The following is a 111,858-nucleotide window of genomic DNA, read 5'->3' as shown; positions in this document are numbered from 1 at the left end:
GAACGCCTGCTGACCAGTAGCCTGGCCCATGAAATGCTCAGCCACACTCTGCTCAGCCAGGTCGGCCTGCGTGAAGGTTTGCGGCTCAAGGGCGGATTGGCGGCACACCAACGCCGGCAGTTGGTGGAGTACATCGAACAGCAACTGGCCGAGCCGCTCAGCCTGGGGCAATTGGCGGGGTTGTGTGCGTTGTCGGAGTACCACTTTGCGCGGATGTTTCGCACAAGCTTTGGCCTGCCGCCTCACCAATATGTGCTGGCCCGCCGCATGGTGCGGGCCCAGGCCATGTTGCGCGGCGGGTCACTACCGTTGGGGGAGATTGCCCTGGCGTGTGGGTTTTCCAGCGCCAGCCACTTTACCAACCGCTTTCGCCAAGCGATGGGAGCGACACCAGGTGAATACCGGCAAGCGTTCCAACCCCGCCCACTGTAGGAGCGAGCTTGCTCGCGAAAAACCTGAGAGCAACGCGGGTAGTCAGGTGCCCCGCGTTATCGTTAACGACCTTCGCGAGCAAGCTCGCTCCTACAAAATACAGGCATACGTTCCAACCCCGCCCACTGTAGGAGCGAGCTTGCTCGCGAAAAACCTGAGGCCAATGCGGGGCGTCAGGTTCCCCGCGTTATCGTTAACGACCTTCGCGAGCAAGCTCGCTCCTACACAGGGCTGTTGCCACACGGTCTTCCACAGCCTTGATCCGGCTGCCCTGCACCACGTAGTTATTGGTCAGCATCGAAAACACCAACCGCCGCCCACCCGCGTCGGTGATGTAGCCCGTCAACGACGACACCCCACCCATCGAGCCCGTCTTGGCCTGCAGGTTGTTTTGCGCCGCTGTCCCGCGCAGGCGGTAACGCAGGCTGCCGCCACTCAGGCGATCCGGGTTGCCGGCGCTGGGCAACGCGTCGTACCAGGCGTTGAACCACGGCTGCTTGCCCATGGCCAGCAGCAGGTCGGTGAAGTTCTGCGCCGACACCAGGTTACGTCGCGACAACCCCGAGCCATCCACCTGGTTCAGCGTTGCCGGGTCCAGGCCTTGGCGGCGCAGAAAATCCGCAACCGCTGCCACACCTGCCGCCGCCGTGCCGGCATTCGCCTGTTGACGCCCCATGGCCTTGAGCAGCGCTTCGGCCATGCTGTTGTTGGACAGTTTGAGCAGCGGCCTGATCAGCTCCTGCAACGGTGCCGACTGGTGTGTCGCCAACACAGTAGCGGTCGCCGGGCTCACACCACCGATCACGCGCCGGCCCTGTACGCTGATCCCCTGCTCCGCCAGGGCCTGGGTAAACAGATTGGCCACCAGTTGCGTCGGCTCCCACACGCTGACCCATTGCCGGCTTTGCGTCCCCGGCTTGAGGGTGCCACTGAGGCGCAGCAGGTTGCTGCCATGCTGGCGATTGAGCCCATAGCTGTTGCCCGGGCCACTGACGGCCAGATTGCTCAGTTGCACATAATCGGTAGGTGGGCTGAGGGTGACACTCAGCGGTTGGCCGACCGCCACGGGCGCCTTGGCCGTGACGATCAAGGTGCCCGCATCAAAATCAGAATTGGGTGACACTGTCAGCGCGGAAATCTGCGCGCCGTAATACTTGTCTTCGTCGTCATGGGCCCAATCCACACCCAGGCGTTCGGCGTCGAACCAAGTGTCATCGAACACCAAATCGCCCTGGATCAGCTGGATGCCCTGCCCGGCCAGGCTCGCCGCCAGCGCCTGGTAATCGGCCCACTGGATCGTCGGGTCGCCCAGGCCGCGCAGGTACAGATTGCCCATCAGGCGGGCGCCTTGTTGGCTGCCATTACTCAGCAACTGCGTAGAAAACCGATACTGCGGGCCCAGCACATCCATGGCCGCCGCCGTGGTCAGCAGTTTCATGCTGGAAGCCGGCACCAGCCGCGTGCGTGGGTTGTGCTGGTACAGCGTGTTGCCGCTGCGGGCATCGCGCACCATCAAGGAAACGCTGGCACCGGCCAGCGCCGGATCGGCCAGCAATTGGTCCAGCGCCTGTTCGCTGGTTGTCGAAGACGTGGCACAGCCACCCAACAACAGGCTCACGGCCACCAGCATGGCACTGGTGTGTATCCATCGTCCCAACTGCATCAAACCGTCCCGGCAATCATCAAAGAGCGCAACGCTAGCAGCTCACGCCGCCAGCGTCATCGCCAATGATCAGAACTCCAGGGTGCTGGACAACGACACTTGGCGCGCATCGCCCATGGACACAAACAAACGGCTGACGGCCGAGGTGTAGTAAGTACGATCAAACAGGTTCTTCACGTTGAGCTGGAACTTGACCTTCTGCCCGTCGACCTTGGTGTCATAGGTGGCAAACGCATCCGCCACGGTGTAGCCCGGCAGGTCGAAGCTGTTGAGAGCATCGCCGGCACGCTCGCCGACATAACGCGCACCGGCACCGACGCGCAGTTGGTCGCCACCCACGATAGTGCCGAAGTCGTACACGGCTGAAACAGAACCGGAATTCTTCGCCACGTTTTGCAGGCCCTTGCCTTTGTAGGTCGGGTCTTCGGTGACTTCGGCATCGGTGTAGGCATAGCTGCCGATCAGGCTCCACTGCTCGGTCAATTGCCCGCTCAGGTCCATTTCCAGGCCACGGGAACGTACCTTGCCGGCGACGCTGTAGATCGAGGTCGCGCCCTCGGTGATCGACACCAGCACGTTGCGCTTGTGGATATCAAACAAGGCCACGTTAGCGGTGATACGCCCCGGCATATCGAGTTTGGCTCCCAGCTCCCAGGACTTGGACTGTTCCGGGGCGATGCTGCCGTCGATCACCATCTTGTTGTTGAGCGGCGCAATGGTGGAGTTGGGTTTGAACGATTCGGTGTAGCTGCCATAGAACGACAGCGCATCGGTATAGCGGTACACCAGACCGGCGCGGGGCACCCACTTCTGGCCATTGCTGTCGGTGTTGGCCGTAAACGGGCGGCCTTTGCCGGCGTACTGGTCGTACTCCTGGAAGCGTGCGCCACCGACCAGGATCCACTGGTCGCTAAGGTGGATGGCGTCCTGGAAAAACACCGAGTCGCTGCGTAGCAGATCGGTCTGGTTGCTGTCCGGCGCGCTGACCGTAGTGCCCGCCACTTCGCGGCCATACACCGGATCGTTGTAGTTGAACACGCTGCGGCTGGCCTGGCGGATCAGGTCGGCACGGTAGATCTTGCGGTATTCGTCATCCAGGCCAAACACCAGGTCATGGCGCATGCCGGCCACGTCCACCTTGCCTTCGAGGCTGACGGTGGTGAAGCGGTCGGTGGTCAACGCGCCCTGGGTGCCGTCCATGTTGCGGTTCAGGGTGCCATTGGCGTTGACCTTGGTCACGCGCACCTGGCTGGCGTCGTAGGTTTCGCGGTTCCAGCTGTAGCCGAAATGGGCCTTCCAGTCGTCATTCAGATCGTGGTCGACCGCAAAGCGATACAGGTCGGAGCGGCCTTCCATATTGTTGAACGGCTCGTCCAGGCGGCGCGTGGCGGGGATGTCCAGCGGGTGATTGGTCTTGGGGTCGATGGCGGTGCCACGGTCGAATGGCGAGAGGAATTCGCGGTGCTCGTAGGCCAGCAACACTTGGGTGGTGTCGCCGTACCAGGCCAGGGACGGTGCGATCAGGCTTTCGCGATAGGTGCCAAAGTTGCGCCAGTAGTCTTCGTCCTGATGATCGACGATCAAGCGGTAAGCCAGGCCGCTGTCGCCGATCGGGCCTGTGGTATCGAGGTTGCCACCGCTGCCGTTCTTGCCGCTGCCATAGCTCGAACCGCGCACAGTAAGAGCGGTGGATTGGGTCAGCTCGGGTTTCTTGCTGACGATATTGATCACGCCGCCCGGGTCCTGGATGCCATACAGCAACGACGCCGGACCCTTGAGCACTTCGACGCGCTCGGCGGTTTCGTTCAGCGCCCGGCCCTGCACCACTGGCATGCCGTCGCGCATGACCGAGCCATTGCGGTTGTCACCAAAGCCCCGCAGCATCACCGCATCCTGGGTACTGCCCAAGGTGTTGGCCTGGGTGATGCCGCTGATATTGGCCAATGCATCGTCGAGGTTGCGCGGCACCTGGTCGCGCATCACCTGGGCCGGCACCATGTTCACGGTTTGCGGGGTTTCCAGCAGCAAGCCCTGGGAGCGCATCACCGAACTGGTGGGCGGTGGCTGGTAGCTGGTGGCTTGCTGTGGGTTCACGCCACTGATGGTCGTGGCGCCGAGGTTGACCGCGCCTTCGGTCGGCAGCGGTTCCAGGGCCAGGGTGCGCGCGTCGATCTGGCGGAAGGTCAAGCCGGAACTGCCCAGCAAGCGCTGCAGGGCCTGGGCCGCACTCATCTGCCCTGTGACGGCCGGGGCATTGAGGTTGTAGGGCGCTTCGTCGGTGTAGACCACACTGATGCCGGTCACGCGACTGAAATCGCTCAGTGCCTGGGGCAACGGTTTGGCCTGGAGTGCGAAGTTGAAGACCGTGCTTTGCTGTTGCGCATCCGCCGCCTGCGCCAGGCTCAGAGGCCATACTGCCAGACCTGAAGCGGCCAGAAGGGAGGCTCCCAGCCACTGTTTAACCGAACCGCCTGCCACCGACTTTGCCCTGGACTTCATGCTGGAGAACCCGTGTAGATAACGCTGTTAATGCGAATTGATCGCAGTTTCAAGCACTACACGAATGGCGTGGGGTTTTACCTCAGGCGAAATTGAAAATAATTTCACCCTCAGCCTTTGTTCTTGTTTTTTGCCCCACCCCATTCCCTGTGGGAGCTGGCTTGCCAGGGGTGTGGATAGTTTTTAGCGAACGACGATCAGCCGGCCCAGCACGCTGTGCTGCTCAAAACCCAGCACTGCTTGCAATGCATTGAGCACCGCCTCGGGGTCCTTGCTCGGGAAGCTGCCGCTGACCCGGCGGGCGCCGAGTTCGTCGTTGAGCAGCAGGATGCGGCCGGGGTAGTAACGGCCAAGGTCCTTGATCACGTCGGCCAATGGGGCCTTGTAGTAGTTGAGCCAGCCGGCGCGCCAGCCCAGGCGTGATTCACTGTCCACCGCATGCCGCTCATCAGCCACACCCTCGGCGTAGGCCACTTGCTGACCAGCCGTCAGAATCTGCTGAGTACCCTGGGCAGAAGGCGTCACCCCCACTCGCCCCGACAACACCGTCACCTGGGCGCCCGCCGGTTGCAGGCGCACTTCAAACTGCGTGCCGAGCACCCGCACTTCGCCGCTGTCGGCGTGCACCACAAAGGCTTGCCCGGTGTGGGCCACATTGAAAAAACCGGCGCCACGGCGCAGTTGGATATGCCGCTCACCGTGGCTGAAATCCACGGCAATCGCGCTGTCGGCATCCAGGGTGACTTGGCTTTGATCGGCCAGGGTCACGGTTTTGACTTCACCCGGCGCGCTGACGTAATCGGCACCCAGATCATCGGCCCAGCGCTGCGGCTGCCAACCGGCGCCCATCGACACTATCAACACCAGGCAAGCCGCTATCGCCAGTGCCGCAGACCAGCGGCGCACACGGGCGGGTTTCGCGCCGTCCATGGCTTTGAGGTAACGCTGCAGGGCCAAGGCGTCTTCATCGGCCAGGGTGCTCGCCGGCACTTCGCTCAATTCCCACAACACCTGGGCCTGGGCATACGCCTCGACATGGGCCGGGTCGGCGCGCAGCCAGCGGCTGAAGGTGGCCTGGTCGCCACTGCTCGGTGCATCGTGCAGCAGGCTGAGCCAGGCCAGGGCGGCCTGTTCCTGGGCGGGCGTCGGGGTGACGTTCACGGTGCTTTCCCTGGCGAGCGTGGTGGTGGGGTTTCACGAAGGCTGGCTTTGCAGGCTTCGAGGGCGCGCATCATATGTTTTTCCACGGCACTTTGGGACAGGCCCATGGCCTTGGCGATTTCTGCGTATTTGCGCCCGTGGATGCGGTTGAGCAAAAAGATCTGCCGCGTACGCTCCGGCAAACTGCGCAGCGCCGCTTCCACATGGCGCAGGTCGTTGCCCGCTTCCAGCGCGGCCTGGGGCTCGCAGCTGTGATGATCCTGCTGTTCCGGCAACCAGCTTTCATTGCCGCGCACCCGCGCACCTTCGCTGCGCAAGTGATCGATGGCGATATTCCCGGCGCAGCGCAGCAGGTAGGTGCTGAGTTCTTCGACCTGCACCAGGGGCCGGCGCCAGAAGCGCAGGAACAAGTCCTGCACCAGGTCCGCAGCCGTCGCCCGACAACCTACGCGGCGGCTGACCAACGCCTCCATCTGTGAGCGCTGGGACAAAAATACCTGCAGGAAATGTGCGCGCCCGCCCGACGATTCTACGTGGGGGTGATCCTGGGGTTCGGGCGGTGTGCTGATCATCGACAGGGCTCAGAGGGTCGCCAAAGCCGCAACGGGGCTGGCCAGCAGGCCGACGCCCGCGAGGATCAAGGCCAGCCTTGGCAGGTACGGCAACAGCAACACCAGCAACAGCCCGCTGAGCATCAGCACCGCGCACCAGTCCACCAGGCCCCGGCTCCAGCCCGCCATGTGCACCGCCGGCCAGATCGACAGCGCCAACAGCAGCCATCCGCCTACGCGCAACCCCAGACGCCGCCGTGGCGAAGGTTTGCTGTGCAGCAACTCGCCGTGGTGACGGTCCAGGGACAGGCACAGCGCAACAAAGCCTGCGTAGCACAGCAACAAGGCCAGCAACATCAGTGCACCTCGCCTTTGAGGGTCAGTGGCCGGGCACGCTCGGCCCGGGGCTGCACGGCGCTGCGGTGCTGCATTTTCCAGGCAGCCCAGGCCAGGAACAGGCCGCTGCCCAGGCACGTCAGGTCAAAGCCGGCCATGGCCCAATCACCCTTGGCCAGCGACACGCCCAGGTGCTCGGAAGTGGTCAGCGCATTGAGCAGCGGCACCGCCATGAACAGCACGGCGCCCAGGCCCAGTTGTTCGACCCAGGCGCGGCGGCCACGGCGCAGCATGGCATGGAGCAAGGTCAGGCCCCAGGCGATAAAGAAGCTCTGCACCTCCCAGTCCGAACGCTCGGCGAAGGTCGCAGGCAGCAAGCGATTGGCCCAGAAAAACACAGCAATGGCGATGACCAGCCCGGACATACTGGCCAGGTTCAGCACTTCCACCAGGCGCAATTCAAACGGCATCACTGCAGCTTTGGCATGCTTGAGTTGACGCTTGCCCAGCCAGATCACCAGGCCGGTGCCAATCATCGCCGTGCCCGCCAGGCCGCAGATAAAGTACAGCCACCGCAGCAGCGGGCCGGCGAAATGCCCCATGTGCAGGCCATAGAAGCTGCCCCCAATCGCCATCGGCAGCGACTGCTCGGCACTGACCCGCAGCAGTTCGCCCGTGTTGCCATTAAAGGACACGGTGCTGCCGAAATCATGCACCACCCGGTCAGAGCCGGCGCGCGAAACGTTGACCGAGGCATTCACATCGCCGGGGTTGTTCACCGCCAGTCGCCCCACATGCCCACCGCCCCACTGCGCCCGCGCCTGTTCCACCAGCGGCGCCAAGGGCAGCAGTTTGCCCGGCTGGCCGAGGGCCGGCGCGTTGTCGGTGGCGGGGAACAATTCATTGAAGAAGGCGCGAGTGTCGCCGTCATAGGACGCAAGGATGCTGGCGGGCATGACCATGGTCATGAAAATCACCAGGCTGCTATAGGTGATCATCAGGTGGAACGGCAACACCAGCACGCCGACCGCATTGTGCCCATCGAGCCAGGAGCGCTGGCCCTTGCGCGGGCGGAAGGTGAAGAAGTCCTTGAAGATTTTCTTGTGGGTGATGATCCCGGTGATCAGCGCGACGAACATCACCATCGCCGCGATGGTCGACAACCAGCGGCCCCACGGATGGGGCATCTGCAACTGGAAGTGGAACCGGTAGAAGAACTCGCCGCCCATGGTTTCACGGGCCTGGAGTTGTTCGCCGGAGACCGGGTCGAGCATTTTCTCGATGAAATTGCCGCGCCGGCCAGGGTCGATCTTGTCTTGCCACATCACCGATAAACCGGGGTCGCGGCTATCGGGCAAGCCGATAAACCAACGGGCCGCCGTGGGGGCGTGCTGTTCCAGGTAGCGCTGCGCCACGGCCACGCTGCGCGCATCGTCCACGGCATGGGCGGGCACTTCCGGCTGCATCCAGTGGGTGATTTCGCCCTTGAAGTAAGACAGGGTGCCGGTGAGGAAAATCGCGAACAGCAACCAACCGAAAATCAACCCGGCCCAGGTGTGCAACCAGGCCATTGCCTGACGGAAACCCTCTTTCATGGGCGCCCCATCCAATAGGCCAGGCCAGCCAGGGTGGCCAATATCGCGCAGGGCACCAGCACGCCAAACCAGGCGCGGGCCGCATTGCGGCAGACAAAGCACCAGATCACCGCCAGCAGGTAGAACACAAAGGAACTGAGCATGCCGCTGACCACCGCATCGGCGCGCGAGAGCGGCAACCAGAAGGTCAGGCACACGCTGGCCAGGGACGCCAACCCATAGCCGCCGACGACAGCCGCCAGCAACCGCGACGTCACACCGAGTCGATAGGAAAGAGGAAGTGAGGCTTTGCTTTTCATGCCACTGGCGCCTGGTTTATCAGGAATGCGAGTCTAATGATAAATATTCTCATAAGCAAAAGAGAACGACGAACATCGAATGTGCCATCGCAGGCAAGCCAGCTCCCACAAGTGAGTGGCGGCTATAAAAACGGCTATCGGTCTTCTGTCGATTGCTGAATGCCATCTCGCCCCCTACAATGCGAACAATTCTCGTTACCTGAAGCATGCAGATGCTCCCGGAGTGTTCGCGTTGCGGCCGTCCAATACCGTCGAAGTCCTGTATCACGACCATCACCACTGGCTGACCGGCTGGTTGCGACGCAAGCTTGGCTGCCCGCAAAGTGCCGCCGACCTGGCCCAGGACACGTTTATCCGGGTGTTAACCGCCCGCGAAACACCGACGCTGATCGAGCCCCGCGCCTTCCTCACCACCATCGCCAAGCGCGTGCTGTTCAACCACTACCGCCGCCAGGACCTGGAACGCGCCTACCTCGATGCCCTGGCGCAAATGCCTGAGCTCGCCGCGCCGTCGGAAGAAGAGCGGGCGATCATCCTGCAAACCCTGATGGAGCTCGACCAATTGCTCGACGGTTTGCCAGTGCAGGTCAAACGCGCCTTCCTGCTGGCCCAACTCGATGGCCTGACCTACGGGCAAATCGCTGCCGAACTGGGGATCTCCATCGCCACCGTCAAACGTCATCTGAATAAAGCCGCCATGCGCTGCTATTTCGCCCTATGAACCCCGCCGCGAACTTCTCGACCCAAGTCGCCGAGCAGGCCGTGCAGTGGCTGATGCAAATGCAGCAAGGCCCGCTCAACCCGCGCCAACAGGCGAACTGGCAGCATTGGCTGGATGCCCACAGCGAACATCAACGGGCGTGGGAGCATATACAGCGGGTCAACCAGCGCTTGCGCGGGATGCCCTCGCCCCTGGCCCATGCGGCGTTGAACGCGCCGCAATCCAGTAGCCGGCGCCAGGCCCTGAAGCTGTTGTTGATTCTGGGCGCCGGCTCGGCAGCGACCTGGGGCTTGCGCCAGCAGCACTTGATCCCGCCATTGACCGCCGACTACCGCAGCCCCCTCGGCCAGCGGCGCAAGGTACAGCTGGCCGATGGCAGCCAACTGCAACTCAATACCGCCAGTGCGGTGGATGTGCAATTCGATGGCCCACAACGCCTGATCCGCCTGCTCGAAGGCGAGATATTGCTGCGCGCCAACACCCCACTGCAGATCATCACTAGCCAGGGCATCGTCACCACCCAGGCGGCGCAGGTGAATGTTCGCCAGTTCAACGATCACACCCAGGTCGCGGTGCTGGACGGCCAGGTGCAAATGTCACCCAAGGCCTACAGCGGCCTGCCCCTGACCCTGGAAAAATCCCGCCTGGCCAACCTCACCCGTAAAGGCTGGAATATGCCGCGCCCCACCGATGCCAACACGGGCGCCTGGGCCGACGGCATGCTGGTGGCGTCGCACATGCGCCTGGCAGATTTCATCGAGGAACTGAGCCGTTATCGCCGCGGCCAATTGCAGTGTGATCCGCAGGTAGCCAACTTGCTGATCTCCGGCAGCTACCCGCTGGACGACAGCGAACGCATCCTCGACCTGCTGCAAATCAGCCTGCCGGTCAAAGTGCGGCGTTTTACCCGTTACTGGGTCAGCGTCGAAGCCCGCGTTTAAATTATTTTCGGCAACCGTGAGCCGTTTTCCGTACCTCGCGTGACAGAGAGGGAAAGCCACCCAGTTTCCCACCTCTGAGGAACGTTCTTCATGCCCCAGCAACCGACTCGCCTGACGCCACTTGCCCGTACGCTGCGCCACTTGCTGCTGGGCGCCAGCCTCAGTTTCAGCGCCCTGCCCTACGCCATCGCCGCCGAGGCCAAGCCTTATCACATCGCCCCGACGTCCCTGGAAGCAGCGCTGAATCAGTTTGGCCGTGAAGCCGGCGTGCTGATTTCCTTTGGCTCCGAAGTGACCGCCGGCGCGCAAAGCCAGGGCCTGACAGGTAGCTACACCACCGAGCAAGGTTTGAACGCATTGCTCAAGGGCACCGGCCTGCAAGCCCGCGCCGAAGGTAACAACGCCTACAGCCTACAACCGCTGAACGCGCCGGCCACTCTGGAGCTGAGCACCTCCAATGTCGTGGGCGACTGGCTGGGCGATGCCGCGCAAACCAACGTCTTCGAACACCCCGGCGCCCGCGATGTGATCCGTCGCGAAGAATTCGAGCGCCAGGGCGCGACCCAGGCCCGGGACGTGCTCAACCGCATCCCCGGGGTCAACGCTCCGGAAAACAACGGCACCGGCAGCCATGACATGGCGTTGAACTTCGGCATTCGCGGGCTCAATCCACGCCTGGCATCGCGCTCGACGGTGTTGATGGACGGGATTCCAGTGCCCTTCGCCCCGTATGGCCAACCGCAACTGTCGTTCGCGCCGGTCAGCATGGGCAACATGGATGCGGTGGACGTGGTGCGCGGCGGTGGCGCCGTGCGTTACGGGCCGCAAAACGTCGGCGGCGTGGTCAACTTCGTGACCCGGGCGATTCCCGATGCGCCGACGGTCAAGGGTGGCCTGCAGACTGAGACCAGCCCGTCCTCCAGCCATGATGGCTTCAAGACCACCGGCAATCTGCTGGCGGGTGGCACCGCCGACAATGGCCTGGGCGGCGCCATCCTGTATTCCGGCACCCGTGGCGGCGACTGGCGCGAACACAGCGACACACAAATCGACGATCTGATCCTCAAGGGCAACTACCAGCTGGACGAAGCCAACAGCTTCAATGCCATGGCCCAGCACTACGAAGGTCAGGCCGATATGCCCGGTGGCTTGAGCACTGCGGCCTACAAGGCCGACCCGTATCAGTCCACCCGCCCCTACGACAAATTCTGGGGCCGCCGTACGATGTTTAACGTGGGCTATCGCTACCAGGAAGATCGCCGGGAATTCACCGTCAACAGCTTCTTTACCAAGACCTTGCGCAGCGGTTATCTGGACCAGGGCAGCTTCCTTTCGCTGTCCCCACGCGAGTATTGGGTACGCGGCCTGGAAACGCGCCTGGCCCAAGGCTTCGACCTAGGCCCCACCCGCCACGAAGTCGGTGTGGGCTACCGCTACATCAACGAAGCCGGGCATGAATTGCGCTACCGCACGCCGATTGCGGCCAACCAGCAACTGCCCAACACCGACAGCCGCAACGACCGCGACACCCGGGGTGGCACCCAAGCCAATGCATTCTTTATCGACGACCGGATCGACATCGGCAAGTGGACCGTAACCCCCGGCATCCGCTACGAGATGATCAAGTCGCAACAGACCAACAACCTGACCAACGTCAAATACAAGGGCGACTACAACACTGCCTTGCCGGCGCTGAACGTGCTCTATCACCTGACCGACGACTGGAACCTGTACGCCAACACCGAAGGTTCCTTCGGCAGCGTGCAGTACAGTCAGATGCCCAACCGTGTGAGCAGCGGCGCGGTCAAGCCGGAAAAGGCCCGCACCTGGGAAGTCGGCACCCGCTACGACAACGGCGCGCTGCGTGCGGAAATCGGTGCGTTCCTGATCAACTTCGACAACCAGTATGAAAGCAACCAGACCAACGACTCGGTGATCGCCCGTGGCGAAACCCGGCATCAGGGTATCGAATCCAGCCTCAACTATGCTCTCGATGGCTTGAGCCCGGCGCTGGCCGGTTTTGATGTGTACGCCAGCTACGCCTACGTCGATGCAACCATCCGCGAAGACGGCCCGAACAAAGGCAACCGCGTGCCCTTCTCGTCCAAGCACAAAGGCACCCTGGGCGTGGGCTACACCGAAGGTGCATGGAAGTTGAACCTGGACAGCACCTACCAGAGCAGCCAGTTTGCCGACAACGCTAACACCCGGGCCGAAAGCGTGGATGGCAGCACCGGGCGCATTCCTGGCTACATGCTGTTCAGCAGCCGCGCGGCCTACGACTTCGGGCCGCAGTTGTCGGATCTGAATGTTGCGGTGGGGGTGAAGAACATCTTTAACACCCAGTACTACACCCGCTCGTTTGACGACAATAACAAGGGCAAATACGTGGGCGAACCGCGCACGGTGTATGTACAGACGTCGGTCGCATTCTGACGGCCGGACTGCCGGCTTATTGCAGGAGCGAGCTTGCTCGCGAAAAGCATAAGAGCACCGCGTGCCCGCAGGATCTGCGCGTTATCGTTTACGCCCTTCGCGAGCAAGCTCGCCCCCACAGTGAAGCGTTCATCAGCCACAAAAAAAGGGCCTGCATCTGCAGGCCCTTTTTGTATGGGGTTGAAAAACACTCAGCAATCAGCTGTTAAGCGCAGCCTGTTCGTTTTCCAGGAATTCCTCTTCAAGCCCGGCTTCATCGACTTGGTTGTTTGGCGTGCGTTTCTCTGCACGCGGCTTGCCTTGCAGCCTGCCGAACAGATGTTCCAGCGCGTTATCCAGTTTGGTGGCCGCCCCGTCGATCGCTTGTTCCAGGGTGTCGGCTTTATGGAGGACCGAAATCGGTTGATGACCCTTTGGCCGCGCTTCCAGGCGGCAACTCAAATCATGGGGGCCCGGCTTGTCGCCGTTCTCATCCTTCAAAAAGACTTCGATGCGGGTCAAGTCTTCTTCATAACGTTCGAGCGTGCTCTCAATGGTAGTACGTACCCACTCCTCCAGTCGGATGCTGCTTTCAATATGGTTATCGCTGTTGACTAGGATTTGCATAGTGTTTCCCTTATTTCAGCTAGCTCGCCAGAGATCACAACTGCAACACCGAAGCGGTGAAACCATGACCTCTTGATTACACAATTGAGCACCTGACGGAACAATTCAACCCCTACGCAAAGATAAATCCTACATTACAAATTAAGTCTGACATCCGCCCAAAGCGCTGTTATGGTCGGGAGTTGGGTACACCCGCCCAACTGCGAAAATCCTCACAATTGACCCTCTCCCAAGGGGTGCAATCCGCGAAAAATCCCTGCTTCTTCCACCAGCCAGTCATGCACCGCACGCACGCCGGGATGGTTCAGCGCGCCTGGCGCATAGAGCAGCACGTAGCGCTTGTGATTCGGCACCGCGAGCCCGAACGGCACGATCAGGGTGCCGCGCTCCAATTCATCATTGAGCAGGGTGCGCCGGGCAATCGCCACGCCCATGCCGGCAATGGCAGCCTCGATGGTCAGGTGGTTGCGATTGAAGGTGTGGCCGCGCCGCACGTCTGCGTCGTGATAGCCGATAGCATTCAGGTAAAACTCCCACTCCGCGTACTCATAACTCCCACGCCATGCGGTGATGTCGTGCAGTAACGGGAAATGGGCCAGGTCGGCCGGGCCGTGCAGCGGCGGCCGACCGCGCAACAGGCTCGGCGCGCACACCGGGAATATCTGCTCATCCAGCAAGGCTGTGGATAACAAACCCGGATAACTGCCGTCGTTAAGGTCGATGGCCAGATCGAAGTCGCCTTCGTGCAAGGCGATGCTGCTGTCTTCGGCCACCAGTCGCAGCTGGATATCCGGAAAACGCTGCTGCAAACGCGGCAGGCGCGGCGTCAACCATTTGCCGAGGAATGACGGAATCGAGCGCAGGCGCAAGGTGCCGCTGATCATCCCCGCATCCAGGCGCTGCAACTCGGCATCGATGCTGCCGTAGGCCTCATTCACCGTGACCGCCAGCCGCTGTCCCTCGGCACTCAGCTCCACGCCGCGCGCCCGGCGATGAAACAGGCGAAAGCCCAGGCGCTCTTCCAATTGGCGAATCTGCTGGCTGACCGCCCCGGGAGTGATGTGCAGTTCTTCAGCGCAACGGGTAAAGGATAAATGCCGTGCGGCACAGGCAAATACGTGCAACCAGACATAGGTCTGAGCATGCAGGGGGCGGGCCATAGAGTTTAGTCCTGCTAAAGGGTGTCTTAGGATAATTCGTTGGTCAGTGCCGATCTAGAGGCTCAGTATCGCGCCACTTCCGCTTGTCCTACAAACAATGGCAGCGATTTCCTACTCCATAGCTTGTAAGGCTTTAGCATGGCTATCAGCGTTTTTGATCTATTCAAGGTGGGCATCGGCCCGTCCAGCTCCCATACCGTGGGCCCCATGCGGGCAGCGGCAACCTTCGCCCAGTCCCTCACCGACCACCAATTGCTGGAGCAAACCCAGCGTGTGGAAGTGCGCCTGTACGGCTCGCTGTCCGCCACCGGCGTGGGCCATGCCACCGACCGTGCGTGCGTAATGGGGTTAATGGGCGAATGGCCAGATCGGGTTGACCCTACCTCGATCGGGCCGCGTATCCAGCAGCTGCGCGAATCACGCCGATTGTTGCTTGCCGGCACCCAAGAAATCTCCTTCAACTGGCAGCACGATCTCCTGCTGCTGGAAGAAAGCCTGCCCTACCACCCCAACGCCATGTCCCTGCATGCCTATGGGGCAAACGGCCTGTTGAGCGAACAGACCTACTACTCAGTAGGCGGTGGTTTCATCATCGAGGCCGCGGAAGCCGAGTCGGGTATTGCTCCCACCAGCGATGTAGAACTGCCCTACGACTTTTCCAGCGCCGTCGAACTGCTGGCCCTGTGCAACAAGCACGGCCTGCGGGTTTCCGAATTGATGATGGCCAACGAGCGCGCCTGGCGCAGCGACGAAGACATCCGTAGCGGCCTGCTGCATATCTGGTCGGTGATGCGCGAGTGCGTCGAGCAAGGCCTGCGCGATGAGGGCATCTTGCCCGGCGGCCTGGATGTACCGCGCCGCGCCGCCAAGCTGCACCGTAGCCTGCTGGAAATCGGCAAACCGAATGTGATCACCTCGACCTTGTCGGCCATGGAATGGGTCAACCTGTTCGCCCTCGCCGTCAACGAAGAAAACGCCGCCGGTGGGCGCATGGTCACCGCGCCGACCAATGGCGCGGCCGGGATCATTCCGGCAGTGCTGCACTACTACATGAAATTCAACGCCGACGCGTCTGATGATGATGTGGTCAATTTCTTCCTGGCTGCCGCCGCCGTCGGCATCCTGTGCAAGAAAAACGCCTCGATCTCCGGCGCCGAAGTCGGCTGCCAGGGCGAAGTCGGCTCGGCCTGCGCCATGGCCGCTGCGGGTCTGGCGGATATCCTCGGCGCCACCCCCGAGCAACTGGAAAACGCCGCCGAAATCGGCCTGGAACACAACCTCGGCCTGACCTGCGACCCAGTGGGTGGCCTAGTCCAGGTGCCCTGTATCGAGCGCAATGCCATCGCCGCCGTAAAAGCCATCAACGCCACGCAAATGGCCCTGCGCGGCGACGGCAAGCACTTTATCTCACTCGACCGGGTGATCCGCACCATGCGCGATACCGGCGCCGACATGCATGACAAATACAAAGAAACTTCACGGGGCGGCCTGGCCGTCAGCTGGGTGGAGTGCTGAGGAGCACGACGACCCGCCCCATACGTGAGCCCGCGCAAAAATAATAACGAGGCAATAACGATGACCGATGTACGTACACCTGCTGCCGAAAATCCCGCTTCTGTCACGCAAACCGTAACCACCGGCTGGAGCAAGCACGACACCACCTGGATGCTGGGCCTCTACGGCACCGCCATCGGTGCCGGCACCCTGTTCCTGCCGATCAACGCCGGGGTCGGTGGCTTCTGGCCATTGATCATCCTGGCGCTGCTGGCCTTCCCCATGACCTTCTTCGCCCACCGTGGGCTGACGCGTTTTGTGCTGTCGGGCAAATCCGGCGACATTACGGACGTGGTGGAAGAACATTTCGGCGTTGGCGCCGGCAAGCTGATCACCCTGCTGTACTTTTTCGCCATCTTCCCGATCCTGCTGGTGTACAGCGTTGCGCTGACCAACACCCTAGGCAGTTTCATGGAACACCAACTGCACATGACCCCGCCGCCACGGGCGATTCTGTCCCTGGTACTGATCCTCGGCCTGATGGCCATTGTGCGCTGTGGCCAGGGCGTGATCGTCAAGGCCATGAGCGTGCTGGTCTACCCGTTTGTCGCCGCCTTGCTGTTGCTGGCGCTGAGCCTGATCCCCAACTGGAATGGTGCGTTCTTTGCCTCCGCCAGCGAGGGCATGCCCCTGCCGGCATTCTTCAAGACCCTGTGGCTGGCGATTCCGGTGATGGTGTTTTCGTTTAACCATTCACCGATCATCTCGGCCTTCGCGGTGGACCAGAAACGCGTGTACGGCGCCCAAGCCGAACGCAAGAGCAGCGGCATCCTGGCCATGGCCCACGGCATGATGGTGCTCACCGTGATGTTCTTCTGCTTCAGTTGCGTACTGGCCCTGTCACCCGCCGACCTCGCGGCCGCCAAGGCACAGAACATCTCGATCCTGTCCTACCTGGCCAACCACTTCCAGACCCCGGTGATCGCCTACGCCGCGCCATTGATCGCGCTGGTGGCCATCACCAAATCCTTCCTCGGCCACTACATCGGCGCCAGCGAAGGCTTCCAGGGCCTGATCGTCAAATCCCTGCGCGGGCGCAACCGCACCTTGTCGGCGCGCTGGCTGGAACGTTGCACCGCCGTGTTCATGATCCTCAGCTGCTGGGCCGTCGCCACCTTCAACCCAAGCATCCTGGGCATGATCGAAACCATGGGCGGACCGATCATCGCGTGCTTGCTGTTCCTGATGCCGATGTACGCCATCCGCCGCGTGCCACCGCTGCGCCAGTATTCGGGCCAGGTATCGAACGTATTTGTGGTGCTGCTGGGGTTGATTGCGCTGTCTGCGGTCATTTTCTCGCTGGTGCCCTGAAACAGACCACCCTGTAGGAGCGGGCTTGCCCGCGATAGCGGTATGTCAGTCACTGAATGGTTGGCTGATCCACCGCAATCGCGGGCAAGCCCGCTCCCACACGGGCAACTCATCGTCTGAAAGATTGCTTTACGGCACGCGCCTTGCTGTACACCCACTGAAGGAAAACGGAGCTTGTGACCGGTGGTCAGGCAACACGAACCAATCCCCATACCGGTCGTCAATCAGTGCATGTTCTTATCAGGCGGTGACGCACCATGGACAATCCTTTTCAGCTGATCACCGACACGTTCACCCCAAAATACCGGGTCAACCTGAGCATCCAGCGCCTGGACGGCAGCATCATGCTGACCCTCTCCGACGACAGCGGCGTGGTTGCCAAACGCATGATCAGCGCCGAACAGCGCAACGACCCACAACGCCTCAAACGCCTGGTGCAAAGCGTGCAATTCGGTATTGCCATTGAACAGGGGCACAGCGCCATGGAGATCCTGGCGGTAATGACCGACGGCGACAGTCACAAACTGCTGCAGCGCCCGCCGAGCAACCGGCCGCCGATCACGGCCGGGCTCTGACTCAGGACTCGGACTTTTCCTTGACCGATGGGTAACGCGACGACGCAAAGCGCACCACCAGGATGGCAAACGCCAACAGCAGAATCCCACCGCACAGGTAAATGATGCCCAGGTCCGGGGCATTGTGGTGGGACACGTCGCCGATCAGCAGGCGGGTCAATGCGGTGATCGCCACATAGAGCAGGAAGCGGATGGGCATGTGGTTGGTCTTGAAATATATCCCCACCATGGCGCCCAGCTCCAGGTAGATAAACAGCAACAGGATGTCATCAACGCTGATGCCACCTTTTTGCAACATGTCGATAAAGGTCAGCACAGCCGCATAGGCGGTGATTGCACCGATGCCAAACAGCGCCAGGTAGTGAAACGCCTCCACCGCCAGATTGCCCAGGGAATCAGCGTTCGCGTGCAAGCTTTTGCGCACTTTGTCGGCCCACTTCATTTCTGTCATTGCTCACCACCACTGTTTAAAAAATAGCCAACCCGGCCAATACCTGCGTCGTGCCTCACGGCGGATCGGATAATGCCCGTTCGGCGTGACGATCGTTAGGCATGCAGAAAAAAGGCCAGGGATTGCAGAGTGAGATGATGGCGAGTTGATATGAGGCACTTCAATCAATGGAACAACAGAAAACTCAACACTAATACCGATCCTGTAGGAGCTGGCTTGCCAGCGAAGAACCTGAGAACCGCGCGGGGTATCAGGCACCCTGCGTTATCGTTGACGATTTTCGCTGGCAAGCCAGCTCCTACAGATTGGCATTAACTTATGCGACCTGCTCCAGCGCTCGGTCCACCAGCAAACCGCTCATCTCCACCAACTGGTGAATCGCCAGCAGCAAGCTGCGCTGTGAACCATCAAGGTCGAATGCCAATGTACTTGCCATTTCACGGGCACTGTTCAAGGTTTCGCTGGCGTTGACCAGCAACGTTTGCGCATCAGCCCGAGGCGTTACGCTGAAAAGTGTCGCGGGGGGCTCCGGAGCAGGTTGAGGCGATTCAGACCGCAAGTAGTGATCAATGGCCCGATTGGCAGCCGCTTGCAGCCGAGCGTCATTGCGTGAGTTGTCTGGGGGGTTGGGGGAATGTTTTTTCATGGTGTAGTTCCTTAGAAAAGAAACCATCACCGCCTGCCGCCAAGCAGGTTGGGTGACGGATTGCACAAGGTTGGCGGACCGGTAAGGAAGCAACCCGGCACCCCGAAGGGTCCATGCGCAACCCGCCATGACAGAATGCAAATGCAAAAAATGCCTGCAAGCTCATTGAGGGTTGTTGCGCTTTCCTTGCTGGGCCGCCAAGCCCACTCGCTGCATACGCAGCGCCCGAGGAAGGTAAGCCACCGGACAAATCCAGCGCAACCCCGGCAAGTTGTCAGAAATTTCCCTTGTAGCAAAGCCCCATTTCCCGACTACATTAAAAAGCTGCTACCCAAACCCCCTGGATTGGCTTATCCTTTTAGCTGTATATAAATACAGTAGTCGCAATAGACAACTATCGTGAAGGCATGTGAGGTGGTGAATGGCCGTCGAAGTGGTATACCGCAGCAGCCGAGATCTGGAGCGTTTGTTCATGGATAAAGCCGAAGCTGACCGTCATGACAAGATGCTTGAACTCGCTGAGTTGCTCGCAGAAGTGTTGCAAAAAGCCGTGCCGTCCCTGAGTGAGCAGCAGGTGGAGGAAGCCGGGATCTACATGGCGAAGAATCGCGATGTGTTTGCCAAGGCGTTCAAGAGCCAGCCGGACGCGTTGTCCGAACTGCTGAACCCCGCGGCGGAATAAAGCCCGAATTGAACAGGCCCTGAATCGATGATTCAGGGCCTTTTTAATAAGTGCTAGGCGTACAGCAGGCGCTCGGCCAGTTCATCGGCGACCCGCGCGGGTGAGCGTTTTTCGGCTTGGGCGTGGGCGAAGATTTCGGTCAGCCGTGTACCGATGTTGGACAGGTGTGCGGTGATAGTCGCCAGGTCCGCGCCACTATGCTTGAGGGCGACGTAGATCAGGCCACCGGAGTTGATCACGTAATCCGGTGCGTAGAGGATGCCACGTGCCTCCAACTGGTCGGCCACTTGCAGGTGGGTCAGTTGCGCACTGGCCGAGCCGGCCACGGCGGCGCAGCGCAGTTGGGCGACGCTCTGGCGATTGAGCACCGCGCCCAGGCCGCAGGGCGCGAGGATGTCGCACGGGGTGCTGAGTAAGGCGTCGTTGGCAATCGGGTGGGCGCCCAGTTGCTCCATGGCCAGTTGCACTTTGCCAGGGTCGATATCGCTGACCAGTAACTCGGCGCCAGCGGCGTGCAGTTGTTCGGCCAGGGCGTAGCCGACGTTGCCCAGGCCCTGGATTGCCACGCGCAGGCCCTCCAGGTTGTCGCTGCCCAGGCGGGCCATGGCGGCGGTGCGGATGCCGGCGAATACGCCCATGGCCGCGTGGGGCGACGGGTCGCCGGCGGCAGTGGTGCTGGTGACAAAACGTGTGTGCTGGGCGATGCAGTCCATGTCGGCCACGGAGGTGCCGCTGTCGATGGCGGTGATGTAGCGGCCATCGAGTTGCTCGATACATCGGCCGAAGGCTTCGAACAGCGCGGCGCGGCTTTCCACATGGGCGGGACGGATGATCACCGCGTTGCCGCCGCCCACTGGCAAGCCGGCCAGCGCCGCTTTGTAGCTCATGCCCTGGGCCAGGCGTGCGGCGTCGGCCACAGCGCTTTCGTCGTCGGGATAGGCCAGGTAGCGACAGCCACCCAGGGCCGGCCCCAGGCGACTGCTGTGAATGGCAATGACCGCCTTCAACCCGGTCACCGGGTCAACGCTCAGGTGTAGGGATTCAAGGCGGGTGCTGTGCATGAGAGCAAACATCGTCAAGCTCCCGAATGACTACTTGTAGTCGCCAAGTATAGGCCGCCGGGAAAAGGTTGCCGGAGCGAGCAGGAATAAGCAGCCCGTAATTACAGGATTTGCGACATAACCAAGTAGGCCTGGTCCTAAGAAACTGGACGAAAGTTCTCGGCAAGGCTAAAACGGGACATCCGACGGAGAATGCAATGAATCCCCGCCAAGCCTTTTTCGACTGTCTGCACCGCTCGCCTCCGGCGCTGTTCGAGGCCGCCTTATGGATCGCCGCCGAGCATGACCCTGCTGTGGAGCCACGGGTAATCCTGGCTGACTTCGCGGTGCTGCATCAGCAGGTCAGCCTTGCCATGCCGCTGCTGCCGGCCGATGAGTTGGGCCAGCCGTTGCTGCGGATAATGAACGACCTGGGGTTCGCCCAGGACGATTTCACCCCCTTGCGCCCCGCCGCCGCACTGTTGGACAAGGTGTTGCAGCGCCGACGCGGGCAACCCCTGGCCCTGGGTCTGATTGCCCTGGAGTTGGCGCGGCGCCTGGGAATTCCCATGGCTGGGGTCAACTTTCCGGGGCATTTCCTGCTACGGGTGAGCGGTGCCGATCATTTGCTCGATCCTTGTGGCGGGCGGCGGCTGTACCCCAACGACTGCCGCGAATTGCTGCAACGTCAGTACGGCCCCAATCTCAAGCTGCAAGCCGAACACTTGCGCAGCGCCGAGCCGCGGCTGATCCTGCAACGGCTGTCGCGCAACCTGCGGCAACTGCACGTGGCCAATGACAATCACCTGGCTGCGCTGATCGATGCCGAACGGGTGCTGGAACTGGGCGACGCCAATGCCGCTGACTATCTGGCGAGGGCCAGTCTGTACAAGCATCTGGATTGCCCGAATGCCGAGCGCTTCGATCTTGAGCATGCGCTGTTGCTCAGTGAAGACCCGGTGCAGCGGCTGCGCCTGACTGAACGCCTGGGCCACCTGCCACCTGGCGCGGTGGTGCATTGAAGGGGGCCGACCGTTAAACCGCATCACCCCCATCGCAGCCTCGCCGGGGCTCGACAGCCCCCCAGGTAAGCATGGTGCTCTTCAGGTTTTGAGGATATCGCCACGCAGTGAATCTTTTGGCGTCGTGGCCCCGGGCGAACGCACCTGAATGATCAACAACGCAGCAATCACCGCCGGAATCGCGCAGAAGAAGAAAATCTGCTGCACCGGGACATGCATCGCCAGCAGCATGCTGCCAAACAGCGGCCCCAGGATCGAACCAAAGCGCCCGACACCCAACGCCCACCCCGTGCCCGTGGCCCGCACATGGGCTGGATAGAAGTTGCTGGCAAAGGCATTGAGGGTCAACTGGCCACCGATGATGCAAAAGCCCGCCGCAAACACAAACGCCACCAGGTAATGCGGGTTGTCGTGATTGAGCCCCAGCAGAATCGTGCACACCGCTGCGGCCGCCAGCACACCCGAGAGCAAGCGCACTTTGCTTTTCAGGCGGTCGGCAAACCAGGCCATGCCAATCGCGCCCAAGGTGCCGGCGAACAGGAACATCGAAGTCACCAGGTTGGCTTTATTCAAGGCCATGCCACTTTCCAGCAACAGTGACGGCAACCAACTGATCATGAAATACAGCAGGATTAGGCTGACGAAAAAGGTCGACCAGATCAGCAACGTTGGCCGCGCATAACCATTGCGGAACAACTCCACCACCGTCAGTTTGCTGCCCTGTTCCTGGCGATTCTGCTCTTCGCTGGCCGCCGGTGCCTGCCAGCCTGGCAGCATGCGCGCCGTGACTTTTTGCAGGCGCGCATAGGGCGGCGCATCGCGCAACAAACGTGGTAAGGACTCAGGCAGCAGCCATGCCAGAAACGGGAACAACAGCAATGGCGTCACGCCACCTGCGAGAAACACCGCCTGCCAGCCGAAGCTGTCGATAAAGCCCGCCGCGACAAAACCACCCGCCGCCCCGCCGAACGAGAAGCCACAGGCCGCCAACGTCACCATCAGGGTGCGCATGCGCGGTGGCGAATACTCCGACATCAAGGCCATGGCACTGGGCATCGCGCCGCCCATGCCAATACCGCAGATAAAACGCGCGACCATCAGCGTTTCGAGGGAATTGGCGAACACCATCAACACCGTGAGACTGGCGTAGATCAGCACGCAAGCGAGCAAAATACGGCGCACGCCAAAGCGATCCGCCAAGGGCGTCACCGCCAGGGAGCCAAGGGTCAGCCCCAGCAGGTTGGCACTGAATACTGGGCCGAAGGCGGCTTTTTCCAGGCCCCAGTCCTGGGCCAGTGCCGGCACTACATAACCCAGCACCTGGGCATCGTAGCCATCGGTCACCAGCAACAACGCCAACAACAGAAGAATCAACCGCTGATAGCGCGACACCGGACGGGCGTCGAGTGCCGCGCGAAAGCTGGCAATCTGATTGTGCATCGCAAGGTACCTATTTTGTTTTTATGGGTATCACTTGTAGGAGCTGGCTTGCCTGCGATGGCGGTGTATCAGCCATAGGAATATTGACTGACACACTGCCATCGCAGCATCGGTATCTACACAACTTTGCCGCAACGCCTAGATCCAGGCATATAGCGCAGTTGTGGCGAGCGGGCTTGTCCCGCGCTGGGCTGCGAAGCAGCCCTAAACCCGCCTATCGCGGTTTATATGAAGAAACGCGGCGGGCTTATTGAGGCTGCTTCGCAGCCCAGCGCGGGACAAGCCCGCTCGCCACGGGGGAGTTCATCAGTTTGTGAAAGTTGTGTAGATACTTATGGCCATCGCAGGCAAGCCGGCTCCTACAGGGGTTAGGGGGGTGTCAGGTTGGTTGGAGGGGTGGGCCTGGATGAACGCAGGATGTTTGGCTGCCAAGGCCGCGACACGCAGGATCCGTGGATAGTTGTCCAGTGCCACCTTGAAGCGCTCCGCCGCGTACAACTGAGGGATCAGGAAGGTATCCGCCAAGCCAGGCTGCTCGCCAAAGCAGTAACCCTGGTCGCCAATTAATTGCTCAACGGCGCCCAGGCCCAGGCTGATCCAATGCCCGATCCATTCCAGCAACTGCGCTTCGTCATGCCCCCACTGGCGCAACAGGTTCTGGGTGCTGGAGTTGTGCAGCGGGTGAATATCACAGCCGATGATCGCGGCCACCGCGCGCTCATGGGCGCGGGTCGCCAGGTCCTCGGCCAGTAGCGCGGGCTGTGGATAACGTTCATCCAGGTACTCGATGATCGCCGGCGACTGGATCAGCAGCTCACCTTCATCGGTGCGCAAAGCCGGGACACGGCCCTGCGGGTTGATCGCCAGGTATTCGGGCTGGCGATTGGCGCCGCCCTTGGGTACCAGCAGGTTGACCGGCAGCGCGGTGAACGCCAGGCCCTTGAGTGCCAGCGCGATGCGCACCCGATAGGACGCCGTGGAACGGTAGTAGGTATAGAGTTCCATGCCCCGGCCCTCTTAGCGCGCCGCGACTACGGTGCCACGGCATTCGCCAAAGCCGATGGAGGCAAATCCATCACGCTGGCAGCGGGCACGCAGGATGATTTCGTCGCCGTCTTCAAGGAATTTGCGCACCTCGCCCGAGGCCAGTTCGATGGGCTTTTTCCCGCCTTCGGTGATTTCCAGCAGGCTGCCGAACTGGCCGGCCTCAGGGCCCGACAAGGTGCCGGAACCAAACAGGTCGCCTGCCTGCAATTGGCAGCCATTGACACTGTGGTGCGCGACCATTTGCGCCACGGTCCAATACATGTGCTGGGTGTTACTCAGGGTCAGGCGATGGGCTGGCAGGTTCTGCTCGCGCATCGCGGCCGTGGTGAGCAGCACTTCCAGTTCGATATCAAAGCCGCCAGCGGCCTGGTCACGGGTGTCCAGCAGGTACGGCAGCGGCTGCGGGTCACCGCCCGGGCGTGCGGGCTGGGCCTTGCGGAACGGTTCCAGGGCTTCGGCGGTGACCACCCACGGCGAGATGCTGGTGATAAAGCTTTTGGACAGGAACGGCCCCAGCGGCTGGTATTCCCAGGCCTGGATATCCCGCGCTGACCAGTCGTTGAGCAGGCAGAAGCCGGCGATATGCTCGGCGGCGTCGCCAATGGCAATCGAGTCGCCCATGGCGTTGCCCTGGCCGATCCAGATGCCCAGTTCCAATTCATAGTCCAGGCGTGCGCAGGGGCCGAAAGTCGGTTCGGTCTGGCCGGCTGGCAGGGTCTGGCCCTTAGGCCGGCGTACGTCGGTGCCGGAGGTACGGATGGTCGAGGCGCGGCCGTGATAACCGATCGGCACGTACTTGTAGTTGGGCAGCAAGGGGTTGTCGGGGCGGAACAGTTTGCCGACGTTCTGCGCGTGCTCGATGCCGACGTAGAAGTCGGTGTAGTCGTTGATTTTTGCCGGCAGGTGCATCTGGCAATCGGCGGCCAGCGGCAACACCTGGGCGCCCAGGGCTTGCAGCTTGGCCTGCTGTTCGCTGCCCTCGGCCAGCAGTTCCAGCAGGCGTTCGCGCAGGGCAACCCGTGGGCCACGGCCCAGTTCGAAGAAGGCGTTCAATTGGCCGCCTGCCATGGCGTCGATGGCGCGGCGCGCGTCACCGTCAAACAGCTCACGGGCGGCCTGCAGATCAAAAATATGCTCGCCAATCGCCACGCCACTGCGCGGCGCCGAACCGTTGAGGCTGAAGATGCCCAGGGGCAGGTTCTGCAGGGGGAAATCCGTGTGACCGTTGGCCGAGGCCACCCAACTACGGGTGAGAGTGGACTGAGTCATGGTTTATCTCCGATTCGGGTTGAAGGTTGCCGGCAACGTGGCCCAGCAAGCGTCGTAAGTGTTTTGCAGTTGCGGGCAGTCCAGGGCGAACCGGGTCGGGCGCAGCACCTGGCTGGTCTCGAACATGAAGGCCATGGTGTTATCGATCTTGTGCGGCGCCAGGTCTACGGCGATGGCCTTGGTGCAGGTCTCGCCATCCGGACCATGGGCGCTCATGCAACTGTGCAGCGACGCGCCGCCCGGCAGGAAGCCTTCGGCCTTGGCATCGTAGGCGCCCTGGATCAGGCCCATGTATTCGTTCATCAGGTTGCGGTGGAACCACGGTGGCCGGAAGGTGTTCTCGGCCACCATCCAGCGCGGCGGGAAGATCACGAAGTCGAGGTTGGCCAGGCCGTGGACGCTGGTGGGCGAGGTCAACACAGTAAAGATCGACGGGTCCGGGTGATCGAAACTCACCGTACCGATGGTGTTGAAGCGTCGCAGGTCGTATTTGTACGGCACGTTGTTGCCGTGCCAGGCCACCACGTTCAGCGGCGAATGATCCAGGGTGCAGCCCCACAGCTCGCCGAGGAATTTCTGCACCAGGGGCGTGGGTTGGGAAAGGTCTTCGTAGTGGGCGACCGGGGTCAGGAAGTCCCGGGGGTTGGCCAGGCCATTGCTGCCAATCGGCCCCAGGTCCGGCAGGCGCAACGGTGCACCATGGTTTTCGGCGACGTAACCGCGAGCCTGGGCATCCAGCAGCTCGATGCGAAATTTCAGGCCCCGAGGCAACACGACAATTTCCAGCGGCTCGACCTCCAGCACGCCCAACTCGGTGGCGATGCGCAGGCGGCCTTGCTCGGGAACGATCAACAGTTCGCCGTCGGCGTTAAAGAACACGCGCTCCATGGAGCGGTTGGCGCAGTAGTGATAGATGCTGATGCCTGAGGGCCTTTCGGCGACGGCGTTGGCCACCATGGCCACCAGCCCATCGATAAAGTCGGTGGGTTCTGCGGGAACATCCAGCGGGTTCCAGCGCAGGCGGTTGGGCGTGACCTCACCCAGCGGGCCACCGGCCAGTTGCCGTTCCAGCTTGATGAATGCCGGGTGATTGGCCGACGGCTGGATGCGATACATCCACGTGCGCCGGGCTTCGCTGCGCACCATAGTGAAGGCGGTACCGGAGAACAGCTCGGTGTACAGCCCGTAGGGCGCTTTTTGCGGGGAGTTCTGGCCGACCGGCAGTGCACCGGGCAAGGCTTCGCTGGCGAATTCATTGCCAAAGCCCGATTGATAATCGAGGGTCATGGATCGTCCTCAGTAAGGAAGTTGTTTTTATCGTAATCCAGTTACGCATAACGTAATTTGCTCCGTATCGACCGTCAAGCTATAAAGACCGCCATTCGTCTTTGGGACACACGTTCTCCATGGAAAAGCCGCCCGCTCCCCGCGACACCGGTAAACAGAAAGTCCGCTCGGCCGAAGTCGGCACCGACATCCTCAAGGCCCTGGCCGAACTGTCGCCGGCCACCTCCCTGTCGCGCCTGGCCGAACATGTGCAGATGCCCGCCAGCAAGGTCCACCGCTACTTGCAGGCCCTGATTGCCTCGGGTTTTGCCGAGCAGAACACCGCCACCAACCATTACGGCCTGGGTCGCGAGGCCCTGCGCGTGGGGCTGGCGGCGCTGGGCAGCATGGATGTGCTGAAAGTCGCCACCCTGCCCCTGGCGCAACTGCGCGATGAGTTGAATGAAACCTGCTTTCTCGCGGTATGGGGCAACCACGGCGCGACCGTGGTGCATATCGAACCGGCCGTACGCGCGGTCACGGTGGTGACGCAACTGGGGTCGGTGTTGCCGCTGCTCAGTTCCTCAACCGGGCTGGTGTTCAGTGCCTTTTTGCCGGAGCGGGAAACCGTGGATCTGCGCGCACAGGAGGTCCAGGCCGGTACCGCCCATGCGCTGGCGGACGACCAGGCGTATAGGCAGGCCTGTGAACAGATTCGCCAGCGTGGCCTGCATTTTGTGCATGGTTTGCTGATGCCGGGGGTCGATGCGCTGTCGGCGCCGGTCTTCAACGCGCTGGGGCAGGTGGTGGCGGTAATGACCGTGGTGGGGCCAACCTCGTTGTTCCATGCCGATGAAGATGGGCCCGCGGCCAGGCAATTACTTGCAGCGAGCCAGGCGGTGAGCTGGCGGATGGGGTATCAGCCCTGACTGCACGCACGCGGGTAAATGTGGGAGCTGCGTTGCTTGAAAATCAGGCCATCAGGCCCAGGGTCTTGGCCTTGGCCACCGCCTGGGTGCGGCGCTCCACCCCCAGCTTGCTGTGGATCCGCCGGGCATGGGTCTTTACGGTGTGCAGCGAGATAAACAACAGATCGGCAATTTCCAGGTTGGAGTTGCCCAGCGCAATCAGCTGCAGCACCTCCAATTCCCGTTGGCTCAGCGGGTTTTCCCCCGGTGCCGCCACCGCCTCTTGAGGTTCAAGCCCCAACTCACAGAGCAACCCCGGCTGGCGCAGGCGCAGTTCACGCACGGCTTGCTGCACCTGGCAGCGTGCCGCCAGGGCCAGCCCGGTTTGCAGCGAGCGCACCGCCTGCGCTCGCTCGCCCAGTTGCCAGGCCACCTCGCCCAATACCAGGTGCAACTCCACCTCCAGGCATTGCATGCCGCGCTCGCGGGCGGTGTCGAGCAAGGCGGTGAGTCGCTGGATAGGCTGCTCGGCCTGGCGCAGTTTGACTTGGGCCAGCACCAGCAGGTATTCCAGCCGGGGGATCAGTTCCAGGGTCGCCGGCGGTGCCTGTTTGGCCTGGGGGCCGTGATAGTGGCGCAGCACCCGGCTGACCGCTTCCTGGGTCAGCTCGGCCCGCCCCTGCTGTAACCAGAAGTGCCCGCTGAGCAACAGCAATACCGCCCGGTACACCGTGTCGGGCACATGCCGGCGTTGCATCAGGCGTTCGGCGTCACGCAGCTGGATAAACGCCTGGGCATAATCGCCACGATTGGCCGCCAGCATCGCCATCCCGAGGAAACCATAGAGCACACGCTTGTCCTGGCTGTGCAGGCACATGCCCATGCCCGCTTCGAGGCACTCGGTGGCCAACGCATCATGCCCCTGGCGCAAGGCCAGGTGGCCACGGCGCAAGGCTATCCGGCCCATCAATGGCCCGGCCTTGAGGCGCTGCTGCACCAGCATCGCCTGCACGCCTTCCAACAGGCTCTGGGCCCGGTAAGGTGCGCCTCGCTGTTCCAGCAGTTGCGCATGGTCAAGTTCCAGCACCGCCTCCAACAGCAACGACCCATTGGCCCGCGCCAGGCACAACGCCTCACGGTTGAGGGCCTGGGCCACGTCCAGTTCGCCGCGCAGCAACGCTTGCTGGGTCAGCCCCGACAAACACATTAACCGCGACGTCCAGGCACTCTCCGGCAAATCATTCAACGCCTCCAGAAAATGCTCGCGCGCAGGTACCGCGTCCCCCCCAAGATGCAACAACCAACCCCACTGCGCCTGCCAGCGCGCCAGCAGATGCCGTTGCAGGGCGGCTGTGGGTTGCGGGGTGAAGCGTGCCAGTTGGTCGATACATTGTGCGGCCTGGTCGAAACGCCCGGCAAACAGCAACGCGGCGGTGACCAGCCCCACCAGTTGCGCCGAACCGAGCATCAGTTCGTCGCCATGTTGCTCATGCAGACGCAATAACAGCACGGCGTTTTGCTGGCGGAACAAGTCTTCAAAGCTGAAGTGCTCCAACAGGCTGACCGCCACTTCGTATTCCTCAGCCAACAGCGCCTGCTCAAACGCCGCCTGCCAATCCTGGGCAGCGGTAAACCATTGGCAGGCGCGCCGATGCCAGGAGCGCCGGGCCGGCCAGGGTTCGTCGCGCAGCAACTGGGCCAGGGGCGGGAAGACCTGCAGCCAGTCTGGCGAGTCTTCCCAGGGCTCGATAAACGCACCCAGGGCCTGAAGGTCGCGCAGGTAGTCGGCGCCATCGCCAAACCCGAACAGGTGCTCGCACAATCCCGAGTTGAAACGCGGCAGATGCGCCAGAACCCGCCAGGCTTCCTCCAATTCTTCAGGCAGGGTGCTGAACAGCTCGTGTTGCAGATAATCGAGCAAGGTTTGCGAACGCCCATGCCAGGCGCCGCTGTCGGGATGGTTGTCGCCTTCGAGCAGGGCGATACGCACGCCTGCGCACCAGCCCGCAGAAAATTGCAGGACTTTGTCGGCGCACTGCCCGGCAGCGGCGTGATGATCGAGCAGTTGCTGGACCTCGCGCTGATCGAACGCTAACTCGCTGCCGCCGCATTCCCACAACTCATCATCGAGCAACAGCCTCGGCCAATTGCACGCCGGCCGACGCCGCGCACCCAGCCACCAGATCAAGGCCGGGCTACTGGACGCCAGTAGCCGATCGAGCAAGGCATCCAATGCGGGCGCCGCTACCCGGCAATAGTCATCGAGAAATAGCCAGGCCGGCGCTTGCCAGCGGCTCAAATCCAGCAGCAAGCTGGCTTCATCGACAAACGCCAGGCCCAGGCTTTGTGCCAGGCGCTGGCACAAAGCCTGGGGATCCAATGCCGTGCCATTGAGCGGCAACCAATACACCTGGCAACTCGACGGTGCCTGCTGGGCGCATTCGGCCAACAAGGCACTCTTGCCACTGCCGGCCGGCGCACACAGCAACCTGACCCGCGCCTCGGCCCCCAACAACGGCTCGGCCAGGCGTGGGCGCAGCAAATGGTGGGAAGACAAACGTGGCATGAATCCAGGACGATCCAGGCGACGGGTCATGGCGGTCATTACAGCGTCCCTTTTTTATTTTTATGCGGCGTGCGGCCTACCGTAGTCCCCTCGATGGGCGTTGTTGAAGAAGTATTCAGCGGGCTGATTGCCGGACATAAAAAAGCCGGGCTTCAAAACAAGCCCGGCACGATCAAAGGTGGGAACTGGCTTGCCTGCAATGGCCATCGGTATCTACACAATTTTGCCGCAACGCATAAATCCAAGCAGATAGAGCTGCAGTGGCTGTGGCTGTGACTGTGGCTGTGGCGAGCGGGCTTGCCCCGCGCTGGGCTGCAAAGCAGCCCCAAAACCAGCCGCTACGGAGTGTCTGATACACCGCATTCGGCTGACTGGGGCTGCTTCGCAGCCCAACGCGGGGCAAGCCCGCTCGCCACGGGGAGTTCGTCGGTGTTTGAGTGTTGTGCAGATGTCGGTGCACTCATTTACCTGACACTCCGCCATCGCAGGCAGCTCCCACAATGATGGGATTTACAATCCTTGGATCAGCGTACGCCCGAGGCGCGCAGGGCCGAGGGGGTGTAGTCCGCCGCCTTGGCATTGAAGCCGAACACAAAGCTGCTCTTCTCCTCATTCTTCATGCCCAGGGCGATGTAGCGGCCAGCGATGATGTCGTACAGGGTCTCGACGGTGTAGGCCGGGGTCTGGTGGTTGTAGTAGAACTGCGCATGACCTTCGGCAACGCGCCACAGTTGGCCACGACCGTCGTAGTGATCCACCAGCGCCACCTGCCAGCTGTCTTCGTCGATGTACATGTGCCGCTTGGCGTAGATGTGCCGCTCGCTCGGCTTGACGGTGCCCACCACCTCCCACACCCGGTGCAGTTCGTAGCGGGTCAGGTCTTGGTTGATATGCCCGGCCTTGATGATGTCGTCGTACTTGAGCGAAGGCGAGTCGAGCTTGTAGGCGTTGTAGGGAATGTACATTTCCTTCTTGCCCACCAGCTTCCAGTCGTAGCGATCTGGCGCACCGGAGAACATGTCGAAGTTATCCGAGGTGCGCAGGCCGTCGGACGCAGTGCCCGGCCCGTCGTAGGCCACTTGCGGTGCGCGGCGCACGCGGCGTTGGCCGGCGTTGTAGATCCACGCCAGGCGCGGTTCCTTCACCTGGTCGAGGGTTTCGTGTACCAGCAGCACGTTGCCCGCCAGGCGCGCGGGTGCGGTGACCGACTGTTTGAAGAAGGTCAGCACGTTGGCGCCCTTGGCCGGGTCCATGTCCGGGATCAGTTGCGGCACCGCCACTTCTTCTTCGAAACGAATCGGCGTGTAGCTGCCGTTGGTCTGCGGTGTGGCCTGGGTGATGATGCGCCGCAGGTTGCCGCCGTGGTAACGGGTGATGTGGTTCCACAACACTTCGACGCCATTCTTCGGAATCGGGAAGGCGTAGTAGCGGTTGCCGGTGAAGTTCTCCAGGCCGTTGCCGTCGTTGATCGACTTGACGTTGAGCGCGCTGCGCTTGATCGACTCGTAGATATCGTCGGGCAGGTTGACGGTGCGGTGGGTGGTGTAGACCGGGATTTTGTAAGTCTCGGGGTAACGTTTGAACATCGCCACCTGGCCATCCGACAGCTTGTCCTTGTACTTGTCGACCGTGGCGGCGGTGATCACGAACAGCGGTTTCTCATTGGCGAACGGGTCGGCCAAAAAGCCCTTGCTGTCCACGGCGCCAGCGTTTTTCGGGATGCCGCCGGTCCAGGCCGGGATCGAGCCATCGGCATTACCGGCCTTTTCCGCGCCGACCGGGGTCAAGGTGGTCCCCAGCTTGGCGGCTTCTTCCGCTGACACAGCAGCCATCACGTTGGCGGCCAACAGGCTGAGGGCCAGTACGCCGCACTGCAAAATCATCTTACGCATGGTTATTGTCCTTGTTCTTTTTTAGCCGAATCAGAAGTTCACGCCAAAGCTGAGGGCGAGGAAGTCACGGTCGGTCAGGGTGTTGTAGTCACCGCCAAAAAAGTCGGTGTAGCTCAGGCTCGCGGTGTAGGTATTGCGGTAGTCCGCATCGACCCCGACGCTGAGGGCCTTGGCACCTTCGTTGAACAGACCGTTGGGGCCATAGCCCTTCACGTCATGGGACCAGGACAGGTTGGGCTTGAGGTTGATCCCGGCGATCACGTTGTTGTAATCGAGAATGGCCCTGGCGCGATAACCCCAGGAAGTCGCCGTGACGAAGCCGTCGGTGTCACCGCCAAAGCCGTATTGGCCGTAGACCGAATCGCGGCCGTAGCGCAGCTTGGTTTTGTTCTCCAGCCCGCCCACTCGCACGATGGCCGCCTCGCCCACTACGGTCAGGCGTTCGGCGCCCAGTACCTGGTCGAAAAACTGGGTCATGGTGGTTTGGAACTGGGTGATTTCCTTGCGCCGGTAGCCGGTGTTGTCGGCACCGAATGAGCTGCGGATGGGTGACACGGTGTTACCGGCAATCGGGTTGACCAGAGCCAGGGTCAGGTCGGTGGTGTTGAGTTGCACGGGCGCGTTGGGACGGTAGCTGATTTCCCCGGTCCAGGCCGTGCCGGTGGGCAAGGTGGTGGAAAAGCTGGCGCCGTACAGGCGGATGTCTTCCGGGTAATCCAGGTAGTACTGGCCGCGTCCGAGCATCACACTCTGCGCCAGGCCGGCGCCACTGCCAGGAGCAATGCCGTTGGCGGTATTGATGATATTGCCGATGGTCGCAAGGTTAGTGTTGGCCGTGAGCGTGCCCACGGTCGGCGTGCGGCTGTGGTAGTTCATGAAGTACAGGCCGTACTCGGTGTCATCGCCCAGCCAACGCAAGGCCATGCCGAACTGCCCGGAGTCGCGGGCATCACGGTCGGCGGCGCGGCGCACGATCACCCCTTCATTGGTCACGCCAAAACCCTGGCCGAACGCGGCGGCGACCGGTTGCAGCGGGCGGATCGCCGGGCTGCCGACGGTGTAGTTGTTGGTGCAGCCATCGGCCGCCACGTCGCCACCAAAGAAGGTGCCGCAGTTATCCAGCACCGTCTGGTCCCATTCCAGTTGGTAGAAACCTTCCACGGTCAGTTGGTTGGTCAGGCCCTGGGAGGCGAACAGCATGTTCACCGGAATCAGGCCCTCTTTAATCTCGGCGCCGGGCCGGCGGAAGGCCGAGACGTCGATGGGGTTGATGCTGTTGATGGAGTTGCCGATGAAAGTACTTTCGCCCCAACTGACCACCTGTTTACCGGCGCGCACGGTGCCCGGCAAATCCCACAGGGAGTAGTTGTGGTAGACGAAGGCATCGAGGATCTGCGCCCCGCTGGATTTGGAGCCTTCCTTGCGGTTGTGGTCGCTGATGGGCTTGAACTCGCGGTCTTCGTCCTTGAGTTCGAAGTCGTACCAGTATTTGCCCCGCACAAACACACCGGTATCGCCGTACTTGAGCTCCAGGTCGTGCAGGCCTTTGAAGATTTTCGAGAAGGTCTCGCCTTTCTTGAAGTTCAAGCGCCCATCATCCCCGGTGGAGGCCTGGCCACTGCCGCCGTTGACCGTGCCCACCAGCTTGCGGTCGGCATCGCGCATGCCCCAGCTGGCACCTACCGACAGCGACGAATCGAATTGCCCTTCGATCTCGCCGATGTTGAATGAAACGGCCTGCGCCTGAGCGCAGCAACCCAAAGCAACCGCAGCGGCCAGCGCCTGTGGCCTGAAGATGGCGCGCATTGTTGTTTTTGTCATGCGTCTTCCCCGGTGGTGTGACAGAAGGCCCCACCCTACTGCCCGCCATCAGGAGCGATAAGCGCACCAAGGAGGTATTCGTGTTGTCGCTCGAAAGGATGAGTGCAGGCTCTAGCGCGGGTATTGGCAGGCCTATCGACGTAGTGGATGAAGGACTATCAAGAGAATGGATAACCCCACGCCCCCTGTAGGAGCGAGCTTGCTCGCGAAGAACGTTAACGATGACGCGCGTTGCCTGGTTTAACGCGGCGCCCTTAAGTTTTTCGCGAGCAAGCTCGCTCCTACAGGGGGCGGGTACTGTTGTTGTTTTGGTAACAGTCCTTGTCCTGAATCAGTATTTTTCATACCGCTACAAGGGACTATTCTTACCGGGCTTTCAGAACAAACCATCCGTTTCCTGGAAGCCAATTTTCAACAGATCGAAGCGTATTTTCAGTCTGTTACCCGTGTTCACTGACGTTGATTTGTAGCTCCTTGATCCAACGTCTTACTTCGGCCGCTGCGTATGCAGCGGCCTTTTTTATGCCTGAAACAAAGCGGGGCGCCATCAGCGCCCCGCAGGATTGAATATTTTCAGGTAACGATCAGAGGCTGTATTTGTGCAGGTTGTCCATCATCTCTTTCAGGGCTTCGATGTTGTCCTTGGGATGGGCCGCCCCTTCAAAGTCGCAGATCTGCTGCCAGTGCGCCGCCACATCCTCTGGCGAGAAGCCTGCCTCGGGATCAAAGCCCACGCCCAGGCTGCGCTCCCAACGGGTCTTGCCGATCCAGCCGCCCCCCACTTCGAACAGCCCGGAGGTTTCCTGGCACGCCTCGCTGCCCAGGTACACCACCAGCGGGCTGACCAGCTCGGGCTTGAGCCGCTCGAACACCTGTGGCGGGATCAGGCCTTCGGTCATGCGCGTGCCGCCCGTGGGCGCGATGGCATTGACCAGGATGTTGTTCTTGCGCCCTTCCAACGCCAGGGTACGGGTCAGGCCATACAGGCCGAGCTTGGCCATGCCGTAGTTGGACTGGCCGAAGTTGCCGTAGATGCCCGACGTCGAAGCCGTGAAAATCACCCGGCCATAACCCTGCTCGCGCATATGCGGCCAGGCAGCGCGGGTGACTTTGTAGGCACCTTCGACGTGCACGCGGTAAACCAGGTCCCAGTCGCCGTCCTCCATTTTATGAAAGGTCTTGTCGCGCAGGATCCCGGCGTTGTTCACCACCACGTCGATGCGGCCAAACACCTTGAGGGCGTGCTGCACGATCTTTTCGCCGTCGGTCACCGAGTCATGGTTGGCCTCGGCAATGCCACCAGCCTCGCGGATCTCGGCCACTACGCGGTCGGCCGCCGAGGCGTTGGCGCCTTCGCCCTGAGTCGAGCCGCCAAGGTCGTTGACCAGAACTTTGGCCCCGTGCCTGGCGAACAACAGCGCATGGGCACGACCCAAGCCGCCACCGGCCCCGGTGACGATCACGACTTTATCTTGGAACTGCACAGACTCACTCATAGGGAACTCCAGCGAAGACAGTGGACGATGGGTTGAGTGTCAGGCACGGAGCTTGTGGTCACAATAAATACGGGCGGGGGTGAATGGTGCGCAATAAGGTACGGGGATGATCGGCTCGTGTAGAAGCTGGCTTGTGTGGGAGCTGGCTTGCCTGCGATTGCATCACCTCGGTGCAACTGATTTACCGAGGTGTGCGCATCGCAGGCAAGCCAGCGCCTACATACGCCAGTTCCCATAGTTGATCTTTACTGGCCTCGATACCCTCGCGAAACGCCAGGTAGTGCTTGAGCACCTGCACCGGCGCCTCCACCTGCGGGTAGTGGCCGATGTTGGCCAGCAACACCGTGTCGGCATCGGGTATCAGCTCGCGGTAGCGCGCAACCATATGCGCGCCGGAGATCGGGTCGACTTCGCCATCGATCACCCGCAACGGCACTTCACCGCGCTGCATGGCTGCTAACCAGCGCTCGCGTTGGCGTCGGCGCTGGGGGATATAAGCGATGAGTTTGTGCAGGATCCGTGGGCCGTCGTTGTTTTCGATCAGACTCCAGAAGTCATCCAGAGCGCTTTCGCTGGGGCGGGTGCCGGGGCCGAAGATCTGCTTGAAGCTGTCGGCCAGGGCGTTGCGCCCGAATGCACGGCCGATCATCCACCCCACGGGGCTGAGCAGTAGTTTTTGTACCAGCGCCGCGCGGTGGGTCTCGGGGAAGAGCCCGCCGTTGAGAAATACACAACTGGCCAGTTGGAACCTGCCCTCGTAGTGTCGGGCGAGCAGCTCTTGGGCCACGCTGTCGCCGTAGTCATGGGCCATGATATGCACCGGCTGCTGCACTCGCAGGTGGGCCAGTAATGCCTGCTGCAGGTCAGCCTGTTCCAGCAGGCAATAGGTGTGGTCAAGGGGCTTGGCCGAGTCGCCAAAACCGAGCATGTCGCAGGCAATCACCAGGTTGCGCTGGGCCAGGGGCTGCCAGAGGTAATGCCAGTCCCAACTGGCACTGGGGAAGCCGTGGATCAGCAGCAATGGCTCGCCTTGCCCGGCCACCCAGTAACGGATGGTCTGCCCACGAAAGACAAAACTCTGCCCGCGCTTGCGCCAGGCGCTCAGGGGGATCTCGGCCAATGGCATTAGAGTCGGTATCCAGGGTCTTGTTGATCGAGCTTGCGCAGCAACGCCGGCCAGGCCAATGCCCCGCCCATGCCTTGGGCGCTCTTGGTCACGCCGGCAATCATCGCCTTGGCCCCCGCCAGAATCTGCGGCTCGATGGCGATCAATTCGGCCCCGCCGTTTTGCGCCAGCACCTGGATATCGCAAGCGCGCTGGAAGGTGAACATCATCAGGAAGGTATCGGCGATGGTCGCGCCGCAGGTCAGCAGGCCATGGTTGTGCAGCATCAGGAAATTGTTCGGCCCCAGGTCGGCTTGCAGGCGGGCCTTTTCCTCGTGGTTCAGCGCCACACCTTCGTAGGCGTGATAAGCCAGGCTCGAGAGCACGAACAACGATTGCTGGCTGATCGGCAGCACGCCCTGTTTCTGCGCCGAGACGGCCACGCCGGCGGCGGTATGGGTGTGCAATACGCACACCACGTCGTGGCGAACCTCGTGTACCGCGCTGTGGATGGTGTAGCCCGCCGGATTGATCTCGTAGGGGCTGTCCATCAGCTTGTTGCCGGCCTGGTCGACCTTGACCAGACTGGAGGCGGTGATTTCGTGGAACATCAGCCCGAACGGGTTGATCAGGAAGTCTTCGGTACCCGGCACCTTGGCCGAAATGTGGGTGAAAATCAGATCATCCCAGCCATGCATGGCCACCAGGCGATAGCAGGCTGCAAGGTCGATACGGGCCTGCCATTCGGCAGCGCTGACCTGGTCTTTTACACTCTGTGTCGATTGAACGGTGGCTAGGCTCACGGCAATGACCTCGACGCTGTGGTGTTCTTATTATTTTTGGACTGGAGGGCCAGTCTAGTCAGACCTCGGGCAAGCCGTAGTTGCGTTGGCAGCCAGCTTGATGACCGAGCGAGTCAACCGTGAGGATAGTTCGGATTCGTACAATGTGGTGTCAGAGAAGCGACGCCAATAAAGGTGCGGCAAACAGGTTGAGCAGCCCCGTCAGCACCATCACCAGCCCCGCCACCGAGCCCTCTTCGCCGCCCACTTCATGGGCACGACTGACGCCAGCACCGTGGGCGCCCACGCCAAACAACGCGCCCCGCGCCAGGGCGCTGCGCAGCGGCAACCACTTGAGCAGCACCCCGCCAAGCAGCGCACCGAACACACCGGTGAACATCACGAATACCGCCGTGAGTTCCGGCACGCCGCCCAGGTCGTGGGCCAGGGGCATGGCAAAGGGCGTGGTGATCGAGCGCGGCACCAATGACAGGGTGACCGAACTGTCCAGAGCCAGCGCCTTGGCCAGACCGAAAGAAGTGCCGATGGACGCCGCGCTACCCGCCAGCATCCCCAGCAACAATGCCGACCAGTGGCGTATCAACAGCTGGCGCTGCTGCCAGATCGGGATGGCGAACGCCACCGTCACCGGTCCCAACACCAGCATCAGCCAATGGGTGTCGGTGGCGTACTCGGCATAGGCGGTGTTCAGCGGCACGGCCACCGCCAGCAGCAGCGCGGGTACCAGGATCAGCGGCGACAGCAGGTAGCGCCCGGTACGCCGGTAGATCCAGCGGCTGAAGCCATAGGCCACAAGGGTCAGGGCCAGCCAGAACAGCGGCATCAATTCAAGCTTCATGGCGCAGCTTCCAGCGGCAGACGAGTTCAACGGTAAATGCCGTGACCAACATCACCATCAGGGTGCTAAGAGCGATCACCAACAGAATGCGCCAACCGTCGTGGCGCATCAGCCCACCGTAATCGAGCAGGCTCATCAACGCCGGGATAAAGAACAGCAGCATCTCCGCCATCAGCATGCCAGCACCCAATTGCAGGGCTGCCGGCTTGATCAAGCCACTGGCGAACACCAGCAACAGCAGGCCCAGGCCTATGACCCCGCCCGGAATCGGCCAGGCCAGCCACAGGGCCACTTGGCAGCCCAGCAGGTAAATCGCCAGTAATACCAGCAGCTCAACCAGCAACCGGGCCAAATGTTTGAAGGTGAAACGTTTAGTAGACATGGGTTCCTCGCAGGCCCTCATTTTAAAGAGCCCCCTAGCATCCCCAAAGCGAATTGTTAGACTACAAACCATTCCAATCTGGAATTACCGTAATGGAATTCAAACAACTGCGCAGTTTTATCGAAGTGGTCCACCGTGGGGGTTTTACCCAGGCGGGGAAAACCTTGCATATCAGCCAGTCCGCCGTGAGCAAGCAAGTGGCGCAACTGGAGCACAGCCTGGGCACGCCGTTGCTCGACCGCATTGGCTCACAGGTTCGCCTGACCGCCGCCGGGCACGTGGTGCTGCAACGGGCCGAGGCGATGCTGCGCCTGCAAACCGAGTTGTTGAGCGAGCTGGACGACTTGAATCAGTTGACCCGTGGCGAGTTGCGCATGGGCCTGCCGCAACTGGGTGGCGACACACTGTTTGCCGGGTTGTTTGCCGAATATCGCCGGCGCTACCCCAATGTCAGCATCCAATTGCTTGAGGGCGGCAGTCGCAATATCGAACAGGCGATCCTCGCCGGAGAGCTGGACGTCGGCGGCAGCCTGTTGCCCACCGATCCGGCGTTTGCCTGGCAAGCCTTCTGTGATGAACCCCTGGATGCGCTGCTGCCCGTGGACCACCCGCTGGCACAGCGTGGGCAGATTGGCTTGGAGGAATTGGCCGACACGCCGTTTTTGATGTATCAGCGCAGCTTTGTGCTCAATGACCGGCTACTCCAGGCCTGCCAGCAGGTGGGCTTCACCCCCCGGGAAAGCGGGCGCAGCGGCCAGGCGGACTTTCTCGTGGCGCTGGTGGCCGCCGGCCAGGGCGTGGTGCTGCTGCCCAGTGTGGTCGCGCGCGGCCTGGAGCGCCCTGGCGTGGTGCGCCTGACACTCAGAGCGCCCGAATTCCTGCGCTGGGACATCGCTTTTATCTGGCGCCAGGGCGCCTATCTCTCGAAAGCTGCCCTGGCCTGGCTGGCGTTACTGCGCGAGTATCCGATCAGCCGCGCAGTGCCGTGACCAGCTCTGCCAGCCATGGCTCGGCATCGGCTTCCGGGGTGACGCTTTCGCTGGCATCCAGGCGCAGCATCGGCAGCACTTCGCGCACGCCCAACTCGCCAAACAGCTCGCGCATCTGCTCGCCGCCACCGCAGAAGGTATCGCCGTAGCTGGCGTCGCCCAGGCCGATCACCGCCCCCGGCAAACCGCGCCAGGCGGCGGGCAGTTGGTCGCGGATCGTCGAATACAGCGGCATCAGGTTGTCCGGCAATTCGCCCATGCCGGTGGTGGAGGTGACGGCCAGAAAGGCGTCCGGGGCGAAGGCCTGAACATCGGCCAGGCTCGCCCGCGGGTTATGCCAGGCCTCGAAACCGGCCACGTTGAGAATATCCATGGCGTGGCGGGCAACTTCTTCTGCCGTGCCATAGACCGAGCCGGAAAGGATGGCGACTTTCATCAATCTGATCCTGTAGTTGAGTGAAAACCTGGGATATTAACAGTTGGCGGCCGGGCGAGTTGTCTTACACTACGAAATCCACAAACACGCTATGGATCGCTCAATGATCAACGCCAAGCTGATGCAGATGGTGGTCAACGCCTCCAACGACGGAATCTCCGTGGCTGAGAGGGAAGGCAAGGACAAGCCCCTGATTTACGTGAACCCGGCCTTCGAACGTATGACCGGTTACAGCCTGGACGACATCCTTTACCAGGATTGCCGCTTCCTGCAAGCGGGTGACCGTGACCAGCCGGCCCTGATGGCCATTCGCGACGCCCTGGACAGTGGCGGCGCGTGCCGGGAAATCCTGCGAAACTACCGTAAGGACGGCACGCACTTCTGGAATGAACTGTCATTATCGACGGTTTACAACCCAGCCGATCAGCAGACTTACTTCGTCGGCGTACAAAAAGACGTAACGGTTCAGGTCAAGGCCCAGCAGCGTGTAGCCCAGCTTGAAGCCCAGGTGGCGCAGCTTACAGCCGAGCTGGCAGCACTCCGAGCGACGAGCGGATCTAACAAACTTTAGAAAACACGGTCTTTAGGGTGATAATCAGTTTAATCACGCATTTCCTTGAGCCACATCAATGCAACGCGACGCGCTTTTGACGCAGGACGAACTGGACTTCATCCAGAACATGCACCACAACCCGCAACTGAATGTGCGGGATGTGTCGTCGAGCCTGACGGTCAATGGCGGCGCGCAGATCCGCGACCTGCTCACGCGCCTGGCGGCCCATGAACAGGTAACGATCCAGGCGCAGTTCGATAACCAGCAGATGACCTTTCCCCTGCAATTGGTGGAGGACGAGTTTCATGCCCTGCACCTGCGCCTGGGGGTACCGAGCATTTTTGAAGACGGGCCGATGATCCGGCCTTGGCGCCTGGTCCTCGAAGAGCCGGTCGCCCTGGAAAACGTCAAGGGCCAGCCCGGGGCGCTATGGGTACATGAAGTATCGTTCAAGGGCCTACTGGTGCAGTCCCGTGGTCGCAGTAAACCACCCAGGACATTCTCGATGTGGTTCAGCCCATCGGGCTACGAAAGGATTGCGGTGCGTGGCACGCTGGAGCGCGAGACCGCTCGCGGGCTGTTTGCCTACCGCTTGAGCCAGAACGATGTGGATGAAACCGAGCGCCTGCGCCAGTTCATCCTGCAACAGCACCGCCTGGCCCACCCCGAAGTGCATGCCTGAATTCAGGTATCCAGGGTTCCCCTGAGGAACTGCTGCAAGCGCCGCTGCATCAACCTTCCCTCATTGCCCAGGCAGCCAATGGCAGTATCGGCCAGTAGCTGCTCGGCCATGTCGGAGGCATCACCGGCCAGCAGCAGCGGGCACTCCAGGGTCAGGGCCAATCGCGCCAACCGCTTGGGCAACTCATGGGTCGGGGAACGGTTGGAGAACAGCACCAGCGCCTGCGGGCGGGTCTTCTCGCAGATCAGTGTCAACTCATCCAGGGGCTGGCCCACGTTCAGCACATGCACGGCCAGTTCATCACCACTGAGCATGAGCCCCGCCACCAGCAATTCCAGTTCTCGGCACTCACCGGCAATGGCTGCCAGCAGTACCTGCGGCGTACGGCCGGCGCGGGCCAGTTGCAGGCGCTGGGAAATTCGCGCGCGCAAGAAGCTGTCGAAAAACAGCCATTCGCTGGCCTGGCCAAAACGGCCCTGATGCCGCAGCAATTGGCGCCAAAGGGGCATCAGGATGTCCTGAAACGCCACTGAAGCGGGGTAGGCCGCAAAGACCTGCCCGTACAGGCGCTCCAGTTGCAGCTCATCAAACGCGCCGATGGCCAGTTGCAACTGCTGCTGCCACTGCACCCACTCAAGCTCACCGCTGCCTTCCTGTTGGTCTTGCAGTGAAGACACCTGCGCATCGTCCCGGGCGAGGATCTTGCCGACTTTGCTGACTGCCACGCCCCGCTCGATCCAATCCAGAATGCGATGAACGGTCTCGATGTCCTTCTGCGTGTACAGGCGATGCCCACTTTCGGTGCGCACCGGCTGGATCAAACCATAACGGCGCTCCCACGCACGCAAGGTGATCGGGTTGATACCTGTCAATCTTGCGACTTCACGAATCGGGAACAACTCATCCGCGGCGGCTAGACCGCCATGCTCAAGACCGGGGGGCAGGGCTGTGATTACAGGCATCGAATGACCAGGAACTTATACGAAGTTGGATCCCATTTAACGCTTTTATACCTGTCTTTTTCAAGGGACCTGCCCAGCCGTCCAATGCCGCTGGTGTATTTCGTCAAATCAGGAATAATCCTTGCCTGTTTTTCTGCGTCGCCGCCCTACCCTGCGGTTTCGCCAGGGACGCCACCTACCCGGTGCCGCGCTCCCACGCATTCGGAGATACACAATGTCTACCCTACCCGTCACCTTGATGGTCGCGCGCCGCGCTGCCCAAGGTCGTTATCAGGACATGATGAGCTGGCTGCGCGAAGGCGAGCAACTGGCCACGGACTTCCCCGGCTACTTGGGTTCAGGCGTGCTTGCACCGCCTGCCGACGGTGGCGAGTTCCAGATCATCTTCCGCTTCGCCGACGAGCAGACCCTGCACGCCTGGGAGTTCTCCGCCTCGCGTAGCGCCTGGCTGGGGCGCGGCAGCGAATTGTTCGCCGACCCCATGGAACATCGTGTCAGCGGCATGGAAGGCTGGTTTGGCGCGGTGGGCCAGCGCCCACCGCGCTGGAAACAGGCCGTGGCGATCTGGTTGGCGTTTTTCCCGGTGTCGCTGCTGTTCAACGTCGGCCTGGAACCGTTGCTGGCCGAGTTGGGCTTGTTCAGCCGCGTGCTGGTCAGCACCCTGGCCCTGACGCCCTTGATGGTCTATCTGTTCATTCCCCTGTCGACCCATTTGCTGGCCGGCTGGCTCAATCCTGCTCCGCGCCGGGTAAAACCTGGCGAAGCAACCGTTTGAGCCGATCCGCTACAGGCCGGTCGCTGGTATAGTTTTAGCTTGCCCGCGACCCGAGCTTCCCATGACCTCCACCCCCGCCCCGATCTTGATCACCGGCGCCGGCCAGCGTGTCGGCCTGCATTGCGCCCAGCGCTTGCTGGATGAACAGCAACCGGTGATCTTCAGCTACCGCAGTGAACGTCCCGGTGTGCAGGCCTTGCGCGAGCGTGGCGCGGTTGGCGTATTTGCCGACTTCTCGTGCGAGGCCGGTATCCTGGCGTTCATCAGCGAACTCAAGACCCATACCGATAGCCTACGGGCGATCATCCACAACGCCTCGACCTGGGCCGCAGAAACACCGGGGGAAGAGGCCAACGCCTTTATCGATATGTTCAGCGTACACATGCTTGCACCGTACTTGATCAACCTGCATTGTGCTGACTTGCTCAGAGGCTCGACGCCGGCCGACATTGTGCATATCAGCGACGACGTCACCCGCAAGGGCAGCCGCCAACATATCGCCTACTGTGCCACCAAGGCCGGGCTCGACAGCCTGACCCTGTCCTTCGCCGCCCAATACGCGCCTCGGATCAAGGTCAATGGCATCGCGCCAGCCATGGTGATGTTCAACGAAGGCGACGACGCGGCTTATCGCGCCAAGGTCCTGGCCAAGTCGGCACTGGGTATCGAACCCGGGCCTGAGGTGATTTACCAGAGCGTGCGTTACCTGCTGGACAACCCTTATGTGACCGGCACCACCCTGACCGTCAATGGCGGGCGCCATGTCAAGTAAACCCGAACACCACCCGCCTGGGGTTCCTGCAACTGATTGGACGGAGCAAGTAGCAATGCCACAACTTCAACCAGGTATGGCGCGCATCCGGGTCAAGGACCTGTGTCTGCGCACCTTCATTGGCATCAACGAGGATGAAATCCTCAACAAGCAAGATGTGTTGATCAACCTGACCATCCTGTATGCCGCACAAGACGCCGTGCGCGACAACGATATCGACCACGCCTTGAACTACCGCACCATCACCAAGGCCATCATCGCCCACGTCGAAAGCAACCGCTTTGCCCTGCTCGAACGTCTGACCCAGGAAGTGCTGGACCTGGTGATGAGCAATGAGTCGGTGCTGTATGCCGAGGTCGAAGTCGACAAGCCCCATGCGCTGCGCTTTGCCGAGTCGGTTTCGATTACGCTGGCGGCCAGCCGTTAACCCCCCTGAATCTGCGTGAACCCTATGACCGATCAACAACGCCTGGAACTTGAAGCAGCTGCCTTCCGCCGACTGGTTGCGCACCTGGACAGCCGCAAGGATGTACAAAACATCGACCTGATGAACCTGGCCGGGTTCTGCCGCAACTGCCTGTCCAAGTGGTACAAGGCCGAGGCCGACGAACGCCAGATCGAGGTCAGCCTCGATGACGCCCGCGAAGTGGTGTACGGCATGCCGTACGCCGAGTGGAAAGCCCAGTACCAGCAAGAAGCCAGCGCCGAACAACAAGCGGCGTTTGCCAAAGGAAAAACCCATGACTGACCTCAACACCCTGCGCGCCAGCCTCGACAGCGGCGAACACCTGTTTGCCGATACCCTGGCCTTTATCGCCGCCGGCTACGACTACCAGCCACAGGCCTTCACCAATGGCAGCGTAGAAAACGCCGCCGGGCAGAACGAAGGCTCGTGCAAGACCCTGGGCCTGGCACTACTCGAAGGCTTGAGCGACCAGCAGGCGTTGCTGGCGTTTGGCGAGCATTATCGTTCGGTACTGGCGACGCCTGAGGGCACAGATCACGGCAATATCCGCGCATTGATCGAGCACGGGTTGGCGGGAGTGAAGTTTGTTCAGCAGCCTTTGACCCGCCGCTGATCCCGCTTGCAAACCCGGTCAATGTGGGAGCCGGGCTTGCCCGCGATGGCAGTGGTGGCTGTCACACCGCCATCGCAGGCAAGCCAGCTCCCACACTGATTGGATTGCCAGATTGAGATTGCGGTGTTCGTCCAGTTACACACAAAAAAACCGGCCTCGCGGCCGGTTTTTTTATTGCAACGGTTTAGAAAGAAGCGTCTTTCAAACCGTCGAGGTAACGCTCGGCATCCAGGGCCGCCATGCAACCAGCGCCGGCCGAAGTGATGGCCTGGCGGTAGACGTGGTCGGCCACGTCGCCAGCGGCAAAGATGCCTTCGATGTTGGTCGCGGTAGCGTTACCTTCACGACCGCCCTGCACCACCAGGTAACCGTCTTTGGCGGTCAGCTTGCCTTCGAACAGCGAAGTGTTCGGAGTGTGGCCGATGGCAATGAACACGCCGTCGACTTTCAACTCGTCGAAGCTGCCATCGTTGTTTTTCAAACGCGCACCGGTCACGCCCATGTTGTCGCCCAGGACTTCATCCAGGGTGGCGTTGAGCTTGAGGATGATCTTGCCTTCGGCAACCCGCGCGTGCAGCTTGTCGATCAGGATCTTCTCGGCGCGGAAGGTTTCACGACGGTGAACCAGGGTCACGGTGCTGGCGATATTGGCCAGGTACAGTGCTTCTTCCACGGCGGTGTTACCACCACCGACCACCGCCACCGGCTTGTTGCGGTAGAAGAAACCGTCGCAGGTCGCGCAGGCGGAAACGCCCTTGCCCATGAAGGCCTCTTCCGATGGCAGGCCCAGGTAACGGGCGCTGGCGCCGGTGGCGATGATCAGCGCGTCACAGGTGTAGACGCCGCTGTCGCCGGTCAGGCTGTAGGGCTTTTTCGAGAAGTCCACGGCATTGATATGGTCAAAGACGATTTCGGTCTCGAAGCGCTCGGCGTGTTCTTTCATGCGTTCCATCAACACCGGGCCAGTCAGGCCGTGGACATCGCCCGGCCAGTTGTCGACTTCGGTAGTGGTGGTCAACTGACCACCCGCCTGCATGCCGGTGATCAGCAACGGCTTGAGGTTGGCCCGGGCCGCGTAGACCGCAGCGCTGTAACCGGCAGGGCCGGAACCGAGAATAATCACTCGCGAATGACGGGTATCAGACATGACTCACTCCTATCGACCGCCCGGACTACAGAGCGGCTGGAATAAAAAAGGACCGCGAAGCACTTGGGGAAGGCTTGAACTCGCAGGCCCTGAAAATAATGGGTGCAGCGTATAGAGGGGGGCAAGATTAAGGAAATACGGAATAACAATCCAGCTCATAGGTGGTCTCTATCTTGTACCCCCTATTAATCGACATGTTTGTTACCGTTAATGTCGACTCGCTGACCGTGCTTTCACCGCTTTCGCAAAGCCGGTAAGGTCGGCGCGTTTGCCCTTTTACCCGGAGTTACCCATGCCCGCCCCCGTTCTGTCAGGCCCACAATACCTGCGCGAAGGCCTGAAACTGGTCTTGAGCCCAGGCCTGCGCCTGTTCGTCCTGCTGCCCCTGGCGATCAACCTGATCCTGTTCGTCGGATTGATCTATTTTGCTGGCCATCAGTTCAGCCTGTGGGTCGACACCTTGATGCCGACGCTGCCCAGTTGGTTGAGTTTCCTCAGCTACATCCTGTGGCCACTGTTCGTGCTGCTGGTGGCCTTTATGGTGTTTTTCAGCTTCACCATGCTCGCCAATATCATCGCTGCACCCTTTAACGGCTTTCTCGCCGAAAAAGTCGAAGTGGTGGTACGCGGCACCGATGACTTCCCGGCCTTCAGTTGGGCCGAGCTGTTCGCCATGGTCCCGCGCACCCTGGCCCGGGAAATGCGCAAACTGGGCTACTTCCTGCCCCGGGCCATCGGCCTGTTTATCCTGTCCTTCATCCCGGTGGTCAACCTGATTGCCGCACCGCTGTGGCTGTTGTTCGGGGTGTGGATGATGGCGATCCAGTACATCGACTACCCGGCGGACAACCACAAGCTGGGCTGGAACGAAATGCTCGCCTGGCTGCGCCAGAAGCGCTGGCAGAGCATGAGTTTCGGCGGGATTGTTTACCTGGTGTTGCTGGTGCCGGTGGTCAATCTGCTGATGATGCCGGCGGCGGTAGCCGGGGCGACGTTGTTCTGGGTACGCGAGCAAGGTGCCGAGGCGATGCTGGCGAAAAAAACCTAGGCTGTTCGATTGACCTGGGTCATGGCGATTTGCCCATACAGAGCACATGGTTATTAAAACGATAAGCCTGTGGGGAGCGCACCATGTACAAACCGTTGATGCTGATGTTTGGATTGATGTTGGGCGGCGAGGCCTGGGGGGCCGCCGCCGCCAATGAGCCCATCCTGCCGGTGCAACCGGCGAAGATCACCGATGCCAACAAGGTCGAACTGGGCAAGCAATTGTTCTTCGACCCGCGCCTGTCCAAGTCCGGTTTCATTTCCTGCAACTCGTGCCACAACCTGAGCATGGGCGGCAGCGACAATCTGCCCACCTCCATCGGGCACAACTGGCACCAGGGGCCGATCAACTCACCGACGGTGCTCAACTCCAGCATGAGCGTCGCGCAATTCTGGGATGGACGCGCAGCGACCCTGCAAGAGCAGGCCGGCGGCCCGATCGCCAACCCGGGCGAAATGGGCTTCACCCATGACCTGGCGGTGGACGTGCTGCGCTCGATCCCGCAGTACCAGGCCTCGTTCAAGAAAGTGTATGGCGATGACGGCATCAAGTTCGACGATGTGACCAACGCCATCGCGGCCTTCGAAGAAACCCTGGTCACGCCCAACGCCCCGTTCGACCGCTGGCTCCTGGGCGATAAAAAAGCCATCAGCGCCACGGCAGCGCAGGGCTACCAGTTGTTCAAGAGCATCGGCTGCGTGGCCTGCCACAACGGCGAGGCGGTCGGTGGCAGCACCTTCCAGAAAATGGGCATGGTTGAACCCTATGCCACCAAGAACCCGGCCCAAGGCGTGGCTGGCCTGACCGGCAAGGATCAGGACCGGATGATGTTCAAGGTGCCGACCTTGCGCAACGTCGCCCTGACCTACCCCTACTTCCACGACGGTGCCTACTGGAACCTGAGCGAAGCGGTGGACGTTATGGCCCGTCTGCAATTGGGGCGCAAGTTGAGCACTGATGAGGTCAGCCAGATTGTCGCGTTCCTCGACACCCTGACTGGCGACCAGCCGGACTTCAAGCTGCCGATCCTCCCGCCCTCCTCGGCCAAGACCCCGCGTCCTACGCCGTTCAACTAAGCCAGCACCGGGCCGGTCGTCATAAATCCGTCATTGCGACGACACAATGGCGACATGGCCCGCGCCGACACTGGCTGCATGACGACAGTTTTCCTGAATATCACCCTGATTACCGAAACCTTCCCACCGGAAATCAACGGCGTGGCCAACACCCTTGGCCGCCTGTGTGAAGGCCTGCGCGCACGTGGACATCAGGTGGAGTTGGTGCGCCCGCGCCAGAATGGCGATTTGAGTCGCCAGAGCGACGACGGCCTGCTGCTGTGTCGCGGCTGGCCTCTACCGGGCTATCCCGGCCTGCAATGGGGCCAGTCCTCCATGCACAAACTGCTGCGGCGCTGGAAACGCCAGCGCCCGGATGTGCTGTACATTGCCACCGAAGGCCCGCTGGGCTTGTCGGCTTTACGGGCGGCGCGCCGCTTGGGGATCAGCGTGGTCAGCGGTTTCCATACCAACTTCCAACAGTATTCCAGCCAATACGGCCTGGGCATGCTCAGCCGCATCCTGACCCACTACCTGCGCTGGTTCCATAACCGGTCCACCCTGACCCTGGTGCCCAGCGTCAGCCAGCGCCTGGAACTGGAACGCCGCCACTTCGAACGCCTGGACCTGTTATCCCGCGGCGTCGACAGCCAACTGTTCCACCCGGCCAGACGTGACAACGTCCTACGTGAACAGTGGGGGCTGGGCAATGAAGACATTGCCGTGATGCATGTCGGACGCCTGGCACCGGAGAAAAATCTTGGCCTGCTCAAACGCTGCTTCGAGGCGTTGCAGGCGACTTATCCACAGCGTCGGATGAAGCTGATCGTCATCGGCGACGGGCCGCAACGCGAGGCACTGGCAATCTCGCTCCCCACCGCGACTTTCTGCGGGACACAACGCGGTGAGGAGCTGGCGCGCCACTATGCGTCGGGGGACCTGTTTCTGTTCCCCAGCCTCACCGAGACCTTTGGCAATGTGGTACTGGAAGCGATGGCCTCGGGACTGGGCGTGGTGGCCTACGACCAGGCGGCCGCCACCCAGCATATCCGCCATGGCTACAGCGGTGCCGTGGCAATGCCTGGGGATGAGGATGCGTTTTGCGATGCTGCCTGTTGGTTGCTGGAGGAACCGGAGAGTCTGCGCCGGGTGCGCCTGAATGCGCGTCAGCATGCCAGTCGCCAGGGTTGGCCGGCGATTATCGAGCGGTTTGAACATCAACTGCGCGGAGCGTGTGGCGAGGACTTGCTGGAGACGGGCGGATCGAAGCTGACCTGACGGGCCCTATCGCGGCATAGGTATCTACACAACTTTCAGACACTGACGACCTCCCCTGTGGCGAGCGGGCTTGCCCCGCGTTGGGCTGCGAAGCAGCCCCAGTAAGCCGAGTGCGGTGTATCAGATACTCCGTAGCGGCTGGTTTTGGGGCTGCTTCGCAGCCCAACGCGGGGCAAGCCCGCTCGCCACAACAGCCCTCTCCGCCTGGATTTATGCGCTGCGGCAAAATTATCGAGGGCTTGCCCGCGATGGCGCCCGTCAATTCACCCCTTAAACCAGGGTGGTCAACGCCTCGCGACTGAAGGGCAAGATATCCCCCTCACGGCCTTCGCGCACCTTCACTGCCCAGTCCGGGTCGACCAGCAGCGCACGGCCCACGGCCACCAGATCGAACTCATCGTTATTCAAGCGCTCCAGCAGTTTTTCCAGGCTCGCTGGCTGTGCGATTTTGTCGGTATTGACCATGAACTGCAGGAACTCGCCATCCAGGCCCACACTGCCCACGGTGATGGTCGGCTTGCCCGTAAGCTTACGGGTCCAACCGGCCAGGTTCAGCTCGGAACCTTCGAACTCCGGCTCCCAGAAACGACGGGTGGAGCAGTGAAAGATATCCACACCGGCGTCAGCCAATGGCTTGAGGAACTCCCCCAGGGCCTCAGGGGTTTGCACCAGACGCGCGGTGTAATCCTGCTGCTTCCACTGGGAGAAACGGAAAATGATCGGGAAATCGGGACCTGTAGCAGCCCGAACGGCCTGGATCAATTCAATGGCAAAACGCGAACGGTTGGCCAGGCTGCCGCCGTATTCATCTGTGCGCTGGTTGCTGCCTTCCCAGAAGAACTGATCGACCAGGTAACCGTGGGCACCATGGATTTCCACACCGTCCATACCAATGTCCTGAGCATCCTTGGCGGCCTGGGCGAAGGCGGCGATCACCTCCTTGATATCCTGGACCGTCATGCCGTGGACCACCACGTTGCCGTCCTTGAGTTTTTCCATCGGGCCATAGGCCGGCACGCTGGCATCCGGCTCGGTGCCGATACGCCGTACGCTGCCGACGTGCCACAGTTGCGGGACGATCTTGCCGCCTTCGGCATGCACCGCGTCGACCACTTTCTTCCAGCCGGCCAGTGCAGCGGTACCGTAGAAATGCGGCACGTTCGGATAACCGTTGGAAGCCTGATGGCCCACCACCGTGCCTTCGGTGATGATCAAACCTACGCCGGCCCCGGCGCGGCGACGGTAGTACTCGATCACTTTGGAATTGGGTACGCCACCCGGGGAAAACGAGCGGGTCATCGGCGCCATGACCACACGGGACGGCAGTTGCAGGGCACCGAGCTGGAAAGGTTTGAACAAGGCTTGGACAGGCATGGGAGCACTCCGCACGAGAGGAATTTTATGATGCGGATAATATGGAGTGCTGGTGGTGCTGGATAGCACTATTGATTGCGGTGATTAAGGTGCAAAAGCAGGAAGACACATCAACCTGTGGAGAGGGAACTGGTCCCCTCTCCACTTCAAATCAGTCGAGGGCCTTTTCGATGGCCTGGACGACACTTGGATCATCAGGGGTGGTGCGCGGAGAGAACCGCGCCAGCACCCGCCCATCCTTGCCCAGCAGGAACTTCTCGAAATTCCAGGTGATGTCCCCCGGAAACTCGGCGCCCTCACCCGCCAGCAAACGGTACAGCTGATGGCGATCAGGACCGTTCACCGACAGCTTGCTGCCCAGGGGAAAGGTCACGCCATAGTTGAGGCTACAGAATGCCTGGATCTCTTCTTCGGTCCCCGGCTCCTGGCCTGCAAACTGATTGCACGGCAGGCCCAACACGGTGAAGCCCCGGCCTTTGTATTTCTGGTAGAGGTTTTCCAGCGCTGCATATTGCGGGGTCAGCCCACATTTGGAGGCGACATTGACCACCAGCACGACTTGCCCTTTATAGGGCGCCAGAGGCAGCTCCTGACCATCCAGGGCTTTGAGTTTAAGGTCGTGGAAAGCACTCATGACACACTCCAGATTTCCCATATTCTGTGTAACGGCGGTTCGAGATTACAGCCGCCAAGTCGGCAAGAATAGCCGCCAATCAAAAAAGGCGCCCGAAGGCGCCTTTCTTTTCAACTGACCGGCCGTAGCCCGTCAATCAATGGTGGTGACCACCTTCGCCGTGCACGTGGCCGTGAGCCACTTCTTCCTCGGAAGCGTCGCGGATGGCAACGATCTTGACCTGGAAGTTCAGGCGCTGACCGGCCAGCGGGTGGTTGCCGTCGACGGTGACTTCGTCGCCATCCAGGTCGCGGATGGTCACGATCTGCATCTGGCCGTCCGGTGCGGAGGCGTGGAACTGCATGCCCACTTCCAGTTCGTCGACGCCTTCGAACATGCTGCGGTCCAGGGTGCTGACCAGTTCGGCCGAGTACTCGCCGTAGGCATCTTCAGGTTCTACGGCAACGGTCAGTTCATCACCAACCTCTTTGCCTTCCAGGGCCTTTTCCAGGCCCGGGATGATGTTACCTGCGCCTTGCAGGTAGACCAGCGGCGCGCCGCCGGCGGAGCTGTCGATGACCTCACCAGCGTCGTTGGTCAGGGTATAGTCAATGGAGACAGCCTTGTTGGCGGCGATCGGCATGGGGCGAGACCTTTTGCATAAGAATGAAGAACGGACAAGTCTAAACAAGGATTTGCCCGAAAGCGAACACAACCCGGACAGACGGAGTCGATCCGGTGACTCGACGGTCGTCGGATTTCATCAGGACGCGCACGGCCACTGGGTCGCCACGCTGTCCTGCGGCCATACGCAGCACCTACGGCACCAACCGCCCTGGCAATCCCGGGGCTGGGTGATGGATGCGGCGCAACGCCTGGCAAAAATAGGCCAGCCCTTTGCCTGTGGCTGGTGTGCGCAGCGCCCGGATAACGATACCCTTGGCAGCTGATTCCCGGTCGGCGCGCAGCCATAGCGCACCACCGAAGCCATGCACCTTCAGAGAACTCGCATGCAGACTTTTTTTATCGCGCCCACCGATTTTGGTGTGGGTCTGACCTCCATCAGCCTTGGGCTGGTGCGTACCCTTGAGCGGGCCGGGCTGAAAGTCGGCTTTTTCAAGCCTATTGCCCAGCCCCATCCTGGCGATACCGGGCCTGAGCGTTCCACCGAGCTGGTGGCCCGTACCCATGGCCTGAAACCACCGCAGCCACTGGGCCTGGCCCATGTCGAGCGGATGCTCGGCGATGGCCAGCTCGACGAGTTGCTCGAAGAAATCATCACCCTTTATCAACAGGCCGCCGTGGGCAAGGACGTGCTGATTGTCGAGGGCATGGTGCCGACCCGCAGCGCCAGCTATGCGGCACGGGTCAACCTGCACCTGGCAAAAAGCCTGGATGCCGAAGTCATCCTGGTCTCGGCCCCGGAAAACGAAGTGCTGACCGAACTGTCCGGCCGTGTGGAATTGCAGGCGCAACTGTTTGGCGGCCCGAAAGATCCGAAAGTGCTCGGCGTGATTCTCAACAAGGTGCAGACCGACGAGAGCATGGAGGCGTTCGCCGCCCGCCTCAAGGAGCACTCGCCGTTGCTGCGCAGTGGCGATTTCCGCCTGCTCGGCTGCATCCCGTTCCAGCCCGAGCTCAACGCCCCGCGTACCCGTGACGTGGCCGACCTGATGGGCGCACAAGTGCTCAACGCCGGCGATTATGAAACCCGGCGCATGAACAAAATCATCATCTGCGCGCGCACCATGCGCAACACCGTGGAGCTGCTCAAGCCTGGCGTGCTGGTGGTGACACCTGGGGATCGCGACGACATCATCCTCGCCGTCAGCCTTGCCGCGATCAATGGCGTGCCCCTGGCCGGCCTGCTGCTGACCAGCGACACCCTGCCTGACCCACGGATCATGGACCTGTGCCGTGGTGCGTTCCAGGCCGGGTTGCCGGTGCTGTCGGTGAGCACCGGCTCCTATGACACCGCCAACCAGCTCAACAGCCTGAACAAGGAAATCCCGATTGATGACCGCGAACGTGCGGAGATCATCACCGATTTCGTCGCCAGTCACCTGGATGCGCGCTGGCTGCACCAGCGTTGCGGTACACCACGGGAGATGCGCCTGTCGCCGGCGGTATTCCGCTACCAGTTGATTCAGCGGGCCCAGGCGGCCAACAAGCGCATTGTGCTGCCCGAAGGCAGCGAGCCGTTGACCGTGCAAGCCGCCGCCATCTGCCAGGCCCGCGGCATTGCCCGTTGTGTGCTGCTGGCCAAGCCGGCCGACGTCGAGGCCGTGGCTCGCGCCCATGGCATCGAGCTGCCCGAAGGCCTGGAAATCCTTGACCCGGACCTGATCCGCCAGCGCTACGTCGAGCCGATGGTGGCGCTGCGCAAGAGCAAGAGCCTCAACGCGCCGATGGCCGAGCAGCAACTGGAAGACACCGTAGTGATCGCCACCATGATGCTGGCGCTGGATGAGGTGGATGGGCTGGTGTCCGGGGTGATCCACTCCACTGCCAATACCATCCGCCCCGCGTTGCAGCTGATTAAAACGGCGCCGGGTTGCACCCTGGTGTCGTCGGTGTTTTTCATGCTGTTCCCCGAGCAGGTGCTGGTCTACGGCGATTGCGTGATGAACCCGCACCCAAGCGCTGCGGAACTGGCGGAAATCGCCCTGCAAAGCGCCGACTCAGCCGCCGCCTTCGGCATCACCCCGCGTGTGGCGATGATCAGCTATTCCAGCGGTGATTCGGCCAGTGGCGAGGAAGTGGAGAAAGTCCGCGAGGCCACCCTGCTGGCCCACGAACAACAAAGCTCGCTGCTGATCGACGGCCCGTTGCAGTACGACGCCGCGGCCAACGAAAACGTCGCCCGGCAACTGGCGCCCAACAGCCTGGTGGCGGGCAAGGCCACCGTCTTTGTGTTCCCCGACCTCAACACCGGCAACACCACCCACAAGGCGGTGCAGCGCAGTGCCGATTGCGTCAGCCTCGGCCCGATGCTGCAGGGCCTGCGCAAACCCGTGAACGATCTGCCCCGTGGGGCCCAGGTAGACGATATCGTCTACACCATCGCCCTGACCGCGATTCAAGCCGCCAACCGACCTATGGATGCCTAAATGCTGGACTTTCTGCCTGCCCCCCTGCGCGGGGTGATCGCCTCGCTGCTGTTGGCGTTGAACACCATCCTGTTGTGTTCATTCCTGTTTATCGTCGCGCTGTTCAAGGCGCTGCCGTTTGCCAAGCGCTTCAGCGAGTGGCTGATGAACCAGACCCACGAGGCGTGGATCAGCAATAACAACGCCTGGATGAACCTGGTGCGCCGCACACGCTGGCACATCAAGGGCCTGGAAGGCCTGGACTACCAGCACTCGTACCTGGTGACCAGCAACCACCAGAGCTGGGTCGATATCATGGTGTTGCAGTACGTGCTCAATCGGCGGATCCGCCCGCTGAAGTTTTTCCTCAAGCAGGAGCTGATCTGGGTGCCGGTGATTGGCCTGGCCTGGTGGGCGCTGGGCTTCCCCTTCATGAAGCGCTACACCAAGGCTTACCTGGAAAAACACCCGGAGAAGAAAGGCAAGGACCTGGAAACCACCCGCAAGACCTGTGCGAAGTTTCGCAACAACCCTGTAGGCATTTTCAACTTTGCCGAAGGCACACGCTTTACCCCAGGCAAACATGCGCAGCAGCAGTCGCCGTTTCGTTACCTGCTCAAGCCCAAGGCCGGTGGCATCGCGTTTGTGCTGGATGCCATGGGAGAGCAGTTGAAGTCATTGGTGAACGTGACTATCCACTACCCTGGCGGGCGTCCTGGTTTCTGGGACTTGCTGTGCGGCAATGTGCGGGATGTGGTGGTGCAGTTTGAAGAGGTGCAGATCCCGGCCGAGTTCATTGGCAAGAATTATGAGCAGGATGGGGAGTATCGGCTGGCGTTCCAGGGATGGATCAATAACCTGTGGACTGAAAAGGATGCCCTTTTAGACCAGCTTCACGCAGCTTACCCTGCCCGTCGCTGAGCAAAAATGTGGGAGCGGGCTTGCTCGCGAATACGGAGTGTCAGTCACTTTATTTGTTGATTGATACACCGCTTTCGCGAGCAAGCCCGCTCCCACATTTGGCCGAGTTGTTTTCAAGAGCCCATAAAAAGCCCGCCACCGAATGATCGGTGGCGGGCTTTTTATGGGCGGCGAGGTTTAGATCGCGCCGCGCTGACGCAACAGTTCCAGCACTTGCTTGACGCTGTCTTCCAGCGACAGGGCCTGGGTGTCGATCACCAGGTCGGCATTCAACGGCACGTCGTAGGGGAACGACTCGCCAGGGATGTTATCCCCACCGGCGGCGTACAGGCCTTGCGGGTCACGCTCGGCACAGACCAGCGGCGATGCTTGCACGTACACCGTGAGCAAACGATCACTGCCGATCAGCGCCTTGGCCTGTTCACGGCCTTCGGCATCCGGCGCAACAAAGGCCGCCAGGGTCAGCAAGCCGGCTTCGTTGAACTGACGCGCCACGTGGGCCGCACGACGCCAGTTCTCGGTACGCCCGGCACGATCCTGCGGCAGACCTTTATTGAGGTCATGGCGCAGGTTCTGCCCATCGAGCACAAACACCGCACGCCCCATATCGAACAACTTGCGCTCGACCGCATAGGCCAGGGTGCTCTTGCCAGCGCCCGACAGGCCACTGAACAACACGGTGGCTGGCTGCTGGCCGAAACGCTGGGCGCGTTCCTCGGTGGCCACGTGGGCCAACTTGCCGTGCTGCCCTGCGCTGCCATGGCTGACCGGCGGCGCGATAATCATCCCCGCCGCCACGGTGCCGTTGGTCAACCGGTCGATCACAATAAAAGCGCCGGTGGTGCGGTTGCTGGCGTAACCGTCCAGGGCAATGGCCGCATCGAGGCTGACCTTGACCCGGCCGATCTCGTTCAACTGCAAGGCACTGGCCGGGCCTTCTTCGAGGGTGTTCACATCCACACGGTGCACGATGCTGGTGATGGAACCCGGCACGTAGCTGGTGGCGCGCTTGATGTCGTATTTCTTGCCCGGCAGCATCGGCTCCTCGGCCATCCACACCAGCATGGCGTCGAAGGCGTCGGTGACTTGCGGCACGTTGTCGGCATGCACCAGCAGGTCGCCACGGGAGATGTCGATCTCGTCTTCCATGGTCAAGGTCACGGCCTGGCCCGGGCCTGCGTGTTCCAGTTCACCTTCGAAGGTGACGATGGATTTGACGCGGCTGCTCTTGCCCGACGGCAGCACCACGACTTCGTCGCCCTTGTGCACAATGCCGCTGGCCAGGGTGCCGGCAAAACCACGGAAGTTCAGGTTTGGACGGTTGACGTACTGCACCGGGAACCGCAGGTCGGTGTAGTTGCGGTCGTTGGCAATTTCGACGGTTTCGAGGATCTCCATCAGCGACTGGCCGGTGTACCACGGCGAACGCTCGCTCTTGTTCACCACGTTATCGCCCTTGAGCGCCGACATCGGCACAAAGGCCATGGTGCTCGGCTTGAACGCGATGCCATCGGCAAACTTCAGGTAGTCGGCCTTGATCGATTCGAAAATGCTCTCGTCGAAACCGTTGAGGTCCATCTTGTTGATGGCGATGACGATGTGCTTGATGCCCAACAGAGAGGCGATAAAGCTGTGGCGACGGGTCTGGGTCTGCACGCCGTAGCGCGCATCCACCAGGATGATCGCCAGGTCACAGGTGGAAGCACCGGTGGCCATGTTGCGGGTGTACTGCTCATGGCCAGGGGTGTCGGCGATGATGAACTTGCGCTTGGCGGTGGAGAAATAGCGGTAGGCCACATCGATGGTGATGCCCTGCTCACGCTCGGCCTGCAGGCCGTCGACCAGCAATGCCAGGTCGATGTCGTCACCGGTGGTGCCGACTTTCTTCGAATCGCGGGTGATGGCTTCCAGATGATCTTCGTAGATCATCTTCGAGTCGTGCAGCAGGCGCCCGATCAGGGTGCTCTTGCCGTCGTCGACGTTGCCACAGGTCAGAAAGCGCAGCATTTCCTTGCGTTCGTGCTGGCCCAGGTAAGCGAGGATGTCCTCGCTGATCAAATCAGATACGTGCGACATGACAACCCCTTAGAAATAACCCTGACGTTTTTTGTCTTCCATGGAGCCGGCGCCATCGTGGTCGATGACACGGCCCTGGCGCTCGGAAGTTCGCGTCAGGAGCATTTCCTGGATGATGTCCGTCAGCGTCTCGGCTTCGGACTCCACCGCGCCCGTCAACGGGTAGCAGCCAAGGGTACGGAAACGTACTTTCTTTTTGACGATACGGGCTTTGTCTTCGTCGGACAGGTGCTCGAGGATGCGCTCGTCGTCGATCATGATCAGCGTGCCGTTCTTCTCGATCACTTCACGTTCGGCAGCGAAGTACAGCGGCACGATCGGGATGCCTTCGAGGTAGATGTACTGCCAGATATCGAGTTCGGTCCAGTTGGACAGCGGGAACACGCGGATCGACTCGCCCTTGTTGACGTTGCCGTTGTAGACGTTCCACAGCTCCGGGCGCTGGTTTTTCGGGTCCCAGCGGTGCTTGCTGTCGCGGAACGAGTACACGCGCTCTTTGGCGCGGGATTTCTCTTCATCGCGACGGGCGCCGCCGAATGCTGCGTCGAAACCATACTTGTCCAAGGCTTGTTTCAGGCCTTCGGTCTTCATGATATCGGTGTGCTTGGCGCTGCCGTGGGTGAACGGGTTGATGCCCTGCGCCACGCCGTCCGGGTTGACGTGGGTGATCAGTTCCAGGCCCAGTTCCTCGACCATGCGGTCGCGGAATTTGTACATTTCCTGGAATTTCCACTGGGTGTCCACATGCATCACCGGAAACGGCAGCTTGCCCGGGAAGAATGCCTTGCGCGCCAGATGCAGCATCACGGCGGAGTCTTTGCCGATGGAGTAGAGCATCACCGGGTTGTCGAACTCGGCGGCAACCTCACGGATGATGTGGATGCTCTCCGCCTCCAGCTGTTTGAGATGCGTCAGTTTGTCGACCATGGCTACTCACGGAAAAACGATTCTTTTTGGACGGCCTGCGGGCCGTGTTCGAGCGAGGCATGCTAGCACAGCACCTTCTTCTATTCAGGGAGCCAGCTAGATCGAAACGGTATATGGATATACCGCCTCGTTTGGCCGTACATCGCCCTGTAGGAGCCGGCTTGCCGGCGATGAGGCCCTTGAGCCATGCATTGATTTCAAGGACGCCATCGCCGGCAAGCCGGTTCCTACAGTGGACGTAATGGAGGCTTAGATCGGGTTGGGGCAGTCGATGAACAGGTGCTCCAGGGCAAAGCGCCGGGCCAGGTAGTCGCCCAGGGCCTGGACGCCGTAACGCTCGGTGGCGTGATGGCCGGCGGCGATAAAACTGATGTCGTTTTCACGGGCGCTGTGGAAGGTCTGTTCCGAGGCCTCGCCGCTGAGGTACAGATCGACCCCGGCCAACACGGCCTGGTCGATGTAGCCCTGACCGCCGCCGGTGCACCAGCCCACGCGGCGGATCATCGCGCTGCCTTCGATCAGCAGCGGCTCGCGCCCCATGGCTTCCTGCACGCGACGGGCGAAATCGCGCGCCGACAGCGGCTCGGCAAGGGAGCCCACGAGGCCCACCACCTTGAGGTTGTCCGGGTCCAGCGGGCCTTCGACGGTAATGTCCAACTGGCGGGCCAATTGCACGTTGTTGCCCACTTCCGGGTGCAAGTCCAGCGGCAGGTGGTAGGCCAGCAGGCTGATGTCGTGCTTGAGCAGGGTCTTGAGGCGGCGCTGCTTCATGCCGGTGATGCATGGGCTTTCGCCTTTCCAGAAATAGCCGTGATGCACCAGCACCAGATCGGCCTTGGCCTCGACGGCTGCGTCGAGCAGCGCCTGGCTGGCAGTCACGCCACTGACAATACGCAACACCTGCGGCCGCCCTTCAACCTGCAGGCCATTGGGGCAGTAATCGGCAATTTTCGCACTGTTCAAGTAGCGATCCGCTTCTTCAACCAGGGTGCTCAGGGCGACGGCCATAAAAGACTCCTAAATATCCCGTTCAGAGGCGCTCGCGGCCTCGTATAATGCGCGACATTATGGGCGCTCCCGCGCCCCCTGCAACCTGTCAGGACTTACTTGATGCTCAAGGCGCTGCGTTTTTTTGGATGGCCATTGTTGGCCGGCGTGCTGATCGCGATGCTGATCATTCAGCGTTATCCGCAATGGGTCGGCCTGCCAAGCCTGGACGTCAACCTGCAACAGGCACCGCAAACCAGCGCGGTGCAACAAGGCCCGGTGACCTACGCCGATGCAGTGGTGGTCGCGGCGCCTGCGGTGGTCAACCTGTACACCACCAAAGTCATCAATAAACCGGCGCATCCGCTGTTTGAAGACCCACAGTTCCGGCGCTTTTTCGGTGACAACTCGCCCAAGCAGCGCCGCATGGAATCGAGCCTCGGTTCCGGGGTGATCATGAGCCCGGAAGGCTACATCCTGACCAACAACCATGTGAGCACCGGCGCCGACCAAATTGTGGTGGCCTTGCGCGATGGCCGCGAAACCCTGGCGCGGGTGGTGGGCAGCGACCCGGAAACCGACCTTGCGGTGCTGAAAATCGACCTGAAGAACCTGCCTTCCATCACCATCGGCCGCTCCGAAGGCCTGCGCGTCGGTGATGTGGCGCTGGCCATCGGTAACCCGTTCGGCGTCGGCCAAACCGTGACCATGGGCATCATCAGCGCCACCGGGCGTAATCAGTTGGGTCTCAACAGCTATGAAGACTTTATCCAGACCGACGCGGCGATCAACCCGGGTAACTCCGGCGGCGCACTGGTGGATGCCAACGGCAACCTGACGGGCATCAACACCGCGATTTTTTCCAAATCCGGTGGCTCCCAAGGCATTGGTTTCGCGATCCCGGTAAAGCTGGCGATGGAAGTGATGAAGTCGATCATCGAGCACGGCCAGGTGATCCGTGGCTGGCTGGGGATTGAAGTGCAGCCGCTGACCAAGGAACTGTCAGAATCCTTTGGCCTGACCGGGCGCCCAGGCATTGTCATTGCCGGCATCCTGCGTGGCGGCCCAGCGGAAAAAGCCGGAATGCAGGTCGGCGATGTGATCCTCAGCATCGATGGCGAACCGGCTGGCGATGGCCGTCGCTCGATGAACCAGGTGGCGCGGATCAAACCAACGGAAAAGGTCGCGATCCAGGTCATGCGCAACGGCAAAGAGATCAAACTCCAGGCCGAAGTGGGCCTGCGGCCGCCGCCAGCACCGGTTAAAGAGCAAGAATAAAGGGCGCTCTTAAAGAGATACACTCTCAACAGTCATGTTATATTATTTCAATATTGATATTGGAATGTTAGACCATGACGTCTCGAAAGTTTGCGCCTCTGGCCGGTCTCGCCTTGGGATTGCTGGTGGACCCGGTGTTTGCAGAAGACACCAACACCCTTGAGTTGGGCACCACCAGCATCACCGGTGAGGCCTATGAATCCGCCACCGGCCCGGTCCAGGGCTACCGTGCGACCCGCTCGGCCAGCGCGACCAAGACCGACACAGCCCTGCGCGATATCCCACAATCGATCAGTGTGATTCCCGCCACGGTGCTCAAGGACCTGGGCAGCAACAACGTCGAGCGCGCCCTGGAATTTGCCGGCGGCGTGTCCAAGCAGAACAACTTCGGGGGCCTGACCCTTTTCGAATACAGCATTCGTGGCTTCACCACCTCGCAGTTCTACCAGGACGGTTTCAGCGCCAACCGCGGCTACCCCAGCACGCCGGACGCAGCCAATGTCGAACGCATCGAAGTGCTCAAGGGCCCCGCCGCCAGCCTGTATGGCCGTGGCGATCCCGGCGGTACCGTGAACATCGTCACCAAGAAACCCCAAGCCGACGCCTTCACCACCGTACAAACCAGCGCCGGCAGTTGGGATCGCTACCGCACCGCCGTGGATATCAACACCCCGCTGGACAGCGAAGGCCGTGTGTTATCGCGGGTCAACCTGGCCGTGGAAGACAACCACAGCTTCCGCGATCACGTGCAGAGCAAGCGGGTGTTTGTTGCGCCCTCCTTCAGTTGGCAACTGGACCCGGACACCAGCCTGCTGGTGGAGAGTGAGTTCGTGCGCCACAGCTCGACTTTCGACCGGGGCATCGTTGCCCCCAATAACCGTTGGGGCGGTATGTCGCGCTCGACCTTCCTCGGCGAGCCCAACGACGGCGATATCGACAACCACAACAACCGCCTGCAAGCCACCCTCGAACATCACTTGAACGATGCCTGGAAGCTGCGCCTGGCCAGCCACTACAAACAGGGCAGCCTATGGGGCGAAGCCTCGGAAAACCGCGCGCTGAATGCCGACGGCCATACCATCAACCGGCGCTACCGCCAGCGCTCCATGGGTTGGCACGACAGCATCACCCAACTGGAACTGCGCGGCCTGTTCGAGGTGGGCAGTTGGCAGCATGAACTGCTGATCGGCACCGAGTACGAGGACTACCGCAAGAAAGAACGGGTAACCGCCATCGCCGGCAGCTACCCGATTGATATCTACCGGCCGGTCTATGGCCAGCCCAAGCCCACTGGCCAGCGCTCGGGCAGTGATTTTTTCACCCAGGTGAAAAGCCAGGCGCTGAACCTGCAAGACCAGATCGTCTTTACCGAGCGCCTGCGCGGTGTGGTTGGCACGCGCCTGGAGCACGTCGAGCAACGTTCAGAGGACTTCACCCGGAACGGGGCCAAGAGCCAGAAAACCCACGACGTCATGACTCAACGGGCCGGCCTGTTGTACCAACTGACCCCACAAGTGGGCCTGTTTGCCAACGCCTCCACCTCGTTCAAACCACAAAGCGAGCTGGACGCCGCCGGCAATTTCCTCAAGCCCGAGGAAGGCGTCGGTTATGAAGTGGGCATCAAGAGCGAGCTGTTCGACGACCGCCTGAGCACCACCCTGGCCGCCTTCCATATCGAAAAGGAAAACACCCTGGCCACCGACCCGGCCACCGACACCAAGCGCGCCATCGGCAAGGCCCGCAGCCAGGGTTTCGACCTGCAATTGACCGGGCAACTGACTGACGCCGTGCGCGTGATTGGCGCCTTTGCCTACATCGACGCAGAAGTGACCAAGGGTGACAAAGAGATCCCCACCGGTAGCCGCATTCTCGGCGTGGCCAAGCGCAGTGGCAGCCTGTTGGGCGTGTATGAGTTCCAGGATGGCGCCCTGCGTGGCTCTGACCTGGGCGCGGCGTTTACCTATGTCGGCGACCGTTCGGGCGAGGCCGGTAAAAGCTTCGAGTTGCCGGCCTACCACACCGTCGACCTGCTGGCCCATTACAAGGCCAGCGATAACGTCACCGTGGGCCTGAATCTCAACAACCTGTTCGACGAAAAGTACTACGAGCGCTCCTACAGCAACTACTGGGTCAACCCCGGAGAGCCGCGCAACTTCACCGTCAGCCTGACCCTCAATCTATAAAAGGACGTCACCATGCAAGCGCTCAAATCATTGGCCGTGCTCGGCCTGCTGTTCGCCACTCAGGTCTCGGCCCATGGCCTGTGGACCGAGCAACGCCGAGGCCATATCGAGGTGGTCTACGGCCACGGTGCCGAAGACGAAGCCTTCAAGGCGAAAAAGCTCAGCGGTGCCTGGGCCTATGACGCCAGTGGCCGGATGATCCCGGTGACCGTGCAACGCTTGGACGACCAGGCGCGCCTGCAACCGCTCAAGTCCCCAGCCGTGCTGGCAGTGGCCTTTGATAACGGCTTGTGGTCACAAACCCCGGACAAAAAGTGGGTGAACAAGGGCCGCAACCTGGTACCCGGCGCCCTCGAAACCACCCAGGCCCTGAAGTACAGCCTGGCGATCTATCAGGCAGGGGCCAAGCTGCCCAAGCTGGATCAATTAAGGATGGTGATCGTGCCCGAGGTCGACCCGCTCACCGTCGGCCCCGGCCAATCGCTGCCGGTACGGGTGTTGATCGACGGCAAGCCCGCAGCGGGGATCAAGTTGGTTGGCGACTATCGCAGCGCGCCGAACACCTTGAGCACCGAGACCGACAAGGATGGCCGAGCCCAGGTACTGGTGCGCAACGAGGCGTTGAATGTGATTGCGGCGCAGGTGGAAGTACCGGTCCAAGGCAATAGCGAGATCCAGACCCGCGCGCTGTTCAGCTCACTGACCTTCCTCGGCCAACCGCACCACGAATAACCCCTCAGTGAACCCATCTGGGAGCTGGCTTGTGCAGGGGGCCAGCTCCCACACAAGCCAGCTCCCACATCAGTTCCCACACCAGCCCGCTGCCACGCTAAAGGCTGACAGGCGCTCTTTCGCACAAGGTGTTGAGCGCCGCTGCCCATTGCGGATCATCATTGAGGCACGGCACCAACACCAACTCCTCACCCCCGGCTTCGCGGAACTGCTCCAGCCCGCGATCACCGATCTCTTCCAGGGTCTCGATGCAATCGGCGACAAACGCCGGGCACATCACCAACAACTTCTTCACCCCTTGCTGGGCCAATGCCTCCAGGCGTGCCTCGGTGTAGGGTTCGATCCACTTCGCCCGGCCCAGGCGCGACTGGAACGCCACCGACCATTTATCGTCCGCCAGGCCCATGCGCGCAGCAAAGTCACGGGCGACGCTGAAGCACTGCCCGCGATAACACGTCGTGCGTACCTCGGGCGAGGCATTGGCGCAGCAGTCACCACTGCCTTCAAGCGAATGCCCAGGGTTGAGTTTGTTCAGGTGCCGTTCTGGCAGGCCGTGGAAGCTGAACAGCAGGTGATCGTAATCCTGCTGCAAGTGCGGCCTGGCACTGACCACCAGGGCGTCGAGGTATTCCGGCTGGTCGTAGAACGGTTGCAGGATCGAGAACTGCAGGGCGAGTTGCTTATCCCGCACCACCCGTCGCGCTTCTTCAATCACCGTGGTCACGGTGCTGTCGGCAAATTGCGGATACAGCGGCGCCAGCGTGATCTTGCTGATGCCCTGCCCGGCCAGGCGGGTGAGTACGCTTTCGATCGAGGGTTCGCCATAGCGCATCGCCAGCTCCACCGGCCCCTGTGTCCACTGGGTCGTCATCTGCTGCTGCAGGCGGCGACTGAGGACTACCAGCGGCGAGCCTTCGTCCCACCAGATCGAGGCGTAGGCGTGGGCCGACTGCTCGGGCCGCTTGATCAGGATCAGCGACACCAGCAAGCGCCGGACCGGCCACGGCAGGTCAATCACATACGGGTCCATCAAAAACTGATTGAGGTAGCTGCGCACATCGGCCACCGAAGTGGACGCCGGTGAACCCAGGTTGACCAGTAACAACGCGTGATCCGTCATGCAACATCCTATCTCTAGAGGCGGCTGGACAAGTCGTCCAGGGCCGCGTGCAAATCAGTGAACTGAAAAATGAAACCGGCAGCCAACAGCCGCTCGGGTACTGCCCTCTGCCCCCCCAGCAATAACCCGGACAGCTCGCCCAACCCCAGCCGCAAGGCAAACGCCGGCATGGGCATGAACGCCGGGCGGTGCAGGACCTGGCCCAGGGTCTTGGCGAACTCGCGATTGCGCACCGGCTGTGGCGCGCAGGCATTATAAGGACCGCTGGCGTCAGGTTTATGCAGAAGAAAATCAATCAGGGCGATTTGATCTTTGATATGCACCCACGGCATCCACTGCCGACCATTGCCGATAGGCCCGCCCAGCGCCAACTTGAAGGGCAACAACAGCCGCGACAAAAAGCCGCCCTCGGCCGCTAGCACCAGGCCTGTACGCACCAGCACTACCCGCAGGCCAAAGGCTTCGGCGCGCTGGGCGGTTTCTTCCCAGGCAATGCATAACTGGCTGGGGAAATCGTCCTGCACCGGGCCGCTGGCTTCGGTCAGTTCACGCTCAGCGCCATCGCCGTACCAGCCCACCGCCGACCCGCTGATCAATACCGCAGGTTTGACTGCCAGGCCCTCGAGCCAGGCCAGCAGGGTTTCCGTCAGGCTGATCCGACTGCTCCACAGCAACGCCTTGCGTTTGTGGGTCCAGAGGCGATCGGCAATCGGCGCACCGGCCAGGTTGATCACCGCATCCACCGGCTGCGTTACATCCTGTAAACGGGCGACACCACGCACTTGCGCACCGCACAACGTGGCGACCTGCGCGGGATTGCGGCTCCACACTGTCAACTGATGCCCCTGGGCGCTCCAATGTTGGCAGAGCTGGCGGCCGATCAGACCCGTACCGCCGGTCAGCAAAATGTGCATGAGATCTTCCTCCTGTAACGTTGGCCGGGCGTCGCTGGTCTATTTTATAAGCAGGGATCTTTTTTAATCGGGCGCGACCTGGGTTTAACCATAGGTCACGCAACACATTCAGGCATGCCGAAACTTATACCAAAAAACAATATTGTACAGCTATTGGTGTCGGCGTAGTCTGTACCCAACGGTAAAACGAGGCCTCCCATGACTGTTCCCATCGCGATCATCGGTACCGGCATCGCCGGACTTTCGGCCGCCCGAGCGTTAAAAGATGCCGGGCACGTTGTACAACTCTTCGATAAAAGCCGCGGCAGTGGCGGACGCATGTCCAGCAAGCGCAGCGAGGCCGGTGCACTGGACCTGGGCGCGCAATACTTCACCGCGCGCGACCGACGCTTCGTCAATGAAGTCCAACGCTGGCAAGCCAATGGCTGGGCTGCCGAGTGGGAGCCGCAGCTCTACAACTGCCAATCCGGCCAACTGAGCCCCTCCCCTGATGAACAGACCCGCTGGGTCGGCACTCCGCGCATGAGTGCCATCACCCGCGCCCTGCTCGATGACCTGCCGGTGGAGTTTGGCTGCCGTATCACCGAAGTGTTCCAGGGCCAGCAACACTGGAACCTGCTGGACGCCGACGGCGGCAATCACGGCCCCTTCAGCCACGTGATCATCGCCACCCCGGCTCACCAGGCCACTGCCCTGCTGGCGGCAGCGCCGAAACTGGCGAGCACGGCCGCCGGGGTGAAAATGGACCCGACCTGGGCCATTGCCCTGGCCTTCGACACGCCGCTGGATACCCCCATGGAAGGCTGTTTTGTACAGGACAGCCCCCTGGACTGGCTGGCCCGCAACCGCAGCAAACCCGGACGCGATGCCACCCCCGACACCTGGATCCTGCATGCCAGCAGTGCCTGGAGCAAAAAGCACCTGGACCTGCCCAAGGAAGCCATTATCGAATTGCTGCACGGTGCCTTTGCCGAATTGCTGCACTGCAGCATGCCGGCGCCCTCCTTCAGCCTCGCCCATCGCTGGCTGTACGCCCGCCCGGCTGGCAGCCATGAATGGGGCGTGCTGGCGGACGCCGACCTGGGCCTGTACGTGTGCGGCGACTGGTGCCTGTCAGGCAGGGTCGAAGGCGCGTGGCTCAGCGGCCAGGAAGCGGCGCGGCGCCTGCTCGAACACCTGCAATGAACCGCATCAACCCGGCGAAATTGCTGCTCTCGAAATGGACAGCCACCCAACCTCGGCACAAGGAAAAACATTTCCTGGTCACCGAATTGTTTCGCGATGACGAAGGCAGCGTGCTGGAGATTGAACTGCAAGCCGTCCTCACCCGCCGGTCAGAGCGCTTGGCCTGGCAAAGCCTGCAAGATGCCGAGCGCTGGAAAATCGGCTGGAAGTAAAAACCTGTACAAACAATTTGACTTGTACAGCTTCAGACCTATGATGAGATTTAGTTGTACAGAAATTAAATTCTGTACAGGAATCTTGTAGAGGTTTTGCCATGTCCACCCCTGTGTCCGCCACCGGCAAACCCAAGATCGCCATCAGCGCCTGCCTGCTTGGCGAAAACGTGCGCTTCAACGGCGGGCACAAGCAATCCCCCCTGTGCAGCCAGACACTCGGTGAATACTTTGACTTCGTGCCACTGTGCCCCGAAGTCGCCATCGGCCTGGGCATCCCCCGCGAGCCGATCCGACTGGTGGGCGATCCGCAGCAACCGCAAGCCGTGGGCACCGTGCACCGTGAACTGAATGTGACCGCCCCGCTGGACGCTTATGGTCAACAAATGGCCGCCGAGCATACAGACCTGTGCGGCTATATCTTCATGCAGAAGTCGCCGTCCTGTGGCCTGGAACGGGTCAAGGTCTATCGCGACAATGGCACCCCGGTAGATGGCGGCGGGCGCGGTATCTATGCCCAGGCATTCTGTGCCCGCCACCCCAACCTGCCGGTGGAAGAAGATGGTCGCCTGCACGACCCGGTACTGCGCGAAAACTTCCTGACCCGAGTGTTTGTATATGCCACCTGGCAGCAACTGCTGGCCGAGGGATTGACCCGTCACCGCCTGCTGGCCTTCCACTCGCGCTACAAATACCTGCTGATGGCCCATAGCCCGGCCCACTATAAGAGCCTCGGCCATCTGCTGGGCAGCATGGGCAAGGATTGCGACCTGCAAAGCCTGGCTAGCGGCTATTTCAGCGAACTGATGAGCGCACTGAAAAAGTGCGCGACCCGTGGCACCCATTCCAACGTGCTGCAACACATCAGCGGCTACCTCAAGCAAGCCCTCAGCGCCGAGGACAAACAGGAAATGCAAACCCTGATCGGCCAATACCGTCACGGCATCGTGCCGCTAGTGGTACCGCTGACCTTGCTCAAACATCACTTTCGCCAACACCCGGACCGCTACATCGCGCAACAGGCCTACCTGCAGCCGCATCCGGAAAACCTCAGCCTGCGTAATGCGATCTAGCCCATGAATTTTTCCTTGCAACACCCAACCCAACCGGTCGAAGACGTGGCCCTGGCCCTGGCACAAGGCTGGCTGCCGATTCGCGAAGTGGCGCGCCAGACCGGGGTCAACGCGGTGACCCTGCGCGCCTGGGAGCGGCGCTATGGTTTGATCGTGCCGCAGCGCACCCCCAAGGGCCACCGGCTGTTCAACGCCGAACATGTACAGCGCATCCAGACCATCCTGACCTGGCTCAACCGTGGCGTGCCGGTCAGCCAGGTCAAGCAATTGATCGACAACGCCCAGCCGGTGGAAGGCAGCGCCGAAAATGAATGGCAGAGTCTGCGCCAGACGCTGGTGCAGGCCATCGCTCAACTGGCCGAACGCCGGGTGGATGATGTGTTCAACCAGGCCATGGCCCTTTACCCACCGCGCACCCTGTGCGAGCAACTGCTGTTGCCGCTGCTCAACGAGCTGGAACAGCGCTGGCAGGGCCAGTTCGGCGCACAAATGGAGCGGGTGTTTTTTCACTCCTGGCTGCGCAGCAAATTTGGCGCGCGGATGTATCACAACAATCGCCAGCTCAATGGTCCGCCGCTGCTGCTGATCAATCATTCCGACCTGCCGCTGGAGCCGCACCTGTGGCTGAGCGCCTGGCTCGCCAGCAGCACCGATTGCCCGGTGGAGGTCTTCGACTGGCCGTTGCCCAGCGGCGAACTGGCCTTGGCTGTTGAACACTTGCAACCCCGCGCCGTGCTGCTGTACTCAAGCAAGGCCATCAATCTGGCGGCCCTGCCGAAACTCTTGAGCGGCATCAGTTGCCCAACCCTTATCGCCGGACCAACGGTGTGCATCCACCAGGCTGAGTTGGCGGTATTAACCCAAGACATTCCTCAGTTGTTGTTGGCCGAAGACCCGTTGTCGGCCCATCAGCTCCTGATCCAGCGTGGGTTTCTTTAAATGCACCTGATCTGGCTGCGCAGCGACCTGCGCCTGCATGACAACACCGCCCTTGCGGCCGCCTGCCAGCGTGGCCCGACGGCGGCGGTGTACCTGATCACGCCTGAGCAATGGCTAGCCCATGACGACGCACCGTGCAAAGTCGACTTCTGGCTGCGCAACCTCAAGTGCCTGAGCCAAGCTCTGGGTGAATTGAATATCCCGCTGCTGATCCGCCACGCGGATACGTGGGACCAAGTGCCACAGGTATTGGCCGAGTTGTGCCAGGCCTTGTCGGTCCAGACCGTGCACGTCAACGAAGAGTACGGGATCCACGAGAGCCGGCGTGACGCTGCCGTAGCCATGGCCCTGGAAGCACAAGGGCTGGGGTTTCACAGCTACCTGGACCAACTGCTGTTCCAGCCCGGCAGCGTGCTGACCAAGACGGGCACCTACTTCCAAGTGTTCAGCCAGTTTCGCAAGGTCTGCTACAACCGCCTGCACACTGCCCTTCCACGTCGAGTGCCAACCCCCAAGGCCCAGGCCGCGCTGCCATTGGCCAGCGATGCGGTTCCCGAGCAGGTCAAGGGGTTTGCCCCGCCCAGCGACACCCTGCGCGCACTTTGGCCGGCCGGTGAAGACGAGGCACAGCGGCGCCTTGAGCAGTTTGCCGACGCTCAGATCAGCTACTACAAGGACGAGCGCGACTACCCGGCCAAACCCGGCACCAGCCAACTGTCGGCGTACCTCGCAGCCGGCGTGGTTTCGCCGCGCCAGTGCCTGCATGCGGCGCTGCAAAGCAACCAGGGTGAATTCGAAAGCGGCGATATCGGCGCCATCACCTGGATCAACGAGTTGCTGTGGCGCGAGTTCTACAAACATATCCTGGTGGGCTACCCACGGGTGTCGCGCCACCGCGCGTTTCGCCCGGAAACCGAAGCCGTGGCCTGGCGCCATGCCCCCGCTGACCTGGCGGCCTGGCAAGAGGCGCGCACCGGTCTGCCGATCATCGACGCCGCGATGCGCCAACTGCTGGAAACCGGCTGGATGCATAACCGCCTGCGCATGGTGGTGGCGATGTTCCTGACCAAGAACCTTTTGATCGACTGGCGCGAAGGCGAGCGCTTTTTCATGCGGCACTTGATCGACGGCGATCTGGCGGCCAACAACGGCGGCTGGCAGTGGAGTTCGTCCACCGGGACTGATTCGGCGCCGTACTTCCGCATTTTCAGCCCGCTGAGCCAGTCTGAAAAATTCGACGGCGAAGGGCGCTTTATCAAGCAGTGGCTACCGCAGCTGGCGGGCTTGAACAAGAAGGAAGTGCACAACCCCGACGCTGTCGGCGGTCTGTTTGGCGTGGCCGACTACCCACGGCCCATCGTCGACCTGAAGCATTCCCGTGAGCGAGCGTTGGCGGCCTTTCGCGCCCTGCCCTCGCGACAGGCGGTGGGAGGCGTATATGAGTGACTTCCTGCGCCAGTTCGCCCAGTCCTTCGCCCGCCTGGACAAACACAACCTGCACCTGCTCGACAGCCTGTACAGCCAGGACATCTCGTTTACCGATCCATTGCATCAGGTCCACGGTATCGGCGCGCTGAAGGCGTACTTCGCCGAGCTTTACAGCAACGTCGAGCAACTGCATTTTGACTTCCACGCCTTCGACCATGTGGCCGATGGCGAGGGTTATCTGCGCTGGACCATGAGCTTCTGTCACCCGCGCCTGGCAGGTGGCCGACAGATTCAAGTGCAGGGCTGCTCCTACCTGCTATGGCACGACAAGGTTTACCGGCACCGCGATTACTTTGATGCCGGCGCGCTGCTTTACGAACACCTGCCGGTACTTGGCCGGCTGGTCCGTTGGTTGAAAGGGAGAATGGCATGAGCCTGAAATCGCCACGGCGTTATTGGCTGACAGGGGCAAGCAGTGGCATCGGTGCCGCACTGGCCGAAGAGTTGCTCGGCAGTGGTGCGCAGGTGGCGCTGAGTGCGCGCTCCAAGGCGCCACTGGAACAACTTGCCCAACGTTACCCCGGGCAAGTGCTGGTGGTAGCCGGCGACTTGACCAACAGCCAGGTGGTACGGGAAATCGGCGAACAGATCGCGCAAACCTGGGGCGCCCTGGACACTGTGATCCTCAATGCCGGCACCTGCGAATATGTGGATGCCAAGCAGTTCGATGCCTCGATTATCGAACACGTGGTGCGCACCAACCTGTTGGCCAGCAGTTATTGCATCGAAGCCGCGCTGCCGCTGCTGCGTGCTGGGAAAACTCCGCACCTGGTGGGCGTCGCCAGTGCCGTCACCTACCTGCCGATGCCCCGCGCCGAAGCCTATGGCGCGTCCAAGGCCGGCCTGCGCTACTTGTTCGAATCCCTGCGCATCGACCTGTCGCCCGAAGGCATTGATGTCACCGTAGTCAGCCCCGGGTTCGTCGATACCCCACTGACCGAACGCAACGATTTCCCGATGCCTTTGAGCTGGCCGGCCGACAAAGCCGCACGGCATATTTTCAGCAAACTTGAAAAACGCCCGCTGGAGATCGCCTTCCCAGCCCTGTTTATCGCCACCCTGTGGCCGTTGTCGAAACTGCCGAACCGCGCGCAACTGATCATCGGCAAGCGCATGCTGCGCAGCCCGCCGCCGCAAAAGGACGACCTGTGAAAGTCGCCATTATCGGCAGCGGTATTTCCGGGCTGACCACTGCCTATCTGCTCAGCCGCCGCCATGACATCACGCTGTTCGAAGCCGCCGATAGGATTGGCGGCCATACCCACACGGTAGACGTGGTCGTCGATGGCACACAGTACGCGGTGGACACCGGCTTTATCGTGTTCAACGACTGGACCTACCCCAACTTCATCCGCCTGTTGCAGCAAATCGGCGTGCCGTTCAAGCCAACCCAAATGAGCTTCTCAGTCTGCGCCCCAGAGGAAAACGTCGAATACAACGGCAATAACCTCAACAGCCTGTTCGCCCAGCGCAGCAATATCCTGTCCCCAAGTTTCTGGGGCATGTTGCGCGACATCCTGCGCTTCAATCGCCAGGCGCCCCTGGATTTGCAGGAGCAACGCATCAGCGCGCAGATGACCCTGGGTGAATACTTGCAGGCGGGCAATTACGGCCCGCGCTTTATCCGCCACTACATCGTGCCCATGGGCGCGGCTATCTGGTCGATGTCCCTGGCGGACATGCTGGCGTTTCCGCTGCAGTTCTTTGTGCGTTTCTTTAAGAACCACGGCTTGCTGTCGGTGAGCAACCGGCCGCAATGGTGCGTGATCGAAGGTGGCTCCAGCCGCTATATCGAGCCACTGACCCGCTCGTTTCGCCAACAGATCCGCCTCAACTGCCCGGTACAGAAAGTCGAGCGCACGCCAGAAGGTGCAGTGATCCACAGTGCCGATGGCCGTGAGATCTTCGACAAAGTGATCTTCGCCTGTCACAGCGACCAGGCCCTGGCTTTGCTGGACAATCCCAGCCTGGCTGAACAGCAGATCCTTGGGGCGATAACCTACGCCGACAATGACGTGGTCCTGCACACCGATACCCGCTTGCTGCCCGATCGCCGCCTGGCCTGGGCCAGCTGGAACTATCGGCTGGACACCAGCACGCACAAGCCGGCAGCCGTCACCTACGCCATGAACATCCTGCAAGGGATCGACAGCGACACCACCTTTTGCGTGAGCCTCAACCAGACGGCGATTATCAACCCGCTGAAAATCCTTGCCCGCTACACCTATGCCCATCCGCAATACAGCCTGGCGGCGGTAGCGGCGCAGGCACGCTGGGAAGAATTGCATGGCGCCCAGCACACCTATTATTGCGGGGCCTACTGGGCCAGCGGCTTTCATGAGGACGGCGTGGTCAGCGCCCTGCGCGTGGCCCAGGCGTTTGGGGAGACCCTGTGAACAGCGCCCTCTACAGTGGCTGGATTGCCCACCGGCGATTCACTCCAAAGGGCCATGCCTTTCGCTATCGCATCGGCCTGCTGTACCTGGACCTCAGCGAACAGGAACAGGTCCTGGGGCTATCACCATTGGCCGGCACTGGCCGATTCGCGCCCTTTGCGTTTCGCCAGCAGGATTACCTGCGTGACTTGACCCGCGACGGCACCTGCTTGAGCGATGCCGTACGCCAACTGGTCGCCACGGCGCTGGGGCATACCCCCCAAGGCAATATCTGCCTGCTGACCCAGGTCCGCAGCTGGGGCCTGGCGTTTAACCCGGTGAGTTTCTTCTACTGCTTCGAGAGCGACGGGCAACTGGCGGCGATTGTCTGTGAAGTGACCAACACCCCGTGGCGCGAGCGCTATCACTATGTGCTGCCAGCCCAGGCAGGGGCTGGCGCCGAGCATCAGCATTTCGCGGTAGCCAAGGCCTTTCATGTTTCGCCGTTCCTGCCCAGGGATCTGCAATACCGCATGAGCTTCAGCCCGCCCGGCCAGCGCCTGGGGGTGCATATGGCCGACTGGCAAGGCGAGACCAAGGTGTTCGACGCCACCTTGAACCTGCAACGCGAAGCCCTCGACCGCGCCAGCCTGCATCGCTACTTGCTGCGCTTTCCGTGGATGACCGCCAAGACCTGCCTGGCTATCTACTGGCAAGCCCTGCGCCTGCTACTTAAACGCACACCGATTTTCCCCCATCAGGCGGCCGATGACGCCTGTGCAATTGGGTATCCCAAGGATCGCCACCATGAAATCCCCTAGCTTATCGGTCAAATCCCACCGCCTGAACATCAACGGCCTGACCGGCGCGCTGTTGCGCAAGGCCGTGCTACGCCAACTCGGCAAACTACGCCATGGCCAACTGGTGGTGATCGAGGACGGCGAACGCCAAGTGTTCGGTGCCCGCGAAGCACATTTGTTGGGTGAGATCCAGATCCTCGACCCGGCCGTGTGGGGCCTGGTGGCTGCCAACGGTTCCATCGGCGCGGGCGAGGCGTTCATTCATGGCTTCTGGAGCAGCCCGGACCTGACTGCCGTGGTGCGCGTGATGGTCAGTAATCTCGATGTGCTGGACGCCCTTGAAGGTGGCCTGGCCAAGCTGGCCCGCCCCGTCACCCAAGGCCTGCACTGGCTCAACCGCAACACCCGCAAGGGCTCGCAAAAAAACATCGCCGCCCACTACGACCTGGGTAACGACCTGTTCCAGGAGTTTCTCGACCCGACCATGATGTATTCGGCGGCGCAGTTCCTTAGCGCCGAAGATACGCTGGAGCAGGCACAACTCAACAAGCTGGAACGCATCTGCCAGAAACTGGCACTCAAACCCTCGGACCATCTGCTGGAAATCGGCACCGGCTGGGGCAGCATGGCCCTGTACGCAGCACAGCAGTACGGTTGCCGGGTTACCACGACCACCTTGTCCAAAGAACAATTTGCCTACACCGAACAACGCATCCAGGCCTTGGGTTTGCAGAATCAGGTGACGCTGCTGCTGCAGGACTACCGCGACCTGAGCGGGCAGTACGACAAGCTGGTGTCCATTGAAATGATCGAAGCCGTGGGCCATCGTTTCCTGCCCACCTACTTCAAGCAATGCGCGCACTTGCTCAAGAGCGACGGGCTGATGTTGCTGCAGGCCATCACCATCCGCGAACAACGCTATGAGCAGGCCAAGGGCAGCGTCGACTTTATCCAGCGCTACATCTTCCCCGGCGGCGCGCTGCCCTGTGTGCAGAAGATGTTGCAGATCGTCAGCCGCGACACCGATATGAACCTGCTGCACATGGAAGACTTCGGCCTGCATTACGCGCGAACTCTGCGCTTGTGGCATGAGAACTTTCGCCGCGCCCATGGCCGGCTGACGGAATTGGGCTACGACGAATACTTCCTGCGGTTGTGGGAGTTCTACCTGTGCTACTGCGAAGGCGGCTTTATGGAACGCACCATCGGCACCGCGCAATTGCTGCTGGCCAAGCCCTGCGCGGTGACACAACCGTTGCTCGGGCGTTTCAATGCTTAAAAACCTGGCCAATGCCGCATTGTTCCAGTGCGGCTGGTTTGCCTGTGTGATGGGTGGCGACAGCTTGTGGCTATTGCTCGGGCTGGCCGTGCTGGCAATCCACCTGCTGTGGATAACTTCGTGGGCCGTTGAAGGGCGGCTGATCTTGAGCGTGACCTTGCTCGGCACCCTGCTCGACACGCTATTGCGCACGGTAGGTGTGTTCGAGTTCAGCGAACCGGGCCCGTTGATTCCTTGGTGGTTGATCGTGCTGTGGGCGCTGCTGGCGACCACCTTGCGCCACTGCCTGGCCTGGAGTGCCCGGCCCTGGTGGCGCGCAAGCCTGCTGGGGGCCGCGGGCGGGTCGCTGTCGTACTACGCCGGCAGCCAGTTGGCAGGCGTGAGCTTCGGATTTGCCACAGCCCCGACCCTGGTGGCAATCGCGCTGCTTTGGGCCGTGGTATTTCCCGGCCTGCACCGGCTTGCGCGCTGACGTCCGTCAGAGCTTTCACACGCACTCGAGCGGCTTGCCTTACACTGCGCGTCTATGACCAACATCCCCCACACCCAAATCCCCGAACCCGCCGTCACCTGTTCCACGTGCGCAGCCTGCTGCTGTCAATTGGAAGTCATGCTGATCACCGACACCGGCGTGCCTGATCGCTATATCGACACGGACGATTGGGGCGGCGAAGTCATGCTGCGCCTGGACGACGGCTGGTGCGCCGCACTGGATCGCGACACGATGATGTGCACGATCTATGAAAAACGACCGCTGATTTGCCGGGAATTCGAGATGGGCGCGCCGGAGTGCCTTGAAGAGCGCCAGGGGATTGCAACGGTCTACCGCTGAGCCTGAAAACGGTGGTGGTCAAATGTGGGAGCGGGCTTGTGTGGGAGCTGGCTTGCCTGCGATAGCATCACTTCGGTTTGCCTGAAGCACCGAGTCGTCTGCATCGCAGGCAAGCCCGGCTCCCACACAAGCCCGCTCCTACAGGCGTCGGGCTGTGCTTGGGTAGTATCAGAGCGGCATTGTGTAGTTCAACGAATAGCTCTCGATACCATCGTTGTGGCTGCTGATACCGGCGTTGGAATAGTGCGTGGCACGGATCCCCACCTGGTGCCCACCGGCAAAGCGCAAGCCAAAGCCCAGGCGATCTTCGAACTGGAAAGCCCCGCCAATGTTGTTGTCTTCCACCTTGGTGCGCGAGAACAGCGCCACGCCGATCCCCGCTTCGATATAGGGTTTCACCGACTCGCCGGCGAACTCATACACAAACACCGGGGAAAACGACAAGCTGCTGACACTGGCGCGTTCATCACCGTCCCAGAAGGTATAGGCGCCGCTCCAGTAGCCGGTCAGGCGCCCGACATCGCTCTGCCACCAGCTCTTGTCCCAGTCCGATTGCAGGCCCAGGCGATAGGTCATGGTCGAATCGCTTGTATGCCCCACCCCAAATTCCAGGCCGGCAGCCTGGGAAGAAACAGAGTGCCCTACCAAAACGGCCGCAATCGCAGCCAAACAGAACAAGCGCTTCATAAGAAACATCCTTTCCAAACGAAGTTGTATGGTTTTGTATTGCTCATCAAGAGCTATAGAAATCACGGACAACGCAGAAGTTCAGCTGAAAAACCCGCCATTTCACGAATTTTTCACAGGGCGAAGCTTCGCACAACGCCGCTGAATTTCCATAGTGTGGGTAGGACATTTCTTAGGTGCTGCGGATCTCCGCTGGTCCAGAATTGCGTGGCCCGGGGATTGCCGTCGGCCAGCAGGTGGCGCTCGCCCAGCAGACGCTGCAACTGGCGCGCCACTGCCGCACCGGTGTCGATCAGGATGATCGACGGTGGCAGCATCGTCGCCAGCAGTGGCTTGAGGAAAGGATAGTGGGTGCAACCGAGGATGATGGTGTCGCACCCTGCCTCGACCAGCGGCGCCACATACCCTTGTAGCCTCTGGCGCAGTGCCGGGCTGTTCAGGTCGCCGGCTTCGATCAGTTCTACCAGCCCCGGGCAAGGTTGGGTAATCACCCGCACATCGGTGGCAAAGCGATCCAGCAACGCGGCAAACTTGGCACTTTGCAAGGTGCCGGTGGTGGCCAGCACCCCGACCACACCGCTGCGCGTCGCGGCAGCCGCTGGCTTGACCGCCGGCTCCATGCCCACCAGTGGCCAATCCGGATAATCACTACGCAAATCCGCGACCGCCGCCACGGTTGCCGTGTTGCAGGCAATCACAAAGGCCTTGGCGCCCTGCTCGCGGAAAAATTCTGCAACCACTCGCGAACGTTCGCGAATGAATGCAGGGGTTTTCTCGCCGTAGGGGATATGCCCGCAATCGGCCACGTACAGCAGCGACTCGTGGGGCAACAAACGATGAATTTCGTCGAGCACCGACAGGCCGCCGACCCCGGAGTCGAATACACCAATCGGTGCATCCTTAACCATGCTGGCGACCGCAGACGCTACAACCGGGATCACGCTTGACCCGCAGCTCGCGAAAACGAGTGCCCAGCGCATCGATCAGCAGCAGGCGGCCGACCAGGGGTTCGCCAAAACCGGCCAGCAGCTTCAGGGCTTCCAAAGCTTGCAGGCTGCCGACCAGGCCCACCAGCGGACCGGCGACGCCGGCTTCGCTGCAGGTCAGTTCGGTGTCGCTGCCGTGCCCGTATAAACAGTGGTAGCACGGGCTTTCCGGGCGCCGCGGGTCGAACACCGAGAGTTGGCCTTCGAGGCGAATCGCCGCACCGCTGACCAAGGGTTTGCCCGCTTCCACGCACGCCGCGTTCACCGCTTCGCGGGTACTGAAGTTGTCGCAGCAATCGAGCACCAGGTCGACGCCGGCTACGGCAGCGGCCAACGAATCAACGTCCAGCGCCACGCGGTGGGCAATCAGCCGGATCTCGGGGTTGATCGCGCTCAAGCGGCGGATAGCCGAATCGACCTTGCTCAGGCCGACGCTGTCGGTGTCGTGGATGATCTGGCGTTGCAGGTTAGTCAGGTCGACGGTATCAAAGTCCGCCAGATGCAGTTCACCTACGCCAGCGGCGGCCAGGTACAGGGCCACCGGCGCTCCGAGACCACCCAGGCCGACGATCAATACACGGCTGTTTTTCAGGCGCAATTGGCCTTCGATATCGACCTGTTGCAACAGAATCTGTCGGCTATAGCGCAACAGCTCCTGATCGGTCAGCACGGCCGGCGTCCCAGGCTGATGCGCTCATGGCCGCCGAGGTCGATACGGCTGTGGACCTCGGCAAAACCTTGCGCCAGCAACAGGTCACGCACCGCAGGTGCCTGGTCGTAGCCATGCTCGAGCAGCAACCAGCCACCGGCCTCCAGGTGCAGCGGCGCCTGGGCAATGATCTGCCGCAGGTCGTCCAGGCCATCGTGGCCTGCAACCAACGCGCTGGCCGGTTCGAAGCGCACATCGCCCGCCACCAGGTGCGGATCGCTGTCGGCAATATAAGGTGGGTTGCTGATGATCAGGTGATAGGTGTGATCTTTCAGGGCGCTGAACCAATGGCTGTTAAGCACCGTGACGTTATTCAGGTGCAAGCGCTGGCGATTGCGCTCGGCCAGGGCCACGGCTTCGAGCACGCGATCCACCGCCGTTACGCGCCAGGTCGGGCGCTCGCTGGCCAGGGCCAGAGCGATGGCGCCGCTGCCGGTGCCCAGGTCGAGGACGTTGGCCGGGGTGGCGGGCAATAATTCCAGGGCCGCTTCCACCAGCAGTTCGGTGTCCGGGCGCGGGATCAGCGTGTGCGGCGCGACTTCCAGGTCAAGTTTCCAGAAGCCTTGCTGGCCGAGGATATAGGCCACCGGTTCCCCACCGCGGCGACGCTGCAGGTAGTCGGCAAAGCGCAGCGCGTCTTCGCTGCTGACGATTTTTTCCGGCCAGGTGTGCAGGTAGCTGCGGGACTTGCCCAGGGCAGCCGCCAGCAGCAACTCCGCATCCAGACGGGCAGTCGGCGAGTCGGGCAGCTCGGCGGCGCGCAACAAGCTGGCAATAATGGTCATTTATTCACCTATCGCGGCCAGTTGGTCGGCCTGGTATTCGGCAAGCAACGGCTCGATCACTGCGTCCACGCCACCGGCAAGGATTTCGTCCAGGGAATACAGGGTCAGGTTGACCCGATGGTCGGTGACCCGGCCCTGGGCGTAGTTATAGGTGCGAATGCGCTCGGAACGGTCACCCGAGCCCACCAGCAACTTGCGCTCGCTGGCAATCGCGTTGGCCGCGGCGCTGGTCTGCTGGTCGTTGAGCTTGGCCGACAGCCAGGACATGGCCCGCGCACGGTTCTTGTGCTGGGATCGCTCTTCCTGGCACTCCACCACAATGCCGGACGGCAAGTGAGTGATGCGGATTGCCGAGTCGGTCTTGTTGACGTGCTGGCCACCGGCGCCGGACGAGCGATAAGTGTCGACACGCAAGTCCGCCGGGTTGATTTCGATGGCTTCCTGCTCGTCCGGCTCGGGCAATACCGCCACGGTGCAGGCCGAGGTGTGGATGCGGCCTTGGGACTCGGTGGCTGGAACGCGCTGTACGCGGTGGGCGCCGGACTCGAACTTCAGCTTGCCGTAGACGTTCTCGCCTTCGACCCGGGCGATGATTTCCTTGTAGCCGCCGTGCTCCCCTTCGTTCTCGGAGAGGATTTCCACACGCCAGCCGCGACGCTCGGCATAACGCGAATACATGCGGAACAGGTCGCCGGAGAAGATCGCCGCTTCGTCGCCGCCGGTACCGGCGCGGATTTCCAGGAAGACGTTGCGCCCGTCGTTAGGGTCCTTGGGCAGCAACATGCGTTGCAGGTCGCCTTCCAGTTCAACGAGCTTTTCCTTGGCTTCGCGGACTTCTTCCACGGCCATTTCACGCATGTCCGGGTCGCTGTCCTTGAGCAGCGCCTGGGCGCCTTCGAGGTCGGCCTGCACTTTGAGCAGTTGCGAATAGGTGGTCACGATCGGCTCAACTTCCGCGTATTCCTTGGAATAGGCACGGAACTTGGTTTGATCGGAAATAACCTCGCCGTCGCCGAGCAAGGCGGTCAGTTCTTCGAAACGGTCCTGGAGCACGTCCAGTTTATTGAGCAGTGACGCTTTCATTGCGGTTTTTTATCCGAAGAGCTGTCTGACGCGCCCTCACCGAGGGCAAAGAGTTCCTGGGCCATGGCCAGCGCATCGAGGCGGCCTTCGGCTGTCAGTTTTTTAAGCTGTACGCTGGGAGCATGCAACAGCTTGTTGGTGAGGCCACGGGCCAATTGCATCAAGATGTCTTCAGCGTTTCCGCCGTTGGCCAGCAGGCGCTGGGCCTTGAGCAATTCCTCGTCACGCAAGCGCTCGCCCTGTTGGCGATAGGCCTTGAGTACATCCACGGCGGCCAGCTCGCGCAGGCGCACCATAAAATCATCGGCGCCGATCGCGACCATTTCCTCGGCGGCCTGGGCAGCACCCTGGCGGCTCTTGAGGTTTTCGGCGACCACTTCATGCAGGTCGTCGACGCTATAGAGGTAAACGTCGTCCAACTCGCCGACTTCCGGCTCGATATCCCGGGGAACGGCGATATCCACCATGAAAATCGGTTTGTGCTTGCGCAGCTTCAAGGCGCTTTCCACCGCCCCCTTGCCCAGGATCGGCAACTGGCTGGCGGTGGAGCTGATCACGATATCGCTGCGCACCAGTTCGGCCGGGATATCAGCCAGCAATACCGCGTGGGCGCCGAACTCTTCGGCCAGGATGCTGGCGCGCTCCAGGGTACGGTTGGCCACTACGATACGCTTGACGCCCAGGTCATGCAGATGCCGGGCGACCAGGGTGATGGTCTCGCCCGCGCCGATCAGCAGGGCCTGGCTGCGCTGCAGGTCGCTGAAGATCTGCTTGGCCAGGCTGACAGCAGCAAAAGCCACGGAGACCGGGTTTTCGCCAATCGCTGTATCGGTGCGCACCTGCTTGGCCGAATTGAAGGTGGCCTGGAACAAACGCCCCAGTAACGGCCCTACGGTCCCGGCTTCGCGGGCCACGGCGTAGGCCGACTTCATCTGGCCGAGGATTTGCGGTTCGCCCAACACCAGCGAATCAAGCCCGGATGCAACACGCATCATGTGACGAACTGCCGCATCATCTTCATGCACATAAGCACTGGCGCGCAGGTCATCCAGGCTCAAATGATGGTAATCAGCCAGCCAGCGCAGCACGACATCCGCCGAAAGATGTTCCTGCTCTATATAGAGCTCGCTGCGATTGCAGGTGGAAAGGATCGCAGCTTCGCGGCTGTCGGTGAGCCGGCACAGCTGCTGCAAAGCCTCAACCAATTGCTCCGGGGTAAACGCCACGCGCTCGCGGACGTCTACAGAAGCAGTCTTGTGGTTGATACCCAGAGCAAGGAAGGCCATTCAATATCGCTGATGATGTCGAGAAGCCGACAATTGTCCTACTTCGACTCATCCAGAACAACCACCGTCGTCTATTGTCCTAATGCCTTGCGTCTATAAAGGCCCTTTGTAGGAGCGCGCTTGCTCGCGAAAATCGTCAACGATAACGCTGGCACTCTGGGTAAACGCGGCGTCTTGGCGTTTTTCGCGAGCAAGCTCGCTCCTACAGGGAGAGCATTTAAGGCAATCCGAGTGCCCCGGTTATGTTTGGCCGAGGGCTTGTGTCATGATGATCCGACCGCAGGTTAGTCGTCCTCTTCCTATATGAATAGATCTTCCGCGTTGCTCCTTGCCCTTGCCTTCCTCGGCGGCTGCCAGTCCATGGCCCCCGTATCGCCGCAGAGTCCTGCGCCGGTGGAAGACAGCACCCCCGCCCCTGAAAAACCCAAGGTTTATTCCTCGTTCAGCGAAGAAACGGTGTTCAGCCTGCTGAGCGCGGAGCTCGCCGGCCAGCGCAATCGTTTCGACATTGCCCTGGACAACTACGTGACCCAGGCCATCAACACCCAGGACCCGGGGATTTCCGAGCGAGCATTTCGCATCGCCGAATACCTGGGCGCCGACCAGGCTGCACTGGATACCGCGCTGATCTGGGCGAAAAACGCCCCGGACGACCTGGAAGCCCAGCGCGCCGCGGCGATCCAACTGGCGCGTGCCGGGCGCTACGACGACTCCATGGTCTATATGGAGAAAGTCTTGCAGGGCAAGGGCGATACCCATTTTGACTTCCTCGCCCTTTCAGCGGCCGATACCGACCAGGACACCCGCGACGGCCTGATGAAGAGTTTCGACCGCCTGCTGCAAAAGCACCCGAGCAACGGCCAGTTGGTATTTGGCAAAGCGCTGCTGCTGCAACAGGATGACGAACCGCAAGCCGCCCTCAAGCTGCTGGAGCAAAACCCGCCGGAAGAAGGCGAAATCGCCCCACTGCTTTTGCGCGCACGCCTGCTGCAAAGCCTAAACCGGGGCAAGGAAGCCTTGCCGCTGCTGCAAAAGAGCATCAAGAAGTATCCGGACGACAAGCGCCTGCGCCTGACTTACGCGCGCATGCTGGTGGAACAAGACCGCATGGAAGACGCCAAGGTGGAGTTCGCCAGCCTGGTCCAGCAATACCCGGACGATGACGAACTACGCTACTCCCTGGCGCTGGTCTGCCTGGAAGCCAAGGCCTGGGAAGAGGCCAAGGGTTATCTTGAAGACCTGATCGCCCGGGAAAGTCATGTTGACTCGGCCCACCTGAACCTGGGGCGCATCGCCGAGGAGCGGGATGATCCGCAAGGCGCGCTGATCGAATACGCTCAGGTCGGCCCTGGCAACGACTACCTGCCGGCGCAATTGCGCCAGGCCGATATCCTGATGAACAACGGCCGTACCGACGAAGCCGAAAAACGCCTGGCTGCTGCCCGCGATGCCGAGCCGGACTATGCCATCCAGCTGTATCTGATCCAGGCCGAGACCTTGTCGGCCAACAATCAGGGGGAGCGCGCCTGGAAAATCCTCGCCCAGGCCCTGCTGCAATACCCCGACGACCTGAACTTGCTGTACACCCGCGCCATGCAGGCCGAGAAACGCAATGACCTGGCGCAGATGGAAAAGGACCTGCGCCTGATCATCAAGCGCGATCCGGACAATGCCATGGCACTGAACGCCCTGGGCTACACCTTGTCAGACCGTACAACGCGCTACGCCGAGGCCAAGGCCCTGATCGAACAGGCGCACCAGCTCAACCCGGAAGACCCGGCAGTGCTGGACAGCCTGGGCTGGGTGAATTACCGCCTGGGCAACCTCGACGAAGCCGAACGCCTGTTGCGCCAGGCCCTGGAGCGGTTCCCCGACCAGGAAGTCGCCGCACACCTGGGCGAAGTGCTCTGGGCCAAAGGCAACCAGCGCGAAGCCCGACAAATCTGGGCCAAGTTCCTCAAGGAACAACCCGACAGCCCTATCCTGCGCAGCACCATCAAGCGCCTGACCGGATCCGAGACTCTTTAATTCTATGTTTTTGCGCCACGTCATCGTTTTCAGTTTTATCGCCCTGCTCGCCGGTTGTGCGGGCTTCGGTGCCCGTGAGTCCGTCGAAGGCCAGGGCAACCCGGCGCAATGGCGCCAGCACAAGGATCAGCTCAGCAGCATTGATGGCTGGCAGATCGAAGGCAAGATTGGCGTGCGCGCACCGAAGGATTCGGGCAGCGGCACCTTGTTCTGGCTGCAACGCCAGGACTATTACGACATCCGCCTCTCTGGCCCCCTGGGCCGTGGCGCTGCACGCCTGACCGGGCGACCGGGGCAAGTTAGCCTCGAAGTGGCCAACCAGGGCCGCTATGAAGCGCCATCACCGGAGGCATTGCTTGAAGAGCAGGTCGGTTGGAAGTTGCCGGTCTCACACCTGGTCTGGTGGGTTCGCGGTCTGCCCGCGCCAGACAGCAAGAGCCGCTTGAGCCTCAATGGCGATAGCCGCCTGGCCACCCTGGAACAGGATGGCTGGCAGGTTGAGTACCTCAGCTATGTGGAACAGAGCGGCTACTGGCTGCCCGAACGTATCAAGCTGCACGGCAGCAACCTTGACGTCACGCTGGTGATCAAGGACTGGCAACCACGCAAGCTGGGGCAGTGACATGACCGAACGCCTGACCCTGCCCTCTCCGGCCAAGCTCAATTTGATGCTGCACATCCTCGGTCGTCGTGAAGATGGCTATCACGAGTTGCAGACGTTGTTTCAATTCCTCGACTACGGCGATGAGATGACCTTCGCCGTACGCGACGACGGGGTGATTCAACTGCACACCGAATTTGCCGATGTGCCCCACGACAGCAATCTGATCGTGAAGGCGGCAAAAAAACTCCAGGAACAATCCGGCTGCCCGCTGGGCATCGATATCTGGATCGATAAAATCCTGCCCATGGGTGGCGGCATCGGCGGTGGCAGCTCGAATGCCGCAACCACCCTGCTGGGTCTCAATCACTTGTGGCAGCTGGGTTGGGATGAAGATCGCCTGGCCGCACTGGGCCTGACACTGGGCGCCGACGTCCCGGTTTTTGTGCGTGGACACGCCGCATTTGCTGAGGGTGTCGGGGAAAAACTCACCCCTGTTGAGCCCGAAGAGCCGTGGTATGTCGTGCTTGTTCCGCAAGTATCTGTAAGTACAGCAGAAATTTTTTCAGATCCGTTGTTGACACGTAACTCTTCTCCCATTAAAGTGCGCCCCGTTCCCAAGGGAAACAGTCGAAATGACTGCTTACCGGTGGTAGCAAGGCGTTACCCAGATGTACGTAACGCATTGAATTTGTTAGGTAAACTTACCGAAGCAAAACTCACCGGAACTGGAAGTTGTGTGTTTGGGGGCTTCCCAAACAAAGCTGAAGCTGATAAAGTCTCGGCCCTTCTTACAGAGACCCTTACAGGGTTTGTAGCAAAGGGAAGCAACGTTTCGATGTTGCATCGCAAGCTGCAAAGTCTGCTCTAAAAGGAACCGAGTACTGGGTACTCGTTGCAACAGATACAGGGGCGTCGCCAAGCGGTAAGGCAGCAGGTTTTGATCCTGCCATGCGTTGGTTCGAATCCAGCCGCCCCTGCCATTTTCTATACTCATCCAGGTTACCCTCAGCCTCTAGGTACTGCGCGTGTCCAAGATGATGGTCTTTACGGGGAATGCTAACCCCGATCTGGCTCGGCGTGTTGTACGTCAGCTGCATATCCCTCTCGGTGACATCTCTGTCGGTAAATTTTCCGACGGCGAGATTACAGCCGAGATCAATGAAAATGTCCGCGGTAAAGATGTTTTCATTATTCAGCCGACTTGCGCTCCGACCAACGATAACCTGATGGAACTCGTCGTGATGGCTGATGCCTTCCGCCGCTCCTCAGCGACTCGAATCACAGCTGTAATCCCTTACTTTGGTTATGCCCGTCAGGATCGCCGTCCGCGTTCCGCACGTGTGGCTATCAGCGCGAAAGTCGTCGCTGACATGCTGACCGTGGTAGGTATCGATCGTGTTCTCACGGTTGACCTGCACGCTGACCAAATCCAGGGGTTCTTCGATATTCCGGTAGATAACATCTACGGCTCCCCCGTACTGGTGGATGACATCGAAGACCAGCGCTTTGAAAACCTGATGATCGTGTCCCCGGACATTGGTGGCGTCGTGCGTGCACGAGCTGTTGCCAAGTCCTTGGGCGTGGACCTCGGGATCATCGACAAACGCCGTGAGAAAGCCAATCACTCTGAAGTGATGCATATCATCGGTGATGTCGAAGGGCGTACCTGTATTCTGGTCGATGACATGGTTGATACCGCCGGCACCCTGTGCCACGCGGCAAAAGCCTTGAAAGAGCACGGTGCGGCTAAAGTTTTCGCCTACTGCACACACCCTGTGCTGTCGGGCCGAGCGATCGAGAACATCGAGAACTCCGTGCTGGACGAACTGGTGGTGACCAACACCATCCCGTTGTCCGCCGCTGCTCAAGCCTGTGCGCGTATCCGTCAACTGGATATCGCACCGGTTGTTGCTGAGGCGGTTCGCCGCATCAGCAATGAAGAATCGATCAGTGCGATGTTCCGCTAAGGGTCAAACCTTGGCAGCATCAACCTGACGAAAAGCGCCCCGCCCCAGCACCATGCTGGGGCGGGGCTTTTTTGCCCATATCGCCTTTAGCGCTGGTCGCAAACGCTGGGGCGAATGTGGTTATTTTGGAGATACAACATGAACGATTTTACTTTGAATGCTGAACTGCGTTCCGACCTGGGGAAAGGTGCGAGCCGCCGCCTGCGTCGTCTCGCAAGCCTGGTTCCAGCTGTAGTTTACGGTGGCGAAAAAGCCCCTGAATCCATCAGCATGCTGGCTAAAGAAGTTGCCAAACTGCTCGAAAACGATGCTGCCTACAGCCACGTTATCGAACTGAACGTTGGCGGCAAAAAGCAGAACGTTATCATCAAGGCTCTGCAACGCCACCCGGCCAAAGGTCACGTACTGCACGCTGACTTCGTACGCGTTGTTGCTGGTCAGAAACTGACCGCTATCGTGCCTGTGCACTTTGTTGGTGAAGAAGCTCCGGTCAAGAAAGGTGGCGTTGTTTCCCACACCACTACCGAGCTGGAAGTAAGCTGCCTGCCGAAAGATCTGCCTGAGTTCATCGAAGTCGACCTGTCGGCTGCTGAAATCGGCACCATCATTCACCTGTCCGACCTCAAGGCCCCTAAAGGCGTTGAGTTCGTTGCACTGGCTCACAACGACGACAAGGCTGTTGCCAACGTCCACGCGCCACGTGTTGTAGCAGAAGATGAAGCTGGCGAAACCGCTGCAGAGTAATGCTCTCTGCAGCGTCGGAGCTTGAGGAAACATCGCGGACCGAAACGTAGCGAGAAAGCGGGCGATAACGCGAAGTTTATCTCTGGATAAGTGAGCTCCTGTCGTCCACTTTCGCCGCAACGAGGTTGCGGCGATGTTATCCACAACTCCAAAGGAAGGGCCCCTGTCGTGACTGCCATCAAACTGATCGTTGGCCTGGGAAATCCAGGCGCCGAATACGAACAGACCCGGCATAACGCGGGGGCCCTTTTTGTTGAGCGCATCGCCCACGCCCAAGGCATCAATCTTGTGGCCGATCGCAAATATTTTGGCCTGACCGGACGCTTCTCGCATCAGGGTCAGGATGTTCGTCTGCTGATTCCCACCACCTACATGAACCGCAGCGGCCAGGCTGTCGCGGCGCTTGCGGGCTTCTTCCGGATCAAACCCGAAGAAATCCTGGTGGCCCATGATGAACTGGACCTGCCACCCGGCGTTGCCAAGCTCAAGCAAGGCGGCGGCCATGGCGGTCATAATGGCCTGCGCGACATCATTGCGCAGTTGGGCAATCAGAATACCTTTTACCGTCTGCGGCTCGGCATTGGCCACCCAGGCGTTGCCAGTATGGTTTCAAATTTCGTCCTGGGTCGTGCGCCACGCGCCGAACAGGAAAAACTCGATGCCAGCATCGATTTTGCCCTCGGCGTGCTGCCGGATATCTTCGCCGGTGAATGGAACCGTGCGATGAAAAACCTGCACAGCCAGAAGGCCTGACTTTTTTGCGAGGGGAAACACCATGGGATTCAATTGCGGCATCGTCGGCCTACCTAACGTCGGCAAGTCCACCCTGTTCAACGCCCTGACCAAGTCCGGTATTGCGGCGGAGAACTTCCCCTTCTGCACCATCGAACCCAACACCGGTATCGTGCCGATGCCCGATCCGCGCCTGGAGGCCCTGGCCGCCATCGTCAATCCCAAGCGCATCCTGCCGACCACCATGGAGTTCGTCGACATCGCAGGCCTTGTAGCCGGTGCGTCGAAAGGTGAAGGCCTGGGCAACAAGTTCCTGGCCAACATCCGTGAGACCGATGCCATCGCTCACGTGGTCCGCTGCTTTGAAGACGAGAACGTGATTCACGTCTCCAATAGCGTCGACCCGAAACGCGATATCGAGATCATCGACCTGGAACTGATCTTCGCCGACCTCGACAGCTGCGAGAAGCAACTGCAAAAGGTGACGCGTAATGCCAAAGGCGGCGACAAGGACGCAGTGGTGCAGAAGGCCTTGCTGGAGCAATTGATTGCTCACTTCACCCTGGGCAAGCCTGCACGCAGCCTGATGAAGAACATGAGCGTCGACGAAAAGGCCGTGATCAAGGGCTTCCACCTGCTGACCACCAAGCCTGTGATGTACATCGCCAACGTGGCTGAAGACGGCTTCGAGAACAACCCGCTGCTCGACGTGGTCATGGCCATTGCCGAAGAAGAAGGCGCGATGGTTGTCCCGGTTTGCAACAAGATCGAAGCGGAAATCGCCGAACTGGAAGACGGCGAAGAGAAAGACATGTTCCTCGAGGCCCTGGGCCTGGAAGAGCCTGGCCTGAACCGTGTGATCCGTGCAGGCTACGAAATGCTGCACCTGCAGACCTACTTCACCGCCGGCGTCGAAGAAGTCCGTGCCTGGACCGTCAAGGTCGGCGCCACCGCGCCACAGGCTGCGGGCGTGATCCACACCGACTTCGAAAAAGGCTTTATCCGCGCCGAAGTGATCGCCTACAACGACTTCATCCAGTTCAAGGGTGAAGCCGGGGCCAAGGAAGCCGGTAAATGGCGCCTGGAAGGCAAGGAATACGTCGTCAAGGATGGCGATGTAATGCACTTCCGCTTCAACGTGTAACGCTTGACCGACGGCACCTGCCGCCCACAAAAAAGCCGATGCCCTGCATCGGCTTTTTTGTGGGCGCCTCATTTACGACATGGACTTTCCAGCAACTGCAGCGCCGCGTGACATATTAAGACACTGTTATGTATTTCAATAAAATGCACATGAAGAGCTACAAACAGACACTTCAAGTACATAACTTACCCATTAAATAACATTCATAAAATATTTAGGACTTCTCCTACACAGAACTGCAAACACCATTCCTACAAAAACTTGAATATTCCTCCAACTCAAATTCCTTAACATCCCAAACAAAACAACGACCTAGCCCACTCTCCTTTCGCAATGACAACCTGGACATTTTCCGGTCTACTGCCCCATATCACTAGCAAATTAAAACAATAGTGAAGCGACAACTCTATTGGAGCAATAGCAACATGTCGGCCTCCTATCAAAGTGAAGTTGAACCAGATACCCCGTTCAATGATTGTCCAGACATCGAGACAACCATCAATAACACCGCCCCGCTCAACATCGACATTCTGCTGCTTGGGGAAACAGGCACTGGCAAGGACACCTTGGCGCAACGTGTTCATTGCCTTTCAGGACGACGGGGGAACTTCGTCGCGGTCAACTGTGCGGCCATACCGGAGAGCCTTGCCGAAAGCCAACTCTTCGGGGTCAACAGCGGCGCCTACACCGGGGCCATGCAATCGCGTGCAGGTTCTGTCGAAGCCGCGCATCAGGGCACCTTGTACCTGGACGAAATAGACAGCATGCCACTTCCCCTGCAAGCCAAGTTGCTGCGGGTGTTGGAATCCAGGGGGGTAGAACGCTTGGGCTCGACTCGGTTTATCCCCGTAGACATGCGCGTCATTGCGTCTGCCCAGCAGTCCTTGCATGAGATGGTCGTTCAAGGCGCCTTCAGGCGCGATCTGTATTTTCGCCTGAACGTGGTCAACATCAACCTCCCGCCACTCAGGCAGCAACCCGAACGCATCATCCCCCTGTTCCTGAAAATGATCCGGCAGGAGGCTGAGTACTTCAAGTGCCCAGTGCCCTCACCTCCCAACGCTCTGCTTTCACAACTGCTTTGTCATTCCTGGTTGGGGAACGTGCGCGAACTACGTTCGACAGCCAAGCGCTTCGTCTTGGGGCTGCCCCCCCTCTGTGCTGCGGTAACAAAGCGCCAGGAGTTGGAGTTGCCGCTCAAGGAGCGTCTACAACAAATCGAGAAAGTGCTGATTGAAGAGTCGCTGAACCGCCATGCCCATAATGTTGATGGAGTGGCCGTCGAGTTAGGTGTGGCCAAGCGCACGCTCTATTACCGAATGAAGCAACTGGAAATATCACTGACATAACTGCGTTGCATAGCGAACGGGCAACGCCCTGGAAAAGTTACACCTTTTGAAACATACCCTGCCGATGCAATTGGAACGCATACATTTCCTGCGCCACATAAATTATGGACAGCGACACTCGATGTGACACATCACCTCTCAACATCGCTTAAGTCCAGTGAGATCAACGTTAAATACGGAGTAAACAATATGACTATTGGTGCAATGGGCTCTTACGGGTCGACCCCTTACGGTAGCAGCACAGGTGGCATGACAGCAGAGGAGGCGGACGCAGGCATTGAAGCTGCAGAAGCGAAAAAGAGGGCTGACGGTGTGAAAAACGCATGGAAAACTGCGGTAAACCAAAACACCGCAGGTATCAAAACAGCCTCTGATGCTCTGCGTCTGTAATCAGTCTGGCGCCCCTCTGACCTTCCTCGCAACGGGTTGCGGGAAGGTCACTTCAGCCACTTCATCAACAACAATAAGCCCCCCCCCAAAATACTGACGTAATAGGCGCCATATGTTTATAGGACGAGTACGCTCTGCTGAACATGATCATCTCAGTGGTTCCTCTAGCGCACAGGAATCATCAATCGCCCATAGCGATGTCAACTATTTCGCCTCGATCATGGAGCCCTCCGCACAACCTAGTGCGGCGACAAATTACACGACGCCACAAAGCATGCTTTCCGAGGCATCCGACCGGTTGAATTCTGTCACCCAGCGCATGACCAAAAGTCTGCGAGCCTTGAGCGGCGAGAATAAATTTGATGAAGCGCGAAAGTACCCGGAACAACTTTCCGACACGTTGCTGCTGACGCAAATTCTCGTTAAAAGTGTCGGAAAAACCGCACAAGGCATCGATAAAATCTGCAACCTTCAGTAGATAAAAATGACTCGCCTACGGTTTATTACGTTAACGCTAGCGTTGTCATTCATGCTCAATGCCTGCAGTGACCGCGTCGAACTTCACCGCCAACTCTCCGAGCAGGAAGCCAATGAAGTCATCGCGGAGTTGGCAGACAAGCATATACGCGCCTCCAAAGTCCCCGCCAAAGACGGTGTGGTCGTCGTGGTCAATGCCTCCGATATCGGGCGGGCCGTACGTACTCTGGAAGCCGTCGGGTTGCCCAAGACAGCCCGCGCCACCCTGGGCGATACCTTTCGTAAGGAAGGGGTCATCTCAACCCCGCTCGAGGAGCGAGCGCGCTATATCTATGCCTTGTCCCAGGAACTGGAAACCACGCTATCGAACATCGACGGCGTCATCGTTGCCCGCGTACACGTAGTACTGCCCGAGCGGGTTGCACCGGGCGAACCGGTACAACCGGCTTCTGCATCAGTGTTCATCAAGCATGACCCTCGGCTTGACCCCGACAACATCCAGGCCCGTGTGCGCCGGATGGTCTCCAGCAGCATTCCTGGCATGACCAACGCCGTCGAAAATCCGCAAAAACTGACGGTGGTATTCGTTCCGGCGACAGCCTATCTGGAGCAGCAACGCCTGGCCTATTTCGGTCCGTTCCTGGTGCCGGGCGATGACGTTGGCTTTTGGCGGGCCAGCGTCACTTTCACCATGATCGTTTTAGTGCTGCTCATTATCGCCGTGACGTTCTGGCGGATCAGGGGTCAGCGAGCGCTGCCGCATGCCCAAGCGACCGGACCATCCTCGCACGATGAGTAACCTGGCATGGGTCCAGTGGTGGGCAACCCCCTGGCTGCATTCACGTGAAGATTGGCGAACGGTTGATGAGCACACGGCACGCAGTGCACTTCATCACAGCCGACACCTGTGGGTAGCCAGACTCTACGGTATCGCCCCCTGCCTGCCCCCCACGCCTCAGCCCACACTGCTGCAACTGGCGCTCGCCTCGCCGGAACAACTTGACCTGGTGCTGGCGTTGATTGACAGCGCGTGTCGCCCGGCCTACGAAAGCGCGTTGAATGAAAACCTCCACCAGTGGTGCAACAGACTGTCCAAGGCATTGCCTCCAGATATGCTGCAGCCCGATGACGACCCCTTGCAACTGCTACGTACCTGGGTCAGCCCTGCCACCTGGCAACGCATCAGATTGAGATTCCCTCGCCGGCGCGTTCTGGAGCTGGAGAAAAAAGCCCTTTCGCTCGGTGACTCCTACAGCCGCCTCGATACCCTCTGGCATGCCGTGGTCTGGCGTATTGCGACGATCCACAGCGACGGCAAAGCGCCTAGCACCAAGGACCATGGAGACTGAACAGAATGTTTTGCCGACATAAAATCGACTTGCCCAAAGGTTCCGCCGCCTTTACCGAAACCCTGATCCCCCGCGAAACCCTGGCCAATTACGCCCATGCCCACAACACGTTGGAGCATGCCAAGGCCCAGGCCAGGCAATTGCTGAAGCTGGCAGAAAAGCAGCGGGAAAAACTGCTGGAGCAGGCCGGCCTTGAAATCTGGCGACGTGCCGATGCGCAGTTCAAGCGCTGGGAGGTCGAACGCCAGGCGATGTACGACAACCTTGAACGATATGCCTCTTCAATCGCCAACCAGGCGATTCATCTCCTGCTGGAAGATACGCCCCCGCCACAACGCATGGCAGCGTTGATCAGACAATTGATGGCCAGCCAGATGCCGATGGTCAGGGCGGCATTGCTGTGCCACCCGCAGGAGCTGGAGGCCGTACGGCAGGCTCTGGCCGACCACAACAACACACTCTGGGCGCTACGTGCTGACGATACCGTCAAACCCCAGACCCTGCTGTTACAAACCGAAGAAGGGGACTTTTGCATTGGTTGGGCCGCCATGCGCGACAGTTTTCTAGACCCCAGCAGCACACGGTTGGATGCCTGATTTTCAACCACGCACCTGCCCCAAATAAACGGCTACATCTGGAACCAATTCGAAATACAAACCACAGAGAGGAAACACAAAAAAGGAGCAAATCCATGAACTACTACTCAGGTTACAGAGAGCAACTTCTTAGCGATGCGAAGCGCAGCAGAAACGATGTACGCGATTTGATGGAGCAGAACTCTGGATCCCCGGAGGACATGGATTTGTTCTATGAACTGGTGATGACCAACCGTAAATCCGAACACGTTTTCAATGAACATATCAGGGCAAGACATATGCTATTGAAGGCGGGCCTGGACAGCGGGCAATAAAGTGAAGGCGCTCATTACCAACTGGTTGAACAGCCGCGCCGAAGAATTAAGGCTCATCGAAGACCATGACGAAATACTCCTGCGCCACGGCTCCAACACCCTCTTGTTGCAGGTCCAACTGACCCGGGACCGGCCTGATAAATCACACCTCAACACCTGGATGCACCTGGGTAACGCAAGCCTGAGTCACTTTCAAGGTGCACTCGCACAGGCGCCTGCAACGGGTGCGCTCTGGTTGACTCAGTGTCTACAGGAAAGCGCCAGCGAGAAGCCTTTGCTGGACAGTCTCGAAGCCCTGCTCAACCAGCGCGATACCTGGCGCGCAATGATCGCGCGTCTTGCAAAACAGGGCCCACGGTTCCAACCCACGTCACTTCGCTCGCTGCCGCACTAATCAGAGAACATCCAATGTCCAACAAGAACCACAAGCGCACCCGCTTGCGCGCCGTCTCGCCCGCCGCCCCTCAAAAAGGCCCTCATTGGCGTTACCTGCTGGTACTGCCCTGGTTGTTTTTGCCCGTGCAAAGCCCGCTCGCCGCGATCCCCGCCGAATGGAAAAGAACCGCGTACGCCTATGAAGCTGAACATAAGCAGGTGCGTGAGGTACTAGAGGATTTCGCCCAGACCTTTGGCACGCAGATTCAGATCGATGGCCATCTGGAAGGCAACGTCAACGGCAAGATACGCGCCAATACCCCACAGTCGTTGCTTGACCGGCTGGGGGTAGAACATCGTTTCCAGTGGTACATGTACAACAACACGCTGTACATCAGCACCCTGGACCAGCAGCAGTCCTCGCGCCTGGAGGTTTCATCGCAAACCGTTGCGGACCTCAAGCAGGCATTGACGGACATTGGCCTGCTCGATAACCGTTTCGGTTGGGGAGAACTCCCTGAAGATGGCGTGGTGCTGGTATCCGGCCCCAAGCGGTACATCGAACAGATCAGGCAATTCAGCAGCCAGCGAAAATCTCCCGATGAAAAACAGAGCGTGCTGACTTTCCCGCTGAAATTCGCCAACGCGGCGGATCGCCCGATTGATTATCGTGGAGAAAAGCTGGTCATCGCGGGTGTTGCCAGCATGCTACGCGGGCTGTTGGAGCCGCGGGACAACTCCGTACTGTCGTCGATGAGCCCACGCCCGGCCTCGGCAGCGCAGCCCTCGCCCATCACCCCGATCCTTCCCCGGCTGAGCAACCCGATGCTGAACCAGATGCTCGGCGCACAGGCGCCCCTCGGGCAGATGGAACCCGGCATGGCGCTGACCTCCAGAGCCCCCGCTGCAAGAGGCCGAATTCGTGTCGAAGCGGATGTGCGCAACAATGCCGTCTTGATCTACGACCTGCCGGAGCGCCAGGCCATGTACCGCGAGCTGATCGCCCAGCTCGATGTGGCACGCAAACTGGTGGAGATCGACGCAATCATCCTCGATATCGAGCGTACGCAACTGCGAGAGTTCGGGGTCAACTGGGGCTTTCAGAACAGCCGCTTTCTCGGCGGCGTGAACATGGCGCCTGGGACATCGGCGCAACTGTCGGTGGAAAAGCGCGACCGTTTCTACGCCGACATACGAGCCCTGGAAGCCAAGGGCCTGGCGACCATGGTGTCCAATCCTTCGGTGCTGACCCTGGAAAACCAACCTGCGGTGATTGACTTCAACCGCACTCAGTACCTGACGGCCGGCGTCGAAAACGCGACCATCCTGCCTATCACCGTGGGCACCAGTTTCCAGGTGGTGCCACGGGTCATTACCACCCGTGGCAAGCACCAGGTCCATCTGGCGGTGGATATTGAAGACGGCAACTTCGACGAGTCCAACCCCGAACGTATCGGTCCCGATGTACGCCGGGGCAAAGTCAGCACCCAGGCGGTGATGGCGGAAAAACGTTCGCTGGTGGTCGGCGGGTTCCATGTCACCGAAAGCACCGATAAAAGAAACAAGGTGCCGCTGCTGGGGGACATACCGTTGCTGGGCAAGACACTGTTCTCTTCCACCGAGCGGCAGAACAACCGACGTGAACGCCTGTTTATCCTCACCCCCCGCGTCATCGGCGACCAGGCCGACCCGTCACGTTACTTGCCAGCGGACGATCAGGTAGAGCTGCAGGCGGCCCTCAACCCCTTGGCCAGGCGCTATGCCGAGCACCCACCGGTGATCAAGCGCAGCGCAATCACCAGCGCCCTCGCCCACCTCGTCACCGGACAAGTGCCTGACGCCTTCAAAGCCGCGCCCATGCCGCTGGGCCTGGGGACCTTGTGCAACACCCGTGACCTGCTGGCGCTCAATACCGAACGCAGCCAGTGGTACGCCGGCCCGCAGTTCAACGTGGCGGTGGTGGTGATGCGTAATCAGTTCAATCGCAACGTGCGCATCGATGAGAGCGAATGCAGCAATTCCCAGACCCTGGCCGTCAGCGTCTGGCCACGGGCCTGGCTCAAACCGGGTGAAGAGGCCGAGGTGTTCATCGCCATGCGCCCGGTGGTGAAGGATGAACATATCGGTGTAACCCGCCCCTCCCTGCTCACGCCAACACGGAAGACTGCGCCATGAAACAGCGACTCTCCTGCATCACCCTCCTGGGCCTTGCGCTGCTTATGGCCGGCTGTACGCCGACGTGCAAAGGCAACTCCTGCTCCCGTCCGCAATCGAGCGCTAACAAGCTGGTGGTCTGGTGGCCGCCGCAGATGCGCGTCGAACCCGGCCCATCAGGCGAAAGGTCGGACTATCAGACGATCTCGCTGGAGCAATGACCGCCATGGGATTACCCGACGATGATGGGCGTCGCCAGGTACTTCTGGACAGTCTGGTGAGCGGCGCCGTCGCTCACCAGCCTCTGTGCCCGGGCATCGGCCTGTGCCGGTTGAACGCCGGCCAGAAGCCCGGCCTGGCCCTGCAGATTGCACCTGAGGCGCTGCAGGCCGGCCAGGTACAGCGGGTGCTGGAACGACGCTTCGTCCACGCCATGGTGTTCGAGGGATGCTTTGTCTATCTCGATGCCAAGGGCAGCCTGGTGATCTGGCATGCACTGGTGCCCAACGGCCAGTCGCTCGATGACATCGTCAGCCGACTGCTCTCACTGGCCAAGCTCGAAGCCCTGGATGTACGCCGCGCGCCCTAGCGACGCGCAAGCTCCGGTAACTCCAGGGTCTGGCGCTTGGACTCATCATCCAGTTCACGCAGGGTGCGATAGATCAGCGCCACCGCCTGCAAACTCTCCCGGGGAATCGGCGCTCCGAGCTTTCGTTCATACAACATGCGCGCCAGCCACACACACTGGATCACCGGCACGTCGGCGGCCTTGGCCCGGCCAATCAACTGGCGCGCCTGGGCATCGGTGCCTTTGTCGACCAACATCGGCAGCGGCGTTTTGCCGGGCCGGTAGTACAGCGCCACGGCAAAGTGCGTCGGGTTGACCACCAGCATGTCGGACTCTTCCAACTTGGGCAGCTTGACCTTCGGCTCTTCCTGGGCGAGTTGGTAGGCCAGGGAGCGGCGCTGGCCCTTGACGTGGGGATCGCCCTCCATGTCCTTGTACTCCTTGACCACCTCCACCTGGGTCATGCGCATGCGCTTGGCAAAGAAATACTTCTGCATGCTCCAGTCGATCAGCGCGAGTACCAACAACAGTCCCAGGCAGGCATGCAGCAAGTGACGGAACAGGGCGATCAGCGCCACGATGTAGCTCTGCAGATCGCTGGTGGCCAGGTTGATCAGCACCTGCAGCGAGGGGGTGATGACTACATACAGGATCAGCGAGAGCAGCAACGCCTTGCCCAGCCCCATCAAGAGGTTGATCACCGACTGCGCAGAAAACATTTGCTTGAGCTGACTGAGTGGGTTGAGACGGTTGAAATCCGGCTTCAGGCTTTCGGGGGCGAACAGCAAGCCGAACTGCATCCAACTGCTTATCAGCTTTACCGCGATCGCCACACCGCACATCAACAGGCCGAACGAAAAAAACACCACCAGGCCGTCCATCAGCACTTCTTCCAGGGCGCGCACAAACGGCTGGCCCACGCGCGCAAAAGGCAACGCCATCATCTGCTGGAAGCGCTGCAGGCTGGTGTCGGCGGTAAACAGGGCGATCTCGCTGATCGCGGTGAGCACCAACAGTTTGGCCACGTCCTGGCTTTGGGCAACCTGGCCTTTCTTGCGTTGGTCCTGGAGTTTCTTGGGACTCGCCGCGTGTTTTTTCTCGCCGGAGTCACTCATTGCCCCGGGCCTCGAAACATCAGACCAAGAGAATGCTTGAGGTCCATCAGCAGGCCCATGCGCCCGGCGATCAAGTCCTCCAACAACGGAAAGTACAGCAGCAGGAAGGCCAAGCCCGCCAGGCTCTTGGCCGGCATGGCCAGGGTGGACACCTGCAACTGCGGACTGTAGAGCCCGAGCAAGGCAAAACCGAACTCCAGCAGCAACAGCACCGCAATAAACGGCGCCGCGTAGAGCATCATGTGCACGAAGGTATCGCCGAGCAGGCCAAGGAACACGCTAAAGCCATTGACCGCCGGCAGGGGCACCCACGCCGTGGGTGGCCAGATCAGGTAGCTGTCCCAGATCACTTGCGTCAGCACGCCCAACCCAAGGGTTGTGATCAACAGGAAAATCGCCAACTGCTTGAACAGGTGCCCGACCGGTGTCGCATCCGGCCCCAGCGAAGGGTTGAGTTGCCCGCCCGCCAGAGCGCCACGCTGGTTATCGAGCAACGCGCCTACCGACTCGACCATCCAGAACGGCATGAACAGCAAAACCCCGAGCAAGAATCCCAGGGCAGCTTCCTTGAGGACCAGCCCGCCAAGCATCAACGCGGAGTAGTCCTTGCCCATCAATGCGGCATGAATGCCGGGTGTGGGGAACAGGGCCACGACCATCACAATCGTGTGCCGGGTCATCCCGCGTACATGCTGGAAACAGAAAGCCGGCACCAGGAACATGCACGGGTAGATGCGCGCCATGCTGATCAACAGGCTGGGCAAAAACTCAAGGTAAAGGAGCAATGCGTGTGCCTCAGTTCAGTGCCGAGCGGGCAATCATGTCGAATGTCATGTTGATCAGTTGAATCAACTCCACGCCAATCCAGCGCCCGGTCAAGATCAGGGTGATGCCGACGGCCACCAGCTTGATGCCAAAGGGCAACGTCTGGTCCTGTACCTGCATCAGGGCCTGCACCAGGGAGGTCATCACCCCGACGATCACCGCGACAATCAGCGGCGGCGCCGAGAGCACCACCACCAGCAGCATGCCTTGCTTGAACAGTACGATCGGTTCCATAGGTCACTCACAAATAAGAAAGGAACAGACTGTCGAGCAGCCGCGACCAACCAGAAACCAATACGAACAGGAGCAACTTGAGGGGTAGGGAAATGGTCATCGGCGAAACCATCTGCATGCCCAGGGCCAGCAGCAGGTTGGAGACAATCAGGTCGATGACGATAAAGGGGATATAGATCAGGAAACCGATTTCGAACCCGGCCTGCAATTGGGAAATCACGTAGGCCGGAATCAGCAATAGGAGATCGTCGCGCTGAGCGTTCTGCGCCATTTCCGGCGGCCACATGCGTGCGGTATTTTCCAGCAGGTGCGTGAGGACGTCCGGGTCGGTGTTGCGCGTCATGAACAGACGCAGCGGCTCAATGGCCACCAGCCCCGTTTCCTGGAAGCGTTGCACGCTGCTCAAGTCCACCGGGGCTTGCTTGACGTTCTGGGCAATGGCATACCCCACCGGCGCCATGATAAACAGGGTCGCCGCCAGCGCGATGCCGTTGAGCGCCATGCTCGGCGGCACTTGCTGCACGCCGATGGCATTACGGGTGATCATCAGCACAATGATGATTTTCAGAAAGGCGGTGCAGACGATCAACAGCATCGGCATCAAGGCCAGTGCGCCGATGAATAACGCGAGGATGACGGGCTCGACCCCCTGGAACGTCATCGCGCGAAAATCACACGGGACAACTGCAGGCCCAGGCGTCCATCCATCTCGACCAACTGGCCCTGGCCAATCGGCCGATCGCCGTAGTAGAGCCCCGCCATGCCGGGAGCGTAGCCCGCGATGCTCAACACCGCACCGGGCGCAAGGTTGCGCAGCTCCCCGAGCGTCAGGTTCAGGGTGCCACAGCGCACATTCAAGGCCATGCTCAACTCGTCGAAAGGCTCATGGCCAAAAACATCTACCACGGGTTCATCAAGGTCATGCTCGTCATACCCCGAGTAGTGTTGTGCTGAAAGATCCTCGTCCACAGACGTTTCCTCGATAGATACAAGTGTCAGGCCCACAGGCCCTGATTCATCGTCAATGCGCCCATGCAGGCGATGCTTGCCAATCCGTAACTGGCCATTGCCGTGCACATCAAAAAAAGCCTGCTCCAGCATCACCACATCGCCGGCACGCAGGCCGCGAACTTGGCTCAGGGGCAGTTTCAACCGCCCCAGCGTCACGGCAATCGTCAGTTGAAACGAGGCCGGCAACGGCAGGGCCGTAGGTTGCCAGCGCCCCGCATCACACAATGCCAACAGACTCTCGGGGGCCAGCAACAGGTAGCCCACCACCCGGGAGGCCCCCAACGTCACCGTGAGCCGACAACCGAAATTCAGTTTTCCAGGGACGGCCCGCAGCCGCAGGTAACCAAACAGCGCTCGCACCTGAGGGCTCAAGTGGTGCTGGAACAGTTCCCAGAACCAGGAGTCCGGATCATTGCCGGCCTCGGCGAGCGTCACCGGGCACTCCCCCAGAAGACTGAACATCGGCCCTGGCTCGCTGAAGGCCAGCAGCCCACAGGCCGTTTCGAAATACAGCGCAGCGGCGCTCCTGGGCGCACGTCCAGGCTCAAGCAGCAGCTCACCGTGCTGGCCTGTCACCTGAAACGGCATACGCAGGCCCCGCCCCAGGCGCAGGCGTGCCGCAACCGTGGCGCTTTTGACCAAGGGAATCGCGAGCGCCGGCATGATCATGTCGCGCCCACATGGGTCAGGTGTAACGCGACAGGCGCGCCCAGGGCTTCGGCCAGACGTTCCTCACAGCGCTGGCGCACATCGCCCAGCCAACGCGTGGCAAGCTCCTGCTCGGCCGCCAGCTCGATGTTCCATTGCCCCTGTTCACGGCGCACACTGGCGCTGATCCGCCCCAGACGCGGCAGATAAAGCACCGCCTGCAGCGGCCATTGCGCGCTCCCATGGATCCGGGGTAGCAATTGCGCCGTCATCGCCTCGATCATCAAGGTATCGCCCGCCACCCCGGCTGCCGTTGCCGAGGTGCCGTAGCCCGCCCCCTCGGCATCACTGTCCAGCAGTTGGGTAAATAACCGTCCCTGCTCCCAGGGCACGCCCCCCGACGGTACAGGCTCCTGGTCCGCGCGCGGCTCACGCGGGCGCGGGCGTTCAGGCTTGCTTGCTTGGACTTGGGTCATAGTTCTTCCTGTACCTCTTCCTGCCTCAATAAAACCGACAACTCCTGAAGTTTCTCGACCTCGCGCAGGCATCGGCTCACCTGTTTCTGTGCACTGGCGATATGCACCACGTGCTCCTCCCGCTGGCCATGCAATTGATCCAACTGGCCTTCCTCGCGGCGGGTCCCTGCGGACAAGGTGCGCTCCTGGCTGCTCCAGGCCTTGAGTTGCTGCAACGAGAGCACCTGGCCTTGATGCTTACCCAGCAACTCGGCGGTTTTCTCGATCTCCTGCAGGCGCGTTTGCTCAAGCGCCGCCTGTGCCTGCTGGATTTGCACCAATAGGGCTTGCTGATGCCGCTTGGCCTCACGCAACGCTCGCTCGGCGCGGTCTGCCCGATGCCGACGCAGTCGCCGCAAGGTGTCGATTTCAGAAAGGGACATGGGTGGTCAGGCTCATCAGTTGCTCGAGCGTCAACGGCATCGGCGCGGGCTCGCGCAAGTCCTGGCGCAAAAACCCGTCCACCGCTTGGCGACTGTCCACCGCCAGGTCAGTCAGGGCATCGCTGCCGGGTTGGTACTCGCCCAACTTGAGCATCAACTCAATCTGCTGATACGCCGATAACAAACGGCGCAGTGCGGTGCCGGCCTGGATATGCGCAGGTTCGGCGACGTTGCTCAGAATCCGCGAAAGGCTGGCCAGCACATCCACCGCCGGGTAGTGGCCGCGCTCGGCCAATTTGCGCGACAAGACGATATGGCCATCAAGCAGCGAGCGCACTTCGTCGGCCACTGGATCGCTCATGGAGTCCTGCTCGATAAGTACGGTGTAGATCGCCGTGATGACCCCCTCGCGGGTCAACCCGGCACGCTCCACCAGACGTGGCAGCAAGCTGTACACCGAAGGCGGCAGACCGCCGCGCCCCAGCGGTTCGCCAGCCGCCAGGCCGATTTCACGCTGGGCCCGGGCAAAACGGGTCAGGGAGTCGATCAGCAGCAGGACCCGCAGCCCCTTGCGTCGATAACCTTCGGCCAGTGCCGTCGCGGTGAACGCGGCACGGGCGCGCTCCATGCTTGAGCGGTCGGACGTCGCGCACACCAGCACCGCCTTGGCGCGCAGCTGATCATCCAGTTCATGATCGAGAAACTCGCGCAGCTCACGGCCTCGTTCACCAATCAGGCCGAACACAATCACATCACAGTCAACGTTGCGGGCGATCTCGGCGAGCAAGGTGGTCTTGCCGCAGCCGGCGCCCGCAAACAGGCCAACGCGCTGGCCTTCACCCAGGGTCAGCAGGCCATCGATCGAGCGCACCCCGGTGGACAGTGCCCGGTGGATCCGGGGCCGCTCGGTGGGCAAGGGCGCCTCGCACAACACCAGGCTGGTGTCTTCGGCGTGCGCCTCGACAAATGCACTGGCGCCCTCCCCCGTAATCGGACGACCAAAGCCGTCCAGCACCTGGCCCAACAGCTCATCACTGACGCGTACTCGGTGCGAGACGCCCAACTGTTCGACACTGGCGCCCACCCGCACGCCTTCAAGATTGCCCAAGGCACTGAGCACCGCATCCTGCTGATCGAAACCGATGATCTCGGCCAGCATGTAGTCGCCGGTGGACTTTTCAACCTGGCACAAATCGCCGATACGCGCCTGAGGCAAACGGCATTGCAGCAACATGCCGTTGACGCGCTGGATACGCCCGCGCACCGAGACCGGTGCAAAACTGGCCAGCGCCTGCGCTCGCTCCTGCTCCCAGGCTTGCAGGCGCGCCTGCAGATCGGCACTCACCAGCGCACCTCGTAGCGTTGTAGGCCGTCGAACACCACCTTGGTGTTATCGATCAGAACCAGCCGCAAGCCATCCACTTCATCCCCGACAAACAGCCGATTGCCTTCATCCAGGACGACATGGCCATTCGGCCCGCCAACGATCTGCAGAATCTTGAAAGGCAGTACCGTGCTACGTTCCTTGACCCGGCTGATCACTGGCACAGACGTATCGAACTGCTCGCCAAAACGATTGAGCATGCGCGACACCAGTCCCATTTCTTCCTGGGCAACTTCCCCTTCGAGCGTCACCTGGCCATTGATCACCTGCAAGCGGATGCGATTGCCCAGCTCACGCTCGTTGAGCATTTTCAGCAGTTGCTGGCGCACTTCGTAGGCTGAGCCCAGCTCGTTTTTCTGACTGGGCGCCGCCATCAACGACGCCTGGGCCTCATGCTCGCCCGTCGTCGTAAGGCCCACCACCATGATGATGGCCGCGATCACCACCACCAGGCTGATCAACCGTTTCTGCTGCGCCCCGGATATCGACGACAACACCAGCGTCGGTACCGCCTCATTCACAGGCCTGGCCACTGGCGCAATCGGCTCGGCAGGTGAGGCTTGCGGCCAAGGCTGATCGGCCAGGGTGACGCACAGTCGAATATTGCCAAGGGAAAAAGGAACGCCCAGTGCCAGGTCGGCAATCTGGGCCAGGAGCTGACCGTCACTGGCCCGCACCAACCCTTCTTGAGCCTGGACCGACCAGTGCTGCTCGATACACCGCAGCAGCACATGGCGCTCGGCAATCCCTTCGTCATAAAGCGATAGGTCAGCATCCGGATGCGCACCAATACTCCATTGCCCGCCAAACAACGGCAACGCCGCTCCCTGGCGCGAACCATCAAGCACACGTAGCTCAAACATCGCCAAGCCTCATGACCGTTGCAATGACAACGACTTGTTCTAAAGCCTGGGCAACCACCCCTGACGTCCTCATGCCACCTCCTCGCGCAACAGATTGTCCTGGGCAAGATCAAAGCGCCCCAGCACCTTGACCTTGGACGAAGCGCTCAACTCGGCGAACGACAGGACCGGTACATGGTTGAACTCTTCCAACAGCAAGGTACGCATGGGGCTGCGCAGGTCCTGTGCAACCAGCAACACGCTTTTGCTCTTGGGGCGCACGACAAAGGCTTGCTTGAGCAGGCTGACCAGCGCCGCACTGCTTTCGTTATCCAGGGAAAAGAACACACCCGTCTGGGTCTGGCGCAGGGCATCGCGCAACACGTTTTCGGTGTGGGGCGACAACAGCCAGGCATGCAGGCCGTCGGCTTCGCTGTACTGGTGAAGAATCTGCGACTTGAGGGCAATGCGCGCATAGTCGGTCAGGGCTTCCGGTTCACGCTCATGCTGGCCGTGCTCGATCAGGGCCTCGACAATCAGCCGCACGGCCCGCAGCGGCACGCCTTCACCGGCCAGGCGCTGCAACACCGATGAGAACCGTGAAAGCGGCATGATCCGCTGCAGTTCCTGCACCAACTCCGGCTGATTGAACTCCAGCCAACTGAGAATCGCCTTGCTCTCCTGAATCCCGAGGAACTGCGGGCCGCTGAGCAACATCGCCCGCGTCATCCGCTCCTGGAGCAGGCTGTATGCAGTCGAGCGCGGCAAGTGTTCATCGGCAAGCACAGGATCGTCGGGCGCAAACCACACCCAGTCCTGCTCATCGCGCTCGACCAGGCCCCTGCTCCCGCTTTCTGGCTCCGCCGCCAGTGCCGCAACCTCTACGCCAACCCATTGACCGAGTGTGGCCTTCAACAGGGGCACTTCATGCACGCAGAAGCGAAACTCATCGTCAGCCAGCGCCGGCGCAAACTCGACTTCGAACGGTGGGAGCGTCAAGCCAATCTGGGTAACCAGGCTGTTGCGGCTCTGGCGCACACCGTGGATGACTTCCGTCACCAGCGGGCTCTCCTGCAGGGCCACCGGAAACTGCAACAGGTACGGGCGCGATGGATCAAAACCGCGCAGGTCTTCCACCCCGTTCTGCTCGGGCGGGACGGCATCGTTGGACGGCTGCTGCGACTGCTCCTCACGCTGGCGCTGGCGCATCAGGAAATAACCCAGGCCGCCCGTCATCAGCGAGATCAGGATAAATACCACCGTGGGCATTCCCGGCAGCGTCGCGAAAGCGAGCATGCCCACCGACGCAATCATCCAGCTCTTGGGTTCGCTGGTCATTTGCCGGGCAATTTCGGCGCCCATGTTATTGCTGCCTTTGCTGCGGCCGGACGGGGCCACGCGGGTGATGATCATGCCGGCCGTCAGCGAGATCAGCAGGGCCGGAATCTGTGCGATCAGGCCATCACCAATGGTCAGTACCGAGTACAACGCCATGGAGTCGGCGGCGCTCATGCCATGCTGGAACATGCCGGTGGCAAAGCCGCCCAGCAAGTTGATCACCACAATGATCAGGCCCGCGATGGCGTCCCCCTTGACGAACTTCATCGCGCCGTCCATAGCCCCGAACAACTGGCTTTCGCGCGACAGTTGCTCGCGTTTGTCCCGGGCCTGGTTGCCGTCGATCAGACCGGCGCGCAGGTCGCTGTCGATGGACATTTGCTTGCCGGGCATCGCGTCCAGGCTAAAACGTGCCGCCACTTCCGCAACCCGTTCCGAGCCCTTGGTGATGACCAGGAAGTTGACCAGGGTCAGGATCATGAAGATCACCAAGCCCACCGCCAGATTGCCGCCCACCACAAAGTTGCCGAACGCCTCAACAATGTCGCCGGCGTCCTGCTCCAGCAGGATCAAGCGTGTGGTCGCAATCGACAACGCCAGGCGAAACATCGTGGTCAGCAGCAGAATCGAGGGGAACGAAGAAAAGGCCAGCGGCCCTGGCAAGTACAGCGCCAGCACGATCAACAGGCACGAAATACAAATATTGAGGGCAATCAGGATATCCACCAGCCAGGTGGGCAGCGGCACGATAAAGATAAACACGATGGCCATGACCACCACCGCGCCCAGCACCTCGGCGCGTTGTGCAACCTTCAACAGCACCGCATTGATTGCCCGCAACGCACTCATGCCTTCAATCCCGGCCAGGTGTGGGTATGGCGCGAGCCTCGCTCCTGCGCGGCGTATTCAAGCAGCACCTGCTTGTAGCTGTTCAACGCTTCTTCGCGCCGTCGTGCATCACACCACCAGGCCAGAGGCAGGGCCTTGAGCTCCGGGAAAAAGGCACTGAGGCAGCTCAACTGGTGAGGCAGCTCACTGCCCCCCAGGTCACGGGCCAGGTGCTTGATTTCGTGGGGCGTGAGACCGCTGGCCGCATACCCCAGCAAACGCTGCAACAGGCCCACCGGATCCAGATGCAGTTCGGGGTACAAAAGAAGGGACTGCCCGATCAACGCCTTGCAACGCGCCAGCACGCCACTCAATCGACTGCAGTCGTTGAGGCCCAACAGCAATGTCCGCAACTGGCCCCGGTCGACCGACGAGGTCTGCGCGGCAATATCATCGGCCAGGGCCCGGCGGATCAGCTTCAACCCGGTCGCAAAGTCCCCCTCACCGAACAGCCCCAGCAATGACTGCATCAGGGTCGCCAACGATTGGGTGGAGACCACGCTGGTGTAATACATGCTGCGCACAGCCTGGCGCAACTGCGGGTCATCACTGCCCGCCTGCAGCGCCAATGCAGTGTTCAGCCCCGCCTGGATCTGCGGTTTGTAATGGGCTTCCAGGTCCGCCAGGGAAGTGCGTGCCAGGGTGGCTTCCGCAATGCGTCCCTCGGCGTCCGCCTGGAGCGCCACATGCTTGAGCACCACATAGGCCCGCGCCGGGTCGTTGCCGCTGATGTCCATCATCTTGCCGACCCCGGCCCCGAGCAGCAGCTGGACCCTGACATTGCGGGCGATGGTCGCCATTTTCGCCTGGGCCGGATGCCCCAACTGCTCATAGAGCTGAGTCAACTGCTCGGCCGCCGGGGCGCGCAAGCCCAGTTGGCGCTTGCCCAGCGCCTTGGCGTTGAGTTCCACCTCTTGGCTGAACAGCGCACTGAGATCGTCCGCCACGGGGGCGCTTATCTGAGAGGGCGGCCCATTTTCAATCCGTGCCGGTGCCGGTTGATTCAGGTGCGCGGGATTTTGCACATCAAGGTTGGGATCGACTTTCATGGGAATGCCATAGCAAGAGATTCGTATCCTTGTGTGGCTGGAAGGTCCGATCCGGTTCCATCCTCATCCGCTTCCCATGCCCCATGAAAATACCGGCACAAACCCAAGATGCTTTGCGCAAACGATTGCACAAAAAACACCTAAAGCAAGATATTTCCTCATATTTATCAAATAGATAGTGATTATTTCCGCTTGGCACAAGCGGTGCTAACAGGGTTCTCGTCGAAACCATTTCGACCGTTTATACCCTGAGGAAAAATCATGGATATCCCAATCAGTGTTTTAGTCAATCTTCCCCGCGACCCAAGCCAATCCATCCAAGATCTGTCCGATGACCACCACAAACGCCTGCGCCGGTTCATTCATAAACGCGTACTGAACCCGGAGGATGCGGACGATATCCTGCAACTGACGTATCTGGAGGCATGGCGTAACCGTCATCACTTCAGCGCGCAGGCGTCACTGAGTACCTGGATGTGCGGGATCGCGTTGAATTTGATCCGCAATCACTTTCGCCGGCTCTATGCCAAGCCGGTGCATTGCGAGTTCGATGAATCGTTGTCCCATGGGCACAACGAAGAGCAGGACCTGGCGCGCCAATTCGAGATCAGCCGCCGGCTGGAAAACACCCTCAATGCGATCCAGCACCTGCCCCTGGAAATGCGCAACACCTTGTATGCCTCACTGGAAACCGACGGCAGCTACCAGGACACCGCTGATGCCCTGGCGATTCCGATCGGAACCGTGCGTTCGCGCCTGTCCCGGGCACGGGAACAACTGAAACGCGCGACAAAATCTCACCCGTTCCAGTAGGAGAGGGATCGCCCAGGGATAGGGCCAACCTCCCGGTTTCAGGCTTTTTTCGAACGCGGCAACAAAATCGCCAGCACCCCGAGCAGCGGCAGGTACGAGCACAGCGTGTACACGTATTCGATGCCGTGGATGTCCGCCAGATAGCCCAGCAACGCCGCACCAATCCCGCCAAACCCGAACATTAGGCCAAAGAACACCCCGGCGATCATCCCTACATTGCCCGGTACCAATTCCTGCGCGTACACCACAATCGCCGAGAACGCCGAGGCGAGGATAAAACCGATCACCACACTGAGCACGCTGGTCCAGAACAGATCGACATGGGGCAGCAACAGGGTGAACGGTGCCACGCCCAGGATCGAGAACCAGATCACCGCCTTACGGCCGATCTTGTCGCCAATCGGCCCACCAAAGAACGTGCCCGCCGCCACCGCCCCAAGGAACAGGAACAGATGCAGTTGGGAACTGGCCACCGACAGGTCGAACTTCTCGATCAAGTAAAAGGTGAAGTAGCTGGTGAAGCTGGCCATGTAGAAGTACTTGGAAAACACCAACAGCCCCAGCACCACCAGCGCACCTAGTACGCGGTTTTTCGACAGGCCATGGGTCGCGGCCTGACCTTGCTTGAGCTTGAACAGGTTCAAGTGGTTGCGGTACCAGCGGCTGATCGCGTACAGCACACCCAGGGCAAACACCGCGAACAAACCGAACCAGGCCACATTGCCCTGGCCAAACGGAATGATGATCGCCGCCGCCAGCAACGGGCCAAAGGCCGAGCCGGCGTTACCGCCCACCTGGAAGGTCGACTGCGCCAGGCCGTAGCGGCCACCGGATGCCAGGCGCGCCACGCGGGATGCTTCCGGGTGGAAGGTCGAGGAACCGATACCGATCAAGGCCGCCGCCAGCAGAATCAGTGGAAAACTGCCGACCTGGGACATCATCAGAATCCCGATCAGCGTGCAGATCATCCCGCACGGCAGCAGGAACGGCTTGGGATGGCGATCGGTGTAGTAACCCACCCACGGCTGGAGCAAGGACGCCGTGAGTTGGAACGTCAGGGTAATCAGGCCGACCTGGGTAAAGGTCAGGCCATAGCTTTCCTTGAGCATCGGATAAATCGACGGCAACACCGCCTGGATCAGGTCATTGATCAAGTGCGCCAGCGCTACGGCGCCGATGATAGACATGACCAACGGGCTGGATTGCGCGGCGGCCGGTGTCGTAGCCACTGAAGGCTGGGAATTGGTAAGAGCCATGAGGAACGTTTCCGTACAGCAGATGGATGCACAGGTGCAGGTGTGACAATGTGCCACTTATTGGGGCAGGAAGGCTATCCCGTTAGCAGGCTAACGAGTAGGTGAATCGATGCAGCGGTCATGCCTTGTAAAGGACCAGCAAGCTAGTACGCCGACGTTAGAACACCCAAGATCAAATGTGGGAGCGGGCTTGCCCGCGAAGGCGGCGTGTCAGTCAAGTACGGCTGACCTGATACACCGCCATCGCGAGCAAGCCCGCTCCCACACTTTAATCTTTGCGGCTTTGGGACCTGCGCGAAACCCAGCCACTGGTCGCCTGACCCGGCGTTTTTGCTTAAACAGTTGATAGCGTAGATAAATTTTCAAAAAAGCGCTTGACGCTTCTTCGTTCTGAGCGAATAATGCGCGCCACTTGGCTACATAGCTCAGTTGGTTAGAGCATAGCATTCATAATGCTGGGGTCCGGGGTTCAAGTCCCTGTGTAGCCACCAAGTACCGATCCATAGATGTCTACAGCAGTCTATGAATCACCTCAAGAAGCCCGCCTAGTGCGGGCTTTCTTGTTTCTGGCTGTCCACCTCTATCTATCCCTATCCTTCCCCTCCGTGTATGCCCACGTGTATGCTTCATAAATAATTGAACTGAAGGCATACAAGGATGAAACGTACCGATATCAAGCGACGCCCTCTCGCTGACACGACCCTTTCCAGCCTGGAGCCTGAGGCCGGGACATACCGCGAACTAGACAGCCCAGGGCTGTATTTCAGGGTCAAGCCAAACGGCCAAAAGTCCTGGGAATTACGCTACAAGAAGCCGGACGGCAAGTGGTCATGGCTTGGTCTTGGCGGCTACCCGGAAGTGGGTGGCGCTTTCGCTCGACAGAAAGCGGCTGATCTACGCTCCGACGCATCGGAAGGTAAGAACCCGATCACCTCCAAGAAAGCTCGCCAAGCGGCCGAGATCGATGCGGCCAACGACACCTTTGAAGCATTGGCAAGGGAGTGGCACACGTCTCGCCTTAGCGGCTGGGATGCTGGTACGGCCAAAAGGATACTTGGCGCACTTGAACGCCATGTATTCCCCTCGCTCGGTAAACGCCCCTACACCTCAATCATGTCGATGGAGTGGATGGAGCTATTGAGAGGGCTTGAGCGTCAGGGGATTCTGGAACAGATGAGCCGTGTGAGGGCTTACTGCAAAGATATCTATGACCTAGCGCGAGTGACCGGCAGAGCAGTCAACAATCCGTTGGAGGGTGTGCATAAATTTCTGTCCTCTGGAAAGGCAGAGAACTACGCCCATGTCTCCCCCGATGAACTTCCAGGGTTACTTCGAGCAATACGCTCCTACCCTCATGCCAAAGATGTTCAGCTCGGCCTAAGGCTACTGACCCTGATGGCTGTACGCCCCAGCGAACTGCGAGAGGCACATTGGGTGGAGTTCGATTTCGACAAGAGGCTGTGGACCGTTCCAGTCGAGCGCAAGGGTCGTAAGAAAGGTCGTGAGCACCTAGTACCACTATGCACTCAAGCAGTCGAAGCACTATTGGAGCTTCGGCAACTCACCAGCGCTTACCCACTCCTGTTTCCAGGTAGAAGCGACCGCACTAAACCTCGCAGCGATACCGTGTTCCTAATGGCACTCAGACGCCTTGGCTACGAAGGGCGCCAGACCGGTCATGGCTTCCGCCACATCGCCAGCACTATCCTCAACGAGCACGGATATCCTGCTGACCATATCGAGGCCCAACTCAGCCACAAGGCACAAGGTGTCCGCGGGATTTACAACAAGGCTCAATACCTTGAGCAGCGCTCGCAGATGATGCAGTGGTACGCCGATCATCTTGATTCCCTAGAGGCCGGAAATGTAGTGCAAGGTCAATTTGGGAAGGCCGTGTGAAGCAGTTAACCCTATCCCCCCTAACAAATGGTGTTACGGGTGTTACCCGTGTTACGCAAACATATAAACCATTGTTTTTATTGAATATATTTAGCGTTACACGCACGGAAAAACTTCTGAGCACCACGTGTTACATGGAGGAGTCGTGTTACAAAACGGCCACGCCCGCAACCCTGCTGGCATCAGCGTTTCCATCCGAAAATCGCTGCGTTAGCTCACTGGCCTCGGGGCGGCGGGGAGACCTAAATGGAAACTGAGCTAGGTGTGGAACTAGAAATCGCCGGTGTAGATGTCGACTGTCTATTTTGGGATCTCGACGATGTTGAAAGCGCTGTTCGCACCTTGTCGTTGTATCACCAATTCTCCGAAAGATTTAGCGATGCGTTTCACTGCATCGACAACGCGATGTCCTACTGGCTAGAGGACGGCCGCTACGCTGACTGCGCAGAATCAACTACGACGAAGATGTTTCATCTTCGAAGCGTGATTGATCAGCACGTTTGTTTTTCCGAAGCGACCTCACTACCTAGAGTCATTCGAGGCGTCCTAGGGATCAATCACCCAGCCAGCGACACCCAGCTTGTAGCAACCTATGCGCTCATTCAGGCAGTCGAGGCAGTAACGGCACTTGGCAACTGGCTTTTCAACATAGAGCTGCGTCTTTACGATCTTGACTATGATCTAGTCGAACAGATCAGGCTGACTGACGCCACCCTGTATGCTTCTCTCCTCAAAAGGGAAAGGGAGCGTAGCAGCGAACTTGAAATAGAGGCCCGGGAGGAGTTCGCCATTCGGTATGGCGAGACCTCAAAAACATTGATGTTAGCTTCGCTATACCAAGAAGCTGACCACACGGACAACCTCCGGAACGACTTGAGCGCATCTCGGTTTCTGCGAACTGTGAATCGCCCCGGATTCTCTAGACACCTTGCAAGCTCATTGCGTAACGCTTTTCAAACTCTACCGGTGACAGCTGATTGTTGAAACCATGGCGGCGTTTTACGTTGTAGAACATCTCGATGTAATCAAACACATCACTCCGAGCATCTTCCCGCGTGGTGTAGATTTTTCGCTTGATCCGTTCCCGTTTCAGAAGCTGGAAAAAGCTCTCGGCCACGGCGTTGTCATGACAGTTGCCTCGGCGACTCATGCTGGCAACCAAATTGTTTGCCTTCAAAAAGCTGCGCCAATCGGAGCTGCTGTACTGGCTGCCTTGGTCGGAATGAACCATCACCTCTTGCTTCGGTTTACGCCTCCAAACCGCCATCAACAACGCATCAATAGCCAAATCACTGGTCATCTGCGACTTCATTGACCAGCCAACGACCTGCCGAGAAAACAGATCCAGTACCACCGCCAAATACAACCAGCCTTCATACGTACGAATGTACGTGATGTCGGTTACCCAAACCTTGTTGGGTTCCACAACATCGAACTGGCGCTTCAGCAAATTGGGTGAGACGACCGCTGGCTTACCGCCGTACTTTCCAGGGCGGCGTCGATAACCTGTCTGAGAACGCAGACCTTCAAGACGCATCAGCCTCGCCACACGATGACGACCACAATCCTCACCGACCTCGCGCAGATCGTCGTGGATTTTGCGATAGCCATAAACGCCACCGCTCTCCAACCAGGAATGCTTGA

General features: G+C 60.6%; 115 protein-coding genes, 2 tRNA genes and 1 pseudogene (2 of these 118 only partly in view). 63 read left to right on the top strand and 55 right to left on the bottom strand.

Features of this window, described 5'->3' with window-relative positions; all coding sequences use genetic code 11:
* Positions 1–432, top strand: the 3' end of a protein-coding gene (locus tag JTY93_RS04760) for a helix-turn-helix domain-containing protein (RefSeq protein WP_205477087.1). The gene continues 453 nt to the left of window position 1, outside the view; the window shows 432 of its 885 coding nt (coding positions 454–885); its start codon lies off the left edge, out of view; the stop codon is at positions 430–432.
* Between the two features lie 123 nt (positions 433–555).
* Here JTY93_RS04760 and JTY93_RS28885 read toward each other — a convergent pair.
* The 8 genes and pseudogenes from JTY93_RS28885 to JTY93_RS04725 form a co-directional block, all read right to left on the bottom strand.
* Positions 556–675: pseudogene (locus JTY93_RS28885) on the bottom strand (outer membrane lipoprotein carrier protein LolA); the annotation flags it as partial.
* Entirely contained in the window at positions 626–2,095 is a 1,470-nt protein-coding gene (dacB, locus tag JTY93_RS04755) for a D-alanyl-D-alanine carboxypeptidase/D-alanyl-D-alanine endopeptidase (RefSeq protein ID WP_205477088.1), read from the bottom strand. The pseudogene JTY93_RS28885 and the gene dacB, both read right to left, overlap by 50 nt.
* A gap of 69 nt (positions 2,096–2,164) precedes the next feature.
* On the bottom strand, positions 2,165–4,594 hold the full coding sequence (locus JTY93_RS04750) for a TonB-dependent siderophore receptor (protein ID WP_205477089.1): 2,430 nt from the start codon (positions 4,592–4,594) through the stop codon (positions 2,165–2,167).
* A 183-nt stretch (positions 4,595–4,777) separates the two neighbouring features.
* A complete protein-coding gene (locus JTY93_RS04745) occupies positions 4,778–5,755 on the bottom strand; it encodes a FecR family protein (protein WP_205477090.1) in 978 nt (325 codons plus the stop codon).
* A complete protein-coding gene (locus JTY93_RS04740) occupies positions 5,752–6,327 on the bottom strand; it encodes an RNA polymerase sigma factor (RefSeq protein WP_205477091.1) in 576 nt (191 codons plus the stop codon). Before JTY93_RS04740 ends, JTY93_RS04745 begins: the two co-directional genes overlap by 4 nt.
* 9 nt (positions 6,328–6,336) lie before the next feature.
* Positions 6,337–6,663 (bottom strand): DUF3325 domain-containing protein, encoded by a 327-nt coding sequence (locus JTY93_RS04735; protein WP_205477092.1) that lies wholly within the window; start codon positions 6,661–6,663, stop codon positions 6,337–6,339.
* On the bottom strand, positions 6,663–8,237 hold the full coding sequence (locus JTY93_RS04730) for a PepSY-associated TM helix domain-containing protein (protein ID WP_205477093.1): 1,575 nt from the start codon (positions 8,235–8,237) through the stop codon (positions 6,663–6,665). Before JTY93_RS04730 ends, JTY93_RS04735 begins: the two co-directional genes overlap by 1 nt.
* Entirely contained in the window at positions 8,234–8,536 is a 303-nt protein-coding gene (locus JTY93_RS04725; RefSeq protein WP_205477094.1) for a DUF3649 domain-containing protein, read from the bottom strand. Before JTY93_RS04725 ends, JTY93_RS04730 begins: the two co-directional genes overlap by 4 nt.
* A 232-nt stretch (positions 8,537–8,768) precedes the next feature.
* On the opposite strand from JTY93_RS04725, the gene JTY93_RS04720 reads away from it, so the two are divergent.
* From JTY93_RS04720 to fecA, 3 genes are all read left to right on the top strand, one after another.
* Entirely contained in the window at positions 8,769–9,257 is a 489-nt protein-coding gene (locus tag JTY93_RS04720) for a sigma-70 family RNA polymerase sigma factor (protein ID WP_169999068.1), read from the top strand.
* Positions 9,254–10,198, top strand: coding sequence for a FecR domain-containing protein (locus JTY93_RS04715; protein ID WP_205477095.1), 945 nt, complete (start codon positions 9,254–9,256; stop codon positions 10,196–10,198). The genes JTY93_RS04720 and JTY93_RS04715 overlap by 4 nt, the downstream gene beginning before the upstream one ends.
* 90 nt (positions 10,199–10,288) lie before the next feature.
* Positions 10,289–12,634 carry a TonB-dependent Fe(3+) dicitrate receptor FecA gene (fecA, locus tag JTY93_RS04710; RefSeq protein WP_205518979.1) on the top strand — a complete coding sequence of 782 codons (2,346 nt, stop codon included), beginning with the start codon at positions 10,289–10,291 and terminating at the stop codon, positions 12,632–12,634.
* A 198-nt stretch (positions 12,635–12,832) separates the two neighbouring features.
* Here the strand turns inward: fecA and JTY93_RS04705 are convergent, their stop codons facing one another.
* Together JTY93_RS04705 and JTY93_RS04700 are read right to left on the bottom strand one after the other, a co-directional pair.
* Positions 12,833–13,240, bottom strand: coding sequence for an HPF/RaiA family ribosome-associated protein (locus tag JTY93_RS04705; protein ID WP_205477097.1), 408 nt, complete (start codon positions 13,238–13,240; stop codon positions 12,833–12,835).
* A 212-nt stretch (positions 13,241–13,452) separates the two neighbouring features.
* A complete protein-coding gene (locus tag JTY93_RS04700; protein WP_205477098.1) occupies positions 13,453–14,400 on the bottom strand; it encodes a LysR substrate-binding domain-containing protein in 948 nt (315 codons plus the stop codon).
* Positions 14,401–14,538: 138 nt separating this feature from the next.
* Between JTY93_RS04700 and JTY93_RS04695 the strand changes: the two genes are divergently transcribed.
* From JTY93_RS04695 to JTY93_RS04685, 3 genes are all read left to right on the top strand, one after another.
* Positions 14,539–15,915: an L-serine ammonia-lyase gene (locus JTY93_RS04695; protein WP_205477099.1), complete on the top strand. Its 1,377-nt coding sequence runs from the start codon at positions 14,539–14,541 to the stop codon at positions 15,913–15,915.
* Between the two features lie 60 nt (positions 15,916–15,975).
* Complete coding sequence (locus tag JTY93_RS04690; protein ID WP_205477100.1) at positions 15,976–17,265, top strand: serine/threonine transporter; 1,290 nt, start codon at positions 15,976–15,978, stop codon at positions 17,263–17,265.
* A 257-nt stretch (positions 17,266–17,522) separates the two neighbouring features.
* On the top strand, positions 17,523–17,840 hold the full coding sequence (locus tag JTY93_RS04685) for a DUF3509 domain-containing protein (protein WP_029295538.1): 318 nt from the start codon (positions 17,523–17,525) through the stop codon (positions 17,838–17,840).
* A gap of 1 nt (position 17,841) precedes the next feature.
* Here JTY93_RS04685 and JTY93_RS04680 read toward each other — a convergent pair whose 3' ends face one another.
* A complete protein-coding gene (locus JTY93_RS04680) occupies positions 17,842–18,291 on the bottom strand; it encodes a phosphate-starvation-inducible protein PsiE (protein WP_029295539.1) in 450 nt (149 codons plus the stop codon).
* Positions 18,292–18,607: 316 nt separating this feature from the next.
* Entirely contained in the window at positions 18,608–18,937 is a 330-nt protein-coding gene (locus JTY93_RS04675) for a DUF6124 family protein (protein ID WP_205518978.1), read from the bottom strand.
* A gap of 421 nt (positions 18,938–19,358) precedes the next feature.
* Between JTY93_RS04675 and JTY93_RS04670 the strand changes: the two genes are divergently transcribed.
* Positions 19,359–19,619: a YebG family protein gene (locus tag JTY93_RS04670; protein ID WP_003188807.1), complete on the top strand. Its 261-nt coding sequence runs from the start codon at positions 19,359–19,361 to the stop codon at positions 19,617–19,619.
* 53 nt (positions 19,620–19,672) lie between these two features.
* Here the strand turns inward: JTY93_RS04670 and JTY93_RS04665 are convergent, their stop codons facing one another.
* Positions 19,673–20,692: a Leu/Phe/Val dehydrogenase gene (locus JTY93_RS04665; RefSeq protein WP_205477102.1), complete on the bottom strand. Its 1,020-nt coding sequence runs from the start codon at positions 20,690–20,692 to the stop codon at positions 19,673–19,675.
* Positions 20,693–20,877: 185 nt separating this feature from the next.
* On the opposite strand from JTY93_RS04665, the gene JTY93_RS04660 reads away from it, so the two are divergent.
* Positions 20,878–21,681, top strand: a complete 804-nt coding sequence (locus JTY93_RS04660; protein WP_205477103.1) for a SirB1 family protein — start codon at positions 20,878–20,880, stop codon at positions 21,679–21,681.
* Positions 21,682–21,762: 81 nt separating this feature from the next.
* On the opposite strand, the gene JTY93_RS04655 is transcribed toward JTY93_RS04660, so the two are convergent.
* The 4 genes from JTY93_RS04655 to hmgA all read right to left on the bottom strand — a co-directional run bounded on the left by JTY93_RS04655 (position 21,763) and on the right by hmgA (position 26,724).
* On the bottom strand, positions 21,763–23,121 hold the full coding sequence (locus JTY93_RS04655; RefSeq protein ID WP_205477104.1) for an MFS transporter: 1,359 nt from the start codon (positions 23,119–23,121) through the stop codon (positions 21,763–21,765).
* Between the two features lie 306 nt (positions 23,122–23,427).
* A complete protein-coding gene (gene maiA / locus JTY93_RS04650; protein WP_205518977.1) occupies positions 23,428–24,126 on the bottom strand; it encodes a maleylacetoacetate isomerase in 699 nt (232 codons plus the stop codon).
* A 12-nt stretch (positions 24,127–24,138) separates the two neighbouring features.
* A complete protein-coding gene (gene fahA, locus JTY93_RS04645; RefSeq protein ID WP_205478396.1) occupies positions 24,139–25,437 on the bottom strand; it encodes a fumarylacetoacetase in 1,299 nt (432 codons plus the stop codon).
* 3 nt (positions 25,438–25,440) lie between these two features.
* Complete coding sequence (hmgA, locus tag JTY93_RS04640) at positions 25,441–26,724, bottom strand: homogentisate 1,2-dioxygenase (RefSeq protein ID WP_205478394.1); 1,284 nt, start codon at positions 26,722–26,724, stop codon at positions 25,441–25,443.
* A 119-nt stretch (positions 26,725–26,843) separates the two neighbouring features.
* On the opposite strand from hmgA, the gene JTY93_RS04635 reads away from it, so the two are divergent.
* The gene (locus tag JTY93_RS04635) at positions 26,844–27,632 is read left to right on the top strand and encodes an IclR family transcriptional regulator (protein ID WP_205478392.1); all 789 of its coding nucleotides are present in this window, start codon (positions 26,844–26,846) and stop codon (positions 27,630–27,632) included.
* 43 nt (positions 27,633–27,675) lie between these two features.
* Here the strand turns inward: JTY93_RS04635 and JTY93_RS04630 are convergent, their stop codons facing one another.
* Positions 27,676–30,216, bottom strand: a complete 2,541-nt coding sequence (locus JTY93_RS04630; RefSeq protein ID WP_205478390.1) for a LuxR C-terminal-related transcriptional regulator — start codon at positions 30,214–30,216, stop codon at positions 27,676–27,678.
* Positions 30,217–30,270: 54 nt separating this feature from the next.
* Here JTY93_RS04630 and JTY93_RS04625 point away from each other — a divergent pair, with 54 nt between their 5' ends.
* Positions 30,271–30,453, top strand: coding sequence for a hypothetical protein (locus JTY93_RS04625; protein WP_205478388.1), 183 nt, complete (start codon positions 30,271–30,273; stop codon positions 30,451–30,453).
* Positions 30,454–30,701: 248 nt separating this feature from the next.
* On the opposite strand, the gene JTY93_RS04620 is transcribed toward JTY93_RS04625, so the two are convergent.
* The 7 genes from JTY93_RS04620 to JTY93_RS04590 form a co-directional block, all read right to left on the bottom strand.
* Positions 30,702–32,069, bottom strand: coding sequence for a DUF1329 domain-containing protein (locus JTY93_RS04620; RefSeq protein ID WP_205478386.1), 1,368 nt, complete (start codon positions 32,067–32,069; stop codon positions 30,702–30,704).
* A gap of 30 nt (positions 32,070–32,099) precedes the next feature.
* On the bottom strand, positions 32,100–33,890 hold the full coding sequence (locus tag JTY93_RS04615) for a DUF1302 domain-containing protein (protein ID WP_205478384.1): 1,791 nt from the start codon (positions 33,888–33,890) through the stop codon (positions 32,100–32,102).
* Positions 33,891–34,474: 584 nt separating this feature from the next.
* Positions 34,475–35,386 (bottom strand): SDR family oxidoreductase, encoded by a 912-nt coding sequence (locus JTY93_RS04610; protein WP_205478377.1) that lies wholly within the window; start codon positions 35,384–35,386, stop codon positions 34,475–34,477.
* A gap of 181 nt (positions 35,387–35,567) precedes the next feature.
* Positions 35,568–36,512, bottom strand: coding sequence for an alpha/beta fold hydrolase (locus tag JTY93_RS04605; RefSeq protein ID WP_205478376.1), 945 nt, complete (start codon positions 36,510–36,512; stop codon positions 35,568–35,570).
* Complete coding sequence (locus tag JTY93_RS04600; RefSeq protein WP_169996276.1) at positions 36,512–37,294, bottom strand: class II aldolase/adducin family protein; 783 nt, start codon at positions 37,292–37,294, stop codon at positions 36,512–36,514. Before JTY93_RS04600 ends, JTY93_RS04605 begins: the two co-directional genes overlap by 1 nt.
* 151 nt (positions 37,295–37,445) lie before the next feature.
* Positions 37,446–38,132 (bottom strand): LrgB family protein, encoded by a 687-nt coding sequence (locus tag JTY93_RS04595; RefSeq protein ID WP_205478374.1) that lies wholly within the window; start codon positions 38,130–38,132, stop codon positions 37,446–37,448.
* On the bottom strand, positions 38,122–38,514 hold the full coding sequence (locus tag JTY93_RS04590; RefSeq protein WP_205478373.1) for a CidA/LrgA family protein: 393 nt from the start codon (positions 38,512–38,514) through the stop codon (positions 38,122–38,124). Before JTY93_RS04590 ends, JTY93_RS04595 begins: the two co-directional genes overlap by 11 nt.
* A gap of 92 nt (positions 38,515–38,606) precedes the next feature.
* On the opposite strand from JTY93_RS04590, the gene JTY93_RS04585 reads away from it, so the two are divergent.
* A complete protein-coding gene (locus JTY93_RS04585; protein ID WP_169996270.1) occupies positions 38,607–39,503 on the top strand; it encodes a LysR family transcriptional regulator in 897 nt (298 codons plus the stop codon).
* Here the strand turns inward: JTY93_RS04585 and JTY93_RS04580 are convergent.
* Positions 39,484–39,939 (bottom strand): flavodoxin, encoded by a 456-nt coding sequence (locus tag JTY93_RS04580; RefSeq protein ID WP_205478372.1) that lies wholly within the window; start codon positions 39,937–39,939, stop codon positions 39,484–39,486. The genes JTY93_RS04585 and JTY93_RS04580 overlap by 20 nt on opposite strands.
* Positions 39,940–40,042: 103 nt before the next feature.
* On the opposite strand from JTY93_RS04580, the gene JTY93_RS04575 reads away from it, so the two are divergent.
* Entirely contained in the window at positions 40,043–40,510 is a 468-nt protein-coding gene (locus tag JTY93_RS04575) for a PAS domain-containing protein (protein ID WP_205478371.1), read from the top strand.
* A 58-nt stretch (positions 40,511–40,568) separates the two neighbouring features.
* On the top strand, positions 40,569–41,174 hold the full coding sequence (locus tag JTY93_RS04570; protein ID WP_169996263.1) for a hypothetical protein: 606 nt from the start codon (positions 40,569–40,571) through the stop codon (positions 41,172–41,174).
* Between the two features lie 2 nt (positions 41,175–41,176).
* On the opposite strand, the gene JTY93_RS04565 is transcribed toward JTY93_RS04570, so the two are convergent.
* Positions 41,177–42,136, bottom strand: coding sequence for a MerR family transcriptional regulator (locus JTY93_RS04565; protein WP_205478370.1), 960 nt, complete (start codon positions 42,134–42,136; stop codon positions 41,177–41,179).
* A 214-nt stretch (positions 42,137–42,350) separates the two neighbouring features.
* On the opposite strand from JTY93_RS04565, the gene JTY93_RS04560 reads away from it, so the two are divergent.
* From JTY93_RS04560 to JTY93_RS04540, 5 genes are all read left to right on the top strand, one after another.
* Positions 42,351–42,911, top strand: coding sequence for a putative antibiotic biosynthesis monooxygenase (locus JTY93_RS04560; protein ID WP_159906527.1), 561 nt, complete (start codon positions 42,351–42,353; stop codon positions 42,909–42,911).
* A 61-nt stretch (positions 42,912–42,972) separates the two neighbouring features.
* Positions 42,973–43,683, top strand: coding sequence for a dihydromonapterin reductase (gene folM / locus JTY93_RS04555; protein WP_205478369.1), 711 nt, complete (start codon positions 42,973–42,975; stop codon positions 43,681–43,683).
* Between the two features lie 55 nt (positions 43,684–43,738).
* A complete protein-coding gene (gene folX, locus JTY93_RS04550) occupies positions 43,739–44,110 on the top strand; it encodes a dihydroneopterin triphosphate 2'-epimerase (protein ID WP_029295577.1) in 372 nt (123 codons plus the stop codon).
* Positions 44,111–44,134: 24 nt separating this feature from the next.
* Entirely contained in the window at positions 44,135–44,431 is a 297-nt protein-coding gene (locus JTY93_RS04545) for a DUF1244 domain-containing protein (protein WP_032857713.1), read from the top strand.
* Positions 44,424–44,762 (top strand): HopJ type III effector protein, encoded by a 339-nt coding sequence (locus JTY93_RS04540; protein ID WP_169996252.1) that lies wholly within the window; start codon positions 44,424–44,426, stop codon positions 44,760–44,762. Before JTY93_RS04545 ends, JTY93_RS04540 begins: the two co-directional genes overlap by 8 nt.
* Positions 44,763–44,946: 184 nt before the next feature.
* Here the strand turns inward: JTY93_RS04540 and trxB are convergent, their stop codons facing one another.
* The gene (trxB, locus tag JTY93_RS04535) at positions 44,947–45,909 is read right to left on the bottom strand and encodes a thioredoxin-disulfide reductase (RefSeq protein ID WP_169954889.1); all 963 of its coding nucleotides are present in this window, start codon (positions 45,907–45,909) and stop codon (positions 44,947–44,949) included.
* A gap of 292 nt (positions 45,910–46,201) precedes the next feature.
* Between trxB and cysZ the strand changes: the two genes are divergently transcribed.
* From cysZ to JTY93_RS04520, 3 genes are all read left to right on the top strand, one after another.
* Entirely contained in the window at positions 46,202–46,957 is a 756-nt protein-coding gene (gene cysZ, locus JTY93_RS04530) for a sulfate transporter CysZ (protein ID WP_205478367.1), read from the top strand.
* An 83-nt stretch (positions 46,958–47,040) separates the two neighbouring features.
* A complete protein-coding gene (locus JTY93_RS04525; RefSeq protein ID WP_205478365.1) occupies positions 47,041–48,033 on the top strand; it encodes a cytochrome-c peroxidase in 993 nt (330 codons plus the stop codon).
* A gap of 78 nt (positions 48,034–48,111) precedes the next feature.
* A complete protein-coding gene (locus JTY93_RS04520) occupies positions 48,112–49,290 on the top strand; it encodes a glycosyltransferase family 4 protein (protein WP_205478363.1) in 1,179 nt (392 codons plus the stop codon).
* Between the two features lie 270 nt (positions 49,291–49,560).
* Here JTY93_RS04520 and JTY93_RS04515 read toward each other — a convergent pair whose 3' ends face one another.
* The 3 genes from JTY93_RS04515 to JTY93_RS04505 all read right to left on the bottom strand — a co-directional run bounded on the left by JTY93_RS04515 (position 49,561) and on the right by JTY93_RS04505 (position 51,920).
* Positions 49,561–50,664: an NADH:flavin oxidoreductase gene (locus JTY93_RS04515; protein ID WP_205518976.1), complete on the bottom strand. Its 1,104-nt coding sequence runs from the start codon at positions 50,662–50,664 to the stop codon at positions 49,561–49,563.
* A gap of 151 nt (positions 50,665–50,815) precedes the next feature.
* Complete coding sequence (locus JTY93_RS04510; RefSeq protein WP_205477013.1) at positions 50,816–51,298, bottom strand: glutathione peroxidase; 483 nt, start codon at positions 51,296–51,298, stop codon at positions 50,816–50,818.
* Between the two features lie 136 nt (positions 51,299–51,434).
* Positions 51,435–51,920, bottom strand: coding sequence for an FKBP-type peptidyl-prolyl cis-trans isomerase (locus tag JTY93_RS04505; protein ID WP_205477012.1), 486 nt, complete (start codon positions 51,918–51,920; stop codon positions 51,435–51,437).
* On the opposite strand from JTY93_RS04505, the gene JTY93_RS04500 reads away from it, so the two are divergent.
* The 3 genes from JTY93_RS04500 to yihG are packed head-to-tail and all read left to right on the top strand — an operon-like array spanning position 51,889 to position 55,287.
* Positions 51,889–52,227, top strand: a complete 339-nt coding sequence (locus JTY93_RS04500) for a DUF3565 domain-containing protein (protein WP_205477011.1) — start codon at positions 51,889–51,891, stop codon at positions 52,225–52,227. The genes JTY93_RS04505 and JTY93_RS04500 overlap by 32 nt on opposite strands.
* A gap of 60 nt (positions 52,228–52,287) precedes the next feature.
* Complete coding sequence (gene pta / locus JTY93_RS04495; RefSeq protein ID WP_169996235.1) at positions 52,288–54,387, top strand: phosphate acetyltransferase; 2,100 nt, start codon at positions 52,288–52,290, stop codon at positions 54,385–54,387.
* Complete coding sequence (gene yihG, locus JTY93_RS04490) at positions 54,388–55,287, top strand: 1-acylglycerol-3-phosphate O-acyltransferase, YihG family (RefSeq protein ID WP_205477010.1); 900 nt, start codon at positions 54,388–54,390, stop codon at positions 55,285–55,287. It abuts the gene before it with no gap.
* A 177-nt stretch (positions 55,288–55,464) separates the two neighbouring features.
* On the opposite strand, the gene cysN is transcribed toward yihG, so the two are convergent.
* The 3 genes from cysN to JTY93_RS04475 form a co-directional block, all read right to left on the bottom strand.
* Positions 55,465–57,363 carry a sulfate adenylyltransferase subunit CysN gene (gene cysN / locus JTY93_RS04485; RefSeq protein WP_169996231.1) on the bottom strand — a complete coding sequence of 633 codons (1,899 nt, stop codon included), beginning with the start codon at positions 57,361–57,363 and terminating at the stop codon, positions 55,465–55,467.
* Positions 57,364–57,372: 9 nt separating this feature from the next.
* Positions 57,373–58,290 (bottom strand): sulfate adenylyltransferase subunit CysD, encoded by a 918-nt coding sequence (cysD, locus tag JTY93_RS04480; RefSeq protein WP_029295601.1) that lies wholly within the window; start codon positions 58,288–58,290, stop codon positions 57,373–57,375.
* Between the two features lie 249 nt (positions 58,291–58,539).
* Positions 58,540–59,298, bottom strand: a complete 759-nt coding sequence (locus JTY93_RS04475) for a Nif3-like dinuclear metal center hexameric protein (protein WP_169954879.1) — start codon at positions 59,296–59,298, stop codon at positions 58,540–58,542.
* Between the two features lie 102 nt (positions 59,299–59,400).
* On the opposite strand from JTY93_RS04475, the gene algW reads away from it, so the two are divergent.
* The 3 genes from algW (at position 59,401) to JTY93_RS04460 (ending at position 63,470) form a co-directional block, all read left to right on the top strand.
* On the top strand, positions 59,401–60,555 hold the full coding sequence (gene algW, locus JTY93_RS04470; protein WP_169996229.1) for a Do family serine endopeptidase AlgW: 1,155 nt from the start codon (positions 59,401–59,403) through the stop codon (positions 60,553–60,555).
* A gap of 74 nt (positions 60,556–60,629) precedes the next feature.
* The gene (locus JTY93_RS04465) at positions 60,630–62,738 is read left to right on the top strand and encodes a TonB-dependent siderophore receptor (protein WP_205477009.1); all 2,109 of its coding nucleotides are present in this window, start codon (positions 60,630–60,632) and stop codon (positions 62,736–62,738) included.
* A gap of 12 nt (positions 62,739–62,750) precedes the next feature.
* Complete coding sequence (locus JTY93_RS04460; protein WP_205477008.1) at positions 62,751–63,470, top strand: DUF4198 domain-containing protein; 720 nt, start codon at positions 62,751–62,753, stop codon at positions 63,468–63,470.
* 97 nt (positions 63,471–63,567) lie between these two features.
* On the opposite strand, the gene hemH is transcribed toward JTY93_RS04460, so the two are convergent.
* Entirely contained in the window at positions 63,568–64,590 is a 1,023-nt protein-coding gene (gene hemH / locus JTY93_RS04455; protein WP_205477007.1) for a ferrochelatase, read from the bottom strand.
* A 14-nt stretch (positions 64,591–64,604) separates the two neighbouring features.
* Positions 64,605–65,504, bottom strand: a complete 900-nt coding sequence (locus JTY93_RS04450) for a TIGR01777 family oxidoreductase (protein ID WP_169877089.1) — start codon at positions 65,502–65,504, stop codon at positions 64,605–64,607.
* A 198-nt stretch (positions 65,505–65,702) separates the two neighbouring features.
* Between JTY93_RS04450 and JTY93_RS04445 the strand changes: the two genes are divergently transcribed.
* The 12 genes from JTY93_RS04445 (at position 65,703) to JTY93_RS04390 (ending at position 75,687) form a co-directional block, all read left to right on the top strand.
* Complete coding sequence (locus JTY93_RS04445; protein ID WP_029295620.1) at positions 65,703–66,689, top strand: NAD(P)/FAD-dependent oxidoreductase; 987 nt, start codon at positions 65,703–65,705, stop codon at positions 66,687–66,689.
* Positions 66,686–66,901: a TIGR02450 family Trp-rich protein gene (locus JTY93_RS04440; protein ID WP_205477006.1), complete on the top strand. Its 216-nt coding sequence runs from the start codon at positions 66,686–66,688 to the stop codon at positions 66,899–66,901. Before JTY93_RS04445 ends, JTY93_RS04440 begins: the two co-directional genes overlap by 4 nt.
* A gap of 113 nt (positions 66,902–67,014) precedes the next feature.
* Positions 67,015–67,974 (top strand): YbgA family protein, encoded by a 960-nt coding sequence (locus JTY93_RS04435; RefSeq protein WP_375373149.1) that lies wholly within the window; start codon positions 67,015–67,017, stop codon positions 67,972–67,974.
* A 3-nt stretch (positions 67,975–67,977) separates the two neighbouring features.
* The gene (locus JTY93_RS04430; RefSeq protein ID WP_205477004.1) at positions 67,978–68,913 is read left to right on the top strand and encodes a MerR family transcriptional regulator; all 936 of its coding nucleotides are present in this window, start codon (positions 67,978–67,980) and stop codon (positions 68,911–68,913) included.
* The gene (gene phrB, locus JTY93_RS04425; protein ID WP_205477003.1) at positions 68,914–70,359 is read left to right on the top strand and encodes a deoxyribodipyrimidine photo-lyase; all 1,446 of its coding nucleotides are present in this window, start codon (positions 68,914–68,916) and stop codon (positions 70,357–70,359) included.
* On the top strand, positions 70,352–70,774 hold the full coding sequence (locus JTY93_RS04420; RefSeq protein ID WP_205477002.1) for a nuclear transport factor 2 family protein: 423 nt from the start codon (positions 70,352–70,354) through the stop codon (positions 70,772–70,774). Before phrB ends, JTY93_RS04420 begins: the two co-directional genes overlap by 8 nt.
* Complete coding sequence (locus JTY93_RS04415; protein ID WP_205477001.1) at positions 70,771–71,553, top strand: SDR family NAD(P)-dependent oxidoreductase; 783 nt, start codon at positions 70,771–70,773, stop codon at positions 71,551–71,553. Before JTY93_RS04420 ends, JTY93_RS04415 begins: the two co-directional genes overlap by 4 nt.
* Positions 71,550–72,797 carry an NAD(P)/FAD-dependent oxidoreductase gene (locus JTY93_RS04410; protein WP_205477000.1) on the top strand — a complete coding sequence of 416 codons (1,248 nt, stop codon included), beginning with the start codon at positions 71,550–71,552 and terminating at the stop codon, positions 72,795–72,797. Before JTY93_RS04415 ends, JTY93_RS04410 begins: the two co-directional genes overlap by 4 nt.
* Positions 72,794–73,597, top strand: a complete 804-nt coding sequence (locus tag JTY93_RS04405) for a DUF1365 domain-containing protein (protein WP_205476999.1) — start codon at positions 72,794–72,796, stop codon at positions 73,595–73,597. Before JTY93_RS04410 ends, JTY93_RS04405 begins: the two co-directional genes overlap by 4 nt.
* Positions 73,584–74,855, top strand: a complete 1,272-nt coding sequence (locus JTY93_RS04400) for an SAM-dependent methyltransferase (RefSeq protein WP_205476998.1) — start codon at positions 73,584–73,586, stop codon at positions 74,853–74,855. The genes JTY93_RS04405 and JTY93_RS04400 overlap by 14 nt, the downstream gene beginning before the upstream one ends.
* The gene (locus tag JTY93_RS04395; RefSeq protein ID WP_205476997.1) at positions 74,848–75,327 is read left to right on the top strand and encodes a DUF2878 domain-containing protein; all 480 of its coding nucleotides are present in this window, start codon (positions 74,848–74,850) and stop codon (positions 75,325–75,327) included. Before JTY93_RS04400 ends, JTY93_RS04395 begins: the two co-directional genes overlap by 8 nt.
* Positions 75,328–75,381: 54 nt before the next feature.
* A complete protein-coding gene (locus JTY93_RS04390; RefSeq protein WP_205476996.1) occupies positions 75,382–75,687 on the top strand; it encodes a YkgJ family cysteine cluster protein in 306 nt (101 codons plus the stop codon).
* 168 nt (positions 75,688–75,855) lie between these two features.
* On the opposite strand, the gene JTY93_RS04385 is transcribed toward JTY93_RS04390, so the two are convergent.
* From JTY93_RS04385 to hemA, 6 genes are all read right to left on the bottom strand, one after another.
* Complete coding sequence (locus tag JTY93_RS04385; RefSeq protein WP_133715580.1) at positions 75,856–76,374, bottom strand: acyloxyacyl hydrolase; 519 nt, start codon at positions 76,372–76,374, stop codon at positions 75,856–75,858.
* A 113-nt stretch (positions 76,375–76,487) separates the two neighbouring features.
* A complete protein-coding gene (murI, locus tag JTY93_RS04380) occupies positions 76,488–77,282 on the bottom strand; it encodes a glutamate racemase (protein WP_205476995.1) in 795 nt (264 codons plus the stop codon).
* On the bottom strand, positions 77,275–78,030 hold the full coding sequence (locus JTY93_RS04375; RefSeq protein WP_205476994.1) for a molybdopterin-synthase adenylyltransferase MoeB: 756 nt from the start codon (positions 78,028–78,030) through the stop codon (positions 77,275–77,277). The genes murI and JTY93_RS04375 overlap by 8 nt, the downstream gene beginning before the upstream one ends.
* Complete coding sequence (gene prmC, locus JTY93_RS04370) at positions 78,024–78,854, bottom strand: peptide chain release factor N(5)-glutamine methyltransferase (protein WP_205476993.1); 831 nt, start codon at positions 78,852–78,854, stop codon at positions 78,024–78,026. The genes JTY93_RS04375 and prmC overlap by 7 nt, the downstream gene beginning before the upstream one ends.
* Entirely contained in the window at positions 78,855–79,937 is a 1,083-nt protein-coding gene (gene prfA / locus JTY93_RS04365) for a peptide chain release factor 1 (protein WP_169954857.1), read from the bottom strand.
* Positions 79,934–81,223, bottom strand: coding sequence for a glutamyl-tRNA reductase (gene hemA, locus JTY93_RS04360; protein ID WP_169996188.1), 1,290 nt, complete (start codon positions 81,221–81,223; stop codon positions 79,934–79,936). The genes prfA and hemA overlap by 4 nt, the downstream gene beginning before the upstream one ends.
* Positions 81,224–81,526: 303 nt before the next feature.
* Here hemA and JTY93_RS04355 point away from each other — a divergent pair, with 303 nt between their 5' ends.
* From JTY93_RS04355 to JTY93_RS04265, 19 genes are all read left to right on the top strand, one after another.
* Positions 81,527–83,251, top strand: a complete 1,725-nt coding sequence (locus JTY93_RS04355; RefSeq protein ID WP_205476992.1) for a tetratricopeptide repeat protein — start codon at positions 81,527–81,529, stop codon at positions 83,249–83,251.
* A 4-nt stretch (positions 83,252–83,255) separates the two neighbouring features.
* Positions 83,256–83,873, top strand: a complete 618-nt coding sequence (lolB, locus tag JTY93_RS04350) for a lipoprotein insertase outer membrane protein LolB (protein ID WP_205476991.1) — start codon at positions 83,256–83,258, stop codon at positions 83,871–83,873.
* A 1-nt stretch (position 83,874) separates the two neighbouring features.
* A complete protein-coding gene (gene ispE, locus JTY93_RS04345) occupies positions 83,875–84,723 on the top strand; it encodes a 4-(cytidine 5'-diphospho)-2-C-methyl-D-erythritol kinase (protein WP_205476990.1) in 849 nt (282 codons plus the stop codon).
* Positions 84,724–84,760: 37 nt separating this feature from the next.
* Positions 84,761–84,835, top strand: a tRNA-Gln gene (locus JTY93_RS04340).
* A gap of 45 nt (positions 84,836–84,880) precedes the next feature.
* The gene (locus JTY93_RS04335) at positions 84,881–85,822 is read left to right on the top strand and encodes a ribose-phosphate pyrophosphokinase (RefSeq protein ID WP_003171603.1); all 942 of its coding nucleotides are present in this window, start codon (positions 84,881–84,883) and stop codon (positions 85,820–85,822) included.
* Positions 85,823–85,960: 138 nt separating this feature from the next.
* On the top strand, positions 85,961–86,566 hold the full coding sequence (locus tag JTY93_RS04330; protein ID WP_029295688.1) for a 50S ribosomal protein L25/general stress protein Ctc: 606 nt from the start codon (positions 85,961–85,963) through the stop codon (positions 86,564–86,566).
* Between the two features lie 168 nt (positions 86,567–86,734).
* Positions 86,735–87,319, top strand: a complete 585-nt coding sequence (gene pth, locus JTY93_RS04325; protein ID WP_032857782.1) for an aminoacyl-tRNA hydrolase — start codon at positions 86,735–86,737, stop codon at positions 87,317–87,319.
* Positions 87,320–87,341: 22 nt separating this feature from the next.
* Entirely contained in the window at positions 87,342–88,442 is a 1,101-nt protein-coding gene (gene ychF, locus JTY93_RS04320; RefSeq protein ID WP_205476989.1) for a redox-regulated ATPase YchF, read from the top strand.
* A gap of 425 nt (positions 88,443–88,867) precedes the next feature.
* A complete protein-coding gene (locus tag JTY93_RS04315; RefSeq protein ID WP_169996181.1) occupies positions 88,868–89,791 on the top strand; it encodes a sigma 54-interacting transcriptional regulator in 924 nt (307 codons plus the stop codon).
* Positions 89,792–89,980: 189 nt separating this feature from the next.
* The gene (locus tag JTY93_RS04310; protein ID WP_169996179.1) at positions 89,981–90,181 is read left to right on the top strand and encodes a hypothetical protein; all 201 of its coding nucleotides are present in this window, start codon (positions 89,981–89,983) and stop codon (positions 90,179–90,181) included.
* A 112-nt stretch (positions 90,182–90,293) separates the two neighbouring features.
* A complete protein-coding gene (locus tag JTY93_RS28870) occupies positions 90,294–90,659 on the top strand; it encodes an EscI/YscI/HrpB family type III secretion system inner rod protein (RefSeq protein WP_240344350.1) in 366 nt (121 codons plus the stop codon).
* 6 nt (positions 90,660–90,665) lie between these two features.
* A complete protein-coding gene (gene sctJ / locus JTY93_RS04300) occupies positions 90,666–91,457 on the top strand; it encodes a type III secretion system inner membrane ring lipoprotein SctJ (RefSeq protein ID WP_205476988.1) in 792 nt (263 codons plus the stop codon).
* Positions 91,450–92,007: a type III secretion protein gene (locus JTY93_RS04295; RefSeq protein WP_205476987.1), complete on the top strand. Its 558-nt coding sequence runs from the start codon at positions 91,450–91,452 to the stop codon at positions 92,005–92,007. The genes sctJ and JTY93_RS04295 overlap by 8 nt, the downstream gene beginning before the upstream one ends.
* 5 nt (positions 92,008–92,012) lie before the next feature.
* Positions 92,013–92,603, top strand: a complete 591-nt coding sequence (sctL, locus tag JTY93_RS04290) for a type III secretion system stator protein SctL (RefSeq protein ID WP_205476986.1) — start codon at positions 92,013–92,015, stop codon at positions 92,601–92,603.
* Between the two features lie 95 nt (positions 92,604–92,698).
* The gene (locus tag JTY93_RS04285) at positions 92,699–92,917 is read left to right on the top strand and encodes a hypothetical protein (RefSeq protein WP_169996171.1); all 219 of its coding nucleotides are present in this window, start codon (positions 92,699–92,701) and stop codon (positions 92,915–92,917) included.
* A gap of 1 nt (position 92,918) precedes the next feature.
* Entirely contained in the window at positions 92,919–93,311 is a 393-nt protein-coding gene (locus tag JTY93_RS04280; protein ID WP_205476985.1) for a type III secretion protein, read from the top strand.
* A gap of 14 nt (positions 93,312–93,325) precedes the next feature.
* Complete coding sequence (gene sctC, locus JTY93_RS04275; protein WP_169996167.1) at positions 93,326–95,467, top strand: type III secretion system outer membrane ring subunit SctC; 2,142 nt, start codon at positions 93,326–93,328, stop codon at positions 95,465–95,467.
* Entirely contained in the window at positions 95,464–95,667 is a 204-nt protein-coding gene (gene hrpT / locus JTY93_RS04270; protein ID WP_205476984.1) for an HrpT family type III secretion system protein, read from the top strand. The genes sctC and hrpT overlap by 4 nt, the downstream gene beginning before the upstream one ends.
* Positions 95,668–95,672: 5 nt before the next feature.
* Positions 95,673–96,035: a transcriptional regulator gene (locus JTY93_RS04265; RefSeq protein ID WP_375373148.1), complete on the top strand. Its 363-nt coding sequence runs from the start codon at positions 95,673–95,675 to the stop codon at positions 96,033–96,035.
* Here the strand turns inward: JTY93_RS04265 and sctU are convergent.
* The 11 genes from sctU to sctW form a co-directional block, all read right to left on the bottom strand.
* Entirely contained in the window at positions 96,032–97,129 is a 1,098-nt protein-coding gene (gene sctU / locus JTY93_RS04260) for a type III secretion system export apparatus subunit SctU (protein ID WP_205476982.1), read from the bottom strand. The genes JTY93_RS04265 and sctU overlap by 4 nt on opposite strands.
* Positions 97,126–97,914, bottom strand: coding sequence for a type III secretion system export apparatus subunit SctT (gene sctT / locus JTY93_RS04255; RefSeq protein ID WP_205476981.1), 789 nt, complete (start codon positions 97,912–97,914; stop codon positions 97,126–97,128). Before sctT ends, sctU begins: the two co-directional genes overlap by 4 nt.
* A gap of 10 nt (positions 97,915–97,924) precedes the next feature.
* Positions 97,925–98,188 carry a type III secretion system export apparatus subunit SctS gene (sctS, locus tag JTY93_RS04250; RefSeq protein ID WP_169996159.1) on the bottom strand — a complete coding sequence of 88 codons (264 nt, stop codon included), beginning with the start codon at positions 98,186–98,188 and terminating at the stop codon, positions 97,925–97,927.
* Between the two features lie 7 nt (positions 98,189–98,195).
* Positions 98,196–98,849 carry a type III secretion system export apparatus subunit SctR gene (gene sctR, locus JTY93_RS04245; protein ID WP_205476980.1) on the bottom strand — a complete coding sequence of 218 codons (654 nt, stop codon included), beginning with the start codon at positions 98,847–98,849 and terminating at the stop codon, positions 98,196–98,198.
* Complete coding sequence (locus tag JTY93_RS04240) at positions 98,846–99,868, bottom strand: FliM/FliN family flagellar motor switch protein (protein WP_169996155.1); 1,023 nt, start codon at positions 99,866–99,868, stop codon at positions 98,846–98,848. Before JTY93_RS04240 ends, sctR begins: the two co-directional genes overlap by 4 nt.
* Positions 99,865–100,323, bottom strand: a complete 459-nt coding sequence (locus tag JTY93_RS04235) for a type III secretion system HrpP C-terminal domain-containing protein (RefSeq protein WP_205476979.1) — start codon at positions 100,321–100,323, stop codon at positions 99,865–99,867. Before JTY93_RS04235 ends, JTY93_RS04240 begins: the two co-directional genes overlap by 4 nt.
* Entirely contained in the window at positions 100,320–100,745 is a 426-nt protein-coding gene (gene sctO, locus JTY93_RS04230; RefSeq protein WP_205476978.1) for a type III secretion system stalk subunit SctO, read from the bottom strand. The genes JTY93_RS04235 and sctO overlap by 4 nt, the downstream gene beginning before the upstream one ends.
* Positions 100,732–102,090 carry a FliI/YscN family ATPase gene (locus JTY93_RS04225; RefSeq protein ID WP_205476977.1) on the bottom strand — a complete coding sequence of 453 codons (1,359 nt, stop codon included), beginning with the start codon at positions 102,088–102,090 and terminating at the stop codon, positions 100,732–100,734. The genes sctO and JTY93_RS04225 overlap by 14 nt, the downstream gene beginning before the upstream one ends.
* Complete coding sequence (locus tag JTY93_RS04220) at positions 102,087–102,992, bottom strand: FHA domain-containing protein (protein ID WP_205476976.1); 906 nt, start codon at positions 102,990–102,992, stop codon at positions 102,087–102,089. The genes JTY93_RS04225 and JTY93_RS04220 overlap by 4 nt, the downstream gene beginning before the upstream one ends.
* A 69-nt stretch (positions 102,993–103,061) precedes the next feature.
* Positions 103,062–105,158: a type III secretion system export apparatus subunit SctV gene (gene sctV / locus JTY93_RS04215; protein ID WP_205476975.1), complete on the bottom strand. Its 2,097-nt coding sequence runs from the start codon at positions 105,156–105,158 to the stop codon at positions 103,062–103,064.
* The gene (gene sctW / locus JTY93_RS04210; RefSeq protein WP_205476974.1) at positions 105,155–106,246 is read right to left on the bottom strand and encodes a type III secretion system gatekeeper subunit SctW; all 1,092 of its coding nucleotides are present in this window, start codon (positions 106,244–106,246) and stop codon (positions 105,155–105,157) included. The genes sctV and sctW overlap by 4 nt, the downstream gene beginning before the upstream one ends.
* A gap of 261 nt (positions 106,247–106,507) precedes the next feature.
* Between sctW and JTY93_RS04205 the strand changes: the two genes are divergently transcribed.
* Positions 106,508–107,059, top strand: a complete 552-nt coding sequence (locus tag JTY93_RS04205) for an RNA polymerase sigma factor (RefSeq protein WP_169996141.1) — start codon at positions 106,508–106,510, stop codon at positions 107,057–107,059.
* Positions 107,060–107,097: 38 nt separating this feature from the next.
* Here the strand turns inward: JTY93_RS04205 and JTY93_RS04200 are convergent, their stop codons facing one another.
* Entirely contained in the window at positions 107,098–108,315 is a 1,218-nt protein-coding gene (locus JTY93_RS04200) for an MFS transporter (protein WP_205476973.1), read from the bottom strand.
* A 414-nt stretch (positions 108,316–108,729) separates the two neighbouring features.
* On the opposite strand from JTY93_RS04200, the gene JTY93_RS04195 reads away from it, so the two are divergent.
* The 3 genes from JTY93_RS04195 to JTY93_RS04185 all read left to right on the top strand — a co-directional run bounded on the left by JTY93_RS04195 (position 108,730) and on the right by JTY93_RS04185 (position 111,198).
* Positions 108,730–108,806, top strand: a tRNA-Met gene (locus JTY93_RS04195).
* Positions 108,807–108,972: 166 nt separating this feature from the next.
* Positions 108,973–110,214 carry a tyrosine-type recombinase/integrase gene (locus JTY93_RS04190; RefSeq protein WP_205476972.1) on the top strand — a complete coding sequence of 414 codons (1,242 nt, stop codon included), beginning with the start codon at positions 108,973–108,975 and terminating at the stop codon, positions 110,212–110,214.
* A 246-nt stretch (positions 110,215–110,460) separates the two neighbouring features.
* A complete protein-coding gene (locus JTY93_RS04185) occupies positions 110,461–111,198 on the top strand; it encodes a hypothetical protein (protein WP_240357269.1) in 738 nt (245 codons plus the stop codon).
* Here the strand turns inward: JTY93_RS04185 and JTY93_RS04180 are convergent.
* Positions 111,134–111,858, bottom strand: the 3' portion of a protein-coding gene (locus JTY93_RS04180; RefSeq protein ID WP_102063847.1) for an IS3 family transposase. The gene runs 427 nt beyond the window's last position; 725 of the gene's 1,152 nt are visible here — the last part of the coding sequence; the start codon falls outside the window, past its right edge — the gene reads right to left on this strand; the stop codon is at positions 111,134–111,136. The genes JTY93_RS04185 and JTY93_RS04180 overlap by 65 nt on opposite strands.

The sequence above is a fragment of the Pseudomonas hygromyciniae genome, assembly GCF_016925675.1.
GTDB lineage: Bacteria > Pseudomonadota > Gammaproteobacteria > Pseudomonadales > Pseudomonadaceae > Aquipseudomonas > Aquipseudomonas hygromyciniae.
This window is presented reverse-complemented; position numbering and strand designations above follow the sequence as displayed.

Coding starts and splice junctions, on each gene's coding strand:
- dacB (WP_205477088.1), bottom strand. CDS start 2,095: ATGCAGTTGGGACGATGGATACACACCAGTGCCATGCTGGTGGCCGTG.
- JTY93_RS04330 (WP_029295688.1), top strand. CDS start 85,961: ATGAACGATTTTACTTTGAATGCTGAACTGCGTTCCGACCTGGGGAAA.
- maiA (WP_205518977.1), bottom strand. CDS start 24,126: ATGGAACTCTATACCTACTACCGTTCCACGGCGTCCTATCGGGTGCGC.
- JTY93_RS04220 (WP_205476976.1), bottom strand. CDS start 102,992: ATGTTTGAGCTACGTGTGCTTGATGGTTCGCGCCAGGGAGCGGCGTTG.
- JTY93_RS04450 (WP_169877089.1), bottom strand. CDS start 65,504: ATGCACATTTTGCTGACCGGCGGTACGGGTCTGATCGGCCGCCAGCTC.
- JTY93_RS04690 (WP_205477100.1), top strand. CDS start 15,976: ATGACCGATGTACGTACACCTGCTGCCGAAAATCCCGCTTCTGTCACG.
- JTY93_RS04725 (WP_205477094.1), bottom strand. CDS start 8,536: ATGAAAAGCAAAGCCTCACTTCCTCTTTCCTATCGACTCGGTGTGACG.
- hmgA (WP_205478394.1), bottom strand. CDS start 26,724: ATGACCCTCGATTATCAATCGGGCTTTGGCAATGAATTCGCCAGCGAA.
- JTY93_RS04700 (WP_205477098.1), bottom strand. CDS start 14,400: ATGGCCCGCCCCCTGCATGCTCAGACCTATGTCTGGTTGCACGTATTT.
- JTY93_RS04575 (WP_205478371.1), top strand. CDS start 40,043: ATGATCAACGCCAAGCTGATGCAGATGGTGGTCAACGCCTCCAACGAC.
- JTY93_RS04540 (WP_169996252.1), top strand. CDS start 44,424: ATGACTGACCTCAACACCCTGCGCGCCAGCCTCGACAGCGGCGAACAC.
- JTY93_RS04445 (WP_029295620.1), top strand. CDS start 65,703: ATGACTGTTCCCATCGCGATCATCGGTACCGGCATCGCCGGACTTTCG.
- sctW (WP_205476974.1), bottom strand. CDS start 106,246: ATGAAAGTCGATCCCAACCTTGATGTGCAAAATCCCGCGCACCTGAAT.
- JTY93_RS04565 (WP_205478370.1), bottom strand. CDS start 42,136: ATGCCTGTAATCACAGCCCTGCCCCCCGGTCTTGAGCATGGCGGTCTA.
- JTY93_RS04420 (WP_205477002.1), top strand. CDS start 70,352: ATGAGTGACTTCCTGCGCCAGTTCGCCCAGTCCTTCGCCCGCCTGGAC.
- JTY93_RS04545 (WP_032857713.1), top strand. CDS start 44,135: ATGACCGATCAACAACGCCTGGAACTTGAAGCAGCTGCCTTCCGCCGA.
- JTY93_RS04465 (WP_205477009.1), top strand. CDS start 60,630: ATGACGTCTCGAAAGTTTGCGCCTCTGGCCGGTCTCGCCTTGGGATTG.
- cysD (WP_029295601.1), bottom strand. CDS start 58,290: ATGGTCGACAAACTGACGCATCTCAAACAGCTGGAGGCGGAGAGCATC.
- JTY93_RS04190 (WP_205476972.1), top strand. CDS start 108,973: ATGAAACGTACCGATATCAAGCGACGCCCTCTCGCTGACACGACCCTT.
- prfA (WP_169954857.1), bottom strand. CDS start 79,937: ATGAAAGCGTCACTGCTCAATAAACTGGACGTGCTCCAGGACCGTTTC.
- JTY93_RS04355 (WP_205476992.1), top strand. CDS start 81,527: ATGAATAGATCTTCCGCGTTGCTCCTTGCCCTTGCCTTCCTCGGCGGC.
- sctS (WP_169996159.1), bottom strand. CDS start 98,188: ATGGAACCGATCGTACTGTTCAAGCAAGGCATGCTGCTGGTGGTGGTG.
- JTY93_RS04200 (WP_205476973.1), bottom strand. CDS start 108,315: ATGGCTCTTACCAATTCCCAGCCTTCAGTGGCTACGACACCGGCCGCC.
- cysZ (WP_205478367.1), top strand. CDS start 46,202: ATGCCCGCCCCCGTTCTGTCAGGCCCACAATACCTGCGCGAAGGCCTG.
- JTY93_RS04560 (WP_159906527.1), top strand. CDS start 42,351: ATGTCTACCCTACCCGTCACCTTGATGGTCGCGCGCCGCGCTGCCCAA.
- phrB (WP_205477003.1), top strand. CDS start 68,914: ATGCACCTGATCTGGCTGCGCAGCGACCTGCGCCTGCATGACAACACC.
- folM (WP_205478369.1), top strand. CDS start 42,973: ATGACCTCCACCCCCGCCCCGATCTTGATCACCGGCGCCGGCCAGCGT.
- JTY93_RS04610 (WP_205478377.1), bottom strand. CDS start 35,386: ATGAGTGAGTCTGTGCAGTTCCAAGATAAAGTCGTGATCGTCACCGGG.
- sctR (WP_205476980.1), bottom strand. CDS start 98,849: ATGACGTTCCAGGGGGTCGAGCCCGTCATCCTCGCGTTATTCATCGGC.
- JTY93_RS04740 (WP_205477091.1), bottom strand. CDS start 6,327: ATGATCAGCACACCGCCCGAACCCCAGGATCACCCCCACGTAGAATCG.
- JTY93_RS04395 (WP_205476997.1), top strand. CDS start 74,848: ATGCTTAAAAACCTGGCCAATGCCGCATTGTTCCAGTGCGGCTGGTTT.
- JTY93_RS04585 (WP_169996270.1), top strand. CDS start 38,607: ATGGAATTCAAACAACTGCGCAGTTTTATCGAAGTGGTCCACCGTGGG.
- JTY93_RS04505 (WP_205477012.1), bottom strand. CDS start 51,920: ATGCCGATCGCCGCCAACAAGGCTGTCTCCATTGACTATACCCTGACC.
- JTY93_RS04630 (WP_205478390.1), bottom strand. CDS start 30,216: ATGACCGCCATGACCCGTCGCCTGGATCGTCCTGGATTCATGCCACGT.
- JTY93_RS04415 (WP_205477001.1), top strand. CDS start 70,771: ATGAGCCTGAAATCGCCACGGCGTTATTGGCTGACAGGGGCAAGCAGT.
- JTY93_RS04705 (WP_205477097.1), bottom strand. CDS start 13,240: ATGCAAATCCTAGTCAACAGCGATAACCATATTGAAAGCAGCATCCGA.
- JTY93_RS04440 (WP_205477006.1), top strand. CDS start 66,686: ATGAACCGCATCAACCCGGCGAAATTGCTGCTCTCGAAATGGACAGCC.
- JTY93_RS04385 (WP_133715580.1), bottom strand. CDS start 76,374: ATGAAGCGCTTGTTCTGTTTGGCTGCGATTGCGGCCGTTTTGGTAGGG.
- JTY93_RS04605 (WP_205478376.1), bottom strand. CDS start 36,512: ATGCCATTGGCCGAGATCCCCCTGAGCGCCTGGCGCAAGCGCGGGCAG.
- sctV (WP_205476975.1), bottom strand. CDS start 105,158: ATGAGTGCGTTGCGGGCAATCAATGCGGTGCTGTTGAAGGTTGCACAA.
- JTY93_RS04235 (WP_205476979.1), bottom strand. CDS start 100,323: ATGACCCAAGTCCAAGCAAGCAAGCCTGAACGCCCGCGCCCGCGTGAG.
- JTY93_RS04655 (WP_205477104.1), bottom strand. CDS start 23,121: ATGCACAATCAGATTGCCAGCTTTCGCGCGGCACTCGACGCCCGTCCG.
- JTY93_RS04315 (WP_169996181.1), top strand. CDS start 88,868: ATGTCGGCCTCCTATCAAAGTGAAGTTGAACCAGATACCCCGTTCAAT.
- JTY93_RS04460 (WP_205477008.1), top strand. CDS start 62,751: ATGCAAGCGCTCAAATCATTGGCCGTGCTCGGCCTGCTGTTCGCCACT.
- fecA (WP_205518979.1), top strand. CDS start 10,289: ATGCCCCAGCAACCGACTCGCCTGACGCCACTTGCCCGTACGCTGCGC.
- JTY93_RS04285 (WP_169996171.1), top strand. CDS start 92,699: ATGAACTACTACTCAGGTTACAGAGAGCAACTTCTTAGCGATGCGAAG.
- JTY93_RS04390 (WP_205476996.1), top strand. CDS start 75,382: ATGACCAACATCCCCCACACCCAAATCCCCGAACCCGCCGTCACCTGT.
- JTY93_RS04635 (WP_205478392.1), top strand. CDS start 26,844: ATGGAAAAGCCGCCCGCTCCCCGCGACACCGGTAAACAGAAAGTCCGC.
- JTY93_RS04590 (WP_205478373.1), bottom strand. CDS start 38,514: ATGTCTACTAAACGTTTCACCTTCAAACATTTGGCCCGGTTGCTGGTT.
- ychF (WP_205476989.1), top strand. CDS start 87,342: ATGGGATTCAATTGCGGCATCGTCGGCCTACCTAACGTCGGCAAGTCC.
- JTY93_RS04715 (WP_205477095.1), top strand. CDS start 9,254: ATGAACCCCGCCGCGAACTTCTCGACCCAAGTCGCCGAGCAGGCCGTG.
- JTY93_RS04695 (WP_205477099.1), top strand. CDS start 14,539: ATGGCTATCAGCGTTTTTGATCTATTCAAGGTGGGCATCGGCCCGTCC.
- JTY93_RS04625 (WP_205478388.1), top strand. CDS start 30,271: ATGGGCGTTGTTGAAGAAGTATTCAGCGGGCTGATTGCCGGACATAAA.
- sctO (WP_205476978.1), bottom strand. CDS start 100,745: ATGTCCCTTTCTGAAATCGACACCTTGCGGCGACTGCGTCGGCATCGG.
- JTY93_RS04750 (WP_205477089.1), bottom strand. CDS start 4,594: ATGAAGTCCAGGGCAAAGTCGGTGGCAGGCGGTTCGGTTAAACAGTGG.
- hemA (WP_169996188.1), bottom strand. CDS start 81,223: ATGGCCTTCCTTGCTCTGGGTATCAACCACAAGACTGCTTCTGTAGAC.
- JTY93_RS04475 (WP_169954879.1), bottom strand. CDS start 59,298: ATGGCCGTCGCCCTGAGCACCCTGGTTGAAGAAGCGGATCGCTACTTG.
- sctU (WP_205476982.1), bottom strand. CDS start 97,129: ATGAGTGACTCCGGCGAGAAAAAACACGCGGCGAGTCCCAAGAAACTC.
- JTY93_RS04675 (WP_205518978.1), bottom strand. CDS start 18,937: ATGAAAAAACATTCCCCCAACCCCCCAGACAACTCACGCAATGACGCT.
- ispE (WP_205476990.1), top strand. CDS start 83,875: ATGACCGAACGCCTGACCCTGCCCTCTCCGGCCAAGCTCAATTTGATG.
- lolB (WP_205476991.1), top strand. CDS start 83,256: ATGTTTTTGCGCCACGTCATCGTTTTCAGTTTTATCGCCCTGCTCGCC.
- fahA (WP_205478396.1), bottom strand. CDS start 25,437: ATGACTCAGTCCACTCTCACCCGTAGTTGGGTGGCCTCGGCCAACGGT.
- JTY93_RS04665 (WP_205477102.1), bottom strand. CDS start 20,692: ATGTTTGCTCTCATGCACAGCACCCGCCTTGAATCCCTACACCTGAGC.
- sctC (WP_169996167.1), top strand. CDS start 93,326: ATGTCCAACAAGAACCACAAGCGCACCCGCTTGCGCGCCGTCTCGCCC.
- JTY93_RS04515 (WP_205518976.1), bottom strand. CDS start 50,664: ATGCCTGTCCAAGCCTTGTTCAAACCTTTCCAGCTCGGTGCCCTGCAA.
- JTY93_RS04185 (WP_240357269.1), top strand. CDS start 110,461: ATGGAAACTGAGCTAGGTGTGGAACTAGAAATCGCCGGTGTAGATGTC.
- JTY93_RS04510 (WP_205477013.1), bottom strand. CDS start 51,298: ATGAGTGCTTTCCACGACCTTAAACTCAAAGCCCTGGATGGTCAGGAG.
- yihG (WP_205477010.1), top strand. CDS start 54,388: ATGCTGGACTTTCTGCCTGCCCCCCTGCGCGGGGTGATCGCCTCGCTG.
- JTY93_RS04730 (WP_205477093.1), bottom strand. CDS start 8,237: ATGAAAGAGGGTTTCCGTCAGGCAATGGCCTGGTTGCACACCTGGGCC.
- JTY93_RS04595 (WP_205478374.1), bottom strand. CDS start 38,132: ATGAAGCTTGAATTGATGCCGCTGTTCTGGCTGGCCCTGACCCTTGTG.
- trxB (WP_169954889.1), bottom strand. CDS start 45,909: ATGTCTGATACCCGTCATTCGCGAGTGATTATTCTCGGTTCCGGCCCT.
- JTY93_RS04680 (WP_029295539.1), bottom strand. CDS start 18,291: ATGACAGAAATGAAGTGGGCCGACAAAGTGCGCAAAAGCTTGCACGCG.
- JTY93_RS04500 (WP_205477011.1), top strand. CDS start 51,889: ATGGAGACAGCCTTGTTGGCGGCGATCGGCATGGGGCGAGACCTTTTG.
- JTY93_RS04580 (WP_205478372.1), bottom strand. CDS start 39,939: ATGAAAGTCGCCATCCTTTCCGGCTCGGTCTATGGCACGGCAGAAGAA.
- JTY93_RS04660 (WP_205477103.1), top strand. CDS start 20,878: ATGAATCCCCGCCAAGCCTTTTTCGACTGTCTGCACCGCTCGCCTCCG.
- pta (WP_169996235.1), top strand. CDS start 52,288: ATGCAGACTTTTTTTATCGCGCCCACCGATTTTGGTGTGGGTCTGACC.
- sctL (WP_205476986.1), top strand. CDS start 92,013: ATGTTTTGCCGACATAAAATCGACTTGCCCAAAGGTTCCGCCGCCTTT.
- JTY93_RS04525 (WP_205478365.1), top strand. CDS start 47,041: ATGTACAAACCGTTGATGCTGATGTTTGGATTGATGTTGGGCGGCGAG.
- JTY93_RS04735 (WP_205477092.1), bottom strand. CDS start 6,663: ATGTTGCTGGCCTTGTTGCTGTGCTACGCAGGCTTTGTTGCGCTGTGC.
- JTY93_RS04685 (WP_029295538.1), top strand. CDS start 17,523: ATGGACAATCCTTTTCAGCTGATCACCGACACGTTCACCCCAAAATAC.
- cysN (WP_169996231.1), bottom strand. CDS start 57,363: ATGTCGCACGTATCTGATTTGATCAGCGAGGACATCCTCGCTTACCTG.
- JTY93_RS04205 (WP_169996141.1), top strand. CDS start 106,508: ATGGATATCCCAATCAGTGTTTTAGTCAATCTTCCCCGCGACCCAAGC.
- hrpT (WP_205476984.1), top strand. CDS start 95,464: ATGAAACAGCGACTCTCCTGCATCACCCTCCTGGGCCTTGCGCTGCTT.
- prmC (WP_205476993.1), bottom strand. CDS start 78,854: ATGACCATTATTGCCAGCTTGTTGCGCGCCGCCGAGCTGCCCGACTCG.
- JTY93_RS04570 (WP_169996263.1), top strand. CDS start 40,569: ATGCAACGCGACGCGCTTTTGACGCAGGACGAACTGGACTTCATCCAG.
- algW (WP_169996229.1), top strand. CDS start 59,401: ATGCTCAAGGCGCTGCGTTTTTTTGGATGGCCATTGTTGGCCGGCGTG.
- murI (WP_205476995.1), bottom strand. CDS start 77,282: ATGGTTAAGGATGCACCGATTGGTGTATTCGACTCCGGGGTCGGCGGC.
- JTY93_RS04400 (WP_205476998.1), top strand. CDS start 73,584: ATGAAATCCCCTAGCTTATCGGTCAAATCCCACCGCCTGAACATCAAC.
- sctJ (WP_205476988.1), top strand. CDS start 90,666: ATGACTCGCCTACGGTTTATTACGTTAACGCTAGCGTTGTCATTCATG.
- JTY93_RS04265 (WP_375373148.1), top strand. CDS start 95,673: ATGGGATTACCCGACGATGATGGGCGTCGCCAGGTACTTCTGGACAGT.
- folX (WP_029295577.1), top strand. CDS start 43,739: ATGCCACAACTTCAACCAGGTATGGCGCGCATCCGGGTCAAGGACCTG.
- JTY93_RS04520 (WP_205478363.1), top strand. CDS start 48,112: ATGACGACAGTTTTCCTGAATATCACCCTGATTACCGAAACCTTCCCA.
- JTY93_RS04615 (WP_205478384.1), bottom strand. CDS start 33,890: ATGACAAAAACAACAATGCGCGCCATCTTCAGGCCACAGGCGCTGGCC.
- JTY93_RS04240 (WP_169996155.1), bottom strand. CDS start 99,868: ATGATCATGCCGGCGCTCGCGATTCCCTTGGTCAAAAGCGCCACGGTT.
- JTY93_RS04310 (WP_169996179.1), top strand. CDS start 89,981: ATGACTATTGGTGCAATGGGCTCTTACGGGTCGACCCCTTACGGTAGC.
- JTY93_RS04620 (WP_205478386.1), bottom strand. CDS start 32,069: ATGCGTAAGATGATTTTGCAGTGCGGCGTACTGGCCCTCAGCCTGTTG.
- JTY93_RS04670 (WP_003188807.1), top strand. CDS start 19,359: ATGGCCGTCGAAGTGGTATACCGCAGCAGCCGAGATCTGGAGCGTTTG.
- JTY93_RS04295 (WP_205476987.1), top strand. CDS start 91,450: ATGAGTAACCTGGCATGGGTCCAGTGGTGGGCAACCCCCTGGCTGCAT.
- JTY93_RS04430 (WP_205477004.1), top strand. CDS start 67,978: ATGAATTTTTCCTTGCAACACCCAACCCAACCGGTCGAAGACGTGGCC.
- hemH (WP_205477007.1), bottom strand. CDS start 64,590: ATGACGGATCACGCGTTGTTACTGGTCAACCTGGGTTCACCGGCGTCC.
- JTY93_RS28870 (WP_240344350.1), top strand. CDS start 90,294: ATGTTTATAGGACGAGTACGCTCTGCTGAACATGATCATCTCAGTGGT.